Annotated in this window: 94 protein-coding genes, 2 tRNA genes and 1 CRISPR repeat array (1 of these 97 only partly in view); of the genes, 61 read left to right on the forward strand and 35 right to left on the reverse strand. The window is 63.2% G+C overall.

Annotated elements, in window-relative coordinates; all coding sequences use genetic code 11:
- Positions 1-131: the final stretch of a patatin-like phospholipase family protein gene (locus Q4G24_RS03760; RefSeq protein ID WP_303365260.1), read on the forward strand. It extends 919 nt beyond the left edge of the window; only the last 131 of its 1050 coding nucleotides appear in the window; its start codon lies beyond the left edge, outside the window; its stop codon occupies positions 129-131.
- On the opposite strand, the gene Q4G24_RS03765 is transcribed toward Q4G24_RS03760, so the two are convergent.
- The 4 genes from Q4G24_RS03765 to Q4G24_RS03780 are packed head-to-tail and all read right to left on the reverse strand — an operon-like array spanning position 92 to position 5094.
- Positions 92-820 carry a DUF502 domain-containing protein gene (locus Q4G24_RS03765; protein ID WP_303365169.1) on the reverse strand — a complete coding sequence of 243 codons (729 nt, stop codon included), beginning with the start codon at positions 818-820 and terminating at the stop codon, positions 92-94. The two genes, Q4G24_RS03760 and Q4G24_RS03765, sit on opposite strands and share 40 nt — an antisense overlap.
- 31 nt (positions 821-851) lie before the next feature.
- A complete protein-coding gene (locus Q4G24_RS03770) occupies positions 852-1760 on the reverse strand; it encodes a pseudouridine-5'-phosphate glycosidase (protein ID WP_303365170.1) in 909 nt (302 codons plus the stop codon).
- Complete coding sequence (locus Q4G24_RS03775; RefSeq protein ID WP_303365171.1) at positions 1757-2653, reverse strand: PfkB family carbohydrate kinase; 897 nt, start codon at positions 2651-2653, stop codon at positions 1757-1759. Before Q4G24_RS03775 ends, Q4G24_RS03770 begins: the two co-directional genes overlap by 4 nt.
- A complete protein-coding gene (locus Q4G24_RS03780) occupies positions 2650-5094 on the reverse strand; it encodes a penicillin acylase family protein (RefSeq protein WP_303365172.1) in 2445 nt (814 codons plus the stop codon). Before Q4G24_RS03780 ends, Q4G24_RS03775 begins: the two co-directional genes overlap by 4 nt.
- 116 nt (positions 5095-5210) lie before the next feature.
- Here Q4G24_RS03780 and Q4G24_RS03785 point away from each other — a divergent pair, with 116 nt between their 5' ends.
- Positions 5211-6074 carry an NAD(P)-dependent oxidoreductase gene (locus Q4G24_RS03785; RefSeq protein WP_303365173.1) on the forward strand — a complete coding sequence of 288 codons (864 nt, stop codon included), beginning with the start codon at positions 5211-5213 and terminating at the stop codon, positions 6072-6074.
- On the opposite strand, the gene rpe is transcribed toward Q4G24_RS03785, so the two are convergent.
- The 5 genes from rpe to fabI form a co-directional block, all read right to left on the reverse strand.
- On the reverse strand, positions 6071-6754 hold the full coding sequence (rpe, locus tag Q4G24_RS03790) for a ribulose-phosphate 3-epimerase (RefSeq protein ID WP_303365174.1): 684 nt from the start codon (positions 6752-6754) through the stop codon (positions 6071-6073). The two genes, Q4G24_RS03785 and rpe, sit on opposite strands and share 4 nt — an antisense overlap.
- Before the next feature lie 61 nt (positions 6755-6815).
- Positions 6816-7295: a DUF2127 domain-containing protein gene (locus tag Q4G24_RS03795; protein WP_303365175.1), complete on the reverse strand. Its 480-nt coding sequence runs from the start codon at positions 7293-7295 to the stop codon at positions 6816-6818.
- A gap of 65 nt (positions 7296-7360) precedes the next feature.
- Positions 7361-7876 carry a xanthine phosphoribosyltransferase gene (gene gpt, locus Q4G24_RS03800; RefSeq protein ID WP_303365176.1) on the reverse strand — a complete coding sequence of 172 codons (516 nt, stop codon included), beginning with the start codon at positions 7874-7876 and terminating at the stop codon, positions 7361-7363.
- A 15-nt stretch (positions 7877-7891) separates the two neighbouring features.
- A complete protein-coding gene (locus tag Q4G24_RS03805) occupies positions 7892-8506 on the reverse strand; it encodes a LysE family translocator (RefSeq protein WP_303365177.1) in 615 nt (204 codons plus the stop codon).
- A 3-nt stretch (positions 8507-8509) separates the two neighbouring features.
- Entirely contained in the window at positions 8510-9334 is an 825-nt protein-coding gene (gene fabI, locus Q4G24_RS03810; protein WP_303365178.1) for an enoyl-ACP reductase FabI, read from the reverse strand.
- Positions 9335-9408: 74 nt separating this feature from the next.
- Between fabI and pdxH the strand changes: the two genes are divergently transcribed.
- The 4 genes from pdxH to Q4G24_RS03830 all read left to right on the forward strand — a co-directional run bounded on the left by pdxH (position 9409) and on the right by Q4G24_RS03830 (position 11310).
- Complete coding sequence (gene pdxH, locus Q4G24_RS03815) at positions 9409-10023, forward strand: pyridoxamine 5'-phosphate oxidase (RefSeq protein ID WP_303365261.1); 615 nt, start codon at positions 9409-9411, stop codon at positions 10021-10023.
- Positions 10024-10164: 141 nt separating this feature from the next.
- Positions 10165-10695, forward strand: a complete 531-nt coding sequence (locus tag Q4G24_RS03820) for a cold-shock protein (protein WP_303365179.1) — start codon at positions 10165-10167, stop codon at positions 10693-10695.
- Positions 10695-11180, forward strand: coding sequence for a DUF192 domain-containing protein (locus Q4G24_RS03825; RefSeq protein WP_303365180.1), 486 nt, complete (start codon positions 10695-10697; stop codon positions 11178-11180). The genes Q4G24_RS03820 and Q4G24_RS03825 overlap by 1 nt, the downstream gene beginning before the upstream one ends.
- Before the next feature lie 53 nt (positions 11181-11233).
- Positions 11234-11310: transfer RNA gene (locus Q4G24_RS03830), tRNA-Pro, on the forward strand.
- Between the two features lie 150 nt (positions 11311-11460).
- On the opposite strand, the gene Q4G24_RS03835 is transcribed toward Q4G24_RS03830, so the two are convergent.
- Both Q4G24_RS03835 and Q4G24_RS03840 read right to left on the reverse strand, forming a co-directional pair.
- On the reverse strand, positions 11461-13080 hold the full coding sequence (locus Q4G24_RS03835) for a calcium-binding protein (protein WP_303365181.1): 1620 nt from the start codon (positions 13078-13080) through the stop codon (positions 11461-11463).
- Between the two features lie 424 nt (positions 13081-13504).
- The gene (locus Q4G24_RS03840) at positions 13505-14341 is read right to left on the reverse strand and encodes a universal stress protein (protein ID WP_303365182.1); all 837 of its coding nucleotides are present in this window, start codon (positions 14339-14341) and stop codon (positions 13505-13507) included.
- A 209-nt stretch (positions 14342-14550) separates the two neighbouring features.
- On the opposite strand from Q4G24_RS03840, the gene ccoN reads away from it, so the two are divergent.
- The 8 genes from ccoN (at position 14551) to ccoS (ending at position 22922) form a co-directional block, all read left to right on the forward strand.
- Positions 14551-16155, forward strand: coding sequence for a cytochrome-c oxidase, cbb3-type subunit I (gene ccoN / locus Q4G24_RS03845; protein ID WP_303365183.1), 1605 nt, complete (start codon positions 14551-14553; stop codon positions 16153-16155).
- Between the two features lie 14 nt (positions 16156-16169).
- Positions 16170-16895 (forward strand): cytochrome-c oxidase, cbb3-type subunit II, encoded by a 726-nt coding sequence (gene ccoO / locus Q4G24_RS03850; protein WP_303365184.1) that lies wholly within the window; start codon positions 16170-16172, stop codon positions 16893-16895.
- A gap of 11 nt (positions 16896-16906) precedes the next feature.
- Positions 16907-17104 (forward strand): cbb3-type cytochrome c oxidase subunit 3, encoded by a 198-nt coding sequence (locus tag Q4G24_RS03855; RefSeq protein ID WP_303365185.1) that lies wholly within the window; start codon positions 16907-16909, stop codon positions 17102-17104.
- Complete coding sequence (gene ccoP / locus Q4G24_RS03860; RefSeq protein WP_303365186.1) at positions 17094-18104, forward strand: cytochrome-c oxidase, cbb3-type subunit III; 1011 nt, start codon at positions 17094-17096, stop codon at positions 18102-18104. The genes Q4G24_RS03855 and ccoP overlap by 11 nt, the downstream gene beginning before the upstream one ends.
- 372 nt (positions 18105-18476) lie before the next feature.
- On the forward strand, positions 18477-19940 hold the full coding sequence (gene ccoG, locus Q4G24_RS03865) for a cytochrome c oxidase accessory protein CcoG (protein ID WP_303365187.1): 1464 nt from the start codon (positions 18477-18479) through the stop codon (positions 19938-19940).
- A 9-nt stretch (positions 19941-19949) separates the two neighbouring features.
- Positions 19950-20495: a FixH family protein gene (locus tag Q4G24_RS03870; protein WP_303365188.1), complete on the forward strand. Its 546-nt coding sequence runs from the start codon at positions 19950-19952 to the stop codon at positions 20493-20495.
- A gap of 12 nt (positions 20496-20507) precedes the next feature.
- The gene (locus Q4G24_RS03875; RefSeq protein WP_303365189.1) at positions 20508-22727 is read left to right on the forward strand and encodes a heavy metal translocating P-type ATPase; all 2220 of its coding nucleotides are present in this window, start codon (positions 20508-20510) and stop codon (positions 22725-22727) included.
- 9 nt (positions 22728-22736) lie between these two features.
- Complete coding sequence (ccoS, locus tag Q4G24_RS03880) at positions 22737-22922, forward strand: cbb3-type cytochrome oxidase assembly protein CcoS (protein ID WP_303365190.1); 186 nt, start codon at positions 22737-22739, stop codon at positions 22920-22922.
- A gap of 477 nt (positions 22923-23399) precedes the next feature.
- Here ccoS and Q4G24_RS03885 read toward each other — a convergent pair whose 3' ends face one another.
- On the reverse strand, positions 23400-25025 hold the full coding sequence (locus tag Q4G24_RS03885) for a D-alanyl-D-alanine carboxypeptidase family protein (protein ID WP_303365191.1): 1626 nt from the start codon (positions 25023-25025) through the stop codon (positions 23400-23402).
- 331 nt (positions 25026-25356) lie between these two features.
- On the opposite strand from Q4G24_RS03885, the gene clpS reads away from it, so the two are divergent.
- The 3 genes from clpS to Q4G24_RS03900 are packed head-to-tail and all read left to right on the forward strand — an operon-like array spanning position 25357 to position 27460.
- Positions 25357-25665 (forward strand): ATP-dependent Clp protease adapter ClpS, encoded by a 309-nt coding sequence (clpS, locus tag Q4G24_RS03890; RefSeq protein ID WP_303365192.1) that lies wholly within the window; start codon positions 25357-25359, stop codon positions 25663-25665.
- 2 nt (positions 25666-25667) lie between these two features.
- Positions 25668-26654, forward strand: a complete 987-nt coding sequence (locus tag Q4G24_RS03895; RefSeq protein WP_303365193.1) for a class I SAM-dependent methyltransferase — start codon at positions 25668-25670, stop codon at positions 26652-26654.
- Positions 26651-27460 carry an SDR family NAD(P)-dependent oxidoreductase gene (locus Q4G24_RS03900; RefSeq protein ID WP_303365194.1) on the forward strand — a complete coding sequence of 270 codons (810 nt, stop codon included), beginning with the start codon at positions 26651-26653 and terminating at the stop codon, positions 27458-27460. The genes Q4G24_RS03895 and Q4G24_RS03900 overlap by 4 nt, the downstream gene beginning before the upstream one ends.
- Positions 27461-27466: 6 nt before the next feature.
- Here Q4G24_RS03900 and Q4G24_RS03905 read toward each other — a convergent pair whose 3' ends face one another.
- Entirely contained in the window at positions 27467-27871 is a 405-nt protein-coding gene (locus Q4G24_RS03905) for a hypothetical protein (protein ID WP_303365195.1), read from the reverse strand.
- Positions 27872-27947: 76 nt separating this feature from the next.
- Between Q4G24_RS03905 and hemF the strand changes: the two genes are divergently transcribed.
- From hemF to Q4G24_RS03930, 5 genes are all read left to right on the forward strand, one after another.
- Complete coding sequence (hemF, locus tag Q4G24_RS03910; protein WP_303365196.1) at positions 27948-28808, forward strand: oxygen-dependent coproporphyrinogen oxidase; 861 nt, start codon at positions 27948-27950, stop codon at positions 28806-28808.
- A gap of 122 nt (positions 28809-28930) precedes the next feature.
- Complete coding sequence (locus tag Q4G24_RS03915) at positions 28931-29740, forward strand: transporter substrate-binding domain-containing protein (RefSeq protein WP_303365197.1); 810 nt, start codon at positions 28931-28933, stop codon at positions 29738-29740.
- A gap of 50 nt (positions 29741-29790) precedes the next feature.
- Positions 29791-30438, forward strand: a complete 648-nt coding sequence (locus Q4G24_RS03920; RefSeq protein ID WP_303365198.1) for an amino acid ABC transporter permease — start codon at positions 29791-29793, stop codon at positions 30436-30438.
- Positions 30438-31100: an amino acid ABC transporter permease gene (locus tag Q4G24_RS03925; protein WP_303365199.1), complete on the forward strand. Its 663-nt coding sequence runs from the start codon at positions 30438-30440 to the stop codon at positions 31098-31100. The genes Q4G24_RS03920 and Q4G24_RS03925 overlap by 1 nt, the downstream gene beginning before the upstream one ends.
- Positions 31101-31103: 3 nt before the next feature.
- Positions 31104-31877 carry an amino acid ABC transporter ATP-binding protein gene (locus Q4G24_RS03930; protein WP_303365200.1) on the forward strand — a complete coding sequence of 258 codons (774 nt, stop codon included), beginning with the start codon at positions 31104-31106 and terminating at the stop codon, positions 31875-31877.
- Here the strand turns inward: Q4G24_RS03930 and Q4G24_RS03935 are convergent.
- Positions 31874-32287, reverse strand: a complete 414-nt coding sequence (locus tag Q4G24_RS03935) for a Fur family transcriptional regulator (protein WP_303365201.1) — start codon at positions 32285-32287, stop codon at positions 31874-31876. The genes Q4G24_RS03930 and Q4G24_RS03935 overlap by 4 nt on opposite strands.
- 141 nt (positions 32288-32428) lie before the next feature.
- Here Q4G24_RS03935 and Q4G24_RS03940 point away from each other — a divergent pair, with 141 nt between their 5' ends.
- The 5 genes from Q4G24_RS03940 to Q4G24_RS03960 all read left to right on the forward strand — a co-directional run bounded on the left by Q4G24_RS03940 (position 32429) and on the right by Q4G24_RS03960 (position 37585).
- Positions 32429-33334 (forward strand): metal ABC transporter substrate-binding protein, encoded by a 906-nt coding sequence (locus Q4G24_RS03940; RefSeq protein WP_303365202.1) that lies wholly within the window; start codon positions 32429-32431, stop codon positions 33332-33334.
- The gene (locus Q4G24_RS03945) at positions 33331-34203 is read left to right on the forward strand and encodes a manganese/iron ABC transporter ATP-binding protein (RefSeq protein WP_303365203.1); all 873 of its coding nucleotides are present in this window, start codon (positions 33331-33333) and stop codon (positions 34201-34203) included. The genes Q4G24_RS03940 and Q4G24_RS03945 overlap by 4 nt, the downstream gene beginning before the upstream one ends.
- Positions 34200-35045 carry a metal ABC transporter permease gene (locus Q4G24_RS03950; protein ID WP_303365204.1) on the forward strand — a complete coding sequence of 282 codons (846 nt, stop codon included), beginning with the start codon at positions 34200-34202 and terminating at the stop codon, positions 35043-35045. The genes Q4G24_RS03945 and Q4G24_RS03950 overlap by 4 nt, the downstream gene beginning before the upstream one ends.
- 2 nt (positions 35046-35047) lie before the next feature.
- Positions 35048-35866, forward strand: coding sequence for a metal ABC transporter permease (locus Q4G24_RS03955; RefSeq protein WP_303365205.1), 819 nt, complete (start codon positions 35048-35050; stop codon positions 35864-35866).
- 69 nt (positions 35867-35935) lie between these two features.
- Positions 35936-37585, forward strand: a complete 1650-nt coding sequence (locus Q4G24_RS03960) for an FAD-binding dehydrogenase (protein WP_303365206.1) — start codon at positions 35936-35938, stop codon at positions 37583-37585.
- Here the strand turns inward: Q4G24_RS03960 and Q4G24_RS03965 are convergent.
- Positions 37582-38454: a DMT family transporter gene (locus Q4G24_RS03965; protein WP_303365207.1), complete on the reverse strand. Its 873-nt coding sequence runs from the start codon at positions 38452-38454 to the stop codon at positions 37582-37584. The two genes, Q4G24_RS03960 and Q4G24_RS03965, sit on opposite strands and share 4 nt — an antisense overlap.
- Positions 38454-39482 (reverse strand): uroporphyrinogen decarboxylase, encoded by a 1029-nt coding sequence (gene hemE / locus Q4G24_RS03970; protein ID WP_303365208.1) that lies wholly within the window; start codon positions 39480-39482, stop codon positions 38454-38456. The genes Q4G24_RS03965 and hemE overlap by 1 nt, the downstream gene beginning before the upstream one ends.
- Positions 39483-39560: 78 nt before the next feature.
- On the opposite strand from hemE, the gene hemC reads away from it, so the two are divergent.
- A complete protein-coding gene (gene hemC / locus Q4G24_RS03975; RefSeq protein ID WP_303365209.1) occupies positions 39561-40505 on the forward strand; it encodes a hydroxymethylbilane synthase in 945 nt (314 codons plus the stop codon).
- 64 nt (positions 40506-40569) lie between these two features.
- On the opposite strand, the gene lexA is transcribed toward hemC, so the two are convergent.
- The 6 genes from lexA to Q4G24_RS04005 all read right to left on the reverse strand — a co-directional run bounded on the left by lexA (position 40570) and on the right by Q4G24_RS04005 (position 45406).
- Positions 40570-41265 carry a transcriptional repressor LexA gene (gene lexA, locus Q4G24_RS03980; protein ID WP_303365210.1) on the reverse strand — a complete coding sequence of 232 codons (696 nt, stop codon included), beginning with the start codon at positions 41263-41265 and terminating at the stop codon, positions 40570-40572.
- Positions 41266-41352: 87 nt separating this feature from the next.
- Complete coding sequence (glp, locus tag Q4G24_RS03985) at positions 41353-42537, reverse strand: gephyrin-like molybdotransferase Glp (RefSeq protein WP_303365211.1); 1185 nt, start codon at positions 42535-42537, stop codon at positions 41353-41355.
- Positions 42534-43007, reverse strand: a complete 474-nt coding sequence (moaC, locus tag Q4G24_RS03990) for a cyclic pyranopterin monophosphate synthase MoaC (protein ID WP_303365212.1) — start codon at positions 43005-43007, stop codon at positions 42534-42536. Before moaC ends, glp begins: the two co-directional genes overlap by 4 nt.
- Positions 43004-43792 carry an indole-3-glycerol phosphate synthase TrpC gene (gene trpC / locus Q4G24_RS03995; protein ID WP_303365213.1) on the reverse strand — a complete coding sequence of 263 codons (789 nt, stop codon included), beginning with the start codon at positions 43790-43792 and terminating at the stop codon, positions 43004-43006. The genes moaC and trpC overlap by 4 nt, the downstream gene beginning before the upstream one ends.
- Position 43793: 1 nt before the next feature.
- Positions 43794-44813: an anthranilate phosphoribosyltransferase gene (gene trpD / locus Q4G24_RS04000; protein ID WP_303365214.1), complete on the reverse strand. Its 1020-nt coding sequence runs from the start codon at positions 44811-44813 to the stop codon at positions 43794-43796.
- On the reverse strand, positions 44810-45406 hold the full coding sequence (locus tag Q4G24_RS04005) for an aminodeoxychorismate/anthranilate synthase component II (protein WP_303365215.1): 597 nt from the start codon (positions 45404-45406) through the stop codon (positions 44810-44812). The genes trpD and Q4G24_RS04005 overlap by 4 nt, the downstream gene beginning before the upstream one ends.
- A gap of 112 nt (positions 45407-45518) precedes the next feature.
- Here Q4G24_RS04005 and Q4G24_RS04010 point away from each other — a divergent pair, with 112 nt between their 5' ends.
- From Q4G24_RS04010 to trpE, 4 genes are read left to right on the forward strand one after another with little or no spacing between them, the layout of a single operon-like run.
- Positions 45519-46196, forward strand: a complete 678-nt coding sequence (locus tag Q4G24_RS04010) for a hypothetical protein (RefSeq protein WP_303365216.1) — start codon at positions 45519-45521, stop codon at positions 46194-46196.
- 12 nt (positions 46197-46208) lie between these two features.
- Positions 46209-47417 (forward strand): aminotransferase, encoded by a 1209-nt coding sequence (locus Q4G24_RS04015; protein WP_303365217.1) that lies wholly within the window; start codon positions 46209-46211, stop codon positions 47415-47417.
- Between the two features lie 36 nt (positions 47418-47453).
- The gene (locus Q4G24_RS04020; protein ID WP_303365218.1) at positions 47454-49424 is read left to right on the forward strand and encodes a SurA N-terminal domain-containing protein; all 1971 of its coding nucleotides are present in this window, start codon (positions 47454-47456) and stop codon (positions 49422-49424) included.
- Positions 49424-50938 (forward strand): anthranilate synthase component I, encoded by a 1515-nt coding sequence (gene trpE, locus Q4G24_RS04025; protein WP_303365219.1) that lies wholly within the window; start codon positions 49424-49426, stop codon positions 50936-50938. Before Q4G24_RS04020 ends, trpE begins: the two co-directional genes overlap by 1 nt.
- A 106-nt stretch (positions 50939-51044) precedes the next feature.
- Here trpE and Q4G24_RS04030 read toward each other — a convergent pair whose 3' ends face one another.
- Positions 51045-51794, reverse strand: coding sequence for a helix-turn-helix transcriptional regulator (locus Q4G24_RS04030; protein WP_368660921.1), 750 nt, complete (start codon positions 51792-51794; stop codon positions 51045-51047).
- On the opposite strand from Q4G24_RS04030, the gene Q4G24_RS04035 reads away from it, so the two are divergent.
- On the forward strand, positions 51793-52173 hold the full coding sequence (locus tag Q4G24_RS04035; protein ID WP_303365220.1) for a glutathione S-transferase family protein: 381 nt from the start codon (positions 51793-51795) through the stop codon (positions 52171-52173). The two genes, Q4G24_RS04030 and Q4G24_RS04035, sit on opposite strands and share 2 nt — an antisense overlap.
- An 18-nt stretch (positions 52174-52191) precedes the next feature.
- Positions 52192-52359 (forward strand): glutathione S-transferase C-terminal domain-containing protein, encoded by a 168-nt coding sequence (locus tag Q4G24_RS04040; protein ID WP_303365221.1) that lies wholly within the window; start codon positions 52192-52194, stop codon positions 52357-52359.
- On the opposite strand, the gene Q4G24_RS04045 is transcribed toward Q4G24_RS04040, so the two are convergent.
- Positions 52360-52767 (reverse strand): group III truncated hemoglobin, encoded by a 408-nt coding sequence (locus tag Q4G24_RS04045; RefSeq protein ID WP_303365222.1) that lies wholly within the window; start codon positions 52765-52767, stop codon positions 52360-52362.
- A gap of 248 nt (positions 52768-53015) precedes the next feature.
- Here Q4G24_RS04045 and Q4G24_RS04050 point away from each other — a divergent pair, with 248 nt between their 5' ends.
- The 6 genes from Q4G24_RS04050 (at position 53016) to ileS (ending at position 60430) form a co-directional block, all read left to right on the forward strand.
- A complete protein-coding gene (locus tag Q4G24_RS04050; RefSeq protein WP_303365223.1) occupies positions 53016-54914 on the forward strand; it encodes a Hint domain-containing protein in 1899 nt (632 codons plus the stop codon).
- 90 nt (positions 54915-55004) lie between these two features.
- The gene (queF, locus tag Q4G24_RS04055; protein ID WP_303365224.1) at positions 55005-55466 is read left to right on the forward strand and encodes a preQ(1) synthase; all 462 of its coding nucleotides are present in this window, start codon (positions 55005-55007) and stop codon (positions 55464-55466) included.
- An 18-nt stretch (positions 55467-55484) separates the two neighbouring features.
- A complete protein-coding gene (locus tag Q4G24_RS04060) occupies positions 55485-56216 on the forward strand; it encodes an energy-coupling factor ABC transporter ATP-binding protein (RefSeq protein ID WP_303365225.1) in 732 nt (243 codons plus the stop codon).
- Positions 56191-56805 (forward strand): energy-coupling factor transporter transmembrane protein EcfT, encoded by a 615-nt coding sequence (locus Q4G24_RS04065; protein WP_303365226.1) that lies wholly within the window; start codon positions 56191-56193, stop codon positions 56803-56805. Before Q4G24_RS04060 ends, Q4G24_RS04065 begins: the two co-directional genes overlap by 26 nt.
- A 2-nt stretch (positions 56806-56807) precedes the next feature.
- Positions 56808-57350, forward strand: a complete 543-nt coding sequence (locus Q4G24_RS04070) for a biotin transporter BioY (RefSeq protein WP_303365227.1) — start codon at positions 56808-56810, stop codon at positions 57348-57350.
- 197 nt (positions 57351-57547) lie between these two features.
- Complete coding sequence (gene ileS / locus Q4G24_RS04075; RefSeq protein ID WP_303365228.1) at positions 57548-60430, forward strand: isoleucine--tRNA ligase; 2883 nt, start codon at positions 57548-57550, stop codon at positions 60428-60430.
- 316 nt (positions 60431-60746) lie between these two features.
- Here ileS and Q4G24_RS04080 read toward each other — a convergent pair whose 3' ends face one another.
- Positions 60747-61898, reverse strand: a complete 1152-nt coding sequence (locus Q4G24_RS04080) for a hypothetical protein (RefSeq protein WP_303365229.1) — start codon at positions 61896-61898, stop codon at positions 60747-60749.
- Positions 61899-62037: 139 nt separating this feature from the next.
- Positions 62038-62121 (reverse strand) — tRNA-Tyr (locus Q4G24_RS04085).
- 141 nt (positions 62122-62262) lie between these two features.
- Here Q4G24_RS04085 and rlmB point away from each other — a divergent pair.
- The 4 genes from rlmB to Q4G24_RS04105 all read left to right on the forward strand — a co-directional run bounded on the left by rlmB (position 62263) and on the right by Q4G24_RS04105 (position 65822).
- Positions 62263-63069 carry a 23S rRNA (guanosine(2251)-2'-O)-methyltransferase RlmB gene (gene rlmB, locus Q4G24_RS04090; RefSeq protein WP_303365230.1) on the forward strand — a complete coding sequence of 269 codons (807 nt, stop codon included), beginning with the start codon at positions 62263-62265 and terminating at the stop codon, positions 63067-63069.
- Between the two features lie 95 nt (positions 63070-63164).
- Positions 63165-63578 carry a YHS domain-containing (seleno)protein gene (locus tag Q4G24_RS04095; protein ID WP_303365231.1) on the forward strand — a complete coding sequence of 138 codons (414 nt, stop codon included), beginning with the start codon at positions 63165-63167 and terminating at the stop codon, positions 63576-63578.
- Between the two features lie 186 nt (positions 63579-63764).
- Positions 63765-64181: a CoA-binding protein gene (locus tag Q4G24_RS04100; RefSeq protein WP_303365232.1), complete on the forward strand. Its 417-nt coding sequence runs from the start codon at positions 63765-63767 to the stop codon at positions 64179-64181.
- A gap of 39 nt (positions 64182-64220) precedes the next feature.
- A complete protein-coding gene (locus Q4G24_RS04105) occupies positions 64221-65822 on the forward strand; it encodes a peptide chain release factor 3 (RefSeq protein ID WP_303365233.1) in 1602 nt (533 codons plus the stop codon).
- 280 nt (positions 65823-66102) lie between these two features.
- Here the strand turns inward: Q4G24_RS04105 and Q4G24_RS04110 are convergent, their stop codons facing one another.
- The 4 genes from Q4G24_RS04110 to Q4G24_RS04125 all read right to left on the reverse strand — a co-directional run bounded on the left by Q4G24_RS04110 (position 66103) and on the right by Q4G24_RS04125 (position 69152).
- Positions 66103-67077: a beta-ketoacyl-ACP synthase III gene (locus Q4G24_RS04110; protein WP_303365234.1), complete on the reverse strand. Its 975-nt coding sequence runs from the start codon at positions 67075-67077 to the stop codon at positions 66103-66105.
- The gene (plsX, locus tag Q4G24_RS04115; protein ID WP_303365235.1) at positions 67074-68195 is read right to left on the reverse strand and encodes a phosphate acyltransferase PlsX; all 1122 of its coding nucleotides are present in this window, start codon (positions 68193-68195) and stop codon (positions 67074-67076) included. Before plsX ends, Q4G24_RS04110 begins: the two co-directional genes overlap by 4 nt.
- A gap of 28 nt (positions 68196-68223) precedes the next feature.
- Positions 68224-68430: a 50S ribosomal protein L32 gene (rpmF, locus tag Q4G24_RS04120; protein ID WP_303365236.1), complete on the reverse strand. Its 207-nt coding sequence runs from the start codon at positions 68428-68430 to the stop codon at positions 68224-68226.
- Positions 68431-68630: 200 nt separating this feature from the next.
- Positions 68631-69152, reverse strand: a complete 522-nt coding sequence (locus tag Q4G24_RS04125; RefSeq protein ID WP_303365237.1) for a DUF177 domain-containing protein — start codon at positions 69150-69152, stop codon at positions 68631-68633.
- Positions 69153-69278: 126 nt separating this feature from the next.
- On the opposite strand from Q4G24_RS04125, the gene Q4G24_RS04130 reads away from it, so the two are divergent.
- From Q4G24_RS04130 to cas2, 8 genes are all read left to right on the forward strand, one after another.
- The gene (locus tag Q4G24_RS04130; RefSeq protein WP_303365238.1) at positions 69279-69728 is read left to right on the forward strand and encodes an outer membrane protein assembly factor BamE; all 450 of its coding nucleotides are present in this window, start codon (positions 69279-69281) and stop codon (positions 69726-69728) included.
- Positions 69729-70261: 533 nt separating this feature from the next.
- Positions 70262-72538, forward strand: a complete 2277-nt coding sequence (locus Q4G24_RS04135; protein ID WP_303365239.1) for a CRISPR-associated endonuclease Cas3'' — start codon at positions 70262-70264, stop codon at positions 72536-72538.
- Positions 72539-72974: 436 nt separating this feature from the next.
- On the forward strand, positions 72975-73637 hold the full coding sequence (gene cas5c / locus Q4G24_RS04140; RefSeq protein WP_303365240.1) for a type I-C CRISPR-associated protein Cas5c: 663 nt from the start codon (positions 72975-72977) through the stop codon (positions 73635-73637).
- Complete coding sequence (gene cas8c, locus Q4G24_RS04145) at positions 73634-75376, forward strand: type I-C CRISPR-associated protein Cas8c/Csd1 (RefSeq protein WP_303365241.1); 1743 nt, start codon at positions 73634-73636, stop codon at positions 75374-75376. The genes cas5c and cas8c overlap by 4 nt, the downstream gene beginning before the upstream one ends.
- On the forward strand, positions 75373-76308 hold the full coding sequence (gene cas7c / locus Q4G24_RS04150; protein ID WP_303365242.1) for a type I-C CRISPR-associated protein Cas7/Csd2: 936 nt from the start codon (positions 75373-75375) through the stop codon (positions 76306-76308). Before cas8c ends, cas7c begins: the two co-directional genes overlap by 4 nt.
- Positions 76308-76952, forward strand: coding sequence for a CRISPR-associated protein Cas4 (gene cas4 / locus Q4G24_RS04155; protein ID WP_303365243.1), 645 nt, complete (start codon positions 76308-76310; stop codon positions 76950-76952). Before cas7c ends, cas4 begins: the two co-directional genes overlap by 1 nt.
- Positions 76949-77983: a type I-C CRISPR-associated endonuclease Cas1c gene (gene cas1c, locus Q4G24_RS04160; RefSeq protein WP_303365244.1), complete on the forward strand. Its 1035-nt coding sequence runs from the start codon at positions 76949-76951 to the stop codon at positions 77981-77983. Before cas4 ends, cas1c begins: the two co-directional genes overlap by 4 nt.
- Position 77984: 1 nt before the next feature.
- Entirely contained in the window at positions 77985-78275 is a 291-nt protein-coding gene (gene cas2, locus Q4G24_RS04165; protein ID WP_303365245.1) for a CRISPR-associated endonuclease Cas2, read from the forward strand.
- Between the two features lie 186 nt (positions 78276-78461).
- Positions 78462-79740: a CRISPR direct-repeat array (repeat unit 31 nt; unit sequence GTCGCCCCCTCACGGGGGCGCGGATCGAAAC).
- A 169-nt stretch (positions 79741-79909) separates the two neighbouring features.
- Here the strand turns inward: cas2 and hisA are convergent.
- On the reverse strand, positions 79910-80626 hold the full coding sequence (gene hisA, locus Q4G24_RS04170) for a 1-(5-phosphoribosyl)-5-[(5-phosphoribosylamino)methylideneamino]imidazole-4-carboxamide isomerase (RefSeq protein WP_303365246.1): 717 nt from the start codon (positions 80624-80626) through the stop codon (positions 79910-79912).
- 163 nt (positions 80627-80789) lie between these two features.
- On the opposite strand from hisA, the gene Q4G24_RS04175 reads away from it, so the two are divergent.
- Complete coding sequence (locus Q4G24_RS04175; protein ID WP_303365247.1) at positions 80790-81173, forward strand: DUF2147 domain-containing protein; 384 nt, start codon at positions 80790-80792, stop codon at positions 81171-81173.
- Between the two features lie 23 nt (positions 81174-81196).
- On the opposite strand, the gene hisH is transcribed toward Q4G24_RS04175, so the two are convergent.
- Positions 81197-81832: an imidazole glycerol phosphate synthase subunit HisH gene (gene hisH, locus Q4G24_RS04180; protein ID WP_303365248.1), complete on the reverse strand. Its 636-nt coding sequence runs from the start codon at positions 81830-81832 to the stop codon at positions 81197-81199.
- Positions 81832-82416: an imidazoleglycerol-phosphate dehydratase HisB gene (gene hisB, locus Q4G24_RS04185; RefSeq protein ID WP_303365249.1), complete on the reverse strand. Its 585-nt coding sequence runs from the start codon at positions 82414-82416 to the stop codon at positions 81832-81834. Before hisB ends, hisH begins: the two co-directional genes overlap by 1 nt.
- Positions 82417-82553: 137 nt before the next feature.
- Here hisB and Q4G24_RS04190 point away from each other — a divergent pair, with 137 nt between their 5' ends.
- From Q4G24_RS04190 to Q4G24_RS04200, 3 genes are all read left to right on the forward strand, one after another.
- Entirely contained in the window at positions 82554-84305 is a 1752-nt protein-coding gene (locus Q4G24_RS04190; protein ID WP_303365250.1) for a BCCT family transporter, read from the forward strand.
- A 109-nt stretch (positions 84306-84414) separates the two neighbouring features.
- On the forward strand, positions 84415-84999 hold the full coding sequence (locus Q4G24_RS04195; protein WP_303365251.1) for a hypothetical protein: 585 nt from the start codon (positions 84415-84417) through the stop codon (positions 84997-84999).
- Between the two features lie 3 nt (positions 85000-85002).
- Entirely contained in the window at positions 85003-85365 is a 363-nt protein-coding gene (locus tag Q4G24_RS04200) for a cell division protein ZapA (RefSeq protein ID WP_303365252.1), read from the forward strand.
- A gap of 352 nt (positions 85366-85717) precedes the next feature.
- On the opposite strand, the gene tyrS is transcribed toward Q4G24_RS04200, so the two are convergent.
- A complete protein-coding gene (tyrS, locus tag Q4G24_RS04205) occupies positions 85718-86956 on the reverse strand; it encodes a tyrosine--tRNA ligase (RefSeq protein ID WP_303365253.1) in 1239 nt (412 codons plus the stop codon).
- Between the two features lie 58 nt (positions 86957-87014).
- Here tyrS and Q4G24_RS04210 point away from each other — a divergent pair, with 58 nt between their 5' ends.
- Both Q4G24_RS04210 and Q4G24_RS04215 read left to right on the forward strand, forming a co-directional pair.
- Positions 87015-88106, forward strand: a complete 1092-nt coding sequence (locus Q4G24_RS04210; RefSeq protein WP_303365254.1) for an anhydro-N-acetylmuramic acid kinase — start codon at positions 87015-87017, stop codon at positions 88104-88106.
- Positions 88107-88216: 110 nt separating this feature from the next.
- Positions 88217-88894: a hypothetical protein gene (locus Q4G24_RS04215; RefSeq protein ID WP_303365255.1), complete on the forward strand. Its 678-nt coding sequence runs from the start codon at positions 88217-88219 to the stop codon at positions 88892-88894.
- Positions 88895-88939: 45 nt separating this feature from the next.
- Here the strand turns inward: Q4G24_RS04215 and moaA are convergent, their stop codons facing one another.
- A complete protein-coding gene (moaA, locus tag Q4G24_RS04220) occupies positions 88940-89947 on the reverse strand; it encodes a GTP 3',8-cyclase MoaA (RefSeq protein WP_303365256.1) in 1008 nt (335 codons plus the stop codon).
- 96 nt (positions 89948-90043) lie between these two features.
- On the opposite strand from moaA, the gene Q4G24_RS04225 reads away from it, so the two are divergent.
- From Q4G24_RS04225 to Q4G24_RS04235, 3 genes are read left to right on the forward strand one after another with little or no spacing between them, the layout of a single operon-like run.
- Positions 90044-90556, forward strand: a complete 513-nt coding sequence (locus tag Q4G24_RS04225; RefSeq protein WP_303365257.1) for a hypothetical protein — start codon at positions 90044-90046, stop codon at positions 90554-90556.
- The gene (gene xth / locus Q4G24_RS04230) at positions 90553-91338 is read left to right on the forward strand and encodes an exodeoxyribonuclease III (RefSeq protein ID WP_303365258.1); all 786 of its coding nucleotides are present in this window, start codon (positions 90553-90555) and stop codon (positions 91336-91338) included. Before Q4G24_RS04225 ends, xth begins: the two co-directional genes overlap by 4 nt.
- Positions 91339-91344: 6 nt before the next feature.
- Positions 91345-92040, forward strand: coding sequence for an NAD-dependent deacylase (locus Q4G24_RS04235; RefSeq protein ID WP_303365263.1), 696 nt, complete (start codon positions 91345-91347; stop codon positions 92038-92040).
- Positions 92041-92183 lie beyond the last annotated feature (143 nt).

Raw genomic sequence — 92183 nt, forward strand, 5'->3', positions numbered from 1 at the left:
TCATGCCGGGACCGGGCCTGCTGGCGCGGATGAAGGCCGCAGGTCAGGATGCGGCGGAGAGCTGGCTGACGGCCAATGCCGATGCGCTCAATCAGCGCGATTCGGTGGATTTGCGCTCGCTGTTCGGCTGAGATGCCGGGCGCGGGTCGGGATAGACCAGCCCGGCCGAGATAATCAGCTTGGCCGCATCCTCGATTCCCATATCCAGAAAGTGAATCTCGGATTTGCGGACGTAAAGCAGAAAGCCCGATGTCGGGTTTGGCGTTGTCGGCACGAACACCGCCATCAGCGGGTCTTCGGCAGGGGCGACACTGGCCAACTCACCCCGCGCGCGACCGGCGACGAAGCCCACGCCCCACATGCCGCGGCGTGGATATTCCACCAGACAGGCATGATCGAACCGGGTTTCTTCCTGACTGAAGATGGTTTCCGCGATCTGCTTCACGCCGCTGTAAACGCTGCGGATCAGCGGCACCCGCTCGACCAGACGTTCGGCCCAGCGGATCAGTGATCGTCCGATCAGCCCCTTGGCCAGCCAGCCGATCAGCGTGGTGAAGATCAGGAACAGCACCACGCCAATTCCGCGCAGATTCAGCCCGATGTAATGTTCGGGCCGCCAGTCGGCAGGAACCAACGGCAGGATCTTGCTGTCCATCCAGCCGGTGATCGACCAGATCAGCCAGCCGGTGACGATGATTGGCACCAGCACCACCAGCCCGGTCAGAAAGGACGAACGCAGTCGCGCCATCATCCCCCGCCGGTGCTGGATCAGCAGCGGCGCAGGTTGCAGGTGGGGGTGCTGGTCATGGTCATCACTCATGGGGCGCAGGATGCCTGTCGCTGCCCTGACGTCAAGACGCTTTGGCGATTTCCGAGGCCAGCCGCGCATTATTCAGCACCAGCGCGATATTGGCAGTCAGTGAACGGCCTTCGGTCAGGTGGAAAATCCGGTCCAGCAGGAAGGGGGTGACGGCCTTGGCGCTGATGCCTTGCGCTTCAGCCTCGGCAAGCGCCTGATCCACAACGGGAATCATCGTGGCGCGGGGGATTTCGTCGGCCTCGGGGATCGGGTTCACCACCAGTTGCCCGCCGGGCAGGCCCATTTCGGCGCGGGTTGCGGCGGCGCGGGCGATGGCGGCAGGCTCATCCATGCGCAGCGGTGCCTTCAGCCCGGAATCGCGCGACCAGAAAGCGGGCAGGGCGTCCTGACCATGGGCAATGACCGGCACGCCATAGGTTTCCAGCACCTCAAGTGTTTTGGGCAGGTCAAGGATCGCCTTGGCCCCGGCGCAAACCACCGTGACCGGGGTCAGGGCCATTTCGCGCAGGTCGGCGCTGATGTCAAAGGACAGCTCGGCCCCGCGATGCACGCCGCCGATGCCGCCGGTGGCAAAGACCCGGATGCCTGCCAGATGGGCGCAGATCATGGTGGCCGCCACCGTGGTCGCGCCATTGCCGCCCATGGCGACGCAGGCGGGCAGGTCGGCGCGGCTGACCTTCATCACCTGTTCTTGCGGCAGTTGTGCAAGCGTGACCATTTCTTCATCGGTCAGGCCAATGTGGACCTGCCCGGCCAGCACAGCGATGGTGGCCGGGACCGCGCCGGCGTCGCGGATGGTCTGTTCGACCTTGCGGGCCATTTCGACATTTTGCGGATAGGGCATGCCGTGGGTGATAATGGTCGATTCCAGCGCCACCAGAGGCAGCCCCTTGGCGCGGGCGGTTTCGACTTCGGGCGAGAAATGCAGGTTCAGGGTCATGGATGGTCCTTTCCAGAAACATGATCGGCGGCGGCACGGGTGGCACGGGCCAGCGCATCCGCAGGGGAGGCACCGCGCGTTTCGGCGGCAAGATGGGCAGCAAGGAAGGCATCACCTGCGCCGGTCACGCGGGCGATAGTGACTTGCGGCGGGGTCTCGCGCAGCAGCGGGCGGCCAGTGGCAGCCTCGGCTACCATCTCGGCGCCATCGGTGACGATGACGCGGGGGGCGCCAAGGGCCAGAACCGCCTGCGCGGCCTCGGCGGCATCTGCCAGCGGGCGGCCCGCCAACACCTGCGCCTCATAGCGGTTCAGATAAAAACAGCCGCGCCCGGCCCGGATCAGCGGCAGCAGCCGGTCGGCTTTGCCGGGGCTGGCAGGCACGACGCGCAGATCGGCGCGGGACAGTTCCGGCAGGGTGCTGATGCGGGCCAGCAGATCGGTGGTCAGGTTGCCATCCAGCACCGCCACGCCAGGCCATGGATTGGCGGCGCTGGCAAGACGGCCATCCATCAGCGGCGACAGGATCGTATCACCCGCCTCCTCCAGCGAATGAGCGTCGGCAATGGCGGCGATCAGCCCGTCGGGATCTTCGATCGCCATATAGGTATCGGTTGGCAGGTCGGCGCGGCGCAGCAACCAACCGGTTTCGACGCCAAGCGTTTCTGCCGCACGGCACAGCGCATCGCCCTCGGGTTCACAGCCGACCGCGCCAAGCACGGCAGGGCGCAGCCCGTGGCGGGCCAGCGCAATGGCGACATTCAGCGCCACGCCGCCGGGGTGGTGGGCGATGCGGCCGGGGATGTCGCGGCCTTCGGTCATACGATGCAAGCCGTGGCCGATCACGTCCCACAGAACCGCGCCGATGCAAAGGATGGGCTGCTTTTGCGTCATTCCTGACCTCCTGCCGGTTCCAGCCGGGTGATACCGGCATTTGCCGCCTGCGCCAGCGCCGGGTCCAGCGACATGGTGATATATTCGCCGCGGCGCCAGCGTTCGGACTGGTCGTCATAATGGCGCGACAGCGGATGGCCGGATTGCCCGGTCGAGGTGATGAACACCGAATTGTCCGGGTCGGCAAGGTCGTAAACGGCGCGATAGCCCGGCCCGAACCCGGTTTGCCAGCGACCAAGACCAGAGCCATCCCCGGCCAGTGGCGCGGCGTTCAGGGTGAAATCGCCACCCGACAGCGATTGCGTCAGGTTCACGATCCAGCCGACCGCGCGGATCTGGCCAAGCGCCGGGTGGATCTGCCGGGCTTGATGCAGGTCGCCCCAGCGCCAGCTTTTCACATCCGCCCCGAACCGTGCCGTCAGATCCAGAATCGCCGCGTCCAATGCCTGCCGGGCGATGGTGGTGCAATCCTCGGCCTGTTCAGACTGCACCACGTCGCACCAGACCGCCGCGCCGTTGCGGTTGCGGAACACGCGTTCGATGAAATCGGGCCGCAGCGTGGTTATATCCTCGGCCAGCGGGCCAAGCTCGTCCCGGATCAGGCGCAGTTGCAGGTGGCGCATCCATGCGGCGTAGATCATCGGCTCGGGCAGATGTTCGGACATATTGCCGTCCCATTCCGCCAGCAGTTGCAGCGCGTCCTGACGCTGGCGTTCGGGCGTGCCGGGGGCGGCGGGGTCGCCGGTGAACCACAGGTTCGCGCCGACCAGCGGCAGCAGGCGGCGGGCGGCGGGGCTGACCGTATCAAGCTGGGCGTCGATGAAACTGTCGCGGGAATGAACTTCGCGCCCTGCCAGAAGGCTGGCCAGCCGGTCATCGCCAAGATGGGTGCCGGGCTGGTTCCCGGTCGAAGCCACCAGCCCCGGCTGATCCGGTGCCAGCGTCTGCAACAGCCGTGCGCCCGTTTCGACGCCCTGCCAGACCGAGTTGGCGGCAAAGGCGGGCGCTGGCATCAGCCCTTGCGTGGGGTGATCGGCGGGGCGCAGCGGCACCGCACCCGCCAGCACCTGCTGCACACCGCTGTCATCCGCAAGGCTGACCGAGAGGGCCGGGGCGACCAGACCTTGCAGCGCGGCTTGCGCTTCGGTCTGGCTTTGCGCCCGCATCAGCCCCATCAGGGCCGAGATCGAGGCGTCCTGCGCTGACAGCCCGGTCCAGCGCAGCGCCGCGACATGGCCCGAGGGCATCACGCTGTCCAGCGCGAAATGGCCGCCGGGAATCACCGGGCCATTCGTCGTGTTGCGCAGGGTGATGGTGCGCGGGTCCGCGCCTTTGATGCGGATGGTCTCGCGCCGGGTCTGAAAGCTGGTCCAGCCATTCGGGCCGCGATAGTTGTCCGCCGCACCGGGCTGAACCTCCTCGATCAGAACATCCAGATCGTCGATCCCGGCGGGGGCAACGCCCCATGCCAGATGTGGGTTGCGCCCCGACAGAACGACCGGAATCCCCGGCACCGTCGCACCGATGGCATCGCCGCTGCGCAGTTGCAGTCGCGCCAGATAGAACAGCCCCGGTGCGGTCAGCCCGATCTGCGGATCATTGGCCAGCAGCGCCCCGGCCGAGGCCGTCCGCTGTGGTCCTGCCGCCCATGCGTGGCCGCCAAAGCCCGTGCCGACCCCGGCAAAACCGGCCAGCATATGCCATTGGTCGGGCTGTGCCGGGCCAGATGGGCGGGTCGGAAAGGTGTTGCCGCGAAACAGGCTGGCATAGGCGGGCAGGGCCGGATCATCGGTTGCCCCTGCCATGACCTCGACCCCGCGCGAGGGCAGCGCCAGCGACAGCCGCGCCCGCGTCACCTCATCGGTGATCTGACGGGTCGAGGCCGCCGCCAGCAGTTTCAGAATCGCAATGCTGTCGGCGGGCCGCCAATAGGGAATCGCCTCTGGGAACAGAAAGAACTCGGGTGCGCCACGGCCGCGTGCGCCAAGGTTTACCTGCTCGATCCATTGGTTCACCCCCGCCGCATAGGCGTTCAGCGCGTCCTTGGTCGCCTGATCCTGTGCGTCAAAGCTGGTCTGCGCTGCCTGCGCCAGCGCCAGCCGCCGCACCAGATCGTCCTGCGCAAAGGCCCCTTCGCCATAGACCTCTGACAGCCGCCCCTGCGCGGCACGGCGCAGCATCACCATCTGGAACAGCCGGTCCTGCGCATGGGCCACGCCAAGCGCGAAGAACGCATCTTCGTCCCGTGCCGCAAAAATATGCGGCACCGCGTCTGAACTGCGGATGATCTCGACCGGGGCGGAAATCCCCGTGACCCGCAGCGTGTCGCCATATTCCGGCAGCGAACGGGTGGCGAAATACCAGATCAGCGTCGCCGCTGCGACCGCCAGCACCAGTGCCGCAATGGTCAGCCGCAGCATCCAGCGGAACAAAGTCAGCATTGGCAGTCCTTTGCGGGCGCGGGCGGGTGCTTGACGCATACCGTCCGGGGTGAAAATCTTGGCGCTGTCTAGGACAGGCGGCGGTGCAATTCAACGCGCAAGCGAAAGGGAAGGTCATGGCAAAGGTAGCATTTCTGGGATTGGGCGTGATGGGCTTTCCCATGGCCGGGCATCTGGCGGCGGCCGGGCATCAGGTGACAGTCTATAACCGCAGCCCGGCCAAGGCCGATGCATGGGTGGCGCAGCATGGCGGGGGCGCTGCGCCCACGCCTCGGCAGGCGGCAGAGGGTGCGGATTTTGTCATGGCCTGCGTCGGCAATGACGATGATCTGCGGCAGGTCTGCCTTGGCCCGGACGGCGCTTTTGCGGGGATGGCGGCGGGGGCGGTCTTTGTCGATCACACCACCGTGTCGGCACAGGTCACGCGCGAACTGGCGGCGCTGGCGGGCGCAACCGGGCTGGGGTTCGTCGATGCGCCGGTCTCGGGCGGGCAGGCGGGGGCGGAAAACGGCCAGCTCTCGGTGATGTGCGGCGGGGCGCAGGCGGATTACGACCGCGCCACGCCGGTGATCGCGGCTTATGCGAAAATCTGCCGGTTGATGGGACCGTCGGGGGCAGGGCAATTGACCAAGATGTGCAACCAGATCGCCATTGCCGGACTGGTGCAAGGCCTGTCCGAATCACTGGCCTTTGCGGAAAAGGCCGGGCTGGATGTTGCGGATGTGGTCGAGGTGATTTCTCAGGGGGCCGCCGGAAGCTGGCAGATGGTGAACCGTCACAAAACCATGGTCGAGGGCCATTTCGACCACGGTTTCGCGGTCGATTGGATGCGCAAGGATCTGGCGATTTGCCTTGCCGCCGCGAATGAGACCGGAGCCAGCCTGCCAGTCACGGCGCTGGTCGATCAGTTCTATAAGGACGTGCAGAACATGGGCGGCGGTCGCTGGGACACATCCGCCCTGATCGCCCGGCTGCGTTAAAGCGCGGCCTCTGCCGCCGCCCGGATGGCACGGATATTGTCGCCGTAAACCTGCGGTTGATCGGCGGAACCGCCCTTGAACACCGCCGAACCGGCCACCAGCACATCGGCCCCGGCCGCGACCAGCGCGGGCGCGGTGGTCGGGTCCACGCCGCCGTCGATCTCGATATGCACCGGGCGGTCGCCGATCATCTGCCGCAGAGCGCGCACCTTTCCGGTCATGTCGATGAACTTTTGCCCGCCGAAACCGGGGTTTACCGTCATCACGCAAATCAGGTCGGTCAGATCCAGCAGATGCGCCACAGCCTCGGCCGGAGTGCCGGGGTTAAGCGCCACACCGGCCTTTGCCCCGCTGGCCCGGATCGCCTGAAGCGTGCGGTGAATATGCGGCCCGGCCTCGACATGGGCGGTGATCACATCGGCCCCGGCATCGGCAAAAGCCTGAATATACGGATCAACCGGCGCGATCATCAGGTGAACATCCATCACCGTTTTCACATGCCGCCGGAATGCCGCCACGGCGGGCGGTCCAAAGGTCAGGTTCGGCACGAAATGCCCGTCCATCACATCGACATGGACCCAATCGGCCCCCTGCGCCTCGATCGCCTGAATCTCGCGCCCAAAATCCGCGAAATCGGCAGACAGAATCGACGGTGCAATCTTGATCTTGCGGTCAGACATGACGGTTCCCTTTCCTTGCGGTTGATCCCCGGTTAGGCGCGATGCCCGCACAGGTCAACCGTTACGCGCGGCCTGCGCTGCGCCATTCGTGCCATGTCAGCCAGATCACCAGCAGATCAAAAGCCGACAGCGCCAGCATCATGGGCGAGTGGTTCAGGCTCCAGCGATGCAATTGATAGACCACAAAGCCCGAAAACACCGCAATCGCCAGCGGATAGGCGGCGCTGATCCGCCGCGCCAGAAGCAGCAGCACCACCAGCTTTACCAGCCCGTGTCCCATCAGATAAATGGCATAGAAATGCTGGCTGTCGGCGCTGAACCGATCCGCCAGCGCCTGCACATGGCTGGCCAGATAATCGTGGCGATCCTCGATCAGTTCGTTACGGGTCAGCCAATGCACCAGATTCAGGATCGCCCCATGGCTGACCCACAGCAACGCCGCCCCGGCCGCAGCTTCCAGCGCGGCAAGAATGGTCTTGACCAGCAGCCCGGCCTCGAACAGCCAGTGCAAAAACCCCTTTTCGGCCGCCAGATGCCGCATCAGATCATCTTTTGTCTATAAATATCCCACGGGGGACCGGGGGTGTGAAACCCCCGGCTCTGCCCTCAGTCCTCGCCGCGGAATGGCTGGACATATTGCAGCGCCATATCCCATGGAAAGAAGATCCAGGTGTCCTGGCTGACCTCGGTGATATAGGTCTGCACCATTGGCTGCCCTTTGGGCTTGGCGTAAACGGTGGCGAAATGCGCCTTGGGATACATCTGCCGCACCAGTTCCAAGGTGCGGCCCGAATCCACCAGATCATCGACGACCAGCACCCCCTCACCGTCGCCCATCATCTCGGGGTCGGGGGATTTCAGGACTTTCAGCTCGCCCTGCGCGCCCTGTTTATAGGATTTCACGCTGATTGTGTCGATGGTGCGGATGTCCAGTTCCCGCGCGACGATCATCGCCGGGACCATGCCGCCGCGGGTGATGGCGACGACAGCACGCCATTCGCCGCCTCCGGTCGGGGCCTTGTCCTGAAGGCGCCACGCCAAGGCGCGGGCGTCGCGGTGCAGTTGATCCCAGCTGACGTGAAAGCCGCGCTCATGCGGCAGGCGTTGATCCGAGGGGGCCATGGCGGTTTCCTTATCTTAGTGACGCAGGATCAGAGACAGGCCAAGCAGCCCGATCAGCCCGGCGGCAGTGCGGTCGATCAGGGTCTTGGCGGCGAAATAACGGCGGCGGATCGGGCCGGTGGCCATCAGCGATGTGACCAGCAGATAGAAGGTCAGCTCGACCGCCAGCGCGGTAGCGTAGACCAGCGCCGGGCCAGCCACGCCATGCAGTGCCGGGAAAACAGACAGGATCACGGCGGCATAGAACAGCGCCGGTTTCGGGTTGGACAGGTTCAGCATGACGCCGGCCCAAAACCCCGGACCGCACCCGGTAGCAGCAGCCTGCGGCAACGGGTCGGCGGCGTGATGCCACATTTTCCAGGCCACCCACAGCAAATAGGCCCCGCCCGCGACCTTGAAGCCGACATAAAGCTGCGGCACCGCTTTGAACAGGATCGACAGCCCGAACAGCGCCGCCAGACCCCAAAGTGAGGCCCCAAAGGCCAGGCCTATGGCATAGGGCAGGCTTGCCTGCCGCCCGCGTGAAACGGCGGATTGGCTGGCCGCGATGATCGCCGGGCCGGGCGACAGGATCGCCAGCGCCAGCACCGTCACGAACAGCCAAAGCTGCGGCAGGGAAACCGCGTCCAAGCGTCAGCCCTTCACGACCGAAATATCGGGTGCGTCCACGGCTTTCATGCCGACGACGTGATAGCCTGCATCGACGTGATGGGTCTCGCCGGTGACGCCGCTGCCAAGGTCGGACAGCAGATACAGCGCGGATTTGCCCACGTCCTCGGTCGTGACATTGCGACGCAGGGGCGAGTTCAGCTCATTCCATTTCATAATATAGCGGAAATCCCCGATGCCGCTGGCTGCCAGCGTCTTGATCGGCCCGGCGCTGATCGCGTTGACGCGGATGCCATCCTTGCCAAGATCTTCCGCCAGATAGCGCACGGATGCTTCCAGCGCAGCCTTGGCGACGCCCATCACGTTGTAATGCGGCATGACGCGCTCGGCCCCGTAATAGGTCAGGGTCAGCAGGCTGCCGCCGTCCGGCATCATTGCGCTGGCATGACGTGCCACGGCGGTAAAGCTGAACACGGAAATATCCATGGTCATCAGGAAATTGTCGCGCGTGGTGTCCGCATAGCGGCCCCGCAACTGTTCCTTGTCAGAAAAACCGATGGCGTGGACGACGAAATCCAGCTTGCCCCACTTGTCTTTCAGCGCGGTGAACAGGCTGTCGATGCTAGCCTCGTCCGAGACATCGCAAGGCAGAACCACGTCTGAGCCAAGCTGCTCTGCCAGCGGCAGAACCCGCTTTTGCAGCGCCTCGCCCTGATAGGAAAAGGCCAGTTCCGCGCCCTGATCGGCCAGCGCCTTGGCGATGCCCCAAGCGATGGATTTATCATTCGCCAGCCCCATGATGAGGCCGCGCTTTCCGGCCATCAGGCCCGTTCTGGCGTCACTTGACATGCCTTGTCCTCGCGGTTTCATGCTTTGACATGGATTAGGCCAAGGTTTCAGGGGGTTCAAGTATGACCGGGCAGATGATGGATGCGGGTGGCATTTTTGCTGGCGATGACCCCTTTGTGATTGCCCGCCGCTGGCTGGCCGAGGCCGAGGCATCAGAACCCAATGACCCCAATGCCATCGCGCTGGCGACCGTGGACTCTGATGGGCTGCCCGATGTGCGCATGGTGCTGCTGAAGGATATAGAATCCTATGGCGCGGGGCAGGGGGCCTTTGTTTTCTATACCAATTACACCAGCGCCAAGGGCCAGCAGATAGAGGCCAGTGGCAAGGCAGCCTTTGTGCTGCATTGGAAATCCCTGCGCCGTCAGATCCGTGTGCGCGGCACCGTGGTGCGAGAGGATGGCCCGGCGGCGGACGCGTATTATAGCAGCCGTGCATTGCAAAGCCGCATCGGCGCTTGGGCCAGTCATCAAAGCCAGCCGCTCTCCTCACGCGCGGCGCTGGTGGCCGAGGCCGCCCGGCAGGGCGCGCGCCATGGGCTGAACCCGCCACGGCCACCGTTCTGGGGCGGCTATCGAATCACGCCGCAGGCAATCGAGTTCTGGGCCGATGGCGCCTTTCGCCTGCATGACCGTTTTCGTTGGGAACGGGCCGGTAGTGTTTGGCGGGTAACACGTCTTAACCCCTGATCTGGTTAGACTTTATTGCAGAAGGGATGGTTGGGTCATTGACCTTCCCGGCGGAATTAGCAATTGCTTAATTTGGACGCGGGCATGATGAGTCTGGCCCGGCTGTTCACCCCTAGGGCAGCAGACAGAGGCCAGCGCAGAATGAGCGAGACAGAGCAACCGATCACAACACGAACCGGCCTGGTAAAGTGGTTCGACATGGATCGTGGTTTCGGCTTTGTGCTTGATGATGCAGACGGCCCGGATATTTTGTTGCACGCCAATGTGTTGCGCAATTTCGGGCAAGGTTCGGTCGCTGAGGGTTCGCGCCTCGTGCTGCGGGTGGTGCCGACGGTTCGCGGGGTGCAGGCGGTCGAGATCGTTGAACTGTCGCCGCCGGTCCTTGGCAATGTGCCGATCATTGATCTGCTGGACGCCAGCCCGCAGGACATCGAGAGCCGCCCGCTGCTGCCGGCGCGGGTCAAGTGGTTCGATAAGGCCAAGGGATTTGGCTTTGCAAATCTGTTCGGACAAAGCGAAGATGTGTTCCTGCATGTCGAGGTGCTGCGCCATTCCGGGTTTTCGTCGCTGGCCGTGGGCGAGGCCGTGGCGCTGCGGGTGATCGAGGGACGGCGCGGGCTGATGGCGGCGCAGATTCTGGCCTGGGACATGGCCGTGCAAAAGGACGAATGATGCGGAAGCTGGTTCTTTCTGTTGGTCTGGCGCTGGCGGCGGCGCCTGCGGCTGCGGTCAGTTGCGATCCGGGGCAGGCGGTTTTCGCCACCCCGGCAGGCCCGCTGACTTTTACCGTCGAGATTGCCGACACCCCCGCCGAACGCGCACTGGGGCTGATGCACCGCAAGGCGCTGGAGCCGCGTCACGGGATGCTGTTCGTCTATGACCGCCCGCAAGAGGTCAGTTTCTGGATGAAGGATACGCTGATTCCGCTGGATCTGATTTTCATGGATGCCTCGGGGCGGGTGCGTCATGTGCATCCCTCGGCAAAACCGCTGGATCTGACGCCGATCCCCGGCGCAGCCCCCGGCGACCCGCGCCCGGAACGCCAGTTCATCCTTGAAATCGCTGGCGGAGAAGCGGCGCGGCAAGGTCTGACCGCAGGCGCAGTCATGGCCAGCCCCTTTGTGGCGCAATCCATCGCGGCGCTGCCCTGCCGCTGATCTGCAATCGGGGGCTTCCCCTTTGCAATTTCCCGCGCTATGACGCGCAGGTTCGGAGTGTAGCGCAGTCTGGTAGCGCGCCTGGTTTGGGACCAGGATGTCGGGGGTTCGAATCCCTCCACTCCGACCATTTCCTTTGATTTTTGTAGCAATAATCCGTCGTTTATGCTGCGGTTTGGCTGCAAGCTTAAAGCTGAATATGGGTATTCGCCGGAATAATTATATATTGCTCGCCTCATGAGACTGGCCCGAGGGTTTCGGACCAGTCCTGGTGTGAAGATCAGCCGATCAATGCTCCTCCTCGCATCATCAGCAGCATAAAGCCGCCAACAAGTGCGGCGAGAATGCCGAGTTCAAAGCCACCTCCGTCATCAATATCATCGTCGCTATCGTCTTCCTGAGCGGCCTGGTCATCTTCGCTTGGTGCCGGCAGAGAAGGAAAGGGAAATTCGGTGTTTTCATCATCCGGCAACCCGGGGGCGGTCTGCCAGCCCAAAATAAAATTCCCAGCACTGAGGCCGGTATGCCCACTGTCTCCTGCGCCAAGTAGAAAAATACGCCCGCCATTTGGGATGTCGATAACGAGATCGTTTACCTGCGGATCCGTTGCGGATGGTTGGGAATAGATAAATTTGTTAAGGTCTTCTTCATCTTCGAAATATTGACCAATATCCAGCCGATCATTGCTGAAGTTGAAGTCAGTGATTTCAAGAGTGCTGCCTTCCTTTATTTGGTAAAGGTTGTCCCCTGATCCCCCTGATGCCCTCGCAAGCAAGCCTTCAGCAATGATAAGATCATTGCCGTCGCCGCCATACATATCGGCATATTCACCCTGACCATATAATGTATCATCACCTTCTCCGCCAATTAGCGTGTCGCGCCCGGTCCCGGAGTAGAGCAGATCATTGCCGGTACTGCCGTCAAGATAATCATTGCCTTCGTTCCCATACAAAACATCGTCTTCACTGCCGCCATGTAGATAATCATTGCCAGCACCGCCAATGAGTGTGTCATTGTCGGTTCCACCAAACAGGCTGTCATCACCGGCCCCGCCGTCAAGATAATCAAGCCCTTTGTAGCCTTCGATAGCATCATCCCCTTTCCCGCCATAAACAGTGTCATTCCCAAAATCAGCCCGCACGAGGTTGTTTCCATCCCCGGTGTGGATAAGGTCGTTGCCGCGACCCATCGTGATTAATTCGTCCTCGGCTGTTCCGGTAAGGTTGTATGCGCTATGATCGGGGGCCGTGATCGTATTTGTTGGCGTGTAGCTGTTGATAAGCTCATCAGGAATTAAGTTGTATGGAGAACGATAAGTTACGGCGGGCAGCGTTTCGGGAAGATTGTGGTTGGGTTCAAGAAAGTGCACTTCTTCAACGCGGCCATTCGTGATTTCAGGCAAGCGGCGAGCACCTTCCAAGGCATACAGGATACGGCCGCCAATATCGTTACGGATCTCTATCCACTGCTGGCCTTTGTATTCGACAATCTCTACCCGGACACCCGTAATCAGGTCGGGTTGCAACAGGTCAAGTTTTTGGCCATCGATCCAAATCTCATCGCTGCGAGGGTCAAAGTCGTCCAGGCGCCCGACCAATGTCCCCTGTGTTTCTGCGGCACCGACAAACTTGAACTTGTCATTCCCGTCGCCCCCAAAAATATGGTGGCCGTGCTGGATGGTGTCAGCACCCGGAACATTTACATACATATTGAATGTATCATTGCCGCCAAGTCCATAGAGATGGATTTGGTTCGACGGTTGACCATCGGTTGTTGCGTGGAATACGTCGCTGCGGTTTGTGCCTACCGCCATGTGCCTGTCAGACGTTGGCGAATCGAGGTGTATCGTTCGCCCTCTGGCCGAATCGGTTGCAAGTGCTTCGGGGTGATCGTGCTGCATATCGAACCTGCTATTTTGATCGTGGTGCAGCCTGCTTAACTGGAAAGTGTTAAAATATAGTAAGCGGAAGGTCGTTCTTAGTAATTTTTGACATATTGAATCGGTGGCTAAAGTGAGGTCAGGGCGCCTGATGTAGCACCTGTATCGATCCTGTGTCTTGCCGATCGTGATGAGGCCGCTATCCGGGCGGTATCAATAAGAAGCCTCGTTTCGATAAGTTTAGTGGCCAGAGTAGATAAGCCACGAGTGGTTCTAAGCGACAAATCTTAAAGTTTGATTAAATGAGAAGAAAAAAGTCCAGAGTATTGGACGTCGTGCAGGAGCTTTGCTGAACGGGCGCTGTCTTTACGTCACGCATCGTCAGACCAAGCTGCGCTCTGAAAAACGCCGCCCGGTCAGGGGCGGCGTTTCGCATTGGGCAGGTTCAGCGGGCCATCAGCACCGGAACCTTGGTCTTTTCCAGCATATTCCGGGTCGCGCCACCCAGAATCGCCTCACGGAAGCGCGAGTGGCCATAGGCTCCCATCACGATCATATCGGCCCCGGTTTCGGTCGCGCGTTGTTGCAGCACGTCGCTGATCGCGGGCATGGTGCGGGCCAGAACGGCGATGTCGCATTTTGCGCCGTGGCGGGTCAGCATCTGGCAAAGGGCACCGCCGGGGTCCGAGCGTTCCGGCCCATTTGGGGATGGGTCGATGACGGTGATTTCGACCGCTTCCGCCTTTTTCAGCAGAGGCATGGCGCGGCGGACGGCGTGCAGGGCTTCTTCGGATTGGTTCCAGGCGATCAGGATGCGATTGCCCAGCGTTTCAGGCAGGCCCGCGCCGGGGACGATCAGCACCGGGCATTGGCCCTCGAACATGGCGGCCTCGGTTACGGCCTCGGCGTCGGGGGTGGCATCCGCACCGTAGGGCCGGGTCTGCACCACCAGATCCGAGAACCGCGCCCGCATCCCGATCAGCGAGGACAGCCCGCCGACCTGCGCAACCGCCGATTCCACCGACCAACGGATGCTTTCCCCCTCCAGCCGCTTGCGCACGCCGGCCTCCAGCGCCTCGGCGGATTTCATGGCGCGGTCGATGGCCTCCTGAAACACATAGGCCGAGGCCCCGGCGTAGTAATAGCCGGTCTGGCTGTGATCGACGCCAAGGCAAAAGACGTCCAGATGCGCGTCCTCGCGCTTGGCCATGGCGATAGCGGCCTCGATCTGGGTATTTTGTCCGTCTTGCGTCAGAACCGTAAGAATACTTTTGTAACCCATTGGAATATCCTTCTATTCTTGCGGGGCCGAGACGTGGCTGACGCTGCGTCGGTTTGACCCGTGTGCAACAGAATACTCAATACAGGTTCACAAGCAATTGACCCAGATCAAAGAACCCGGCAGTTGGGCGTCATAATCCGTCTGACAGAGTCTGCCGCCATTCGCCCGCGCGAATCGACGGTTGGCCGTAAAACAAGGACACGAGACAAATGTGGGATACCATCAAGCTGATCGTGCTTGGTCTGGTTGCGCTGTTCGCAGCAATCGCAACCGGCTATGCGCGTGATCTGGCCTATCAGGTGAACGCCTTTACCTTCGCAGTTGCGGCGGTTCTGGCCTTCATCGTGGTGCTGCGCCAGATGGAACAGCCGCGCAAGGCTGTACCGCAGGGCGAGTATATGGACGGCGTGATCCGCGCCGGTGTGATCGCAACCGTATTCTGGGGCGTCGTCGGCTTTCTGGTCGGCGTCTTTGCTGCTTTCCAGCAAGCCTACCCGATTCTGAACTTTTCAGACATCGCGCAGGGCTATCTGAACTTTGGTAAAATCCGTCCGCTGCACACCAGCGCGGTGATTTTTGCCTTTGGCGGTAACGCACTGATTGCGACCAGCTTTTATGTGGTGCAGCGCACCTCGGCCGCGCGGCTGTGGGGTGGCAACACCGCTTGGTTCGTGTTCTGGGGCTATAACCTGTTCATCGTGCTGGCTGCGACCGGCTATATTCTGGGGGCTACGCAGTCCAAGGAATATGCGGAACCGGAATGGTATGTGGACTGGTGGCTGACGATCGTCTGGGTTGCCTATCTGCTGGTGTTCCTTGGCACCATCATGAAGCGCCGCGAGCCGCATATCTATGTGGCCAACTGGTTCTATCTGGCCTTTATCGTGACCATTGCGATGCTGCATATCATCAACAACCTGGCGCTGCCGGTGGCTTGGAACGGTTCAAAATCGGTTCAGCTTTTCGCCGGTGTGCAGGATGCGATGACGCAATGGTGGTATGGTCACAACGCGGTGGGCTTCTTCCTGACGGCCGGCTTCCTTGGCATGATGTATTACTTCATCCCGAAACAGGCCGAGCGTCCGGTTTACAGCTACAAGCTGTCGATCATTCACTTCTGGGCGCTGATCTTCCTGTATATCTGGGCGGGTCCGCACCACCTGCACTATACTGCGCTGCCCGACTGGGCGCAGACGCTGGGCATGGTGTTCTCGATCATTCTGTGGATGCCGTCCTGGGGTGGGATGATCAACGGTCTGATGACGCTTTCGGGCGCATGGGACAAGCTGCGCACCGACCCGATCATCCGTATGATGGTGGTGGCCGTTGGCTTCTACGGGATGTCCACTTTCGAAGGCCCGATGATGTCGATCAAGGCTGTGAACAGCCTGTCGCACTATACCGACTGGACCATCGGCCACGTTCACTCTGGTGCGCTGGGCTGGAACGGCATGATTACCTTTGGTGCGCTGTATTACCTGACGCCGCGCCTGTGGGGTCGCGACCGGCTGTATTCGACCACGCTGGTGAGCTGGCACTTCTGGCTGGCGACCATCGGGATCGTGCTTTACGCCGCCTCGATGTGGGTCAGCGGGATCATGGAAGGTCTGATGTGGCGCGAAGTGAACGCCCAGGGCTTCCTTGTGAACCCCTTTGTGGACACCGTGATCGCCAAGCATCCGATGCTGGTCGTGCGTGGTCTGGGTGGTGTGCTGTATCTGCTGGGCGGTTGCATCATGGCCTATAACCTGTGGGCAACCGTTGCCAAACAGCCGCGCGTCGCGTCCAAGACCGTCGCTGTTCCGGCAGAATAAGGAAGGATCTGACAATGGGTATTCTTGATAAACATAAGATCCTTGAGAAAAACGCCACGCTGTTGCTGGTTTTCTCGTTCCTTGTCGTGACCATCGGTGGCATGGTGCAGATCGCGCCGCTGTTCTACATCGACAACACCATCGAAAAGGTGGAAGGGGTTCGCCCCTACACCCCGCTGGAGCTGACTGGCCGCGACATCTATATCCGCGAGGGTTGCTATGTCTGCCACAGCCAGATGATCCGTCCGATGCGGGATGAGGTCGAACGCTATGGCGAGTACTCGCTGGCGGCGGAATCGATGTATGACCACCCGTTCCAATGGGGGTCCAAGCGCACCGGGCCGGATCTGGCCCGCGTCGGGGGCCGCTATTCGGATGAATGGCACGTCGAACACCTGAAAGATCCGCAGGCCATCGTTGAAGGCTCGATCATGCCGAAATACGGCTTCCTGCTGAACCGCATGATTGATGCGCAGTATATCGAGGACCGGCTGCGGACTGACCGTCTGGTGGGCGTGCCTTATACGGACGAGATGATCGAGAACGCCCGCGCTGATTTCGTGGCGCAGACGGACCCGAACGAGGATGGCAGCGGTCTGACCGAACGCTATCCGGGGGCAAAGCAGTCGAACTATGACCGCCAGCCCGGTATCTCGGAAATGGATGCGCTGGTGGCCTATCTTCAGGTTCTTGGCACGATGGTCGATTTCTCGACCTTCCAGCCTGACCCGAACCGCTGAGGACCGCAGGAATGGACCTTTATTCATTCCTGCGCCAACTGGCTGACAGTTGGGTGATGCTGTTGATGCTGCTGTTCTTCTTCGGCGTGGTGCTATGGGCGTTCCGCCCCGGCTCCCGCCGCGATCAGGACGATGCCGCCAACAGTATCTTCCGCAACGAGAAACGTCCCGCGCCCGCGGATGAAAGGGAGGCCGAACATGGCCGATGACAACAAGACAACTGACCCGACCAACCCGGAAAACCGGATCGGACTGGAGCGGCAGGCGGCGGATCGTGAACACGAGGCGCAGATCGCCAGCCAAAGCCAGCCGACAGCCCGCAAAGCCGTAGGCAGCCGCCAGCCCAAGAAGCATGTCGAAGTTCAATCGACCGGCCATTCCTGGGATGGGATCACGGAATACGACAACCCGATGCCGCGCTGGTGGTTGTGGACCTTTTACGCCACGATCGTCTGGGGGGTGCTTTACACCATCGCCTATCCGGCATGGCCGTGGATCGACGGTGCAACCCGTGGCGTGCTGGGCTATAACTCGCGCGAGGAGGTGGCCGCCGAGATTCAGCGCTTCAACGATATGAACGCGCCGATCGAAGCCCAACTGACCGAGGTTGCTCTGGATCAGATCCCCGCCAATGCCGAATTGAACAGCTATGCGCAAAACGCTGGTGGTTCTGTGTTCGCAACCTGGTGTGCGCAGTGCCACGGCCTCGGGGCTGACGGCAACCGCGGCTTCCCGAACCTGCGCGACGATGATTGGCTGTGGGGCGGCACGCTGGACGACATCTACACCACGGTTCAGCATGGTATCCGCAACACGGAAGACCCGGATGCGCGCTATTCCGAAATGCCGAAATATGGCGTTGACGGGATTCTGGACAACACGCAGATCAATCAGGTTGCGAACTATGTCCTGTCGCTGTCGGGCAAGGCCGAAAATCAGGCCGCAGTTGCCGAAGGCGCGGTGATCTATGCCGACAACTGCGCGGCTTGCCATGCCGAGGACGGCACCGGCGACCGTGCGCAGGGCGCGCCGAACCTGACCGATGCGATCTGGCTCTATGCGCCGAACAACCAGCCGACGGTTGCCAATGTCTCGCAAACCATTTCGGAAGGTCCGTTCGGTGTCATGCCCGCTTGGGGTGGCCGTCTGACCGAGGCGCAGATCCGTTCGGTTGCGGTTTATGTGCATGGGCTGGGCGGCGGCGAATAAGCTGCCCTGCTACCGGCATCCGGTGCGGCCTTGGCTGCGCCGGCGGCACCGGCCCCTCACCTGTTCGCGCGTTTCCAGAGGGGCCGGTGTTCTTGATCTTAGTCAAAACTGCCGTCGGGGGGAACAGGCTCCGGCGGCAGTTTTGCTTTGCAAAAACCGCATCCTTTCCGGGCTTGAAAACCGGGTCAGACAGGGATACCGCCGGGCGTGAATGGGTTATCGGACAGCCGGGATGCGACATTCTGCCCCCTCGCGGAACACATGCGGATCAGGCTATGTGATCCATTTGGTGTTTTGTTGATGCAGGTCAAAGTGACCGCAGGACGCCTTGTTTAATGAGAACCGCGCGAACACTATAGCCAGGAGACCCTCATGGCCCACCCCGATGTCGAACCGCCAAGCCTTTATGCCGCGCGGGAGCCGATTTTCCCCAAGCGGGTCAGCGGCAAGTTCCGCAACCTGAAATGGGTCATCATGGCGGTAACGCTGGGGATTTATTACCTGACGCCGTGGATCAGGTGGAATCGCGGCCCGAACATGCCCGATCAGGCGGTGCTGGTCGATCTGGCGAACCGGCGCTTTTTCATGTTCAGCATCGAAATCTGGCCGCATGAGTTCTATTTCGTTGCCGGTCTTCTGGTCATGGCGGGGCTGGGGCTGTTCCTGTTCACCTCGGCGTTGGGGCGGGTCTGGTGCGGCTATGCCTGCCCGCAGACGGTCTGGACCGACCTTTTCATTCTGGTGGAACGCTGGGTCGAGGGCGACCGCAACAACCGTATTCGCCTGTATCGGCAGAACTATGACGCGAAAAAGCTGCGGCTGCGGCTGACCAAATGGGCGCTGTGGCTGGCGATTGCGGTGGCGACCGGCGGGGCCTGGGTGTTCTATTTCACCGATGCGCCGACGCTGCTGCGTGACCTGCTGACCGGGCAGGCACATTCCATTGCCTATATCACCATTGCGGTTATGACTGGCACAACCTTCTTTTTCGGCGGTTTCGCGCGGGAACAAATCTGCATCTATGCCTGCCCGTGGCCCCGGATTCAGGGTGCCATGATCGACGAGGATACGCTGACCGTTGCCTACCGTGAATGGCGGGGCGAACCGCGCGGCAAGATCGGCAAGGGCGAGGAAACCAAATCCGACAATCCGGCGGCGGCCAAGGGTGATTGCATCGACTGTTTCGCCTGCGTGAACGTCTGTCCGATGGGCATTGATATCCGTGACGGGCAGCAGTTGGAATGTATCACCTGCGCTCTGTGCATCGACGCCTGCGACGAGATCATGGACAAGATCGGCAAGCCGCGCGGGCTGATCGACTATATCGCGCTGAAGGATGAATCGGCCGAACGTGCCGGGGCTGCGCCCAAACCGCTGATGAAGCACATCCTGCGCCCGCGGACGCTGTTGTATTTTACCCTTTGGGCCGGAATCGGGGTGGCGCTGCTGGTGGCGCTGTTCATGCGCTCGCCCTTTGACCTGACGGTGCAGCCGCTGCGCAACCCGCTGTTCATCACCATGTCGGATGGTTCGATCCGCAATGCCTATGATCTGCGGTTGCGCAACAAGCAGGGGAATGAGCATCAATTCAAGGTGACGGTCACGGATCGCGCCGGTGCCGAGATGCCGGGCATGGCTCTGCAACTCGAAGGTTCTGATGAAGGCGTGGTCTCGGTTGAGGCGGACAAGATGGCGCTGCAATCTGTGTTCCTGACCGCAGCCCCCGACAGTGCCGCGGCGCAGGCCAGCAATACCGAGCTGACGCTGTGGGTCACGGATCTGAGCGACGGGGTGACGGCCTCGGTCCCGACCGTGTTCCACGGTCCCAACCGCTGAGGAGCCGCCATGCTGACGCCGCTTGCAACCTACCTGCTGATCCTTGGCGTGGCGGCCCTGCTGGGGGCGCCGTTCCTGCTGTTTGCCCTGCGCCGGCACTTTACCGGGCCGCATATGCTGGCGATTGTCGTCGGGATGTTCGCGGTGATTATCGTGGTGAACCTGTATATGGCGCGCTCGGCCATCGGCACGTTTCCGGGGCTGGAGGTCGCCAATTCCTATGTCGCCTCGCAGGAGTTCGACCGCAACCGCGCCGCGCAGGAGGCTTTGGGCTGGACTGTCACGCCGGAATATGACGGGCAGGAGCTGATCCTGAACATCCGCGACCGCGACGGCCAGCCGGTGCAGGTGGCCGAGCTGGAGGTGGTCATCGGTCGTCCGACGGTGGCGGCGGAGGATCAGCAGCCGCAATTCACCTGGCGCGACGGGGCCTATCACGCGCCGATGCAGCTTGCGCGGGGGCAATGGACCATCCATATGAAGGCGGTGGCCTCTGACGGCACCCGCTTCCAGCAGCGGCTGGATCATTACCGGGGTTCCGATATTTCTGGTTAAGGGGGATGAAGCATGGCTGATCTGACGGCCGATATGCCAGCAGGGGCCTCTGACCCGCGGATCAGCGCCTGTCCTGCCTGCGACGCGGTGCCGCTGGCCGAAGGGCTGGCCGGGCAGGGGGGCAAGACGCGGGGTGACATTATCCTGTCGCTGCCTGCGGTGCATTGCGCGACCTGCATTTCCGATGTCGAGCGTGTGTTGCACAAGCATCCCGGTGTGCGTGATGCCCGTGTGAATCTGACCCTGCGCCGCGTTACCATCGACGCGCCGGGACATACGGCCGAAGACATGATCCCGGTCGTCGAATCCATCGGCTATGAGGCGCATGAGCTGGACCCGGCGGCCCTGTCCGCCACGGCTGCCGACCGTCAGGGGCGTGACCTGCTGATGCGTATTGGCGTATCCGGCTTTGCGATGATGAATGTGATGATCCTGTCGGTCGCGGTCTGGTCTGGGGCCGATGCGGCGACGCGGGATATGTTCCACATGATTTCCGGTGCCATTGCGCTGCCAACCGTGGCCTTTGCGGGCAAGCCGTTCTTTGCAAGCGCATGGCGCAGCATCAGCCATGGGCGCCTTGGTATGGATGTGCCGATCTCGCTTGCGCTGATTCTGGCCAGCGCGATTTCCGTCTATGAGACCTTTAACTCGGGCCGTCATGCCTATTTCGACGGCGCGGTGATGCTGTGCTTTTTTCTGCTGATCGGGCGCTATCTGGACTATCGCACCCGCGCCGTGGCCCGATCCGCCGCCGAGGAGCTGACGGCGCTGGAGGTGCCTCGGGCCACGCTGGTGGTCGATGGGGCCGAACAGGTGGTTTCGGTCGCTGATCTGCGCCCCGGCGATCTGATCCGTATTCGGCCCGGCAACCGGGTAGCGGCAGATGGCGAGGTGGTCGAGGGCTGGTCGGAACTTGACCGCTCGATCCTGACCGGGGAATCGCAGCCGGTGCAGGCCGGGCCGGGCATGGCGCTGTCGGCGGGAGAGGTCAACCTGACCGGGCCGCTGACCCTGCGGGTGACGGCGGCGGGGCGTGATTCCAGCCTGTCGCGGCTGGCGGAACTGGTTGCGGCGACGGAATCCGCCCGCACCCGCTATAGCACACTGGCCGAACGCGCCGCGCGGGGCTATGCGCCCGCCGTGCATCTGCTGGCGTTTTCGTCCTTTATCGTCTGGATGTATCTGACCGGCGGCGACTGGCGTTTCGCGGTCAATGTTGCGGCGGCGGTGCTGATTATCACCTGTCCCTGTGCGCTTGGGCTGGCGGTGCCTGCGGTGGTGACGGCGGCCTCGGGACGGCTGTTCCGGCGTGGGCTGCTGATTAAAAACGGCACCGCGCTGGAGCGGCTGGCCGAGGTGGACACGGTGGTGTTCGACAAGACCGGCACGCTGACGCTTGGCACGCCACAGCCCGTCGATCTGTCGGCGCTGGACCGGCAGGCGCAAGGCGTGGCGCTGGCTTTGGCGCAGGGGTCGGATCACCCGCTGTCGCGCGGTCTGGCGCAGGCGCTGCGTCTGTTGGGGGTGGCTGCGGCGGATGTGACCGGGCTGCGCGAACTGCCGGGCCATGGTGTTCAGGCCGAATGGCAGGGGCAGGTCGTGCGCCTTGGACGCGGCGATTGGGTTGCGCCGGGCGCGCCGGATGCCAGCAGCCTGACGCAAAGCTGGCTGGCGCTTGGCGATGCTGCGCCATTGGCGATCAGCTTCGAGGATCAGTTGCGCCCCGGTGCCGCCGACTGTGTGGCCGCGCTTTTGGGGCAGGGGCTGCGGGTCATTCTGCTGTCAGGCGATCGTCCGGCCGTGGTGCAGGAAACCGCCGCGCGGCTGGGGATTACCGAATGGCAGGCAGGGGTGACGCCGGTGGAAAAGGCGCATCTGGTGAGCAGTCTGACAGCCGAAGGGCGCAAGCCGCTGATGGTGGGTGACGGGCTGAACGATACCGCTGCGCTGGCCGGGGCGCATGTCTCGATCTCGCCCGCGACCGGATTGGACGCGGCGCGGGTGGCCAGTGACATCGTGCTGATGGGGCAGGATCTGGCCCCGGTCGCGGATGCGCTGGAAACTGCGGGGCGTGCGCGGCGGCGGATCAAGGAAAACTTTGCGATTTCCTTTGGCTATAATGTGGTCGCGGTGCCGATTGCGCTGGTCGGGCTGGCCACGCCGCTGCTGGCGGCGCTGGCCATGTCGATCAGCTCGATCACTGTGACGCTGAACGCGCTGCGGCTGCGGTAAGGGGACAATATGGAGATTCTTGCCATCCTGATTCCGGTGTCCATCGGCATGGGCGGGCTGGGCCTTCTGGCCTTTGTCTGGTCACTGCGCAACCGCCAGTATGAGGACCCCAAAGGCGATGCGCAGCGTATCCTGTCCGGTGAATGGGATGAGCGCCCGGCCCCCCCGCGTGAGGCATCCAGAGACGACAGTTAACCTCTCGCCCCTGCCGAGGGCTGAAATATGCTCAAGCGGGCGAGATAGGGAAACAAAAAGGGTGGCTTCAGCCTGTTCCTGATGCGCCGGTGCTGGAGGATAGGCTCGGTTCGGCGGCTGTTATCAAGGGGAACGATCACGGCGCCCCTCGGTTCTCTCATATCAAGCCCGGTCCTCTGATAGATCCGCCGGCAGATATTGCGACCTGTCGCAAATCACGGCGGTGATGCGGGACGATCCGTGAAATGCGGATCATGACCGCAAGGGGCTAAGGGCTTCCTGTTCGGTGAGGAACTGCGGTGCCGTGAGAACGGGCGAGTGACAACGGCCAAGCCGGACGGATTGTCTCTGTGTCCGGCGATGTGTTGCAAAGGCTGGCAAAGCAGCCGCAACCAAATGGTACAGTGAAAAGGGCAACCGTGTTGCACTTTTCCCGATGCGTGGTGCTGCAACGACGCCCGGTCCGGGGCTTTGCCGTTAAGGTCCTGTGACCTGACATTCCTGCTGGCGTGCCTGCAAGCGGTCGCAGGTCGCAACGGCAGAGGCGCGGGACATGCCGGTGAAATGTGCTTCCCAGCCGCGGGGCGCGTTATTCACCCAGCGCCGTGCATCGGCCAGCATATCGCTTTCTTGCAGCGCAGCCTGAACCAGAACCCGGTCCGCCGCGGCCTGTGTCGTGAACCGGCCCAGCAGCACACCGTTTTGCCGCTTGCCGCCGGTGGCGACGCGCGACACGATCTGCGTTGCGGCGGGTTCCTCGGGCGCGGCCAGCGATGCGAGAATCACGGTTTTGGCGCGTCGTGCAGGTGCGGGAGAGGCCGCAAGGCTCAGCCGCTCCGGGCCGCCCGTATCCACCGCTGCGGCGGCAAACAGGCTGCCGGAGGTGGCCACGCCAGCGGCGGCCAGTTCGGTGCCAAGCGCGCTGTTATCCGCCTGCATATTCGCGGATTGGCGGTCGCGCGGTGCCTGAACCGGGCGGGTTGAGCGGGCCAGCCCGTTGTCCGATGCGACGGGGGCATTGGCGCTGGCGGCGGTCGTTTCCTGCCGGGGCGGGCGGGCCGCATCCGTGCCGGCGACGACCGGGGCCGGGGCAACCGGGGTGCTGGCGCTGCCCGGACGGCGCTGTGGCCGGGCGCTGGCGGTCAGGCGCACGCCCGGCGTGGCGGGTTGCGCCGCCGGAGCCTGCGCACGGGCTTGTGCCAAAGCATCATCCAGCGCGTTGCCACTGGCCAGAGAGGCGCGGCGGGCCGGACCTGCGGCGGGCGGCGCGGCAGAGCTGGCCAGCGTGACCGGCTGCACCGGGGCAGGGGCCTGCCGTTCCACCTGAACCTGACGCACGACTTTTTGCTGGGCCATATATTGCTGCGGCTCTGGCCGTACCTCACGGACACGGGAAGGCGCACCGGCGAAACCGGCGTCCAGCAATTGTGCCATGATCGCGTTTCGGTGCGCGGTGCTTTGACCGCCCATCACCGTGGCGATGATCCGTTTGGACCCGCGATGCGCAGAGGCGGTCAGGTTGAACCCCGCTGCCCGGGTATAGCCCGTCTTGATCCCGTCCGCGCCCTGATAGCTGTCCAGAAAGCGGCGGTTGGTCGACGAAACCGTTGCGACACCGGCATCTGCCGAACGACGCGAGAAAATCGAGTAATATTGCGGGAAATCATAAAACAGCCGCCGCCCCAAAATCGTCAGGTCACGGGCGGTTGAGAAATGCCCCTGCGCGGTCAGCCCGCTGGCATTACGGAATTGCGTGTTCCGCATACCCAAAGCCTGCGCCATGCCGGTCATCTGCGCACCGAATTGCGCCTCGGACCCGGCCAACCCTTCGGCAATGACCACGGCGGCATCATTGGCGGATTTCACCGCCGCCGCGCGAATCAGATAGCGCAGTTCGATTGTCTGTCCCGGCCGCAGGCCCAGTTTCGAGGGCTGCTGATTGGCCGCATGGGTCGAGACCTGAAACTTGGTGTCCAGCCGGACCTGTCCGCGCTCGATCGCGGTGAAGGCCATATACAGCGTCATCATCTTGGTCAGCGAGGCCGGATGCAGCCGCGTATCGGCGTTTTGCGAGCGCAATTCGCGGCCCGTGCGGGCATCCATGACGAAATCGGCATAGGGTGCCGCTCCCGCAATTGCCGGGGCTAAAAAGGAAAAAAGAACAAAAAGTCCTGAACGGACGAAACCTGCAATGCTCACGACTGCCCCGTATTCTGCCTCTTGATGAGGTATTCTGCCTCTGGTGAGAGCCTGTCTTTTTATGCAGGCTCTTCTTTAATATTTCGATAATAGCACGGCGATTCGCTGCGGGAAATGCAATTTTTCTGCATTGGCCTTGTGCTGGCGGTGTCTTGCTTGGGTTGGCGGGGCTGACATTGTGCCGTGCTGTGCCTATATATGCGGTCAAATCACCCTTTCTGGACTTGCTAGGCGCATGACGGATACCCGCCGCGACGAAGACCTTGCCGTAAAGACCAAGCCGCGCACGCAGCGGCCGCCCATGTATAAGGTGTTGCTTTTGAACGATGACTTTACCCCGATGGAGTTCGTCGTGCATATTCTTGAACGCCTGTTCGCCAAAACCCATGCGCAGGCCATCGAGATCATGCTGACGGTCCATAAAAAGGGCATTGCCGTGGTCGGTGTCTATTCGCATGAGGTCGCGGAAACCAAGGTTGCGCAGGTGATGGAACTGGCGCGGCGCTCGCAGCACCCGCTGCAATGCACGATGGAAAAGGAATAAACGTGGCTCGTTCTCGTCTTTCGGTGGGGCTGGATGCCCCTGTCGCTGGCCGCGTGGTGCTGTTCGGCGCGGATGCGGCGCAGGATTTGTCGATGTTCGATCCTGCGCAAACTGTGATCGTGCAGCCGCGCAAGCCAGACCATGACCAGCTTGCCGCGCAAGGGTTTGATGTGCGGATTGCGTCGCCCGAGGCTGCCGATCTGGCGGTGGTCTTTATCGACCGCGCCCGCGACCTGACCCGCGCCCGGATTGCGGCAGCGGCGGCGATCCTGCCCGCGGGGGCCTCGCTTTGGGTGGATGGGCAAAAGACGGATGGTATTGATTCCGTTCTGAAAGAATTGCGTGGATTGGTCGAAGTTGAGGCACCTCTGGCCGGGGCGCATGGCAAGCTGGCGCGACTGACCGTGCCACAAGGCGCGTGGCTGCCCGAGGATTGGGCCGCGCGTCCGCGTCAGGTCGATGGTTTCGTGACCGCGCCGGGGGTGTTCTCGGCGGATGGGGCTGATCCGGGGTCGGTGGCACTGGCTGCAGCGCTGCCGGACAAGCTGCCGACCCGGATTGTCGAGCTTGGCGCAGGCTGGGGTTGGCTGGCGGCGCAGATTCTGGCGCGGCCCGGCGTGACTGAATTGCATCTGGTCGAATCCGACGCCGTGGCGCTGGATTGCGCGCGACAGAATGTCACGGACCCGCGCACGCGCTTTCATTGGGCCGATGCGACCCGCTTTACCCTGCCGGAACCCGTGAACGGGGTGATTATGAACCCGCCGTTTCACCAGAGCCGCCGTGCCGATCCTCGGTTGGGGGCGGCCTTTATCCGCACCGCTGCGGGCCTTTTGACTGGGGCTGGGCGGTTGTGGATGGTGGCGAACCGGCATCTGCCCTATGAAACCGTGCTGGCTGAGCATTTCGCACAGGTCGAGGCGTTCGGCGGCGATTCCCGGTTCAAGCTGCTGACCGCGACGGGTGCAGGCCGAAGGAAACATAAATGAGCTTTTCCATTCAGGGCCGGACGGCCATTGTGACTGGTGCCGCGAAAGGTATCGGACGTTCGATTGCGTTGCATCTGGCCGAGCGCGGGGCGAATGTCATCTGCGCCGACAGCGAGGAGGCCGCAGCCTCTTGTGATCTTGCTGAAAAGGCGCAGGAATCCGGGCAATTGCGCTGGTTTTCAGCGGATATGTCGGAGCGCTTGTCGATGACGAACCTTGTTTCGGCCACGCTGGATGCGTTCGAGCGGGTGGATATTCTGGTCAACGCGCACCGGCTGGTGAAACCCAGCGACCCGCTGAGTGTCGATGCCGACCAGTTGGAAGAAATGCTGCGCCAGAACATGATGGCCAGCCTGCGCCTGTCGCAGATCGTCGCCAAGCGCATGATAAAGCAATCCGAGGAGGCCGCCGAGGACGGGCCGCAGTCGGGTGCCATCGTGAACCTGACGACGCTGGCGGCGCAACGCCCGCACCCGTCGCTGATGGGCTATTCCATCGCTTGCGCGGCGCAGGATCAGGCCACCCGCAGCCTTGCGCTTGCGCTTGCGCCACATCGTATCCGGGTCAATGGCGTGGCCTTTGGCAGCATCATGTCCGAAGAACTACGCTGCAAGCTGCGCGACCACCCCGAATTGCGTGACGATATTATTGCCGGCACGCCGATGGGGCGCATCGCCGCCGCCGATGAACTGGCCGAAATGGTGCATTATCTGGTCAGCCCGGCCTCGGCTTTTGTAACCGGGCAGATCATTAACGTGGATGGTGGGCGCAGCCTTGCCGATCCGGTGCGGGCGTCGGTGTTTTAAGCCGTTTTACCCTTCGGGATATGCTTTCTGACAGGCAGCGATGACCTGCTTGGCGCGGGCTTCCTGCTCACGAACCTTGGCGACCAGATTGTCGCGCTTGCGGGTCTCGATCTGCGGATCAATTGGCACCCTGAAGCGTTCTGTCACCGGCACATTGCGCAGGCAGGGTTCGTAATAAACATGCGCATTGCCGTCGCGGTCGCGGCGGATGCGGCGGCAGTCCTGCCATTCGGTTTCCCAGGTCTGACGCTCGCCCCAGGCATAGCCGCGGGACAGGTTGCCCTCGGTTTCCGCCAGCAGGCGCGACAGTGTGCGCAGTTCCGAGGTGTTGCCCCGGATGCATTGTTCCTGCGGGGTGCCGCAGGCGGCCAGAAGGGCGAGGGGGGCAAGCAGGATCAGGTTGCGGGTCATCGGGCGGGCCTCTATCAGCAATGGCGCAAGTGTAAATCCGGCATCGCGCCGGTGCAAATCAACTTTGGGGGCGGCAATGCAGATGCAGGCACAACGCGAGCAGGCGGCGGCATGGTTCCGTGAATTGCGTGACCGGATCGTGACAGCATTCGAGGCGCTGGAGGATCGCGGCCCCGGCGCTGGCCCCGCAGGCCGGTTCGAGGTCACACCGACCACCCGTGCCAATGACGGCGGCGGCGGGCTGATGTCGGTGATGCGCGGCGGGCGGGTGTTCGAGAAGGTCGGCGTGAACTGGTCGGCGGTGCATGGCACGCTGGCCCCCGAGGCGCAAAAGGCAATGGCGGCGCGGGGCGTGCCGGGAATTGCGGACGACCCGCGCTTTTGGGCCAGCGGCATCAGCCTTGTGGCGCATATGCAAAACCCTCATGCGCCTGCCGTTCATATGAACACGCGGATGTTCTGGACGCCGGGCGCGTGGTGGTTCGGCGGTGGTGCGGACCTGAACCCCTGCATCGAATACCCGGCGGATACGGTGCATTTTCATGGCGTTCTGCGTGACGCCTGCACACCGAATGGGGCGGATTACTACGACCGTTTCAAGGCTTGGGCGGATGAGTATTTCTTTATCCCGCATCGGGGCCGGGCGCGGGGTGTCGGCGGGATCTTCTACGATGACCTGAACACGGGCGACTGGTCCGCTGATTTCGCCTTTACCCGCGCTGTGGGCGAGGCTTTTCTGCCCGCCTTTCTGCCTTTGGCCGAGGCGCATATGGCCGATCCGTGGGATGATGCCGCCAAGGATGCGCAACTGGTCCATCGCGGGCTTTATGCGGAATATAACCTTGTCTATGACCGCGGCACCAAATTCGGGCTGGCGACCGGCCATGATGCCAATGCGGTGCTGATGAGCCTGCCGCCCTTGGCAAAATGGGTCTAAGTGCGGATTTTCCCCGGAAAATGCCGGATATGAAATTGCGTCCGGCCGTGCCTGCGCATATCACACAAGCCTGTCCGGCTGCGTCTGTTCCGTGCGCCGGAAAGTGACTCAAGGAGGGAATGATGACCGTGAAACTGGCCCTGACGGGTGCGCTGCTGGCGCTGGCGCTGACCACCCCTGCGATGGCGGACCTACTGGAGGATGTGAAAACCGCAGGCAAGATCACTACCGCGACCGACATGCATTTCGCGCCTTTCGACATGCTGGTGAACGGCACCTATGAAGGCATGACCAAGGACCTGTTCGATGCGGTCAGTCAGGAAATCGGGGCCGAGCCGGTCTATCAGGATATTCCGTGGCCCGCGCAGCTTCCGGGGCTGGAGGTTGGCAAGTTTGACATCATCATCGCGCCGGTCGTCATCACCCCCGAGCGGCTGGAGCGTTACGCCTTCAGCCTGCCGATTGCGGATGGCACCGTGGGGCTGGTTCGTGCCGCACGCAACGATGCCGTGCAAAAGCCTGAGGATATTGCGGGAAAGACGGTTGGGGTGCAGCAGGGGACTGCGCAGTTCCGCCAGCTTGTCGCCTTTGGTGACAGCCTTGGCGGGGTGACGGTCAAAGAATATGGCACCATGGACGAGGCTTATGCCGATCTGGCGGCGGGGCGTCTGGATGCGGTGGCGGGATCGTCCCCGAACCTTGCCTATCTGGTCAAGAACCGCCCCGAAACGTTTGCCATGACCGAACCGGCCACCTTTGGTCAGCCGAAATACTATGCTTGGGCGCTGCGCAAGGATGACAATTCCGCCAGCTTCGTGCAGGCGGTCAACGCGGCGATCCTGAAACTGCACGACGATGGCCGTCTGGCTGAAATCCAGCAGAAATGGCTGGGGGCTACGCCGGAACTGCCGCGTGAAGTGCCGGCTGAATAATTGGGATCAGGCGGGGAAACCCGCCTGTCCTCTGCCGCGAAAGACTGGCGATGTTTTCCGTTCCGACCTTTCTTGACAGCTTTGGCCCGCTGGCCTGGGCCGCGCGTTATACGCTGCTGGTCTCGGGCCTTGGCATTGCGCTGGGGCTGGTGATCGCGGCGCTGATCTGCGCGGCGGCGCTGTCGCCTGTGGTTGCGCTGCGCCGCTTTGCTGCTGTCTGGGTCAGTTTTCTGCGTGGCGTGCCGCTGCTGGTGCAACTTTTGCTGATGTATTACCTGCTGCCGGTGATTGGGGTGAATGTGCCGGCGCTGGCTGCTGCCGTGATTGCCGTGGGAATCTGTGCCAGCGCCTATATCAGCGAAATCTGGCGCGGCGCGATCAATGCCCTGCCGCGCGGGCAGGTTGAGGCCGCCATGGCTATCGGTATGACCCCGCGCGCTATCTGGGGCCGGGTGGTGCTGCCGCAGGCGGTGGCGATGTCGCTGCCTGCGTTGATGAATGAGCTGATCTTGCTGGTCAAAGCGTCTTCGCTGGTGTCGGTGGTTGGCATCCTTGAGCTGACCCGTGCCAGTCAGGCGCAGGCCGCGACGACCTTTCGCCCGCTGGAAGCCTATCTGGCCGCGGCCTGCATTTATCTGGCGATCAACCTGTGCCTTGCCGCGCTTGGACGCTGGCTGGAACACCGGATGGCGGTCTGATGGACTGGGGTGTGCTTCAGCAATACGGCCCGATGCTGCTGCGCGGCTTTGGCATGACGGTGTTCTGCTGGCTGGCAGGGTCGGTCCTCGGTATGGCGCTGGGCCTGCTGATCGCGCTGGCCCAGCGATACAGTCCGCGCCCGCTGCGCTGGTTGCTGCAAGCCTGGATCGAGATTATTCGCGGCACGCCCTTTCTGGTGCAGCTTTTCGTGCTGTATTACGGCGGGCCGCTGGTCGGGCTGCGGCTGGATGCGGTTCCGGCGGGGCTGCTGGGGCTGACGATTTATGGCAGCCCCTATTTTGCCGAGATTTTCCGCTCGGGTTTCAAGGCCGTGCCGGTTGGTCAGCTAGAGGCCGCCCGCGCCATTGGTATGTCCGAAGCAGCGATCACCCGCCGCATCCTGTTGCCATTGGGGTTGGTGTCGGCGCTGCCGGCTCTGGTCAATTTCTCGATCATTCTGACCAAGGAAACGGTGATTTTGTCGATGATTACCGTGCCGGAGCTGATGTATCAGACCAGCCGCATGTCCACCGAAACCTTCCGCTATCTGGAAGCCAACCTCGTGCTGGCGCTGTTCTTCTGGGGTCTGGTCGAGGTGATCTCCCGCGTTGGGCGGCGGCTGGAAACCCGCATCACCCGCCATCTGACCGAAAGGGTTTGAGCCATGCAGGCCGCCGCCGTCGATATCCGCAAGCTGAGCAAGTTCTATGGCCCGTTTCAGGCGTTGAAAGATGTGGATCTGACGATTCCACCGGGCAAGGTCACATGCCTGATCGGCCCTTCGGGATCGGGGAAATCCACGCTGCTGCGCTGTATCAATTTCCTTGAGGCCTATGACGCGGGCGAAGTGCTGATCGACGGGCAGTTGATCGGCTATGACAGCCCCGGCGGGCGGCGGATGTCTGCCCGCCGCCTGCGCGAGATGCGGCGCGGTATCGGCATGGTGTTTCAGCAATTCAACCTGTGGCCGCATATGACCGCACTGGAGAATGTCGCCGAAGGGCTGATCCGGGTGCGCGGCCTGCCCAAGCCCGAGGCTGCCCGTCAGGCCGAAGCCGCCTTGCGCAAGGTCGGGCTTGGCGACCGGATGCAGAACCACCCGGCGCGGCTGTCGGGCGGCCAGCAACAGCGCGTCGCCATTGCCCGCGCCATTGCGATGGAACCGCGGCTGATGCTGTTTGACGAACCGACCAGCGCGCTGGACCCGGAATTGGTGGGCGAGGTGCTGAACGTGATGAAAGCCCTTGCCGCCGAGGGCATGACCATGGTCGTGGTTACGCATGAGATGGGCTTCGCCGCCCATGTCGCGGACCGGGTCGCCTTTATGGACGCGGGCGAAATGGTCGCCGTGGATACCCCCGACCGTATCCTGCACCAGCCGCAGGATGCCCGGATTCAGGGTTTCCTGCGCAGCTATCGGGAGCGAAACAGCTTTTAGGGGCGCTTGCGCACATAGATTTCAAGGCGGTGGCTGACAATCTCGAACCCGTATGAGCGGGCGATTTCGTCTTGCAGCCGTTCGATCTCGTCCGAGCGGAACTCGATCACCTCGCCGCTGTCAACATTGATGAAGTGATCGTGGTGTTCGTCCGGTGCGGGTTCATAGCGCAGCCTGCCATCGTCGAACATATGGCGCTCGATCAGGCCAAGCTCGGCCAGCTTGTTCATGGTGCGATAAATCGTGGCGATGTTGACACCCGGTTCTATCCGGCTGACGCGGCGGTGCAATTCCTCGACATCGGGATGATCGCCGGATTGATCGAGAACCTTCAGAATGATCCGGCGTGGCCCGGTGATCCGCAACCCGGCCTTGCGGCAGCGGTCAATCAGGCTGTCGGGGTCGGTCATGCGTTTCCACCGCGTAAAGGGTCGTTCACCGGGGAATTAGCACGGTTGGGTTCTTGTTGCAAATGAATCGCACTTGCAATTTGTCTGGTGGCTGCTATCCCTAGATGCAAGTGAATCGCATCTGATGGTGAAAGGGTGAGAATGTCGGTCAGGGCAGGGGTGATTGCGGGGGCAGCGGTTTGGGCGCTGACGACAGGTGCGGCGCTGGCCAGCCCGGAGCGGATGAAGGTCGTGACCACCTTTACCGTGCTGGCTGATATGGCGCAGCAGGTGGCGGGGGATGCGGCGGATGTGGTGTCCGTGACCCGCCCGGGGGCCGAGATCCACGGCTATGAACCCACGCCGCAGGATCTGGTTCGGGCGCATGGGGCCGATCTGATCCTGTGGAACGGGCTGAATCTGGAGCTGTGGTTCGAACAATTCCTGAACCGATCCGGCGATGTGCCTTCGGTGGTGCTGAGCGATGGTATCAGCCAAATCCCGATCCGCGCGGGGGCTTATGAGGGTGCGCCGAACCCTCATGCCTGGATGGGGTTGGATAATGCGCTGATCTATATTGATAACATCCGTGACGCGTTCATCGCGCAAGACCCTGAAAATGCTGTCACCTATACCACCAATGCCGCCGCTTATCAGGACCAGTTGCGGGCGGTGATCGAGCCTTTGCGCAGCCGTATTGCTGCCATCCCCGAGGATCGCCGCTGGCTGGTGACATGCGAAGGGGCCTTCAGCTATCTGGCGCGTGATTTCGGGATGCAGGAACTGTATCTGTGGCCGATTAACGCCGATCAGACCGGCACGCCGCGGCAGGTGCAGCAGGTGATCGACGGCGTGCGTCAGCATGATATTCCTGTGGTGTTTTGTGAAAGCACCGTCAACACCGCCCCGGCGCAGCAGGTCGCGCGTGAGACCGGGGCGCTTTACGGCGGTGTCCTGTATGTGGACAGCCTGTCGGCACCCGACGGGCCGGTGCCGACCTATCTGGACTTGCTGAAAACCACCGCCGAAACCATTGCCGAGGGGCTGGAACGTGGGGTGGCACGATGATCGGCGCCCCGGATGATCTGGCGGGCGGGATCGCGGCGCAGCATGTCACCGTGACCTATCGCAACGGGTTTACCGCGCTGCGCGACGCGTCTTTCGCGGTGCCGCGCGGGACGGTGACAGCACTGGTCGGGGTGAATGGCGCGGGCAAATCGACGCTGTTCAAGGCGATTATGGGTTTTGTGCCGCTGGCGCGGGGTGAGATCCGCTTGCTGGGGATGAGCGTCAAACAGGCGTTGCGCCGCAATCTGGTCGCCTATGTCCCGCAGGCAGAGGATGTGGACTGGTCCTTTCCGGTGCTGGTCGAGGATGTGGTGATGATGGGCCGCTATGGCCACATGGGCTTTTTGCGCCGCGCATCAGACCGCGACCGGCAGGCGGTGACGGATGCGCTGGCCCGCGTGAACATGCTGGATTTCCGTCACCGCCAGATTGGCGAGCTGTCCGGCGGTCAGAAAAAGCGCGTCTTTCTGGCCCGCGCGCTGGCGCAGGAAGGTCAGGTGATCCTGTTGGACGAGCCTTTCGCCGGTGTTGATGTGCAGACCGAAGATCAGATCATTGCGCTGTTGCGCGAGTTGCGCGACGAAGGCCGGGTGATGCTGGTGTCCACCCATAACCTTGGTTCGGTGCCTGAGTTCTGCGACCGCACGGTTCTGGTCAAAGGCACTGTGCTGGCCTATGGCCCGACCGAGACGACCTTTACCCGCGACAACCTGCAACGCACCTTTGGCGGCGTCCTGAGGCATTTCACCCTTGGCGGTGCTGATCTGCATGACGATGACGACGGGCGCAAGCTGCTGATCCTGACCGATGATGAGCGCCCTCTGGTCAAATACGGCAACGAAATCCGCACGCTGGAGGAGCCGCGATGAACGCCCTGCTGGAGCCGTTCAGCTATGGTTACATGACCAATGCCATGCTGGTTTCGGCGCTGGTTGGCGGTGTCTGCGCTTTTCTGTCGGCCTATCTGATGCTGAAAGGCTGGTCGCTGATCGGGGACGCATTGTCCCATTCCGTTGTTCCGGGGGTGGCGGGAGCCTATATGCTGGGCCTGCCCTTTGCGATGGGAGCGTTCATCTCGGGCGGGCTGGCGGCGGTGGCGATGCTGTTTCTGACCGGGCGTTCGGGGCTGAAAACCGATGTGATTATCGGGATTATTTTCACGTCGTTCTTTGGGCTTGGCCTGTTCATGGTGTCGCTGAACCCGGTGGCAATTTCGGTGCAGACCATCACCATGGGCAATATTTTGGCCATCACCCCCGAGGACACCGCGCAGCTTGTCATTATCGGGCTGGTCTCGCTGGCCGTGCTGGCGCTGAAATGGAAAGACCTGCTGGTGGTGTTCTTTGACGAAAGCCATGCGCGGTCCATAGGTTTGCGTCCGGGGCTGCTGAAAGTCGTGTTTTTCACCTTGCTGTCGGCCTGTGTCGTGGCGGCGATGCAGACGGTCGGCGCGTTTCTGGTGGTGGCGATGGTGGTCACGCCGGGGGCAACCGCCTATCTGCTGTGCGACCGCTTTCCGCGGCTGATCCTGACCTCGGTTGCGATCGGGGCAGGGACCAGCTTTGCCGGGGCCTATATCAGCTATTTTCTGGACGGGGCGACCGGCGGTGTGATCGTGCTGTTGCAAGTGCTGATCTTTCTGGCGGTATTTGTTCTGGCGCCGAAATACGGGCTGCTGGCCGCCCGCCGCCGCGCCATGTCGGGGGGCTGAGGATGGAGGCGCTGACTCTGCCGTTTCAGTTCGGCTTTATGCAGAATGCATTTCTGATTGCGGTGATCGTATCTGTTCCTACGGCGCTGTTGTCTTGCTTTCTGGTGGTCAAAGGCTGGGCGCTGATGGGTGATGCTGTCAGCCATGCGGTGCTGCCGGGGATCATTCTGGCCTATGTGCTTGGTGTGCCGCTGATCCTTGGAGCCTTTGGCGCGGGGATGGTCACGGCGCTGGCGACCGGCTGGCTGACCGAGAACAGCCGCGTCAAGCAGGACACGATCATGGGCGTGGTGTTTTCCGGCATGTTCGCGCTGGGGATCGTGATCTATGTCGGGCTGGATACGAATGTGCATCTGGATCACATCCTGTTCGGCAATATGCTGGGAGTTGGCGCGGATGATCTGTGGACGGCGGGGCTGATTGCACTGTTTGTGACCGCAGCCCTGCTGCTGAAATGGCGCGACCTGATGCTTCACGCCTTTGATCCCGCGCAGGCGTGGGCCTCGGGTCTGCCGGTGGGGCTGCTGCACTATGGCTTGTTAACCATTCTGTCGCTGACCATTGTGGCCACGCTGTCGGCAACCGGGCTGATTCTGGCCGTCGGCCTGCTGATCGCACCCGGAGCGATTGCCTTTCTGCTGGTGCGCCGCTTTGGCGCGATGCTGACGGTTGCGGTGGCGGTCTGCATGGGGTCGATGCTGGCCGGTGTCTGGCTGAGCTTTTACCTTGACAGTGCACCCGCGCCGACCATCATCCTGATCCTGACCGGGCTGTTCATTCTGACGCTGGCCCGCCGCATCTGGCTGACCCGTCAGGCGTGACGTTGCGTCCTGATGGACAGGGGGCCTGATGCGGGCTGCAATCTCCGAAAGCAGTCCGGGGAGGGGACGATGGGGGATGAAACCGATGTCGTGATTATCGGCGCAGGTCTGGCCGGTCTGGTGGCCGCCTGCGAGGCGGTGCAGCGCGGGCGGCGGGTGATCCTGCTGGATCAGGAAAATCGCGCCAATCTGGGCGGGCAGGCGTTCTGGTCGCTGGGCGGGCTATTCATGGTCAATACGCCGGAACAGTGCCGGATGCGGATTCGGGACAGTCTGGAACTGGCGCGGACCGACTGGCTTGGTTCGGCAGGGTTTGACCGGGCCGAAGACCACTGGCCCCGGCTGTGGGCCGAAGCCTATCTGGATTTTGCCGCCGGAGAGATGCGGCCATGGCTGCACGGCCTCGGGATGCGCTGGTTCCCTGTGGTCGGCTGGGCCGAGCGCGGCGGCAGCCTTGCGCATCAGCATGGTAATGCGGTGCCGCGCTTTCATGTGACCTGGGGGACCGGGCCGGGGGTGCTGGCGCCCTTTATCCGCCAGATTGAGCAGGCCGAAGCCGAGGGGCGCATCGCCCTGCGCTTTCGCCACCGTGTCACGGCGCTGACAGGCGGGGCGGGGGGCATCACCGGCGTTCAGGGTGAGGTTCTGGCCGATGATCCGGCCGAACGCGGCCAGCCCTCGAACCGGCAGGTGATCCGCGATTTTGCCATCCGCGCCGGGGCGGTGATCGTGGCCAGCGGCGGCATTGGCGGGAATGAGGCCCTCGTGCGGCAGAACTGGCCTGCGGCGCGGCTTGGCCCGGCACCGGAGAGCATGGTTTGCGGGGTGCCGGCCCATGTGGACGGGCTGATGATCGGTCATGCGCAGGCCGCAGGCGCGCGGGTCATCAACAATGACCGGATGTGGCATTACACCGAAGGCATCCGCAACTGGAACCCGATCTGGCCGAACCACGGCATCCGTATCCTGCCGGGGCCGTCCTCGATGTGGTTCGACGCCGATGGAAGCCGCCTGCCAGCGCCCTGCCTGCCGGGCTTTGACAGCCTGTCCACGTTGCGCCACCTGTGCCAGAACCGTCAGCCGTATTCGTGGTTCATCACCACGCAAAAGATCATCAAGAAAGAGTTTGCCCTGTCCGGGTCTGAACAAAACCCGGATATGACTGGCAAGAACATCGGTCTGCTGCTGCGCAGCCGTCTGGGTCGCGCCGCGCCGCCCCCGGTCGAGGCGTTCAAGACCCATGGCGAAGATTTTGTCGTCGCTGACCGGCTGGATGATCTGGTTGCGGGCATGAACCGCATTGGCGATCGGGCGCTGTCAGCGGGCCATCTGCGGGGGCAGATCGAGGCCCGTGATGCGGCGCTGAACAACCCGTTTTCCAAAGATGCGCAGATCATCGCCATCCGGCAGGCGCGTGCCTATCTTGGCGACCGCTTCATGCGCACCGCTCGTCCGCATCCTATCCTCGACCCGAAATCCGGCCCGCTGATTGCGGTGCGCCTGCATGTGCTGACCCGCAAAACGCTGGGCGGGCTGGAAACCGACCTGAGTGGGCAGGCGTTGGATGGGGCGGGCCGTGCCATTCCCGGCCTGTTTGCCTGCGGCGAGGCGGCGGGCTTTGGCGGCGGTGGCTATCACGGCTATAATGCGCTGGAAGGGACATTCCTTGGTGGCTGCATCTTTTCTGGCCGTGCCGCCGGGCGTGCGGCACTGGCCTAGGCCAGCAGCAACAGCCAACCGACCCCGACGACGATCAGCCCCATACCCGCCAATTGCTGCGGGCTGATCCGCTGATGAAACATGCGGCCAGAGATGATCCATGCAAAAACCACCTCGATCAGCGCCAGCGTGCGCACATTTGCCGCCGAGGTCAGTGCGAAACCCACAAACCAGGACTGGCTGGCCAAAGCGCCTAAAAAGCCTGCGCCAAGCGATTCGCGCCATGCTGCGATAATGCCGCGCAAGGCGGCGCGGTCGGTCAGCATCAGCCAGACTGCCGTCAACGCTGCCTGAAAGGCCAAAGAAATCGACAGGATCAGCGTCGCGCGAGCGATGAAATGACCGTCAGGCAGGGCCAGAATCGCGCCGCGAAAGCCGATTGCGGACAGGCCGAACAGCCCGCCCGCGAAAATCGCAGTCGCAACCGGGACCAAGGTGCTGCGCAGCAAATCAAGGCCAGAGGTCACAAGAACCCCCAGCGTGGCGAGACAGATTGCCGCCATACGGCCCGCGCCCAGGGGTTCGGACAGAATCAAGGCACCGGCCAGCGCCAATATCACCGGCTCGGTTTTGATAAGGGCGGTGGCGACGGCAAAGCCCTTCTGCCGCATCGCCACCAGCATGATGGCGGTGGCGGCCATTTGCGCCAACGCCCCGAGGGCAGCAAAGCCAAGCGACAGGCCGGTCAACCTGGGCAGTGGCATCGTCAGCCCGACCAGCGCCAGAAACAGCAGCGCAAAAGGCAGGCCGAACAGAAACCGCACCCCGGTTGCGCCCATGGTGCCAAGCCGCGTCACCAGCCCTGATTGCGCGGCATTGCGCCCGGTTTGTGCCGCCGCCGCGATCAGAGTGGCGGCGATCCAGAGCATCAGGCGGTGCGCACCGTTTCGATCATCAGGGCGACGTTATCGGGGTTGGCGTCGGGGGTAATTCCGTGACCAAGGTTGAAAATATGCGGCCCCTTGCGGAACGTGTTCACGATGCGCCAGGTCTCATCGACCAGCGCCTGCCCGCCCGTGACCATATGCCGCGGGTCCAGATTGCCCTGAACGCAGCCATCCACCTGCACATTCGTGGCGGCCCATTCGGCGCTGACAGAATTGTCCAGCGCCACGCAATCCGCCCCGGTCGCCTTGGCGAAGCCGATGTAATGATCCCCCGCCTCGCGCGGGAAGGCGATGACCGGAATGCCGGGGTGGCGCGCCTTCAGCGCCACAATGATCTGCTGGGCTGGTTTCAACGCGAAGTCTTTGAAATCCTGACCTTTAAGGCTGCCGGCCCATGAATCGAACAGCTTGACAACCTCGGCCCCGGCCTCGATTTGTGCGGAAAGATAAGCGATGGTGGCATCCGTGATCCGGTCGATCAGCGCCGTGAAGGCCGCGCGATCCTGCGCAATCATCGCATGGGCCGGACCCTGATCCTTGGTGCCGCGCCCCGCAACCATATAGGTCGCAACTGTCCAGGGTGCCCCCGCAAAGCCGATCAGCGTGGTTTCGCGTGGCAATTCGCGCGACAAAATCCGCACGGTTTCATAGACTGGGGCCAGCTTTTCATGGATGGCATCAGCCGGTTTCAGCCCAGCCACTTGTTCCGCCGTGGTCACGGTGGACAGGCGCGGACCTTCGCCGGTGACGAACCATAAATCCAGCCCAAGTGCCTGCGGGATAAGCAGAATGTCAGCGAAAAGAATAGCGGCATCAAAGCCATAGCGCCGGATGGGTTGCAGCGTCACCTCGGCCGCGAGGTCAGGCGTATAACACAGCGACAGAAAGTCCCCCGCCTGCGCCCGCGTGGCGCGATATTCCGGCAGGTAACGGCCCGCTTGCCGCATCATCCAGATCGGCGGCGTGGGCAGGGTTTCGCCCGCAAGGGCGCGCAGGATCGTCTTGGTCATCGGGGTCTCCTTCACCACCCCCTTCCACGCTGCAACGGGGCGGTTGTCAAGCCGCAGGGGCGCGACTATGGATGCGCTATGAGCGTATTTCCTGACCCCTCCCGCCCGTTGAAGATTGGCACCCGCGGTTCCGCGCTGGCGCTGGCGCAGGCCCATGAGACCCGTGACCGGCTGATGGCGGCGCATGACCTGCCGGCTGATGCCTTTGAAATCGTGGTTATCAAAACCACCGGCGACCGGATTCTGGACCGCCCGCTGAAAGAGATCGGCGGCAAGGGTCTGTTCACCCGTGAGATCGAAGCCGCGCTGCTGGCGGGCGAGATCGACATTGCGGTGCATTCGATGAAGGACATGCCGGTGATCCAGCCGGATGGGCTGGTGATCGACTGCTATCTGCCGCGTGAGGATGTGCGGGACGCTTTTGTCAGCCCGCATTTCGCGGGAATTGCCGATCTGCCGCAAGGCGCGGTGGTCGGTTCCTCCAGCCTGCGCCGCCGGGCGCAACTGGCATTCAAGCGCCCGGATCTGAAACTGGTCGAGTTTCGCGGCAACGTCCAGACCCGGCTGCAAAAGCTGGCCGATGGCGTGGCGCAGGCGACGTTTCTGGCTATGGCCGGACTGTCGCGGCTTGGCATGGATGAGATCGCCCAAAACCCGGTGGCTGTCGAGGATATGCTGCCCGCCGTGGCGCAAGGCGCGATTGGGGTCGAACGTCGCGCGGCAGATGAGGTCAGCGCCGCCCTGCTGGCTGCAATCAGCCACCTGCCCACCACGCAGCGGGTCGAGGCTGAGCGCGCCTATCTGCGGCGTCTGGATGGCTCGTGTGAAACCCCCATCGCCGGGCTGGCGGTGCTGGAGGGGGACAGCCTGTTCCTGCGTGGCGAAATCCTGCGTCCTGATGGCAGCGACCGTATCGCGGGCGAGCGGCGCGGCGCGATCGCAGATGGCCCGGCCATGGGAGAAAGCCTTGCCGAAGAGTTGTTGGCGCAGGCGCCAAAAGACTTCTTTGACTGGCGTGGTTAACGCATCCGCACATCTGGTTAAGTATTGTAAAAGCCCCGGTCGTAAGGTCCGGGGCTTTGTCATATCAATAGCTGCGGATCAGGCCGACAAGACGGCCCTGAACCTGCACCTTATTGTCAGGCAGGATGCGGGTTTCATAGGCGGGGTTCGCGGCTTCCAGTGCGATCATTGCACCTTTGCGGCGATAGCGTTTCAAAGTCGCCTCATGCCCCTCGACCAGCGCAACGACAATATCGCCGTTTTGGGCGCTGTCACATTCGCGGATCACCACGATGTCGCCATCGTTGATCCCCGCCTCGATCATCGAATCGCCGCGAACCTCCAGCGCGTAATGCTGATCCTGTTGGGTCAGCATGGTGCCGGGAACGGCGATGTGGTGCGAAATCTCTGAAATGGCCTCTATCGGGACGCCAGCGGCAATCCGGCCCATGACCGGCAGTTCAACCGCCGCGCCGACCGTGACCGGCATCGCGCCCCGTGGCATCGGCGGGGTGTCGCGCTTGTCGCCGTCAATCACCCGAGCCTCAAAGCCGGGTTTTGCCAGCGCATCCGGCAGGCGAATAATCTCAAGCGCCCGCGCACGATGGGGCAGGCGGCGAATAAAACCGCGTTCTTCGAGGGCTGTGACCAGGCGATGGATCCCGGATTTCGACCGCAAATCAAGCGCCAGTTTCATTTCGTCAAAAGATGGCGGAACGCCATCCTGCGCCATGCGCTTTTGAATAAACTCAAGAAGCTGGATCTGTTTTTTCGTCAGCATTGCTTGCACCCCGCCGTGTTCGATTTATGTTCTAAACGAGCCAGAACATTCCGTCAACGAAAGAAGCATATTCTGGTAAACAAACCGTTAAACCGAAGCCCACAGCGGCAAATATTCCATCACCTCGCCGGCCTTGCGCGCCGGGTCGTTTGCAGCACGGATCAGCAGCGCGTTGGCTTGGGACAACGTGCTGAGACCGGCGGAATCCTGATTGTCGAAAGGGGTGATTTGCGGCAGGTCCGGCCCATCTGACAGGGCGGCGCGCAGGTAGTGTTGGCGCGGCCCTTCGGGGCGCAGATCGCAGGCCAGCCGGGCGCGGCCAAGGTGGGGCGGGGTGGTCAACCCTTGCATGGCGCGAATCAGAGGTTGCATAAAGATAAGCGCACAGACGATTGATGACACAGGGTTTCCCGGCAGGCCCAGCATGGCTGAATCCGCCAGTTTTCCGGCCATCAGCGGTTTGCCAGGACGCATGGCTATTTTGTAGAAGCTGCGCTCCAGCCCCATCTCTGCGGTCACATCGCCCACCAGATCGTGATCTCCGACCGAGGCCCCGCCGATCGTCACCAGCAGGTCGGATTGCGCCCCTCGTGTCAGCTTTTCGCGCAGGTCGTCGGCGTCGTCGCGGGCGATGCCAAGAAGGTTAACCTCGGCCCCTGCCTGTTCGGCCAGCGCCGCGATGGCCAGATCGTTCGAGCAGATGATCTGCCCCGGTCCGGGCGGTGTGCCGGGCGGCACCAGCTCATCTCCGGTCGCCAGAATAGCCACGCGCGGGCGGCGGGCGACGGTGATGTTCGGGACATTCATCGCCGCCAGCAGGGCGAGGTCTCCGGCGGTGAGCTGGCGACCGGGTGCGAGAGTGGTTTCAGTTGAAAAATCAGCGCCTTTTGGGCGAATGTTCATATTTTTAGAGGGCGTATTGATCCGCAGCAGATCGCCGTCGCGCGTGCAGTTTTCCTGCATGGCCACGCAGTCATATCCGGCAGGGACTGGCGCGCCGGTAAAGATGCGAATGGCGGTGCCGGGGCGGGCTTCGCCTTGCCAGGGATGGCCGGCCGCAGCTTCCCCGATAATGGTTAACGGCCCCGGCGCATCGGTCAATCGCAGCGCGTAGCCATCCATTGCCGCGGCGTCAAAGGGCGGCTGAGTCATGCGCGATTGCGCGGGTTCCAGCAGCACCCGGCCAAGTGCGTCGCGCAGCGGCACGGTTTCCGGCGCAGGCGGGGCGGCGAGCGCCAGAACCTTGGTCAGAGCTTCCGTTACCGAAATCATGCGTCAGCCTCATAATCGCCGGATTTGCCGCCGGTCTTGCGCAGCAGGCGGATGCCTTCGATCCGCATGGATTTTTCGGCAGCTTTCAGCATGTCATAGACGGTCAGCGCGGCGACGCTGGCGGCGGTCAGGGCCTCCATCTCGACGCCGGTTTGTCCGGTGGTGCGGACGGTTGCCTCGATGCGGATGCCGGGCAGGGTGTCATCGGGGGTCAGATCCACCGCCACGCGGGAAATCGGCAGCGGATGGCAAAGCGGGATCAGATCGGCCGTGCGCTTGGCGGCAATGATTCCGGCCAGCCGGGCGGTGCCCATCACGTCGCCCTTTTTCGCGCCGCCACGGGCCAGCGCCAGCGTTTCGGGGGTCATCAGGACCAATGCTTGTGCGGTGGCCTCGCGTGTTGTGGTGGGTTTGTCGGACACGTCCACCATATGCGCATGGCCCTGCGCGTCAAAATGCGTGAGACTCATGACTTTCCTAATATCTCCAGCGTGGCAGAGGTCACGTCATCCTGTCGCATCAGGCTTTCCCCGATCAGGAAGCGGCGGCTGCCGACCTGTGCCATGGCCTGCAAATCGGCATGGGTGAACAGTCCGCTTTCGCAGACAAGCTGGCGATCGGCGGGAATGTGGGGGGCAAGCTGGCGGGTGGTGTCCAGCGTGACGTCAAAGGTTTTCAGATTGCGGTTGTTCACCCCGATCAGCGGTGATTTCAACCGCAGGGCGCGGTCGAGTTCGGCGCGGTCATGGACCTCGATCAGCGCATCCATCCCCCAATGCAGGGCGGCGTCCTCAAGCTCGGTGGCCAGCGCATCATCGACGCTGGCCATGATAATCAGGATACAATCGGCACCCCACGCGCGGGCTTCAGCGACCTGATAGGTGTCGTAAAGGAAGTCCTTGCGCAAGGCGGGCAGGGTGCAGGCGGCGCGGGCAGCGGTCAGATAGGCGGCCGCGCCCTGAAAGGACGGGCCGTCCGTCAGCACCGACAGGCAGGCCGCCCCCCCGGCCTGATAGGCGCGGGCCAGCATGGGTGGGTCAAAGTCCGGTCGGATCAACCCCTTGGAAGGGCTGGCTTTCTTGACCTCGGCAATCAGGGCGAAGCCATCTGTGGCGGCGCGGTCCAGTGCCTTGGCAAAGCCGCGCGGGGCGTCTGCGGCGCGGGCCTCGGCCTCGACCCCGGCCAGCGGGCGGGCGGTTTTGGCGGCGGCGATTTCGTCCAGCTTATAGGCTTTGATACGGTCCAGAATGTGCATGTTAAACCTCTGCCGGGCCGGTGATGGCGGCCAGGGCCGCAAGTTTGGCGGCGGCCTGACCCGAATCAATGGATTGCGCCGCCAATGCCGCGCCGTCGCGCAGATCATGGGCGCGGCCCGCGATCAGCAGCGCAGCCCCGGCGTTCAGCAACACGGCGTCACGATAGGCGCCTTGTTTCCCTGCCAGCAAGGCACGCAGGGCGGCAGCGTTATGGGCGGGGTCGCCGCCGATCAGCCGCTCGAACGGGTGAACCGGCAGGCCCGCATCCGAGGGGCTGACGGTGAATTCGGTGATGGTGCCGTCTTTCAGCGCGACCACATGGCTGTCGCCGGCGATCGACAATTCGTCGGTGCCATCGCTGCCATGCACCAGCCAGGCGGCTTCAGTTCCCAATTCGCGCAGGGTTTCTGCCATTGGCCGCAGCCAGTCCGAGGAAAACGCCCCGGTCAACTGCCGCCGCACGCCGCCGGGATTGGTCAGCGGGCCAAGCAGGTTAAAGATCGTCCGTGTCCCCAGTTCTGCCCGTGCAGGGCCGACATGACGCATCGCGGGGTGGTGCATGGGGGCCATCATAAAGCAGATCCCGGCCTTACGGGCGGCCCGCTCGGCCACCTCGGGCGGCACCATGGTGTTGATGCCCAGATGTGCAATCGCATCGGCGCTGCCGGATTTCGATGACAGGTTGCGGTTGCCATGCTTGGCCACCGGCACACCCGCACCTGCCACCACAAAGGCCGCAGCGGTCGAGATGTTCAGCGTGCCTTTGCCGTCGCCGCCGGTGCCAACGATGTCCATGGCCCCATCCGGCACGGTGATGCGATGCATCCGGTCGCGCATGGCGCGGGCGGCAGCGGCGATTTCCTGCACGGTCTCGCCCCGCACCCGCAGCGCCATCAGCAGCCCGCCGATCTGTGCCGGGGTGGCGGCACCGTCGAACAGGGCGGCAAAAGCGTCGGCGGCTTCGGATTCGGTCAGCGGGCGGGTGGCGGCAATGCCGATCAGCGGGCGGATGTCGGTCATGCGGCAGTCTCTTTCTGATCGGGGCGGCAGCGGCGCAGGAAGCTCTGGATCATCGCGTGACCATGTTCCGAGGCGATGGATTCGGGGTGAAATTGTACGCCCTCGATGGGCAGGTCATTGTGCATCACCCCCATGATGGTGCCGTCATCGCTGCGGGCGGTGACGGTCAGCACATTGGGCAGGCTGTCGGGCGCGATGGTCAGCGAGTGATAGCGCGTTGCGGTCAGCGGTGAGGGCAGCCCGGCAAAGACGCCTTGTCCGTCGTGATACATGGCGTCGGTCTTGCCGTGCATGATCCGGTCAGCCCGCACGATCCGGCCACCGAATGCCTGTCCGATGGCCTGATGCCCAAGGCAGACGCCGAACAGCGGGATACGTTCCTTTGCTGCCGCGGCGATCAGCTCGAGGCAGATCCCGGCGCGGTCAGGGTCGCAGGGGCCGGGCGAAATCACGATGCCATCGGGCCGCAGGGCCAGCGCCTGCTCCACTGTCAGCGCGTCATTGCGGTGGACCTGCACATCCGCACCCGCTTCGCCAAGGTAATGCACGAGGTTCCAGGTGAAGCTGTCGTAATTGTCGATAAGCAGGATCATGTCGGGCCGCAAAGTTAGGGGGTGAACCCCGTGAGTTGTCAGCATATAGATGTGACAAAGCGCGACCGGGGGCAAGCCCGGCGCGGCAGGAAGATGCGGAGAAACAGGCAGAATGGCGACCGGATTCGGCAAGGGTTGGCTGCACGGGATGCTGCTTGGTGGCGCGGGGCTGGTGGTTTTGTCGCTGGCGATGCCGCTGCCCGAAGGGGCTGTGGGTGACGCGACCGTGGGGCTGGCCCCGGCGCTGGATGTGCCTGCCGGGTCGCAATTCGCGCGGGGCGAGGATATGGCCCCTGTCGCTCCCGCCGTATCTGAGGGGCCGCAGGCCAATGCCGGTGCCGTGCCGGTGATTGCCGCCCCTTCTGAGGCGATGCCTCTGCCTTCTGTGGTCAGCGATACCCCCACCCGGCCCGATCCGGCGGGGGATGCCCCTGTGGCGTTGCCGCAGCAGGCGGAGCTTCCTGAGGCGCCGGCGGTTGCGGTGCAGGTTGCCGATGATCCTGTCCCGGCGCTGCTGCCGCCTGAATTGCGCGTGGACGGTATCAGCCGCATTATCGAGCCGCCGCTGATACCCTATGCGTTGCCCGAAGCCCCTGACAGCGTGGCCGTTTCCGCTGAGGGGATGGCGACAACCAATCCGTCGCTGACCGCAGCGCAGGCGGATATGCCCGTTGAGGTGGAAACCGAAACGGACACCGAAGCCGCATCGCTGCCCGAACCTGTATCGTCGCCCACCGCCTTTGATCCCTCGACCCTGCCTGATCTGCGCGAGCTGATGCAGGGCCTCTGAACCGGAAACCTTATGACTTTGCCTCTGAACCCCGCCCTTGCCGCCACCTTTCGCCCACCGGTGATGGAGGCCCGCCGCTGGCTTGACGGTGTGACATTCCTGCCCGAACGCCCGCTGATTAACGTCAGTCAGGCCGCCCCGGTCGATCCGCCGCCCGAAGGGCTGCGGCAGGCCATGGCCGATGCGGCGTTGCACCGGGCAGAGGCGCATCTTTACGGGCCGGTTCTGGGTAATGCCGATCTACGCGCACAGGTGGCGGCGGATTGGTCCCGCGCTTATGGCGGCAGTCTGCGCCCCGAACAGGTGGCGATCACGCAGGGCTGCAATCAGGCGTTTTGTGCGGCCATGGCGACGCTGGCCGGCGCCGGGGATGAGGTGATTATCCCGGTGCCGTGGTATTTCAACCATAAGATGTGGCTGGATATGGCGGGCGTGACCGCGGTTCCGTTGCATTGTGGTCCCGATATGCTGCCTGATGTGGCGGCGGCTGCGGCATTGGTCAGCGACCGGACCCGTGCCATCGTGCTGGTCAGCCCGAACAATCCTTCGGGTGCGGAATATCCGGCGGCGCTGCTGGCGGCTTTCCGTGACCTCTGCCGGGCGCGTGGACTGGCGCTGGTGGTCGATGAGACCTACCGCGATTTTGACAGCCGCGCGGGCGCACCGCATGACCTGTTCCTGGACCCCGATTGGGGCGATGTGCTGATCCAGCTTTATTCCTTTTCCAAAGCCTATCGTCTGACCGGCCACCGCGTCGGCGCGGTTGTCGCCAGCGAGGCGCGGCTGATTGAGGTCGAAAAGTTTCTGGATACGGTGGCGATTTCGACCTCGCAGCTTGGGCAGATCGGCGCGGTTTGGGGGATGCAGAACCTGCAAGACTGGCTGGCCGGTGAACGGGCGGAAATCCTTGCCCGCCGCGATGCGATGACCCGCGCCATGGCGCGCTTGCCGGGCTGGCGGCTGAAGGGCTGCGGTGCCTATTTCGCCTGGGTCGAGCATCCCTATGCGGAAGCCTCGCCCGATCTGTGCCGTCGTCTGGTGCGCGAGGCGGGGGTGCTGGCGCTGCCCGGCACCATGTTCATGCCCGAAGGCGATCCCGAGGGCGCACGCCATCTGCGCATCGCTTTTGCCAATGTCGATCCGGCGGGAATTGCGGAACTGTCGGCGCGGCTGGCCCAATTCCCCGGCGGGCGGGTTGCGGCAGCGGGCGGCGCGGCCTAGAAGATCGAAACGAAGAACAACGGGCAGGGACGCTGAATGTCAAGTTTGCGCACGCATGGGAAATCCACATTGGTCTGGTTGCTGATGGGGATGCTGCTTCTGGGTCTTGCCGGGTTCGGGATCGAGAATTTTGCCGGCAGCACCTCGTCTGATGTGGCGCGGGTCGGGAATGTCTCGATCAGCCAGCAGGATTATACGCGTAACCTGCAATCGGAAACGCAGCAGGTCTCGATGCAGCTTGGCCGTGCGCTGAGCGCGGACGAGGCGCAGGCGCTGGGGCTGCCGCAGATGGTACAGGCCCGCCTGCTGGCCGCCGCGACGCTGGAAAATGAGGCGCAGCGGCTTGGCGTATCCGTCGGCGATGCCGAGGTCGCGCAGCAGATCAGCGACACCCCTGCCTTTCAGTTAAACGGCCGCTTTGACCGCTCGGCCTATCAGGAATTGCTGCGTCGTGAGGGGATCAGCACCGCGCAATTTGAAAATGATGTCCGTATGGACACCGCCCGCCGGATCATTCAGCAGGCCGTGACCTCGGGCGCTCCGGCCCCTGATGCGCTGGTGCGCCAGATTCAGGCATGGGCGCTGGAAACCCGTGATCTGCGCTGGCAGGAATTGACGGCGGATCAGCTGGCCAACCCGGTCGCAACCCCCGATGACGCCACGGTCGAAAGCTGGTATCAGGCCAATATCGCTGATTTCACCGCGCCCGAGCGCAAGCGCCTCACCTATGCCTGGCTGTCGCCGGATCAGCTTGCCGAAACCGTGCAGATTGACGAACAGGCGTTGCGCGACCTGTATCAGCAGAACATTGACCAGTATCAGATGCCGGAACGCCGGATGGTTACGCGGCTGGTGTTTCAGGACGAGGCCAGCGCCGCGCAGGCAAAAGCCGACCTGGACGCGGGCCGGGTGACGCTGGAGCAACTGGCCGAGGCCCGTGGGCTGACGCTGGATGATCTGGAACTGGGCGAGCAGACGCAGGCGCAGCTTGGCGAAGCCGGCAATACCGTTTTCGCCACCGCCGAAAACGGTATCGTCGGCCTGCTGGCGACCAATCTTGGCCCGGCGCTGTTCTCGGTCAATGCGATTCTGGACCCGGTGGACATCAGTTTCGAGGAGGCCCGCACCGACCTGCGCGCCGAAGCCGCCGCCGACCGCGCCCGTCGGGTGATCGAGGAGCGTTCGGCACAGATCGAGGATGCGCTGGCCGGTGGGGCCAGCATCGAGGATTTGGGCAATGATTTCGGCATGACCGTGGCTGCGATGGAATATGACCGCACCGCCGAGGCGCAGCCGGACGATATTTCCGCCTTTCCGCAATTCCGTGAACTGGCCGACCGGATCGCGGCCTCGGATTTCCCCGAACTGACCGAACTGGCCGATGGCGGGGTGTTCGCGCTGCGTCTGGACGAGGTGATCCCTGCCGCACCGATGCCCCTGGACGAGATCCGCGACCGTGTGACCGAGGACTGGACCCGCAGCGAGACGCACCGTCAGCTTCTGGCCTTGGCCGATGAGGTGAAATTGGGCGCGGTTTCCGCCACCATGCCGCAGCCCGCCCCGGCGACCGGCGGCAATGGCGTCGGCACCCCGGCCACCCCCGGCGAGGCGGCCCGTCCGGCGAACGACCCGGCCACCGCTGCCGTGGTCGAGCCGATTCCGGCCCCCGATCCGAACCAGTGGCACAGCGTTGCGGCGCTGGACCGTGACGGCAGCATCGACTTGCAGCCGCTGGAACTGGTCAGCAGCGCCTTTGCCCTGAAAGAAGCGGGCGACAGCGCCGTCGTGGATGCCGATAACCGGGTCTTCGTGGTGGCGCTGGACGCCATCCATGCCGCGGATACCGAGGGCGAACGCGCTGCGGATGTGGCGCAGCTTTTGGAACAGCGCGTGTCGCAGTCGCTGCAATCGGATCTGTTCGATTACTATTTGCGGGCTGCGCAGACCGACGCCGGGATCAGTCTGAACCCACAGGCACTGGCTGCTGCTGCGCAACGGGTGCAATGATGCAGCTTTCCCCTGATTTTGAAACCTTCCGTCAGGGCTGGGAAGCGGGCCAGAACCAGCTTGTCACCATGCGCCTTGCCGCTGATCTGGATACGCCGGTCAGCCTGATGCTGAAACTGGCCGAGGCCGCGCCTAACAGCTTCATGCTGGAAAGCGTGACCGGCGGCGAGGTCCGGGGCCGCTATTCCATCGTTGGCATGAAGCCGGACCTGATTTGGGAATGTCGCAGCAATGCGGCCCGGATTAACCGGCAGGCGCGGTTCTCGGATGACTTTATTCCCGATGATCGCCCGGCGCTGGACAGCCTGCGGGCGCTGATCGCGGAAAGCCGGATCACCATGCCGGACGGTATCCCGGCGGTGGCGGCGGGGCTGTTCGGCTATCTTGGTTATGACATGATCCGGCTGGTCGAGCATCTGCCGCATGTGAACCCCGACCCGATCGGCGTGCCTGATGCGATGCTGCTGCGTCCCTCGGTCGTGGCGGTGCTGGATGGCGTCAAGGGCGAGGTCACGCTCTGCGCTCCTGCCTGGCACGACCCCGCCATTCCCGCCCGCGCCGCCTATGCTCAGGCGGCTGAGCGCGTGACCGAGGCGCTGCGCAGCCTTGACCGGATGCCTGCCGAACCCCGCACGCTGGGGCAGGATCAGCGTGTGGGCGAACCCCGCTCCAATTTCACGCCGGAAGGGTATCGGGCTGCGGTCGAAGCTGCCAAGGATTACATCCGCGCGGGCGATATTTTCCAATGTGTGCCTTCGCAACGCTGGACGATGGACTTCCCGCTGCCGCCGTTTTCCCTGTATCGCAGCCTGCGCCGCACCAATCCGTCGCCCTTCATGTTCTTCCTGAATATGGCGGCGGATAATGGCGGTTTTCAGATCGTCGGTGCCAGCCCGGAAATCCTTGTCCGTCTGCGCGACGGAGAGGTGACGATCCGCCCCATCGCCGGCACCCGCCCGCGCGGCAAGGATGAAGCCGAGGATCGTGCGCTGGAGGCCGATCTGCTGGTCGATCAGAAGGAGCTTGCCGAGCATCTGATGCTGCTGGACCTTGGCCGCAACGATGTGGGCCGGGTGGCGAAAATCGGCACGGTGCATCCGACCGAGCAATTCATCATCGAACGCTACAGCCACGTCATGCACATCGTCAGCAATGTGGTCGGTGAGTTGCGCGAAGGCGAAGACGCCCTGTCCGCCCTTCTGGCCGGTTTGCCCGCAGGCACGGTCAGCGGTGCGCCCAAGGTCCGGGCCATGGAAATCATCGACGAGCTGGAACCCGAAAAGCGCGGCATCTATGGTGGTGCGGTCGGCTATTTCGCCGCGAATGGCGAGATGGATATGTGCATCGCCCTGCGCACCGGCGTCATCAAGGATGAAAAGCTGTATGTGCAGGCGGGGGGCGGTGTCGTCTATGACAGCAGCCCCGAAGGCGAGTTTCAGGAAACCGTCAATAAATCCCGCGCCCTCGTCCGCGCCGCTGAAGGTGCGGCGGCTTTCCTGCGCGGCAATGGCTGAAAAATCGGGCGCCGCACGACCGGCGCCCGATCCTGACCCGCAACGCGGCCTTTCTTCTTCACCCAAATATCCATAATCCCGCTGCAACAGGCGCAATATGGCCCGGTCAGGCGCAGATCCGCGCCACATAATCCCGCATCAGCCCTGCGCGGCGCGGGCGGAAACTGTCGCCGGTCAGCACCAGCGCCGAAATGCGGCCAATATGGAACAGCCGATAATCCCCGCGCAACCGGCACCATGCCAGCAGCATCATGCTGTGGCTGGCATAGCTGATCCCAAGCGGCCAGATCTCGCGCGTGGTGATCTGATCTTTCTGGTCGGTATAGGTGATGCGCAGCGCCAGTTCTTCCCAACAGGCGCGGCGCAGCAGGGACATGTCGATCTGCACCGTGGGATGCTGCGGTGCGGGAGTCCAGGCCCGCAAGGCCGGGTGCAACGCCTGTCGCGCCAGCGATGGCGGCAGGGTTGCGCTGATCCGGGCCAGCGCATCCTGTGCCGCACGGTTCAGCGCCGCATCCCCCACGCCCGCAAGGGCTTGAACCGCCAGTCGCAGGGCCTCGATTTCCAACTGTGAAAAAGATTGCGGCGGCAGGGCAGGGTCTTCTGTCAGGCAATAGCCGACGCCCGCCGCCCCGTCGATCAGCGCGCCGCCTGCCCGCAACGTGGCGATGTCGCGGTAAAGCTGGCGCAGGCTGACGCCGGTTTCATCCGCCAGCCGTGCCGCTGTCACCGGGGCGGGCAGGCGGCGCAGGCTGTCCATCAGGCGCATCAAACGATCGGGGCGTGCCATACTGCCGCTTTCTGTCAGGATCATCGTGCCATGATCTGCGCAGAACAGCATCAAGGAGGCAACCATGCTGACGCTTTACCACGCACCCAACAGCCGCTCTGATATGGTTTTGCGACTGGTGCAGCAGCTTGGCGCGGCGGATCAGGTCCGTGTGCAAGTGGTCAATATCCCCCGTCAGGACGGTTCGGGCGCACGCGATCCGGCGAATCCGCATCCCGAAGGCAAGGTGCCTTATCTGACCAATGGTCAGGACCATGTGCGCGAGCGGGGGGCGATTACCTTGTATCTGACCGATATGTTCCCGGATGCGGGGCTTGGGCGCGGGCCGGGCGACCCGCAGCGCGGCGCATATCTGTCATGGCTGTTCTGGTATCAGGGCGTGTTCGAGCCGGTTCTGATCCTGAACTGGACCGGGATTTCACATCCGGCGGTCATGTCCAGTTAGCGCGATTACGACACTGCCATGGCCCGGCTGAATGACGCCCTGCAAAACCGCCCTTTCTTGCTGGGTGATCGGATCAGTGCCGCTGATCTGCTGATCGCCAGCCCCTTTGCGTGGTTCGACATGCCCGCGCCCGCGCGGGTTGCAGACTGGGCCGAGAGGGTGAACGGCTGGCAGGCCGGGGACTGATTACCAGCGCAGGCGGGGGGCCTGACCGGCGGGGGCATCGCGGCTTTCGATGCCCATGCGCAGCCCCGCGCCGATACGGTGGGCCAGCATTGACCATGCCAGCGCCAGATCTTCGGGCAAAGTCCGGCGCAGGGTTTCATCGAACAGTTCCAGCCAGGTGGCAAAGTGATCCGCGCGGATTTCCGGCGTGGCATGGTGAATCCGCATCGGATTGCCGTCATAGCCACGCTGATACAGGATCGCATTGCGCCAGAAGGCCGCGATTTTTTCCTCATGCTCGGGCCAGTCCGTGACATGCGCGGCAAAGACCGGGCCAAGCACTTCATGCCGTCGAATCGCGGCATAAAACACCGCGACAACCTGCGCGATCTGCTGTTCCGTGACGGGGAAGCGGGGCGGAATAGTCATGCCGCAGTGCTATTCCCTTTGACGTTGTTGCGCAAGTTTACACGCATAAGATGACAGAAAGATTCTATCTGTTCTAAACGGTTCATTTTGATTATTTGGAGGTGTCTGGCAGCGCGGCTGTCAGACGCACCGACTGGGTTCGCTCTCGGGGAGGCCGTTCCCGAGATGCGGAACAGGCTGTCAGGCCCCAGAGAGGTGCTTTGTTTTGTCTGCAAAACCGTATGGCGCGGTTCGATAGGAAAAAGACGATGGCGAACTATTATATCGTGCTTTCGGGCTACACCGGCACTGTTCCTGCTGGCTATACGGCGGTTTCGCCAAGCTATGACGGGCTTTATGTCACCTCTGGCGTCCGGGTTGCGTCGGGTGACAATGTGATCGTGTCCTCGACCTACAGCGGGAACGTCAATATCATCACCCGCAGCGGGCTGGACACCAAGGTGAATGTCACCATCGAAGGCGGTTCGGCCAGTTCGCAGACGGTCAGCTTCCCGAATTATGGTTCCACTTGGTCGGTCGAGCCGACGATTACGGTGGCCGATGGGGTGGATGCGTCAAGGGTGACGATCGACGGTTCCGGCACGGATGGCATGACCGTAAACGTCGGGGATAATGCCAGACTGGGCAATATCACCGGCGGCACCGGAAGCGGTGATGCCAATGTTATCACCACCGGCACCGGCTCGACCGTGGGCAATATCACGGGCGGCGATGCGGCCGATACGATCACCATTAACGGCAGGGCGGGGACGATCACCACGAATGGCGGTGCCGACAGGATTACGGTTGGTGAGACTGGCACGGTTGGCAATATCTCGGCAGGTGCGGGCAATAACGTCGTGACTGTTAACGGAACCGCTGGCACGATTGTCACCGGGAATGGCAATAACGCTGTTGCGCTGGGTGATGGTGCGACGACGGGTTCGATTACCTTGGGCAACGGCTCGGATACGATCACGGCGGGGGATAATGTCTCGACCGGCAGTATCGCGCTGGGGGATGGCGGGACCAATGGCGATCATGTGACCTTTGGCAGCGGCGCCAACATCAATGGAAGCATAACCCAGGAAATCGGGGACCATGATTCCCGTGTTCTGATCGGGAATAATTCGACGATCAGCGGGACGATCACGCTGCGGGGCGGCAATGATGAAGTCGAGATCGGGGACGGCAGTTATGTCGGTGGTCTGGTTGACATAGGTTCGGCTGTATCCACGCGCGATAATGACACGCTGACCATCGGGAACAGGGTCACGCTGGACGGTGGTTTCCAGACCGAGGAACGTGCCGATGTCGTGACCATCGGGCTTGATCCGGTGATAAACGGCCCGGCAGACCTGTATCTGGATGCCGACGGAAACGACGTTCTGAACCTCGCCATCCGTAACCGTGAGGAGGATGCACTCAAGGACGCTCTGGCGGCTGCGGGTTATCGGGACAATGGCAACGGCACCTGGGTCAACAGCGGCAATTACGATTTCACCTGGAACGGCGTCACCTATACCGATGTTGAACATATTTCGTTCTTTTTCCCGTGTTTTGCACGGGGAACGCTGATTGAAACCGACCGCGGCGCGGTGGCTATCGAGGATCTGGCCGAGGGGGATCTGGTGCAGACCCGTGACAACGGGATGCAGCCGATCCGCTGGATTGGCTCGCGCCATTTGCCAGAGATCGCACTGAACCTGAACGAAAAACTGCGTCCAATCCGCATCAAGGCTGGTGCGCTTGGGGCTGGTTTGCCCGCGACCGATCTGCTGGTGTCGCCGCAGCATCGGATTCTAGTGCGCTCGCGCATTGCGCAGCGGATGTTTGGCACCGATGAGGTTCTGATCGCCGCCAAGCAGCTTTGCCAGATCGAAGGCATCGACATTGCCACGGATCTGGCCGAGGTCGAATATTTCCACATGCTGTTCGACCGGCACGAGGTCGTGACCTCGAATGGCGCGGAAACCGAGTCGCTGTTCACTGGCCCCGAGGCGCTGAAGGCCGTTGGTCCCGCCGCGCGCGAGGAAATCTTTGCGATCTTCCCCGAGTTGAAGGACCGCGACTATACCCCGGTTCCCGCCCGCCTGCTGCCTTCGGGGCGGATGGGCCGCAAGCTGGCGGTGCGCCATGCGCAGAACGGCAAGCCGCTGGTGATGTGATCCGGCAGTAATCAGGAAGGGGCCGCAATTCTGTCGCGGCCTTTTTCATGGTTGCCGCCAGTGCTATGGAGGCCAAAACAGGAGGCAACCATGTCCCATTACACCGACGGCCTGACCCAGTTGGGCCAGGCGACCAACCTGCCGCAATCGCCCGAGGAAGCCGTGCTGGAGCGGGTGCCGAACCCGCAGGCCGGGCAGCGTTATGTGGTGCGGTTCACCCAGCCCGAATTCACCAGCCTTTGTCCGATGACCGGCCAGCCGGATTTTGCGCATCTGGTGATCGACTATCTGCCCGGCGACTGGCTGGTGGAATCGAAATCCTTGAAGCTGTTTTTGGGCAGTTTCCGCAATCACGGCGCATTTCACGAGGATTGCACCGTGACCATTGGCCGTCGTCTGGCCGATCTGCTGGACCCGCAATGGCTGCGCATCGGTGGTTACTGGTATCCGCGCGGCGGGATGCCGATTGATGTGTTCTGGCAGACCGGCCCGGTGCCGGAAGGCGTCTGGCTGCCCGATCAGGGTGTGCCGACCTATCGCGGGCGCGGTTGACGCTTGCAGGGGGACGGGATGAGTGCCGCCGGGTTCCAGATCCGGCTGGAAGATCTGCATTATCAGGCCGGCGGGCGGGTGATCCTGAACGGGATCAGCCTGCAATCGCAGGCCCGGCGGATTGGTGTCGTGGGGCAGAATGGCTCGGGCAAAAGCACGCTGGCGCGGGTGGTGGCCGGGCTGATCGCGCCGGATCAGGGTCGGGTGACGATTTGCGGCGCGGATATGCTGCGCGACCGCAAGGCGGCTCTGCGCAGCGTCGGGATGCTGTTCCAGAACCCCGAGCATCAGATCATTTTCCCAACCGTGCGCGAGGAAATCGCCTTCGGCCTGCGCCAGCTTGGCCAAAGCCGCACCGAGGCCGATGAGGGGGCGGGGGCCATGCTGGCGCGTTTTGACCGGGCGCATTGGCTGGACCTGCCGGTGTCGATCCTGTCGCAAGGGCAGAAACATCTGCTGTGCATCATGGCGGTTCTGGCGATGCGTCCGGCGCTGTTGATTATGGACGAGCCTTTCGCCGGGCTGGACATTCCGACCCGGATGCGGCTGGCCCGGATCTTGGACGGTGCGGGGGTCGCGCTTTTGCATATCTCGCATGATCCGCAGGATTTGCAGGGTTATGACGAAGTGTTCTGGCTGGATCAGGGGGCGATCCGCGCGCATGGCCTTGCGGGCGAGGTGCTGCCTGATTTCACTGCCGAGATGATCCGGCAAGGGGAATGTGATGATCTCGCTGACCTCGCCGGTTAAGACCCGCGCCCATGGCTGGCCTGCCGGGGCCAAACTGGCGGGGCTGTGCCTTGCGACCTGGGTGCTGTTTTGGGCGCGTGATCCGGTGGTGCAGGCGGTGATTTTTGCCGGGGTGCTGCTGCTTTATGCGGCGCCGGGGCGGGTGTTCTTTGCTGCGGGTCTGGCCGGAGTGCGGATGATCTGGCCATTTGTTGTGTTGATTCTGGTCTGGCACGCCGTCACCGATGATCTGCGCAACGGCGTGGTGGTGGCGCTGCGCATGGTGAACGCGGTGGCGCTGGCCAATCTGGTGACGATGACCACGCGGCTGGATCAGATGATGGCGGTGCTGCGCTGGCTGCTGACACCGCTGCGGCGACTGGGCCTGCCGGTGCATCTGCTGGAAACCGCCGTGGCGCTGGTGATTCGCTTTACGCCGGTGCTGATGGCGCGGGCGGGGCTGCTGCGGCAGGCGTGGCAGGCGCGTTCGCCGCGCCGACCGGGCTGGCGGCTGATGCAGCCCTTGATGTTGCAGGCTCTGGACGAGGCCGATCAGGTCGGGCAGGCATTGCAGGCGCGGGGTGGCCCGCTTGGACCGGATAAGGAATGACCATGGAACGCAGTCTTGCTCAAATCGCTCTTTTCGCCGCGCTGATCGCGGTTTTCGGTCTGGTGCCGCCGATCTGGCTGGGGTTCGGTGTGCCGATCAGTGCGCAGACGATGGCGGTGACGCTGGCCGGGGCGGTGCTTGGCGCCCGGCGCGGGGCGCTGGCGGCGGGGTTGTTCATCCTGCTGGTGGCGCTTGGCCTGCCTTTGCTGGCGGGCGGGCGCGGTGGTCTGGCGGTGTTCGCCTCGCCGACGGGGGGGTTCGCGCTGGGTTTCCCGGTGGCGGCTTTTGTCACCGGGCTGGTGGTCGAGCATCTGCGCCTGCGCCCCGTCGGGCTGCGGGCGGCGCTGGCTACGGTGACCGGCGGCATCCTTGTGCTGTATCCGATTGGCGCGGCCGGTCTGGCGATGGCCACCGGACGCAGCTATCCCGAGGCGCTGGGCCTGACCGTGGCCTTTATCCCCGGCGATCTGATCAAGGCGGTGCTGAGCGGTTTTCTGGTGCAGTCGCTGGCCCGGACCCGTCCGCAAAGCCTGAGCTGGCTGTAAGGGGCTGGCGCCCCTTGCCTCCGGCGGGGATATTTAGGGACAAAAGATAGGCTGGTCTTGCGGGCAGGCGGGCGCGGTCGTAATGAGGGCGGCATGAGATTCATGGCGTTTCGGATACGAATTAGCGGCCCGGTGGCGTGAGGTTTCGCGCCGCCGGGATGCTTTGTGCCTGAAACGACCGACCAAAGGACCGCCCGATGAGCGACCAGACCCCCGACTATCGCAATACTGTCTTTCTGCCTGAAACCGATTTCCCCATGCGCGCCGGCCTGCCTGCGCGGGAACCCGAATGGCTGGCCCGCTGGGAACGGCTTGGCGTTTATGACCAGTTGCGGGCCAAGACCGGACGCAAGCCCTTTATCCTGCATGATGGCCCGCCCTATGCGAACGGGCATCTGCATATCGGTCACGCGCTGAACAAAGTGCTGAAAGATTTTATCACCCGGTCACAGCAGATGATGGGCCGCGATGCGCGTTATGTGCCGGGCTGGGACTGCCACGGCCTGCCGATCGAATGGAAGATCGAGGAGCAATACCGCGCCAAGGGGCAGGACAAGGACGCCGTGGATGTGGTCGAGTTCCGGCAGGAATGTCGCCGTTTCGCCGATGAGTGGGTCGGCATCCAGCGCGAGGAGTTCAAGCGGCTTGGCGTGATCGGCAAGTGGGACGCCCCCTATCTGACCATGACCTATCACGCCGAAGCCGTGATTGCGCAGGATTTTATGAAACTGCTGATGAACGGCTCGCTTTATCAGGGGTCCAAGCCGGTGATGTGGTCGCCGGTCGAAAAGACCGCGCTGGCTGAGGCAGAGGTTGAATATCACGACCATACCAGCCATCAGGTTTGGGTGCGGTTCCCGGTTCAGGGGCAGGATATGGCGGTGGTGATCTGGACCACGACGCCCTGGACCATTCCGCAGAACCGTGCCGTCGCCTTTGGCCCGGCGCTGGCCTATGGGCTGTATCGTGTGGATGTGCTGGCCGAGGGTTCGACCGCGCGTGAAGGCGAGGTGCTGATCCTTGGTGATGCGCTGGCTGAGGGCGTTCTGCAATCGGCCAAGGTCGCAGCCTATACCCGCCTGCGCGATGTGACCACGGATGAACTGGCCGGGCTGACCCTCGCCCATCCTTATCGCGGGGCCGAGGGTGCCGCCGGCGAATGGGATTATGACGTGCCGATGCTGCCCGGCGATCATGTCACCGATGACGCGGGAACGGGCTTTGTGCATACCGCGCCGTCCCATGGTGATGACGACTATCAGCTTGGGCTGAAGTTTGGCCTGCCAATGACCTATAACGTCGAGCCGGATGGCAGCTATCGTGCCGATCTGCCGATCTTTGGCGGTCAGCACATCATTCTTCCCGATGGGAAGGAAGGCCCGGCCAATGTCAGCAATATCAAGCAGATGGCCTATGCCGGGGCGCTGCTGGCCAAGGGCAAGATGAAGCACAGCTATCCGCATAGCTGGCGGTCGAAAGCGCCGCTGATCTATCGCAACACGCCGCAGTGGTTCGCCGCCATCGACCGCAAGCTGGATGACGGCATGGGCGAATATGGCGATAGCATCCGCGCGCGTGCGCTGACCAGCATTGATACGCTGGTGAAATGGACCCCGCAGACCGGGCGCAACCGCATTTTCAGCATGATCGAGAACCGCCCCGACTGGGTGCTGTCGCGGCAACGGGCTTGGGGCGTGCCTCTGACCTGCTTCGTGCGGCGTGGGGCGCGGCCTGATGATGCCGATTTCCTGCTGCGTGATGACCGCGTGAACGACCGCATCACCGCGGCTTTCGAGGCCGAGGGTGCGGATGTCTGGTATCGTGACGGCTTTAAGGCACAGGTTCTTGACGGGGTGGCTAACCCGGATGACTACGATCAGGTCATGGATGTGCTGGATGTGTGGTTCGATTCCGGCAGCACCCATTCCTTCGTGATCCGTGATCGTGCCGATGGCAGCCCGGACGGCATCGCCGACCTGTATCTGGAGGGGACCGACCAGCATCGCGGTTGGTTCCATTCCTCGCTGTTGCAAGCCTGCGCGACCAAGGGGCGGGCGCCTTATCGCGGGGTGCTGACGCATGGGTTCACGCTGGATGAAAAGGGCATGAAAATGTCCAAATCCTTGGGGAATACCATCGTTCCTGCCGAGGTGATCCAGCAATATGGTGCCGATATTCTGCGCCTTTGGGTGGCGCAGACTGACTATACCGCCGATCAGCGTATCGGGCCGGAGATCCTGAAAGGCAGCGCCGACAGCTATCGCCGCCTGCGCAATACACTGCGCTTCATGTTGGGCAATCTGGCGGGTTTCTCGGATGCGGAACGGCTGGAGCCGGCGGCCATGCCCGAGTTGGAGCAATGGGTTCTGCACCGTCTTGCCGGTTTGGATCATGTCGTGCGTCAGGGCTATGATACCTATGACTTCCAAGGCGTTTTCCAGACGTTGTTCCAGTTCTGCACGGTCGATCTGTCGGCGTTTTATTTCGACATTCGCAAGGACAGCCTGTATTGCGACGCCCCCGACAGCCCGCGCCGCCGCGCTGCGCGGACGGTGCTGGACCTGCTGTTCCACCGGCTTGTGACCTGGCTGGCCCCGATTCTGCCCTTCACGATGGAGGACGTGTGGCTGTCGCGCTTCCCGTCTGATGATGACAGCGTGCATCTGCATGACTTCCCGCTGACTCCGGCGGATTGGCTGAACGAGCCGCTGGCTGCAAAATGGGACAGTATCCGCCGCGCCCGCCGCGTGGTCACGGCTGCGCTGGAGGTCAAGCGCACGGATAAAACCATCGGTGCCAGCCTTGAAGCCGCGCCGATTGTCCATGTCCGCGATGCGGATATGCTGGCGGCGCTGAAGTCGGTGGATTTTGCGGATATTTGCATCACCTCGGGCCTGTCGCTAACCGCCGATCCGATCCCGGCCGAGGCGTTCCGTATGCCGGACCAGCCCGGTCTTGGGGTCGAGTTTGAACTGGCCGAGGGCGAGAAATGCCAGCGGTGCTGGAAAATCCTGCCCGATGTCGGCACGCATGAACACCCTGACACCTGCGCACGTTGCGACGCAGCACTGTCCGAATAAGAAAAAAGCCCCGGTTCGCCGGGGCTTTTTTGCAGGGCAAGTTACCGGATCAGGCGTCACGATGACCGCGACCAGCAAGCCTTTCGGGGCTGAGGGGCAGGCCAAGCGTATCTGCGTAAAGCGCCGGGCTGGCGTCTGAGGCTTTGGTTATCGGGCCGAAGCCTGCAACAAAAAGCACGTCGATTTCAGGCAGATATTCTCCCCTGTCTGTGGGTCTCGCCTCTGGATCAGAGTGAGATGCGGGGGGAATGACAACCGCAAGCAGCTTTATGCCGGGCCGCTTGGGAAGATGTGGCCCGGCTTTTGCTTCAAAGGGTTACACCAGCCACAACTTGTTCGCCTTGATCTTCTGGCGGATGGGCATTTCACGACGGGGCAGGGGCTGACCTTCGAACAGAGGACGCAGCTTTTTCAGCCCCTTGCCCTGCAAGATCAGCTTTTTCGCCGGTTCCCAATCGCGTAGCAGGCGGCGGATAGATTTATCCTCGGCCAGTGCCTCAAGCGTATCCAGCGCCTTTTGCGGGGCCAGCGCGTAAAACAGTGGCAGCATCCGGTAATGGAGTGTCACATCGCCATCCAGCCCCGCCAGTTCCGGCCCCGGACGCCCGCCACCAAAGCTGTGGATCACCAGCGGCAGAACGATCTGGTCCAGCCAGGGGTAGAGGTTCTGCGCAGCCAGCACTTCGCCCGGATGGTTGCGCACGGCTTGCGCCCATTCGGAATAACGCTTGCCGAACGCCTCGGGATCGGCACCAAAGAACCAACCGGCGTTGAAATAAAGATAGCGTTCCCAATGTTCATCCGGCTGGGTTTTGTCCAGCGAACTGTCGAAATCCAGCCCGAAGCGATCATAGAGCGATTTCCAGATGTCGGTGATGGTCGGACCATACAGCGGCGCTTCGGGCCAGGTGCCTTCGCGTTTCATCGAGGCTGAGGGGCGGTCGAAGTCGAACGGCACCTGATCCAGCGGGCCGGTGATGATGGTGTCGGTGTCGAAAAAGATGAACGGCTGGCCGGAGGGCAGGGCGGCCAGCGCCTCGATCTTGTTGCCATTGGGGTATTCCGCGCCAAAGTGATGTGCGGTGAAGGGGGTGATTTCCGCCCCCATGCTTTCCAACTGCTTGCGGATCGGGTCGGGAATGGCGACCTCATGCCCGGACCAGCGGCCTTCGGCGCGTGGCTCGGCCACGATCAGGCGGCCCTTGAAATCCGGCGCATTGGCCCGCAGCGAGGCGGTAAAGATCAGCGCCTCATAGGCCAGCCGCCCCTGATGCGCGACAATCAGGATATTGAAGGGCTGCGCGGGTTTGGATGCCGGTTGGGCTGCGGGGGCCTTGCGAGGCCGGCTGGCGGTTGCTTTGGCTGGGGCTTTCGGTGCCGTCTTGGCCGCAGGCGCTTTCGTCGCCGTTGCACGTTTTGCCGCCGGTTGCGCGGTCTCTGTGGTCTTGCTGGTCGTCCGCTTGGCCATCCTATCCGCCCTTTACATGCCGATTCCTGTGCAGATTACAGCCGGAAATCGCAAAGCGGAACCACGTTTTGCTATATTTGCATAAGGTTGGCAGAAATTGCCACCGCAACGGCCCCACCACCTGCTTTGTTGGAAGAAGTGGTGGGCGACCCTGGAATCGAACCAGGCATGGGTCTCCCCGGCGGAGTTACAGTCCGCTGCCGCACCTTGCAGCACGTCGCCCCCGAAAGCCTGCACTTGTCAGCGCCTCGGCGTGGGGGGCTGATTACCGGGCAAGGCGCGGGGCGTCAAGCAGGAAATCCGCCCTCTTGCCATGTTTCGCATGGCAGGCCAGACAAGGGGCAGCAGCCATAAGGAAAACGCCATGACCCGCCCCGCCAAACCTGCGAAAAAACCCGCCTGGGTGATTGACAAGGAACGCGCCCGGCGGGCGGCGGCGCAGGAAACCGTGTGGCTGTTCGGCTTGCACGCGGTGCGCGATGCGCTGGCGAATCCGATGCGGGAACGGCTGCGGCTGGTGCTGACCCGCAATGCGGCGGACCGTTTGGGTGATCTGGCCGGGATGGAAGCAGAGATCGTCGATGCCCGCAGCTTTGGAAAGCATGTCCCGCTGGCACCTGATTCCGTCCATCAGGGCGCTGCCTTAGAGGTTCGCCCACTGGATTGGGGGCGCATCGACGACATTATTGCCAACCCAAAGGCGCGATTGCTGGTGGCGCTGGATCGGGTGACGGACCCGCATAACGTGGGGGCGATCCTGCGATCGGCCGAGGTGTTCGGGGCTGCCGCGGTGATCGGCGTGACCCGCCATGCTGCGCCCGAATCGGGGGCGCTGGCCAAGACCGCCAGCGGCGCGCTGGAGCGGCAGCCCTATATCCGCGTGACCAATCTGGCCGATACGCTGGAAAAGCTGCAACAGGCGGGGTTCGCCTGCATCGGCCTTGCGGGTGAGGCCGGGAATGAACTGCCGGCGTTGCTGTCAGACCTTGGCGACCGCCCCGTTTGTCTGGTGCTTGGGGCCGAGGGGCCGGGCCTGCGTGACCGCACGCGTGAAACCTGCGACCACCTTGCCCGGATTGCCTTTGCGGGGGATTTCGGCTCGCTCAATGTGTCGAATGCGGCTGCTGTGGCGCTGTTTGCGGCCTCGCAGGCGGCAATACCTTCACGATAGCGATAGAATCGGGGCAGGCCGGTTGCATGACGCAGGCCAAAGGGGCAAATCTGCATTCCTGCCACACGATTCTGCCAAAAGCTGTCTGACTGCCCATGCCCCTGCTGCGCCTCGCTTTGTTGTCCGCCTTGCTTGTCCTGCCGTTGACTGCGCAGGCCGACCCTTGGGCATTGAACGGAATGGACCCGGTGGCGGCGCGTGAAGGCCGCCCGCAACCGGGGCGGCGCGACATCACGACCGAATGGAAGGGGCAGATCTGGCATTTCTCGTCCGAAGCGCATCGGATGGCTTTCGAGGCGAACCCCCGTGCCTATATCCCCGGCCTTGGTGGTTATTGCGTTGTGGCACTGGCCGAAGGCCGCCCGGAACCCGGCGACCCGCAACATGCGGTGGTGATCGGTCAGCGGATCTATCTGACCCAATCCGCCCGTGCCGCCCGCCGCCTGCTGGAGCATCCGCGTGTGACATTGATGCAAGCACGGCGTAATTTCTTGCTGCTCTCGAATTAGTGATTTGGTCTTTTTGCCGAAACCTTGAAACCCGCGCGGCAATTCCCACGTTTGTATTACGAACATGGCCTCGGAACGGTCATGTTCAGATCACTGTCCCTCGTTCCGTGACTTGCGCCCGGCCATCTCTGGACCGGGCGCCTTTTCTATGAAACGCTGCCATCGTTTTCTATGTCAGAGGTTTCCATGACTGATTCCGATATTGCCCGCATCGCCCGCGAAACCCGCACCATCGCCGTGGTCGGCCTGTCCCCGAAAGAGGACCGCCCCAGCTATGGCGTCGCCCGTTATCTGCAATCGCAGGGCTTCCGGGTGATTCCGGTGAACCCCGGCCATGCGGGAGAAAAGATTCTGGGTGAAACCACCTATGCCGATCTGGCGTCGATCCCTGGGGATGCGGGCGTGGATATGGTCGATATTTTCCGCCGCTCGGATGCGGTGGAGCCGATCGTGGATGAGGCGCTGGCCGTTCTGCCGGGGTTGAAAACCGTTTGGATGCAACTTGGTGTGACCAATGAGGCCGCTGCCGAAAAGGCCCGCGCCAAAGGCGTGACCGTGGTGCAGGATCATTGCCCCAAGATCGAGTTCCCGCGCTATCTGTAAGCCTTGCCGTTGGGCCTGCGCCGGGATAAATCCCGGCGCATGACCCAAGCCAATCGCCCCGACCTGCCGCCCGAAATTGCCCGCCGCCGGACCTTTGCGATCATCTCGCATCCCGACGCTGGCAAAACCACGCTGACCGAAAAGTTCCTGCTGTTTGGCGGCGCGATCCAGATGGCGGGGCAGGTCCGTGCTAAGGGCGAGGCGCGGCGCACAAGGTCGGACTTTATGAAAATGGAACAGGACCGGGGCATTTCGGTTTCCGCCTCGGCCATGTCCTTCGATTACGGGCAATTCCGTTTCAATCTGGTGGACACGCCCGGCCACAGCGATTTTTCCGAAGATACCTATCGCACGCTGACCGCCGTTGACGCCGCGATCATGGTCATCGACGGTGCCAAGGGGGTTGAAAGCCAGACTCGCAAGCTGTTTGAGGTCTGCCGGCTGCGTGATCTGCCGATTCTGACCTTCTGCAACAAGATGGACCGCGAATCCCGCGACACGTTCGAGATTATCGACGAGATTCAGGAAAACCTGGCCATCGACGTTTGCCCGGCAAGCTGGCCCATCGGCATGGGCCGCGATTTCCTTGGGGCCTATGACCTGCTGCATGACCGGCTGGAGATCATGGACCGCGCCGACCGCAACCGGGTGGCGGAATCCGTCCAGATCAGCGGGTTGGACGATCCGAAACTGGCCGATCACATCCCTGCCGAACAGCTTGCCAAGCTGCGCGAGGAGATCGAGATGGCGCGCGAATTGCTGCCCGCCTTCGACCGGCAGTCCTTCCTTGAGGGGCATCTGACGCCGATCTGGTTCGGTTCGGCCATCAATTCGTTCGGGGTGCGTGAGCTGATGGAAGGCATCGGCCAATACGGCCCGCAGCCGCAGCCGCAAATGGCCGCCGAGCGCCAGATCGCGCCCGAGGAAAAGCCGGTGACAGGCTTTGTCTTCAAGGTTCAGGCCAATATGGACCCCAAACACCGCGACCGGGTGGCCTTTGTGCGGCTGGCGTCGGGGCATTTCGAACGCGGCATGAAGCTGCTGCATGTGCGGTCGAAAAAGCCGATGGCCGTCAGCAACCCGGTGCTGTTCCTTGCCGCCGACCGCGAACTGGCCGAGGAGGCATGGGCGGGCGACATCATCGGTATCCCCAACCACGGCCAGTTGCGCATCGGTGACGCGCTGACCGAGGGCGAGGCGCTGCGCTTTACCGGAATCCCGTCATTCGCGCCGGAACTGCTGCAATCGGTGCGTGCCACCGACCCGATGAAGGCGAAACATCTGGAAAAGGCGCTGATGCAATTCGCGGAAGAAGGCGCGGCCAAGGTGTTCAAGCCCGCCATCGGTTCCGGCTTTATCGTCGGCGTCGTCGGTGCGCTGCAATTCGAGGTTCTTGCCAGCCGGATCGAACTGGAATACGGCATCCCCGTCCGCTTCGAAGGCTCTCAATTCACCTCTGCCCGCTGGGTGACGGGACCAAAGGACAAGCTGGATGCCTTTGCCAATACCAACAAGCAGCATATGGCAACCGACCATGACGGCGACCCGGTTTATCTAACCCGGCTGCAATGGGACATTGATCGGGTCGAACGCGATCAGCCGGAGTTGAAGCTGTCGGCAACCAAGGAAATGATGCAGTAAAATCAGGGTGTGGTTTTCCGGCTGCCGTTCAGCATCTGGGGCGTGATCTCACATGCTGGTCTGATGTGCGCCAAGCCTGTTCACCGAGGGGGATGATCTGATCCGGTGAGTTGGCCTCCGCGCAGGGCCGCTGGTGGCTGATGGCCTGGAAAAATTGTTCGGCAGTTGGCGCATGAGGCTGAGGGCAGGTGCCTCCGGCGGGGATATTTAGGTGAAGAAGAAGGGCATCTTTTGTCCCCAAATATCCTGCGGGGTTCGGGGCGCAAAGCCCCGATCCGACTTACCAGCGCAAGACCACGCTGCCCCATGACAGCCCGCCGCCGATCGCTTCGGTGACGATGACATCGCCCTGTTTGAAGCGGCCTTCGGCATTGGCCACCGACAGCGCCAGCGGGATTGAGGCGGCAGAGGTATTGCCGTGGTCGGCCACGGTCAACACCACCTTGTCCATGGGCAGGCCCATACGTTTGGCGGTGCCTTCGATGATGCGGATATTGGCCTGATGTGGGACCAGCCAATCAACATCGCTGGCGGGCAGGTCAGCCTTGTCCAGTGCCTTATGGGCAGTGGCGGCCAGCTTCTCGACCGCGTGGCGGAAGACCAGATTGCCCTGCATTCGCAGCATCCCGGCAGTGCCGGTGGTGGAAACGCCGCCATCGACGTAAAGCAAGTCGCGGAAGCGACCGTCGCTGTTGAGGTCGGTGGACAGGATGCCGCGATCTGCGGCTGTGCCGTTGCCCTCTTGCGCCTCGATCACCACCGCGCCAGCCCCATCGCCGAACAACACGCAAGTGCTGCGGTCGGTCCAATCCATGATCCGGCTGAAGGTTTCGGCACCGATGACCAGCACCCGGCTGGCTTGTCCGGCGCGGATCAGCCCGTCAGCATTGGCCAGCGCAAAGACAAAACCGGCGCAGACCGCCTGCACGTCAAAGGCAAAGCCCTGCTCGATTCCAAGCCCGGCCTGCACCATCGTGGCGACCGAAGGGAAAGTATAATCGGGGGTCGAGGTCGCCAGCACGATTGCGTCGATCTGATCCGGGGTGACGCCCGCGTTTTCCATCGCCGCGCGCCCGGCACGAATCGCCAGATCGCTGGTGGCCTGCTCCTCAGCGGCGAAATGGCGGCGCTCGATCCCCGAGCGTGTGCGAATCCATTCGTCGCTGGTGTCCAGCTTGTCCTCGAACCAAGCGTTCTCGACGACCCGTTCGGGCAGATAATGGCCGGTGCCGATAAGAACCGAACGCCGCATCATGCTTCCCCCGTCTGATCTCCGGGCAGAGTCGATGCGTTAACCGCCGCTGCCACTTGCGCTTGTTGCGCCACCCGTGCGGCCAGCCGGTCCTGAAAACCGGACTGGGCCAGTTGGAACGCCAGTTTGATTGCCGCCGAAACCCCGGTCGCATCGGCCGAGCCGTGGGATTTCACCACGGTGCCGTTCAGGCCAAGGAACACACCGCCATTCACCCGGCGCGGATCAATGCGCTTTTGCAGCCGCTTGAGCGAGCTCATCGCCAGAAGCGCCGCGAATTTCGACATGATGGAATTGCCAAAGGCTTCGCGCAGGAAATCACCGACCAGCTTGGCGGTGCCTTCGCCGGTTTTGATGGCCACATTGCCGGTGAACCCGTCGGTGACGATCACATCGACCTGATCTGAGGACAGGTCGCTGCCCTCGACAAAGCCGATATAGTCAAACCCCCCGGCCTCGGCGGCGGTGGGGATCAGGTCATGGGCGGCTTTCAGCTCGGCCCGGCCCTTGTGATCCTCGGTCCCGACGTTGAGCAAGCCGACGCGCGGGTGCTCCAGCCCAAGCCCGTTGCGGGCGTAAGACGCGCCCATCATCGCATATTGCACCAGATCGGGTGCATCGGCGCGAATATCGGCCCCCACGTCCAGCATGACGTTGAACCCCTGCGGGTTGCGCGAGGGCCAGAGGCAGGCGATGGCAGGGCGATTCACGCCGGGCAGTTTGCGCAGACGGATCATCGACAGCGCCATCAGCGCGCCGGTATTGCCGCAGGATACCGCGGCCACGGCTTCGCCAGCGCGGACCGATTCGATAGCCCCCCACATGCTTGTGTTTTGGGCGCTGCGGATCACCTGTGACGGCTTGTCATTCATCGTCACCACGCCGTCGGCATGGCGGACCTGGCTGCGTGCGGCCAGATCGGGGCGTTTGGCAAGCAAAGACGACAAAACCGCCTCATCGCCATGAACGATGAAGCGGATTTCGGGATTCTTGGCGGCGCTTTCAGCCATGCCAGCGACAACGGCCTCAGGGCCGCGATCCCCACCCATCGCATCGACAGACACAACAATCACGCCCCCGGCTTGGGGCAGGGGGGCGGAATCCGTGTGGCGATCCGGCATCGGCATGGTGCGTCAGAACCGCAGCAGATTACGCCGCGTCGTCGTCCAGATCGATTTCATTGGCCTGCGCGACCACTTCGCGGTCGGCGTAATGACCGCAGGACGGGCAAACGTGATGCGGACGCTTCAGTTCGCCGCAGTTCGGGCATTCATTCGGATTCGCAGCCGACAGCGCATCGTGAGCGCGGCGCATGTTGCGCTTGGAGCGGGTGACGCGATTCTGTGGGACGGCCATGTCACAACCTCTGATATTCGGGGGGCGATATGGCCCCTGCTGTAAAAATTCGGATAGGCGGAGCGCATAAGACCGTTTGCCCCGATCCGCAACATCAAAAGCGGACTAGGGACGGCCACATGACCATCCGCATGAAGGCGCGAACATAGCGATTGTCAGCCAGATTGCAAGCCGAAACCGCGGGCGCGGTTAACGTGGGCTTAGTCGTCCTGCTTCTGGATCAGCCGGGCCAGATCGGCAAAGGGGCGGCGGGTGTCCGGTTCGGGCGATTCTTCGGGCGCATCTGGCAGGGCGGCCCCCGGCGCACGGGGGAAGGGCGGCAGAGCCAGTGCGAGCGATTCCACCATGACCGCGCCCATGTCGATGAATTGTTCCAGCGGATCGGTTTCGTCGTCACCCATTTCGGCCTCGTCGCCCTCGGGCGTCGTGACATAGGGCGACCAGCGACGGCGGACCGCCTCGGCAATAGAGGTTTCCACCGGCACCAGCGAGACCACACATTCCTGAACGGCTTTTGCCTCGATTCGGCCCTCAAACCCCCATGAATCGCCAGCCTCGGCTTGCAGGGTGCCAGTCAGATGCAGCGCGGGCAGGGCCAAAATCCCAAGGTCATCGGCAATCGCCTGCCGTTCCGCGGCGTTCGGGGTCAGGTCAATTTCGGTCGGGCGGTTGGGGTTCAGATGCGCCACACGCAGGCGGTGGGCAAAGGGGGCAGGGGCCATGTCTGATCCTTTCCGGGCCGTTTTCGGCGCCGGGTGATTGATATTCTTGAGCGCCGGGCCGCAGTTTGCTAAGCCGGGCGGGCGGCGTCAACCGGCGCGCCTAACTTATGCAGGACGGACTGCCGAATGATCGACAATGTGACCAAGCTGATTGCCGCGCTTGTGGTTTCGGTATCCCTGACGGCCTGTTCTCCGGTTTATCGCCATCACGGCTATGTCCCGCCCGAGGATGTGCTGTCGCTGGTGCAGGTCGGTCAGACCAGCCGTGACGATCTGCCCGAGTTGATTGGCAAACCCTCGGCCGAGGGCGTGCTGACCGGGGCCGGGTGGTATTACGTCGGCTCACGCTGGAAGTTCTATGGCCCGCTGGAGCCGCAAGAGGTCGAACGTCAGGTCGTCGCCATCAGCTTTTACGACAACGGCACGGTCAGCAATGTGGAACGCTTTGGCTTGCAGGATGGCCATGTTGTCACCCTGTCGCGGCGTGTGACCGATGCCAATGTGGCCGGGGTCGGCTTTATCCGGCAGATCATGGGCAACCTTGGCCGCGTGGACGCCAGCCAGTTCTTCCGCTGAGGCGGCAAGGCAGCCCCGGACCGGCGGACCGGACCGGGGCCTGTCAGGCTCAGTGCGGGCATGTCACTATCTGATCGTAATATGCTCGCCGGATTGCTTGATGTGCGGTGGGCGTGGGCCGTGCTTTTGAAATAATTATGCTTTCTAATAGCCGGTTGATTGGTAAGGCTACTGCAATTGGAGCGCGTCCTGCATCCTCATGATGGCTGGGAAGTATATCGGCTCAGGATTGACCTGATCCGTGACGGATTTATACTGAATTGTGCAGAGAGCTGGAATGCTCATGGGTGTTCTTGCTTTTGTGTGCGGGGGGGCAATGTGTTGTATGCTCCGTTGGTAGGTGGTGGTTTGCGCGGATGCGGGTACTTATAAGCTGGGAGGGCTTGCTTTGTAATTAGGTGAAGCCTTGATAAATTGGTTGGGTGGTCCATCATACTGTCACTTTGGGGGGCCATATCGTACCGCGCATTTGAGGCAAGCCAAGATGCGCGCACAAATGTCCGGGGTGTTTTCTTACCATAAAAGGGGTGAGCATGTGGGCGCATAGCGGCAACCGGGATGACAGGTCGGACTGGGAAACCCTGCCGGTTCATCTGACCGAGGTGGGGGATGGTGCGGCGGCGCTGGGCTTGTCTGCGATGGCGCGGGTGGCCGGGCTGTGGCATGATCTGGGCAAATATCACCCCGATTTTCAGGCGCGGCTGGCCGGCAGCAATCAAACTGTGGATCATTCCACGGCGGGCGGCGCTTTGCTGATGCAGGCGGCGGCGGGGCAGGGGACCGGGGCGCAGATCGCGGCCGAGGTGATCGCCTATGCCATTCTGGGCCATCACGCGGGCCTGCCCGATATGCAGCCTGACGGCTCGACGCTGCGGGGCCGGACCGCAGGGTTCAGCGATAGTCTCGATCCGGCATGGCGCGATGCGGTGTCGCCGGATCTGGGGCCGGTGCTGGACGAACTCAAGGCCAAGGTGCGTGGGGGTGATGCGGCGCTTCGGGCGTTTGATCTGTCGCTGATGGCGCGGATGGTGTTTTCCTGCCTTGTCGATGCCGATTTCAAGGCGACGGAACGGTTCTATGCCCGACTGGGCGATTACACCCCGGACCGCGACTGGCCCGCGCTGCAACCTCATATCGACGCGCATCTGGCGGCGCTGGATGCGCGGCTGGCGGGGTTTGACCAGGACGGCCCGGTGAATACGATCCGGCGCGAGGTGATGGCCCATGTCCGCGCCCGCGCTGTCCTGCCGCCCGGCCCGTTCACGCTGACCGTGCCGACGGGTGGGGGCAAGACATTGGCGTCGCTGGCCTTTGCGCTGGAACACGCGCGGCGGCATGGACACCGGCGGATTATCTATGTCATCCCCTATACCTCGATCATCGACCAGACAGCGACCGAGTTCCGCAACCTTCTGGGCGCGGATCACATTCTGGAACATCACGCCTCAATTGATACGCAAGGCGAGGGCCGTGACGAGCAGACCGGGCGGAACAAGCTGCGGCTGGCGATGCAGGACTGGGCCGCGCCGGTGATCGTCACAACGGCGGTGCAGTTTTTTGAAAGCCTGTTTGCCGCCCGCACGTCCTCGGCCCGCAAGCTGCACGCGATGGCAAACAGCGTGATCGTGCTGGACGAGGTGCAGACCCTGCCGCGCGGGTTGCTGGCCCCAAGCCTGCGGATGCTGGATGGGCTGGGCGTGCATTACGGCGCCTCGGTCGTGCTATGCACAGCCACGCAACCGGCGCTGGACGAGCGGTTGCAGGGGGAACAGCTGGTCAGCGGGTCCAGGGTGAAAACGACCTTTGGCCTGCCGGTGTCAGGGCGCGAGCTGGCCCCCGATCCGGTTGGACTGAACACACGGCTGCGACGCACGCGCATCGTGCATGGCGGGGTGATGGCGGATGCTGCGCTGGTGGACGAACTGGCCGCGCATCCGCAATCGCTGATCGTGGTGAACACGCGTGCGCACGCGCTGGCGCTGTATCGGGCGGCGGCGCATCTGGACGGGATGGTCCACCTGACCACGCGCCAATGCGCCGCTGATCGCAGCGAGATCATCGCAGGCATCCGCGCCCGGCTAAAGGACGGCCAGCCCTGCCGCGTCATCTCGACCAGCCTGATCGAAGCGGGGGTCGATGTGTCGTTCCGCCGTGCATGGCGGGCCGAGGCGGGGCTGGAACAGATCATTCAGGTTGCGGGCCGGGTGAACCGGAACGATGAATATGATCTGGCGGACAGTATCGTCACCGTATTCACCCCGGCCGAGATCAAGCCGCCCGGCGAGATCGAAGCCCTGATCGGCGATTTTCGCACCATCATGGCCACGCATGAGGATTTGCAGTCAGATGCGGCGATCGAAGCCTATTTCCGGCAGGTTTACTGGCGCTTTCAGACCGGCGGGAACAGACTGGATGCGCGTAATATCCTGTCGCGTCTGACGCTGCTGAGGGGCGGGGCAACCCACACGGATTTCGCCTTTCGATCTATCGCCGCCGATTTCCGCATGATCGACAGCGCCATGGTGCCGATTATCATTCCCGAAAGCCCCGAGGCGCTGTCGGCGCTGGACGGGCGGCTGGCGGGCGCGGAAAGCTCAGGCACCATCGCACGCGATATGCAGCGCCGCATCGTGCAGGTGCCGCCCCGCGTGCGGGACCGGATGATTCGTGAGGGCGTGGTCACTTACCTGCGCCCCGACAAGCGCAGCGACCAGTTCGCGGCGCTGATCGATTCGGACTTGTATCGGCGGGAGGTGGGGCTGGAATGGGAAGAAACCGGGTTGTTAAGTTCGGAAGAAGCGATCTGGTGACGCCGGGCGGCAACCCGTTGCCGCCCGGCACTTCTTGCGCAAAACTACGCATACCTCGTTTCTATCCGCGTTCGTGAAGAACGACTGCTGCGCCTCGCTATGGCGGTTCGACCGTGATCTCTAGCGCGCCTTGAGTGATTCGAAGACGGATCACCCATATTCTGCGTGATTTGCCATGCTGCACTTGCCTCACCTCCTTTCAGGGGAAGGACTCCTGCCGCAGACATTATGGCACGATATGGGTTTTTAGGGAATCTTAAACAACTCATACCTAGAAGGAGTAGATTTTCTGCATGAACGGTTATATGGGGCGAGGCAAGATCACATGGCGTCTAAATTGATCACATGGCTGCGTAAATTGAGGTTGACATGACGGCGGATCATTTGCTTAGATTCTGAAAGTAAACTACTGAAATAATTACTGAATGGTTAACGTATGGCATATGGCGTCCGCCTGCATGTCACGGCCCCTTTTGGCCTGTTCACGCGACCGGAACTCAAGGTTGAACGGGTCAGCTATGACGTCATCACGCCCTCGGCGGCGCGGGGGATTCTTGAGGCGATCCACTGGAAACCGGCGATCCGCTGGGTGATCGACCGGATTCATGTGCTGGAACCGATCCGCACCCAGACCATCCGCCGCAATGAGGTCGGTCACAAGGCCCCGGCGGGCAAGCTGAAATCCGCGATGAAGCGCGGTGATCTGGGCGGGGTCGGGCTGTTGGCGGATGAGGACCGCCAGCAGCGCGCGGCAACGGTTCTGGTCCGCCCGGCCTATGTGATCGAGGCGCATTTCGACCTGACCGCGCGGGCGGGCGATGATACCGAGGGCAAGCATCTGGACATTTTCAACCGCCGCGCTGCGCGGGGGCAGTGCTTTCACCAGCCCTGCATGGGAACGCGCGAATTTCCGGTTGATTTCCGGCTGCTTGGCCCCGATGACCCGATCCCCGCCATCGCGGAGGACCGTGATCTGGGGCTGATGCTGTGGGACATTGACCACGCGGCCAAGGGCCGTCCCTCGATGTTCTTTCGCGCCCGCATGGTGCAGGGCGTGATCGACGTGCCGCCCCCCGCCAGCCCCGAGGTGCTGAGATGAGTGTTCTGGCCTCTCTCGTCCGTGCCTATGACCGGCTGCCCGATGCGCCGCGCGTGGGGTTTTCCGAAGAAAAGATCGGCGCAATGCTGGCGCTGAACCCCGATGGATCGGTGGCGGGGCTGCATGACCTGCGCGGCGGCACCGGCAAGAAACGCACGCCTGCGCTGTTGCGGGTGCCGCAGGCCATCAAGCGGACAGCGGGGATCGCGCCCAATTTTCTGTGGGACAAGACCGCCTATACGCTGGGCGTCACGGCAGGCGAGGGCAAGCGGACCGCGGATGAACACGCCGCTTTTGTCGAAAAGCACCGCGAATGGCTGGCGGGCAGCGATGATCCGGGGCTGGTCGCGCTGTTGCGGTTTTTCGATCGCTGGACGCCGGATCAGTATGAATGGGACGAGGGGCTGCGGGATCAGAACATCGTCTTTGTGCTGGAATCGGACCGGATGGATAATGTGATGCTGCATGACCGCCCTGCCGCCCGGACGCTTTGGGCGCAGATGCAGGGCGGTGATGGCGGCGGGGGCGCGGTCTGTCTGGTGACGGGCCAGACCGGCCCGGTGGCGCGGCTGCATCCGGCGATCAAGGGCGTGTGGGGGGCACAATCCTCGGGCGCCAGTCTGGTGTCGTTCAACCTCGATGCGTTTGAATCCTATGGCCATGCGCAGGGGGACAATGCGCCGGTGTCCGACCGCGCGGCCTTTGCCTATGGCGCGGCGCTGAACGGTTTTCTGGCCAAAGGCAGCGGCCACCGCGTCCAGATCGGTGACGCATCCACCGTATTCTGGGCCGAAGCGCCCGAGGCTGCCGCCAGCGCCGCCGAAGAATTCTTCGAGGCGGCGCTTGATACGCTGCCCCCGACGGCGGGTGATGATACCGCCCGCGCTGAACTGGCCGGCAAGCTGGAGATGATCCGGCAGGGCAAGCCCATGACCGAGGTGGATCCGCAACTGGCGGAGGGTGTGCGGTTCACTATTCTGGGTCTTGCGCCCAATGCGGCGCGGCTGTCGGTGCGGTTTCTGATTGAGGATGACTTTGCCGCCATCGCTGATCGTTACCGGCAATGGCAGGATGACATCCGGGTTGAACCGGGGCCGCGTGACGGTCCGGCCAGCCTGTTCCGGCAACTGTGTGAACTGGCCGTGCAGGGCAAGGTGGACAACCTGCCGCCGCGTCAGGGTGGCGATTACATGCGCGCGATCCTGACCGGCGGGCGCTATCCGATGACCACCCTGTCCACCGCGCTGACCCGTATTCGTGCCGATGGGCGCATCAATGCCATTCGCGTCGGTCTGATGAAGGCCGTGCTGATCCGTAATTTCGAAAGGGAGGTGCCGATGGCGCTTGATCCAGAGTTTGAGGGCGAGGGCCGGACGGGCTATCACCTCGGGCGGCTGTTTGCCGTTTATGAACAGATCCAGCGCGCGGCGCTGGGTGATGTGAATGCCGGGGTGCGGGACAAATATTATGGTTCAGCCTCGGCCACGCCGCGCAAGGTGTTTGCCATGCTGGACAAGGGTGCGATAACGCATCTGTCCAAGATCGCCAAGAAATCCGCTGGCCTTTCGGTCAATCTGACCAAGACCCTGCGCAGCATCACTGACCGGCTGGCCCCCGGAAACGAGCCTTTCCCGCAACGGCTGACGGCGCAGGATCAGGCTATGTTCGCCTTGGGCTATCACCATCAGCACAGCGAATTTTTCCGCAAGAAAACTGACGATACCGAGGTAATCGAATGACCGACCTGACCCAACGCCACGATTTCGTTCTGATCTTTGAGGTCACGAACGGCAATCCCAATGGGGACCCCGATGCGGGCAACCTGCCGCGTCTGGACCCTGAGGATAACCACGGTCTTGTCACCGACGTCAGCCTCAAGCGGAAAATCCGCAACTATGTCGAACTGGCGCGGGGCGGGCAGGACGGGATGCACATCTATGTGCAGGAAGGCGCGATCCTGAACGAAAAGCACCGTCAGGCCTATACCGCGCTGCGCGGCAAGGCCGATGGTGCGAAACTGAACCCCAAGGACGATGCCGAGGCCGACGCGCTGCGCGGCTGGATGTGCGCGAACTTCTTTGACGTGCGGACCTTTGGCGCGGTCATGTCCACGGGCATCAATTGCGGGCAGGTGCGCGGCCCGGTGCAGATGGGCTTTGCCCGCTCGGTCGAGGCGATCCTGCCAGCCGAAATCACCATCACCCGCATGGCCGCCACCAATGAGGCCGAGAAAAAGAAATCCGCCGATGGGTCCGATGACGGGCGCACGGACAATCGGACCATGGGGCGCAAGCATATCGTGCCGTATGGTCTCTATGTCGCGCATGGGTTCGTATCGGCGAAACTGGCCGAGCGCACCGGCTTTGGTGCGGATGATCTGGAACTGCTGTTCGAGGCGCTGTCGAACCTGTTTGAACATGACCGCTCAGCCGCACGCGGCGAGATGGCGACGCGCAAGCTGATCGTGTTCCGTCATGCCAATGCTTTGGGCAACGCGCCGGCGCATCAGTTGTTCGACCGGGTGCAGATCCGCCGCATGGTCGAGGGCGAGGCACATGATCTGGACGGCCGCCTGGACAACCTGCCCCCCGCGCGGCGGTTCAGCGATTACAGCGTCACCGTGGACAGCACCGACCTGCCCGAAGGGGTCGAGGTGCTGGAACTGGTCTGATGACCACCGGGGCCGAGCCGATCCCGATCTCGGCCCTGCAACATGCGGTTTACTGTCTGCGTCAGGCGGCGCTGATCCATCTGGAACAGATGTGGGCCGAAAACCGCTTTACCGCCGAAGGTGACGTGCTGCACGCCGTCACCGACAAGGGCGGATCGCGGTCGGGGCGCGGGGTGCGGCGGGTTCACGCGCTGGCCCTGTCCTCGGTGCGGCTGAACCTGACCGGCGTGGCCGATCTGGTCGAATTCAGCCGCGGCCCCGGCGGGGTGGAAACCGCTTTTCCCGTTGAATACAAGCGCGGTAAGCCGAAACTGCACCGCGCCGATGAGGTTCAGCTTTGCGCGCAGGCCCTCTGTCTTGAGGACATGACCGGCCAGCCCGTCCCGCAAGGCGCCTTGTTTTACGCCACGACCAAACGTCGGGTGACGGTGCCGTTTGACGCGGAACTGCGCGATCTGACCACGACCACCGCCGCCGATCTGGCGCAGGTGCTGGCCAGTGGCATGACCCCGCCGCCTACGACCGACCGCCGCCGCTGCCGTGCCTGTTCGCTGATCGAGCTTTGCCGCCCTGATACCGTCGCTCGCCCGGTCCGCGCCTGGCGTCGCCGTCAGGTCAGCGCCGCATTGGGGGATGACCTGTGAAAAAGCTGCTGAACACGCTGTATGTCACGACCGAGGGCATGGCGCTGCGCAAGGATGGCGAAACCGTCGTCGCTCAGCTTGATGGCGCGGAAAAGGGGCGGGTGCCGCTGCATATGCTGACCGGGATCGTGACCTGCGGGGCGATTCAGATCACGCCGGCTCTGGTCGGGGCCTGTGCGGCGGCGGGTGTGACGATCACGCTGCTGGATCGGATCGGCCGGTTTCAGGCCCGGATCGAAGGCCCGGTGTCCGGCAACGTCCTGCTGCGCCGCGCGCAATACCGCGCCGCAGACGCGCCCCATGACATCGTGCGCTCGCTGCTGATCGGCAAGGTGGCGAACCAACGCGCTGTCCTGCGCCGGGCCTTGCGCGATTACGGCGCCGACATGGACCCCGCCGCCGCCGCGGCCCTGGCCGCCGCCAGTGACCGCATGGGTCGCATCCTGCGCCGGATCGAGTTCGACGATGGCAGTCTTGACGATCTGCGCGGGGCCGAGGGCGAGGCGGCGCAGAACTATTTCGCCGTGTTCGATCACCTGATCCGCAGCCCCGATGCAGAGCTGCGCTGGCGCGCCCGGTCCCGCCGCCCGCCGCTGGACCCGATCAACGCGGTGCTGTCGTTCCTGTATGCGCTGCTGACCCATGACTGCCGCAGCGCCTGCGAGACCGTCGGGCTGGACCCCGCCGTTGGCTTTCTGCACCGCGACCGCCCCGGTCGCCCCAGCCTTGCGCTGGATCTGATCGAGGAACTGCGCGCCCCCTTGGCCGACCGTCTGGCGCTGTCTCTGGTGAACCGGCGGCAATTGCGGGCAGGTGATTTCGTCACCTCTGACAGCGGCGCGGTCACGCTGACCGATGATGGCCGCCGCACTGTTCTGACCGCCTGGCAGGAACGCAAGCGCGAAGAACGCCAGCACCGTTTCCTGGGCGAAAAGCTGGCCTTTGGATTGGTGCCGTGGGTTCAGGCACAATTGCTGTCGCGGCACCTGCGCGGCGATCTGGACGCTTACCCCCCATGGTTCTGGAGCTGAGATGCTGGTTCTTGTCACCTATGACGTGTCCGTGCAGACCGAGGGCGGCGCCCGCCGCCTGCGCCGCGTCGCCCGTGCCTGTCAGGACTGGGGCCAGCGCGTGCAATATTCGGTGTTCGAGATCGAGGTGGACCCGGCGCAATGGACCCGCCTGAAAACCCGGCTGGAAGCCGCGATTGACCCCGCCCATGACAGCCTGCGATACTATTATCTGGGCGCCAACTGGACCCGCCGCGTCGAGCATGTCGGCGCCAAACCCGCCACCGACCTGAATGCCCCGCTGATCCTGTAGCCTGCTGTCTGCGAACCCCAAGCGTGTCGGAAACCTTGCGTATGTTCGCAATTTGTTAATTGTTTGAATGGAAATATCTTTATGCCTTGTGGATGGAGATGTTTCCCCTTTTCTGGTCATCTCCCCCTGACTTTCGCATCCTGTTAAGGATTTTGCTTTTTGAAACGGTGAATTATAGAGTAAACCGTCGCCCCCTCACGGGGGCGCGGATCGAAACTGTCGTGATCGACCCAGAAGCCGACATCCGACAGCAGGTCGCCCCCTCACGGGGGCGCGGATCGAAACGGTTTGTCTGGCCGGGCTGTCGCTGCGGCAGGTTGTCGCCCCCTCACGGGGGCGCGGATCGAAACGGCTTGGTAGGCAAGCCGGGCTTTTTCTTGCGCGGCGTCGCCCCCTCACGGGGGCGCGGATCGAAACACAAAAAACGCCTTCATGATCTGGTGGGCAAAACCGTCGCCCCCTCACGGGGGCGCGGATCGAAACATTCGAATCGTCCTCTTGTCGTTTGCGGGCAGGGGGTCGCCCCCTCACGGGGGCGCGGATCGAAACCGGCGATCTTTTACACCGACCGGGGGCCGGGCTTGTCGCCCCCTCACGGGGGCGCGGATCGAAACAAAATCACCTATAAGAAACAGGCGGCTCTGCCGCGTCGCCCCCTCACGGGGGCGCGGATCGAAACGATGTCGCCATCTTCCAGCAGCCCGACGCGGTCGGTCGCCCCCTCACGGGGGCGCGGATCGAAACGCATGAGCGTGGCCGGTCGCATCCTTTATCATCTGTCGCCCCCTCACGGGGGCGCGGATCGAAACTTCGGGCGCATCGCCGGGATTACCGATGTGATCGGGTCGCCCCCTCACGGGGGCGCGGATCGAAACATCAGAACGACTCCTCAATATCCCTGATCCCTGCCGTCGCCCCCTCACGGGGGCGCGGATCGAAACATGGCAACCAAACCCAAGGTGGCATTGCAGCGCATGTCGCCCCCTCACGGGGGCGCGGATCGAAACGGTGCGGGTTTGCAGCGCCGTCAGGGCCGCATCGGTCGCCCCCTCACGGGGGCGCGGATCGAAACGCGGTAAACGCCTGCGTGGCGGCGACCGACTGGTGTCGCCCCCTCACGGGGGCGCGGATCGAAACGGGTCAGGCCGGGGCGATCAGACGGACACGCTGTCGTCGCCCCCTCACGGGGGCGCGGATCGAAACCAAGCGCACGGGCAACCGCGTCGGGGTCGCGGTCGTCGCCCCCTCACGGGGGCGCGGATCGAAACCGCGCGCTGCGCGATCAGCAAGGCGCGTGGATCGTCGCCCCCTCACGGGGGCGCGGATCGAAACGGCAAGGGCGACGTGGAGGTTGCCCGGCGCGTCTAGTCGCCCCCTCACGGGGGCGCGGATCGAAACCGGCAACGCACTCAAGCGGGGCCTGACCATGGCGAAGTCGCCCCCTCACGGGGGCGCGGATCGAAACTGACGGTTTGGTGGGTGAGGTCAGTTTTGCAGGTCATCCTCAAAATATTAGGTGGCAGAGGGTAAGCATATATTTATATATGGAAAGATCCTGTGGTTTGCAGGGGTCAAGTAAAGCGACCAACAGGTCCGAATAGAGGCATGAGCAGGTACGATGTGGGGCGCGCTGATCAGCGCAGCGCGGTCAGGGCGGTGCGCAGGTCAATCGCGCCGTCGTAAAGCGCCCGGCCTGAAATCGCGCCCGAGATCACGCCGGTGTCGCGCAGCGCCAGCAGGTCAGCCATGGTCGAGACCCCACCGGAGGCGATGACCGGGATGCTGACGGCACGGGCCAGTGCCTCGGTCGCGGGGATGTTGGGACCGCCCATTGCGCCGTCGCGGTCGATGTCGGTGTAGATCAGGGCGGCCACGCCCGCATCCTCGAACTGGCGGGCGAGGTCGGTGACCATGACATCGGTTTCTTCGGCCCAACCACGGGTGGCGACGCGGCCCGCGCGGGCATCCACGCCGACGGCAACCTGATCGGGGAAGGCGCGGGCGGCCTGACGCACGAGGTCAGGGTTTTCGACCGCGACTGTGCCAAGGATCACCCGGCGCAAGCCTTTGGAAAGCCACATTTCAATTGTTGCCATATCGCGGATGCCGCCGCCAAGCTGGGCCGGGATGGTGGTCGCGGACAGGATCGCCTCGACCGCTGCGGCATTGACGGGCTGTCCGGCAAAGGCACCGTTCAGATCGACCAGATGCAGCCATTCCGCGCCCGCATCCTGAAAGGCGCGCGCCTGTGCTGCCGGGTCGGTTCCGAAAACCGTCGCGGCCTCCATCTCGCCGCGCAGCAGGCGCACGCAATTGCCGTCTTTCAGGTCGATGGCGGGATAGAGGATCATGGCATGGCCTTTCGTCTGGTTTGCGTTGTCTTTGCCATAACCAGCCGGGGGCGGGAAGGGATAGGTAAAATTGTAACTACTATCTTGTCGCGCTGAACCTCACGTCATGCTTTACAGAAGGCCGGGCGCGGGATCATGCTGGCGCAATCAGGAGGAGGTTCCCATGAAAACATTAACCATTGCTGCCGCTTTTACCCTGCTGGCCAGTGCGGCCACCGCTGACCCGATTGCCGGGCTGTGGCAGACGCAGCCCGATGACGGCCATTATGCCTTTGTGCAGATCGGCGCTTGCGGAAACGGGTTCTGCGGCAAGATCGTCAAGGCGTTCGAAGGCTCGACCGAAATCCAGACGCCGAATATTGGCAAGGATATCGTGATCGGCATGGCCCCGCAGGGCAATGGCCAGTATCGTGGCAAGGTCTGGCGTCCGTCGAATGACAAGATCTATGACGGCAAGGCCGAGGTCAGCGGCAATTCGATGAAACTGTCGGGCTGTGTTGCTGGCGGAATGTTGTGCAAAAGCCAGACCTGGACCAAGCTGCGCTGATTCTGGCCTGATCAGGGGCGGCCCTAGGGCCGCCAGCCCATCCAGTTCGAGATCAGCCTGAGGCCTACGGCCTGCGATTTTTCCGGGTGAAACTGGGTGCCGATGATATTGCCGCGGCCAATAATGGCCGTGACTGCACCTGCGTAATCGACATGGGCCAGCAGATGTGCCGGGTCGTCGGCGTGAACCTGCCAGCTATGGACGAAATAGGCGTGATCGCCGGTGGCGATGCCGTCCAGCACCGGATGCGGCCGGTCGATGACCAGATCGTTCCAGCCCATATGCGGCACTTTCAGCGCCGGATCGGCAGGGCGGATTGCCTCGACCCGGCCGGGAATCCAGCCAAGGCCGGGGGTTTCACGATATTCCAGTCCGGTGGTGGCCAACATCTGCATCCCTACGCAAATGCCGATGAAGGGGGTGCCGTGGTCCAAAACCCGCTCGCGCAGGACTTCGACCATGCCCGGAACGGCGTCCAGCGCGGCACGGCAGGCCGGAAAAGCCCCGTCGCCGGGCAGCACGATCCGATCCGCCCGGCGCACCTGATCGGGGTCGCGGGTCACGATCACCTCGGCCCGGTGGTCACGCCCCGCCAGCGCGAATGCTTTTTCCGCCGAATGAAGGTTGCCGCTGTCGTAATCGACCAGAGCGACCCGCATCACAGCGCCCCCTTGGTCGAGGGCAGGGCGTCGGAACGTGGGTCAGGCTCGACCGCCTCACGCAAAGCACGGGCGACGGCCTTGAAGGCTGCCTCGGCGATGTGGTGGGAATTGAACCCGTGCAGGCGGTCGATGTGCAGGGTGATGCCGCCGTGGGTGGCCAGCGCCTGAAAGAATTCGCGCACCAGTTCGGTGTCGAATGTGCCGATTTTTTGCGTCGGGAAATCAACATTCCAGACCAGAAACGGCCGCGCCGACAGATCCAGCGCCGCCCGCACCTGTGTGTCATCCATCGGCAGGTGACACGACCCATAGCGCCGGATGCCGCGCTTGTCGCCAAGCGCCTGCGCCAGCGCCTGACCCAGCGCAATGCCGGTATCCTCGACTGTGTGGTGATCGTCGATATGCAGATCACCCTGCGCACGGATGGTCATGTCGATCAGCGAATGGCGTGCAAGCTGGTCCAGCATGTGATCGAAAAAGCCGATTCCCGTGGCGTTGTCATAGCTGCCGCTGCCATCCAGATTCACCGTGACCTCGATCCGGGTTTCATTGGTGTTGCGGCTGATCGTGGCCTTGCGCATCAGGGCCTCCCTTATGCTGATTTTCCGGGCTTTATAGGGCCGATTACCCCGGCTGCGAAGCCCCCGCCGCGCGGCGGGCTGGCAATTTTGTGATATTTATGCAATACGCCCCACAGTTTAATCAGTAAGAGGTTCACATGACTGACCCGAACCACAATTCGGGGCTGGCGGATGATGTGTCCCCCGAAGCCCCGGTGGAAGAGACTTCGAATGGTGTCGAGCCGCTGCCCGAACCCGAAGGCCCCACCGAAGTGATCGAGACCGATTATGAGATTGGTCAGCACAATATTACCACCGCGATCACGCTGGAGTTTGACATCCACAAGATCGTGTTTCTGGTATCCGCAGCCGTTGTCGTCGCCTTTACCATCGGCACCCTGATGCTTCAGATCGTGACCGCGCAGCCGCCGATTGACGGGGTGGCGCAGCCGAGCGGGATCGAGCTGGCCTTTGGCGGCATCCGCAATTTCCTGACCAGTGAACTTGACTGGTTCTTTATGATTTCGGCCAATCTGTTTGTGATTTTGTGCCTTGGCCTGATCCTGTCGCCGCTTGGCTCGGTCCGGCTTGGCGGGCCAGAGGCCAGCCCGGATTTCAGCCTGTTCGGCTGGTTCTCGATGCTGTTTGCCGCCGGTATGGGCATTGGCCTGATGTTTTACGGCGTGGCCGAGCCGCTGGGCCATTTTCAGGCTGCCTATGACGGTCCGGTGATCGTGGACGGGCTGCGCACCGACTGGGCGCCGCTGAACGGGGCCGAGGGTGACGCGCTGGCGGCGCGGCGTCTGGGGATGGCGGCGACCATCTATCACTGGGGCCTGCACCCTTGGGCGATCTATGCCGTGGTGGCGCTGTCGCTGGCGCTGTTCGCCTATAACAAAGGGCTGCCGTTGAGTATGCGCTCGGTCTTTTATCCGATCCTGGGCGAGCGTATCTGGGGCTGGCCCGGCCATGTGGTCGATATTCTGGCGATCACCGCGACGATCTTTGGCCTTGCGACCTCGCTTGGTTTCGGGGCGGAACAGGCAACGGCGGGTCTGAACCTGCTGTTTGGCGTGCCGGTCACGGATACCACCCGCATTTTGCTGATTATCGTGATCAGCCTGATTGCCATGGCCTCGGTTGTGCTTGGCGTGGAAAAGGGTGTGAAGGTCTTGTCCGAGGCCAACATGATTCTGGCGCTGCTGTTGCTGCTCTTTGTGGTCCTGCTTGGCCCGACATGGCAGATTGTCACCGGCTTCTTTGGCAATCTGGCCAGCTATGCGCGTGAAATCGTGCCGCTGTCGAACCCGTTTGGCCGCAGCGACGATAATTACCGGCAGGGCTGGACGGCGTTCTATTGGGCTTGGTGGATCAGTTGGTCGCCCTTCGTCGGCATGTTCATTGCGCGGGTGTCGCGCGGTCGCACGGTGCGCCAGTTCCTGATTGCGGTTTTGCTGGTGCCGGCGCTGGTTTCGGTGCTGTGGATGACCAGCTTTGGTGGCACGGCAATCACGCAATACCTGTCCGGGCTGCGTGATGCCGCCGATGCCGCGCTGGAGCTGAAGCTGTTTGCCATGCTGTCGCATCTGCCGCTGGCGCAGATCACCAGCCTGATCGGCATTATTCTGGTGGCGGTGTTCTTTATCACCTCGTCCGATTCCGGTTCGCTGGTGATCGACACGATCAGCGCCGGGGGCAAGATCGAAAATCCCGTGCCGCAGCGGATATTCTGGTGCAGCTTTCAGGGCTTGCTGGCGATTTCGCTGATGCTTGGCGGCGGGCTGACCGCGTTGCAGGCGATGGCGGTTTCGGCCGGGCTGCCCTTTACCATCGTGCTGCTGGTGGCCTGTATCGGCTTGGTTCAGGGCTTGTGCGGCGAGCGGCGCGAGGTCAAGCTGGCCGAGGAGTGACGGCAGGCTTTTGCCGAAACAGCGGAACGGGCGGGCGCTGACCCGCCCGTTCTTGTTTTCGCGTTCGGCTTTTGGCAGGAAGGGCCGGTATCAAACGACGGACACCCGGATGAGCGATCTGAACATTCTCGAACAACGCCTCATCACGGCGCTGGAACGTATCGACTATTCGCTGGACCTGCACGCCCGGCAGGGTGGTGCTGCGGCACCCGACAGCGGGCTGCTGGATGCGGCGCTGGACCGTATCGCCGCGCTGGAGGCTGAGCTGGCCGCGCAACCTGCGCCTGCCGCTGCAGCGCCGGTTCCGTCGGCGCCCCCGGCGGCGGTCGAGGCGCTGGCCGCACGGCTGTCAGATGCCGAATCGCGCCTGTCGGATGCCACCCGAGAGGCCGCGCGTCTGGCTGCGGCCAATGAGGATCTGACCCGCGCCAATCGTGCCTTGATCGCCGCCGCGTCAAGTGACGAACGTGTCGCGGCCACCCGTGCCGCGCTGGAGGCCGAGGCCGAATCCCTGCGCGCCGCCCGTGCCGCCGAAATCGCGCAGATGGGCGATGTTCTGGCGGCGCTGGAAAGCCTGCTGGGGCGCAAGACCCGTACCGCCGAGGCCCCTTATGACGCCGATGCCCGCCCGGAGCCGGGCGAGGTCATTGCCTTTGACACCGATCCGGGCGCAACCGCCCCGCAAAAGGGTTAACCCATGGCCGAAGTTCAATTTTCCATCGGCAATCGCGATTATACGCTGGCCTGTCAGCCTGGCGAGGAAGACCTTTTGCGCCGCGCGGCCGAGATGCTGGATGCCGAGGCACAGGCGATTCTGGATCAGGCGGGCCGGATGCCGGAACCACGTCTGTTGCTGCTGGCCGGGCTGATGCTGGCCGACCGCACCTCTGCGATGGAGGACCGCGCAGCGGCTGCGGAACGCGAGTTGACCCGGATGCGGGGCAACCCGCCGTCGCGTCAGGTGGCGGTGCTGCCGCCTGAACTGCTCGATTCGCTGGCCGAAATCACTGCCCGCGCCGAATCGCTGGCCGATAAGGCCGAGGAACAGTTGCAGATGTGACCGGAACGAGGCTGCAGGGCCGCCCCCGGTTTTTCGGGTTCACCATTGCAACCATGGCCGCAAGCACGGTCTTGGGTGGCCTGCTGTGCGGGGCTGAAATGGCATGGCGTTTCGGTGATCCGTGGCACGTTTGTCTGGTCTGTCAGGAATTTGACGGCCTCGGCGGCCTGATCCTTTACGCGGCACCAATGGCGGAGATCTCTGCGCCGCCGCTTGCCTGGATATTTTTCAGGGAGCTTTAAAAAAGGCGCAGTCCCCCGCGCCTTTTTCGTTCAAATATCCGGGCTTCCGATCATCAGTTATCTTTTGTCCATAAATATCCCGGGGTCCGGGGCAGCGCCCCGGTCCGGCCTCAGCCGATTTTCAGCATCCGGTGCTTTTTCTTCCCGACCGAGATTTTCAGCCCGTCCCCGATCAGCCCCGCATCCAGCATCATTTGCGGATCGGCGACGGCTTCGTTGTTCAGCCGCAGCCCGCCCTCGGCAATCAGGCGCTTGGCTTCTTTGCCCGAAGTGGTGATGCCGGTCTGTGCCAGCACTTGCACCACCGACAGCGGCAGATCCCTGGCGGCGATCACGGCAACTTCCAGATCGGCACCGGCACCACCTTGCTCGAACACCTCACGGGCGGTCGCCTCGGCGCGGGCCGCGGCCTCTGCGCCATGCAGCAGGGTGGTGACTTCATTCGCCAGAATGACTTTTGCGGCGTTGATCTCGGCCCCGCCAAGAGCGCCAAGACGGTCACATTCGGCCACCGGCAATTCGGTGTAAAGTTTCAGGAACCGGCCTACATCGGCATCGGTGGTGTTGCGCCAGAATTGCCAGAACTCATAAGGCGACAGCATTTCCGCGTTCAGCCAGGTGGCCCCGCTGGCGGATTTGCCCATCTTGCGCCCGTCGCTGGTGGTCAAGAGCGGCGTGGTCAGGCCCCATACCTCGCGGTCCAGAACGCGGCGGGTTAGGTCAACGCCATTGACGATATTGCCCCATTGATCGGAACCGCCCATTTGCAGGGTGATGCCATGGCGGCGGTAAAGCTCCAGAAAGTCATAGGCTTGCAGGATCATATAGTTGAACTCAAGGAACGACAGCGATTGTTCCCGGTCCAGCCGCGATTTGACCGATTCAAAGGACAGCATCCGGTTCACCGAAAAATGCCGCCCGATGTCGCGCAGAAACTCAAGGTAATTCAGCCCGACCAGCCAGTCGGCGTTGTTGACCATCATGGCGCGGCCATCGCCATAATCCAGATAGCGGGCAAAGACCTGCTGCATCCCGTCGATGTTGCGCTGAATCGCGGCGTCATCCAGCAGCGGGCGTTCGTCGCTGCGGAACGACGGGTCGCCCACCTTGGTGGTGCCGCCGCCCATCAGCGTGACGGGCCGGTTGCCGGTTTTCTGGAACCAGCGCAGCAGCATGATGTTCAGCAGATGCCCGACATGCAGGCTGGCCGCCGTTGCGTCATAGCCGATATAGGCCGTCACCGGCCCGTTCAGCAGGGCTTCGTCAAGCGCCTGATAATCGGTGCAATCGGCCAGAAAGCCGCGCTCGATCAGGATGCGCATGAAATCGGATTTGGCGTGGTAGGTCATCGGCTTTTTCCTTGGTTGCGCTGCGGATATACCGGGGACGGCAACAAAGGAAAAGCCCATGATTCTTGTGCTTGGGATGATGTCGGGAACCTCGCTGGATGGGGTGGATGCGGCGCTGATCGAAACCGACGGGCAGGTGATTGCCGGTTTCGGGCGCAGTGGCTTTCGTGCCTATGACAGCAAGGAAGGCGCGGTGCTGTATGGGGCGTTAGGGCAATGGCCGGGCGGGCCGGGGGTGGCGGATGCGGCGGCGCTGTCGGTGACGGCCCATGCCGCGCTGGCGGCGGATTTCCCCGAAGCGGTGCTGATCGGTTATCATGGGCAGACCTTGGCGCATGATCCGCAGGGCAGGGGGACGCATCAGGCGGGGGATGGTGCTGCGCTGGCGCGTGCCGTGGGTCGTCCGGTGGTCTGGGATTTTCGCACCGAAGACGTGCGGCAGGGCGGCGAAGGCGCCCCCCTGGTGCCGTTCTTTCATCATGCCTGCGCGCGTTGGGCGGTGGCGGCAGGGCGGCTGGAACCTGCGCCGGTCCTGATCCTGAACCTTGGGGGGGTTGGCAATGTCACATGGCTGGACCCCTCGATTCCGGCTGCGGAGGAGGCCACGCTGGCCTTCGATACCGGCCCGGCCAATGCGCCGCTGAATGACCTGATGCTGGCGCGATGCGGTGCGGCGCGGGATGAAGGTGGCGTGCTGGCATTGTCGGGGCAGGCCGATCCGGCGGTGGTGGCGGGTTTTCTGCGGCACCCGTTCTTTGATCGCCCGCCGCCCAAGTCGCTGGACCGCGATGCCTGGGGTGGGCTGGTGGCGGCGGTGGCGGGGCTGTCCGATGCCGATGCGGCGGCGACCCTGACCGAAGCGGCGGCAGCGGCGGTTGGCGCGGGCTTGCGCTGGCTGCCGGAAGCGCCCGCGCGGCTGCTGGTCTGTGGTGGCGGGCGGCACAATGGGGCGATGATGGCGGCGCTGGCGCGGCAGACCGGCATGGCGCCTGAGCCGGTCGAGGCTATCGGGCTGGATGGCGATATGCTGGAGGCGCATGCCTTTGGCTGGCTGGCGGTGCGGGTCATGCGCGGCCTGCCGACCTCGGGGCCAACGACCACTGGCGCACCGGGGCCGGTCGGCGGCGGGCGGATCAGCCACCCACGCTGAGGGGCGGATTTTCGCCGCTTTGGGCAGGGCGGGGAACGTGGCTTTGCGTCGGGCGTTAGTGCTGCACAAGGGCGCAACCTGCCCTGTCAGAAAGTAGAGGACTGTTAGTGATGAACAAGTTTATGATTGCCGCCACCACTCTGACCCTTGCTGGCGCAACTGCCGTTTATGCTCAGGACACAACGCAGGCCGAGGTTGCCGCAGGCGAAGCTGCCGCCGCCGCCGAGGTTGCGGCGGGCGAGGCGCAGGCCGCCGCCGAAAGCGCCGCTGCAACGGCGGACGCTGCGGCGTCGGATGCGGCTGATGCCGCAGCGGGTGCGGCGGATGCTGCTGCGCAAGCCGCGGACAGCGCCGGTGCGGCTGCGGATGCAGCAGCCGTTGAGGTCGTGACCGGAGCTGCGCCGGTTGACCCGGCATTGGCGATGGATTCGCCGGTTCTCAGCGCCGAAAATCCGGGGATGTTGGCGTCGTGGATCACCTCGCAGCATGTCTGGACCACGAATGAGCCTTCGACGACCCTTTGGGGCGAGGAAGACCCGGCTGAGCGCCCGGCGGAATGGACCGACATCGCCAAGATCAGCGATGTGGTGATCGCGCCGCAGGGGCAGGTCGTCGGCTATGTGGCTGATATTGGTGGTTTCCTTGGTATCGGTGCCAAGCAGGTTCTGTTGGGTGCAGACCAGTTGAACTTTATGCAGTTTGACGAAGAGTCGCTGTTTGCCACCCATATGACCAAGGAGGAACTTGAGGCACTGCCCGAGTTCAACCCCGAAGTGGTGCTGAAATAACCGCCGCGGAAAAACCGGAAAGAGGGCCATTGCGGCCCTCTTTTTTTATCCGCCGGTGTGGCTCATGTGGCGCGACATCTGGCCGGTCACTGTCTGGCGGGAATAGTCGAAATCATGCCCCTTTGGTTTGCGGGCGATGGCGGCGCGGATCGCCTGATGCAAGGGGGCGTCATCGTCGGGGTGATCGCGCATCGGTGCGCGCAGGTCGGCGCGGTCCTCTTGCCCCAGGCACATGAACAATTCCCCGGTGCAAGTCACCCGCACCCGGTTGCAGCTTTCGCAGAAATTATGTGTCAGCGGCGTGATGAAGCCGATCTTCTGCCCGGTTTCCTCGGCCCGGAAATAACGGGCGGGTCCGCCGGTGCGCTCAGCCAGCGGGGTCAGGGTCAGGCGCTGGGACAGGTGGTCGCGCAGATCAGACAGCGGCCAGTATTGGTCCAGCCGGGTTTCTTCGGACATCTCGCCCATCGGCATAACCTCGATGAAGGTCAGGTCGAAATCCTCGCGGGCGCACCAGTCCAGCAGGGTGAAAACCTCATCCTCGTTAAAGCCCTTCAGCGCCACGGTATTGATCTTGACCCGCAGTCCGGCCGCCTTGGCGGCGGCCAGCCCGTCCAGCACCTGTTGCAAGCGCCCCCAGCGGGTGATCTGCGCAAAGCGGTCCGGGTCCAGCGTGTCCAGCGAGACGTTCACCCGTCGCACGCCGCAATCGGCAAGCTCCTGCGCGAAACGGCCCAACTGGCTGCCGTTGGTGGTCAGGGTCAGTTCTTCCAGCCCGTTGCCAAGATGGCGGGACATGGCGCGGAAAAACCCCATGATGTCGCGCCGCACCAGCGGCTCGCCGCCCGTCACCCGCAGTTTTTTCACCCCAAGGCTGATGAAACCGGATGCCAGCCGGTCCAGTTCTTCCAGCGTCAGCAGGTCGCGCTTGGGCAGAAATTGCATATGCTCGGCCATGCAATAGGTGCAGCGAAAATCGCAGCGGTCAGTGACCGACACCCGCAGATAGGTGATCGGGCGCAAAAACGGGTCGATAAGCGGCTTGTGATCCATCCTGCCTGTGTAATCGCAGGCAAGCGGCGCGGCAAGCGTTGCCCGCCCTGCGTGGGGCGGGTAGTCTGGCTGCAATATCAAACACGAGGCTATCCTATGTCGCTGTTCCGCCCTGTTTTGCTGTTGCCGCTGGCGCTGGCCGCCTGCACCGAGACCATGACCCAAAGCGCCACGACCGCAACGACGGCCCCGGCTGCCGCAACTGCCGCCGCGCCGGCCGCCGCCCCTGCGCCGACGCCGGAAACCGCCGCGCTGCGGGCACCCGCGCCGCGCCCGACTGCCCGCACGGCGGCGCAGTTCGATACCACCACCGCCGCGCAAAAAGCCGAGGCTGCCAAGGCCCCTGCCGCCAGCGCCGAAACGGCCCTTGGCGAGACCGTCGCTTCGCTGGGTGATCCGAGTCAGGGCGGATTCTGGCTGAAAACCCCGCTGGTCAAGACCCGCACGCAGGGCCGTGTGGTGAACCCGGCCAACGGCAAATCCTCCAAGGTCGAGCTGATTCCGCTGTCCGGTCCTGCCAGCGCCGGCAGCCAGTTGTCGCTGCCTGCAATGCAATTACTGGGGATTTCGCTGACCGATCTGCCGAAAATCCGGGTGTTCCGCTCGTGAAGATCGCCAGTTTCAACATCAACGGTATCAAGGCCCGGATTGAGGCGCTGACCGCCTGGCTGGCAGAGGCGCAACCCGATCTGGTCGTCTTGCAGGAAATCAAATCCGTTGATGAGGGCTTCCCCGCTGTGCATTTTCAGGATCTTGGCTGGCATGTCGAAACCCATGGTCAAAAGGGTTTCAACGGCGTGGCGATCCTGTCGCGCCTGCCGCTGGAGGATGTGACGCGCGGCTTGCCCGGCGACGATTCGGATGAACAGGCCCGCTATATCGAGGCCACCGTGGTGGGCGCGCAGGCGGTGCGAATCGCGGGGCTTTACCTGCCCAATGGCAACCCGCAGCCGGGGCCGAAATACGACTATAAGCTGGCCTGGATGGCGCGTCTGGGCGCGCGGGCGGCGGAACTGCGGGCCTTGGAAATGCCAGTGGTGATTCTGGGCGATTACAACGTGATTCCGCAGCCGCGTGACGCCGCCAACCCGCAGAAATGGACCGGAGATGCGCTGTTTCAGCCCGAAAGCCGCGCCGCGCTGCGCCGGATCGTCTGGGACGGCTGGACCGATGCGCTGCGCGACCGCGATCCCTATGCGGGGCGCGGGCCGTTCACTTTCTGGGACTATCAGGCGGGGGCCTTTCCCAAGGATGACGGCATCCGCATCGACCATATCCTGCTGTCGCCGCAGGCTGCCGATCTGGTGCAGGCCGTGGGTGCCGACCGCGCCACGCGGGCAGGGGACAAACCCAGCGATCACATCCCGGTCTGGGTCGAACTGGCCGCATAAGGGGGCATCATGCATATCTTTATCCTGACCGGCGCCGGGATTTCCGCTGAAAGCGGCATCGACACCTTCCGCGCCTCGGATGGGCTGTGGGAGAACCACCGGATCGAGGATGTGGCCACCCCCGAAGGATTCGCCCGCAACCCGAAATTAGTGCAGGATTTCTATGATATGCGTCGCGCGGCGGCAGCACGGGCGCAGCCCAATCCCGCGCATCAGGCGCTGGCGCGGTTGGCGCAGGCGGGCCGGCATCGGGTGACGCTGGTCACGCAGAACGTCGATGATCTGCACGAACGTGGCGGCAGCCCGGATGTGATCCATATGCATGGCACGCTGAATGGCGCGCTCTGCGCCGCCTGCGGCCACCGCTGGCCCGCGCCGGCCACCATGTCGCCCAAGGCCGACTGCCCGGCTTGTGGTCATCCCACGGCCCGGCCCGATATCGTCTGGTTCGGGGAAATCCCCTATTTCATGGACCGGATCGACGCGGCACTGTCGGATGCTGACCTGTTCGCGGCCATCGGCACTTCGGGGCAGGTCTATCCCGCCGCCGGTTTCGTGCAGGCCGCGCGCGGGCTGGGTATCCCCACGGTCGAACTGAACCTGGAACCCACCGCCAGCGGCCTGTTTTCGCGTGTCATTCCCGGCCCGGCAGGGCAGACCGTGCCGCTTTGGGTCGATGAATTGCTGACCGCCCCCGCATAAGGTGCAATTTTATCGAAATCATCCCTTGACGCTTTGCGCCCCGCCGCATAAACACCCCGTCACCCGGAGGCGATCCGGGCATTGGTGAGCGGTTGTAGCTCAGTTGGTTAGAGTACCGGCCTGTCACGCCGGGGGTCGCGGGT

Origin of the sequence: Paracoccus sp. (in: a-proteobacteria) (genome assembly GCF_030538695.1) — a bacterium.
Lineage (GTDB): Bacteria > Pseudomonadota > Alphaproteobacteria > Rhodobacterales > Rhodobacteraceae > Paracoccus.

What these genes read in the sequence shown, in the direction of transcription:
- cas8c (WP_303365241.1), top strand. Translation starts at nt 73,634, where the DNA reads ATGAGTGTTCTGGCCTCTCTCGTCCGTGCCTATGACCGGCTGCCCGAT.
- Q4G24_RS04130 (WP_303365238.1), top strand. Translation starts at nt 69,279, where the DNA reads ATGATCGACAATGTGACCAAGCTGATTGCCGCGCTTGTGGTTTCGGTA.
- Q4G24_RS03930 (WP_303365200.1), top strand. Translation starts at nt 31,104, where the DNA reads ATGCAGGCCGCCGCCGTCGATATCCGCAAGCTGAGCAAGTTCTATGGC.
- Q4G24_RS03835 (WP_303365181.1), bottom strand. Translation starts at nt 13,080, where the DNA reads ATGCAGCACGATCACCCCGAAGCACTTGCAACCGATTCGGCCAGAGGG.
- Q4G24_RS03870 (WP_303365188.1), top strand. Translation starts at nt 19,950, where the DNA reads ATGCTGACGCCGCTTGCAACCTACCTGCTGATCCTTGGCGTGGCGGCC.
- Q4G24_RS03770 (WP_303365170.1), bottom strand. Translation starts at nt 1,760, where the DNA reads ATGACCCTGAACCTGCATTTCTCGCCCGAAGTCGAAACCGCCCGCGCC.
- queF (WP_303365224.1), top strand. Translation starts at nt 55,005, where the DNA reads ATGTCCCATTACACCGACGGCCTGACCCAGTTGGGCCAGGCGACCAAC.
- Q4G24_RS03840 (WP_303365182.1), bottom strand. Translation starts at nt 14,341, where the DNA reads ATGGGTTACAAAAGTATTCTTACGGTTCTGACGCAAGACGGACAAAAT.
- Q4G24_RS04100 (WP_303365232.1), top strand. Translation starts at nt 63,765, where the DNA reads ATGACTGATTCCGATATTGCCCGCATCGCCCGCGAAACCCGCACCATC.
- Q4G24_RS03780 (WP_303365172.1), bottom strand. Translation starts at nt 5,094, where the DNA reads ATGCTGACTTTGTTCCGCTGGATGCTGCGGCTGACCATTGCGGCACTG.
- cas2 (WP_303365245.1), top strand. Translation starts at nt 77,985, where the DNA reads ATGCTGGTTCTTGTCACCTATGACGTGTCCGTGCAGACCGAGGGCGGC.
- Q4G24_RS04095 (WP_303365231.1), top strand. Translation starts at nt 63,165, where the DNA reads ATGCCCCTGCTGCGCCTCGCTTTGTTGTCCGCCTTGCTTGTCCTGCCG.
- Q4G24_RS03765 (WP_303365169.1), bottom strand. Translation starts at nt 820, where the DNA reads ATGAGTGATGACCATGACCAGCACCCCCACCTGCAACCTGCGCCGCTG.
- Q4G24_RS03965 (WP_303365207.1), bottom strand. Translation starts at nt 38,454, where the DNA reads ATGCTCTGGATCGCCGCCACTCTGATCGCGGCGGCGGCACAAACCGGG.
- ileS (WP_303365228.1), top strand. Translation starts at nt 57,548, where the DNA reads ATGAGCGACCAGACCCCCGACTATCGCAATACTGTCTTTCTGCCTGAA.
- plsX (WP_303365235.1), bottom strand. Translation starts at nt 68,195, where the DNA reads ATGCCGGATCGCCACACGGATTCCGCCCCCCTGCCCCAAGCCGGGGGC.
- gpt (WP_303365176.1), bottom strand. Translation starts at nt 7,876, where the DNA reads ATGGCCCCCTCGGATCAACGCCTGCCGCATGAGCGCGGCTTTCACGTC.
- lexA (WP_303365210.1), bottom strand. Translation starts at nt 41,265, where the DNA reads ATGCTGACGAAAAAACAGATCCAGCTTCTTGAGTTTATTCAAAAGCGC.
- Q4G24_RS04045 (WP_303365222.1), bottom strand. Translation starts at nt 52,767, where the DNA reads ATGACTATTCCGCCCCGCTTCCCCGTCACGGAACAGCAGATCGCGCAG.
- hisB (WP_303365249.1), bottom strand. Translation starts at nt 82,416, where the DNA reads ATGCGCAAGGCCACGATCAGCCGCAACACCAATGAAACCCGGATCGAG.
- cas5c (WP_303365240.1), top strand. Translation starts at nt 72,975, where the DNA reads ATGGCATATGGCGTCCGCCTGCATGTCACGGCCCCTTTTGGCCTGTTC.
- Q4G24_RS04190 (WP_303365250.1), top strand. Translation starts at nt 82,554, where the DNA reads ATGACTGACCCGAACCACAATTCGGGGCTGGCGGATGATGTGTCCCCC.
- ccoG (WP_303365187.1), top strand. Translation starts at nt 18,477, where the DNA reads ATGGCCCACCCCGATGTCGAACCGCCAAGCCTTTATGCCGCGCGGGAG.
- moaC (WP_303365212.1), bottom strand. Translation starts at nt 43,007, where the DNA reads ATGAGTCTCACGCATTTTGACGCGCAGGGCCATGCGCATATGGTGGAC.
- Q4G24_RS04010 (WP_303365216.1), top strand. Translation starts at nt 45,519, where the DNA reads ATGGCGACCGGATTCGGCAAGGGTTGGCTGCACGGGATGCTGCTTGGT.
- Q4G24_RS04135 (WP_303365239.1), top strand. Translation starts at nt 70,262, where the DNA reads ATGTGGGCGCATAGCGGCAACCGGGATGACAGGTCGGACTGGGAAACC.
- Q4G24_RS04040 (WP_303365221.1), top strand. Translation starts at nt 52,192, where the DNA reads ATGGCCCGGCTGAATGACGCCCTGCAAAACCGCCCTTTCTTGCTGGGT.
- Q4G24_RS04030 (WP_368660921.1), bottom strand. Translation starts at nt 51,794, where the DNA reads ATGGTTGCCTCCTTGATGCTGTTCTGCGCAGATCATGGCACGATGATC.
- Q4G24_RS04005 (WP_303365215.1), bottom strand. Translation starts at nt 45,406, where the DNA reads ATGATCCTGCTTATCGACAATTACGACAGCTTCACCTGGAACCTCGTG.
- ccoS (WP_303365190.1), top strand. Translation starts at nt 22,737, where the DNA reads ATGGAGATTCTTGCCATCCTGATTCCGGTGTCCATCGGCATGGGCGGG.
- Q4G24_RS04070 (WP_303365227.1), top strand. Translation starts at nt 56,808, where the DNA reads ATGGAACGCAGTCTTGCTCAAATCGCTCTTTTCGCCGCGCTGATCGCG.
- Q4G24_RS04065 (WP_303365226.1), top strand. Translation starts at nt 56,191, where the DNA reads ATGATCTCGCTGACCTCGCCGGTTAAGACCCGCGCCCATGGCTGGCCT.
- Q4G24_RS03960 (WP_303365206.1), top strand. Translation starts at nt 35,936, where the DNA reads ATGGGGGATGAAACCGATGTCGTGATTATCGGCGCAGGTCTGGCCGGT.
- pdxH (WP_303365261.1), top strand. Translation starts at nt 9,409, where the DNA reads ATGATGGATGCGGGTGGCATTTTTGCTGGCGATGACCCCTTTGTGATT.
- hisH (WP_303365248.1), bottom strand. Translation starts at nt 81,832, where the DNA reads ATGCGGGTCGCTCTGGTCGATTACGACAGCGGCAACCTTCATTCGGCG.
- Q4G24_RS03905 (WP_303365195.1), bottom strand. Translation starts at nt 27,871, where the DNA reads ATGACCCGCAACCTGATCCTGCTTGCCCCCCTCGCCCTTCTGGCCGCC.
- Q4G24_RS04060 (WP_303365225.1), top strand. Translation starts at nt 55,485, where the DNA reads ATGAGTGCCGCCGGGTTCCAGATCCGGCTGGAAGATCTGCATTATCAG.
- rlmB (WP_303365230.1), top strand. Translation starts at nt 62,263, where the DNA reads ATGACCCGCCCCGCCAAACCTGCGAAAAAACCCGCCTGGGTGATTGAC.
- moaA (WP_303365256.1), bottom strand. Translation starts at nt 89,947, where the DNA reads ATGGATCACAAGCCGCTTATCGACCCGTTTTTGCGCCCGATCACCTAT.
- hemF (WP_303365196.1), top strand. Translation starts at nt 27,948, where the DNA reads ATGCAGATGCAGGCACAACGCGAGCAGGCGGCGGCATGGTTCCGTGAA.
- Q4G24_RS03825 (WP_303365180.1), top strand. Translation starts at nt 10,695, where the DNA reads ATGCGGAAGCTGGTTCTTTCTGTTGGTCTGGCGCTGGCGGCGGCGCCT.
- Q4G24_RS03785 (WP_303365173.1), top strand. Translation starts at nt 5,211, where the DNA reads ATGGCAAAGGTAGCATTTCTGGGATTGGGCGTGATGGGCTTTCCCATG.
- Q4G24_RS03900 (WP_303365194.1), top strand. Translation starts at nt 26,651, where the DNA reads ATGAGCTTTTCCATTCAGGGCCGGACGGCCATTGTGACTGGTGCCGCG.
- Q4G24_RS04195 (WP_303365251.1), top strand. Translation starts at nt 84,415, where the DNA reads ATGAGCGATCTGAACATTCTCGAACAACGCCTCATCACGGCGCTGGAA.
- Q4G24_RS03915 (WP_303365197.1), top strand. Translation starts at nt 28,931, where the DNA reads ATGACCGTGAAACTGGCCCTGACGGGTGCGCTGCTGGCGCTGGCGCTG.
- ccoO (WP_303365184.1), top strand. Translation starts at nt 16,170, where the DNA reads ATGGGTATTCTTGATAAACATAAGATCCTTGAGAAAAACGCCACGCTG.
- clpS (WP_303365192.1), top strand. Translation starts at nt 25,357, where the DNA reads ATGACGGATACCCGCCGCGACGAAGACCTTGCCGTAAAGACCAAGCCG.
- hisA (WP_303365246.1), bottom strand. Translation starts at nt 80,626, where the DNA reads ATGATCCTCTATCCCGCCATCGACCTGAAAGACGGCAATTGCGTGCGC.
- Q4G24_RS04200 (WP_303365252.1), top strand. Translation starts at nt 85,003, where the DNA reads ATGGCCGAAGTTCAATTTTCCATCGGCAATCGCGATTATACGCTGGCC.
- Q4G24_RS04215 (WP_303365255.1), top strand. Translation starts at nt 88,217, where the DNA reads ATGAACAAGTTTATGATTGCCGCCACCACTCTGACCCTTGCTGGCGCA.
- Q4G24_RS04080 (WP_303365229.1), bottom strand. Translation starts at nt 61,898, where the DNA reads ATGGCCAAGCGGACGACCAGCAAGACCACAGAGACCGCGCAACCGGCG.
- rpe (WP_303365174.1), bottom strand. Translation starts at nt 6,754, where the DNA reads ATGTCTGACCGCAAGATCAAGATTGCACCGTCGATTCTGTCTGCCGAT.
- Q4G24_RS04105 (WP_303365233.1), top strand. Translation starts at nt 64,221, where the DNA reads ATGACCCAAGCCAATCGCCCCGACCTGCCGCCCGAAATTGCCCGCCGC.
- glp (WP_303365211.1), bottom strand. Translation starts at nt 42,537, where the DNA reads ATGATTTCGGTAACGGAAGCTCTGACCAAGGTTCTGGCGCTCGCCGCC.
- Q4G24_RS03875 (WP_303365189.1), top strand. Translation starts at nt 20,508, where the DNA reads ATGGCTGATCTGACGGCCGATATGCCAGCAGGGGCCTCTGACCCGCGG.
- fabI (WP_303365178.1), bottom strand. Translation starts at nt 9,334, where the DNA reads ATGTCAAGTGACGCCAGAACGGGCCTGATGGCCGGAAAGCGCGGCCTC.
- Q4G24_RS03820 (WP_303365179.1), top strand. Translation starts at nt 10,165, where the DNA reads ATGAGCGAGACAGAGCAACCGATCACAACACGAACCGGCCTGGTAAAG.
- Q4G24_RS03955 (WP_303365205.1), top strand. Translation starts at nt 35,048, where the DNA reads ATGGAGGCGCTGACTCTGCCGTTTCAGTTCGGCTTTATGCAGAATGCA.
- trpD (WP_303365214.1), bottom strand. Translation starts at nt 44,813, where the DNA reads ATGACCGACATCCGCCCGCTGATCGGCATTGCCGCCACCCGCCCGCTG.
- trpE (WP_303365219.1), top strand. Translation starts at nt 49,424, where the DNA reads ATGCAGCTTTCCCCTGATTTTGAAACCTTCCGTCAGGGCTGGGAAGCG.
- ccoN (WP_303365183.1), top strand. Translation starts at nt 14,551, where the DNA reads ATGTGGGATACCATCAAGCTGATCGTGCTTGGTCTGGTTGCGCTGTTC.
- Q4G24_RS04210 (WP_303365254.1), top strand. Translation starts at nt 87,015, where the DNA reads ATGATTCTTGTGCTTGGGATGATGTCGGGAACCTCGCTGGATGGGGTG.
- trpC (WP_303365213.1), bottom strand. Translation starts at nt 43,792, where the DNA reads ATGCACATTCTGGACCGTATCAAAGCCTATAAGCTGGACGAAATCGCC.
- Q4G24_RS04020 (WP_303365218.1), top strand. Translation starts at nt 47,454, where the DNA reads ATGTCAAGTTTGCGCACGCATGGGAAATCCACATTGGTCTGGTTGCTG.
- Q4G24_RS03940 (WP_303365202.1), top strand. Translation starts at nt 32,429, where the DNA reads ATGTCGGTCAGGGCAGGGGTGATTGCGGGGGCAGCGGTTTGGGCGCTG.
- Q4G24_RS03925 (WP_303365199.1), top strand. Translation starts at nt 30,438, where the DNA reads ATGGACTGGGGTGTGCTTCAGCAATACGGCCCGATGCTGCTGCGCGGC.
- hemE (WP_303365208.1), bottom strand. Translation starts at nt 39,482, where the DNA reads ATGACCAAGACGATCCTGCGCGCCCTTGCGGGCGAAACCCTGCCCACG.
- ccoP (WP_303365186.1), top strand. Translation starts at nt 17,094, where the DNA reads ATGGCCGATGACAACAAGACAACTGACCCGACCAACCCGGAAAACCGG.
- Q4G24_RS03950 (WP_303365204.1), top strand. Translation starts at nt 34,200, where the DNA reads ATGAACGCCCTGCTGGAGCCGTTCAGCTATGGTTACATGACCAATGCC.
- Q4G24_RS04110 (WP_303365234.1), bottom strand. Translation starts at nt 67,077, where the DNA reads ATGATGCGGCGTTCGGTTCTTATCGGCACCGGCCATTATCTGCCCGAA.
- Q4G24_RS04225 (WP_303365257.1), top strand. Translation starts at nt 90,044, where the DNA reads ATGTCGCTGTTCCGCCCTGTTTTGCTGTTGCCGCTGGCGCTGGCCGCC.
- Q4G24_RS03855 (WP_303365185.1), top strand. Translation starts at nt 16,907, where the DNA reads ATGGACCTTTATTCATTCCTGCGCCAACTGGCTGACAGTTGGGTGATG.
- Q4G24_RS04035 (WP_303365220.1), top strand. Translation starts at nt 51,793, where the DNA reads ATGCTGACGCTTTACCACGCACCCAACAGCCGCTCTGATATGGTTTTG.
- Q4G24_RS03920 (WP_303365198.1), top strand. Translation starts at nt 29,791, where the DNA reads ATGTTTTCCGTTCCGACCTTTCTTGACAGCTTTGGCCCGCTGGCCTGG.
- hemC (WP_303365209.1), top strand. Translation starts at nt 39,561, where the DNA reads ATGAGCGTATTTCCTGACCCCTCCCGCCCGTTGAAGATTGGCACCCGC.
- Q4G24_RS04015 (WP_303365217.1), top strand. Translation starts at nt 46,209, where the DNA reads ATGACTTTGCCTCTGAACCCCGCCCTTGCCGCCACCTTTCGCCCACCG.
- Q4G24_RS03945 (WP_303365203.1), top strand. Translation starts at nt 33,331, where the DNA reads ATGATCGGCGCCCCGGATGATCTGGCGGGCGGGATCGCGGCGCAGCAT.
- Q4G24_RS04125 (WP_303365237.1), bottom strand. Translation starts at nt 69,152, where the DNA reads ATGGCCCCTGCCCCCTTTGCCCACCGCCTGCGTGTGGCGCATCTGAAC.
- rpmF (WP_303365236.1), bottom strand. Translation starts at nt 68,430, where the DNA reads ATGGCCGTCCCACAGAATCGCGTCACCCGCTCCAAGCGCAACATGCGC.
- Q4G24_RS03885 (WP_303365191.1), bottom strand. Translation starts at nt 25,025, where the DNA reads ATGGATGCCCGCACGGGCCGCGAATTGCGCTCGCAAAACGCCGATACG.
- cas4 (WP_303365243.1), top strand. Translation starts at nt 76,308, where the DNA reads ATGACCACCGGGGCCGAGCCGATCCCGATCTCGGCCCTGCAACATGCG.
- tyrS (WP_303365253.1), bottom strand. Translation starts at nt 86,956, where the DNA reads ATGACCTACCACGCCAAATCCGATTTCATGCGCATCCTGATCGAGCGC.
- cas7c (WP_303365242.1), top strand. Translation starts at nt 75,373, where the DNA reads ATGACCGACCTGACCCAACGCCACGATTTCGTTCTGATCTTTGAGGTC.
- Q4G24_RS04050 (WP_303365223.1), top strand. Translation starts at nt 53,016, where the DNA reads ATGGCGAACTATTATATCGTGCTTTCGGGCTACACCGGCACTGTTCCT.
- Q4G24_RS04175 (WP_303365247.1), top strand. Translation starts at nt 80,790, where the DNA reads ATGAAAACATTAACCATTGCTGCCGCTTTTACCCTGCTGGCCAGTGCG.
- Q4G24_RS03795 (WP_303365175.1), bottom strand. Translation starts at nt 7,295, where the DNA reads ATGCGGCATCTGGCGGCCGAAAAGGGGTTTTTGCACTGGCTGTTCGAG.
- Q4G24_RS03775 (WP_303365171.1), bottom strand. Translation starts at nt 2,653, where the DNA reads ATGACGCAAAAGCAGCCCATCCTTTGCATCGGCGCGGTTCTGTGGGAC.
- Q4G24_RS03935 (WP_303365201.1), bottom strand. Translation starts at nt 32,287, where the DNA reads ATGACCGACCCCGACAGCCTGATTGACCGCTGCCGCAAGGCCGGGTTG.